Raw genomic sequence first — 115,343 nt, forward strand, 5'->3', positions numbered from 1 at the left:
GGCGCCCAGCGGGGCGTCCGCGCCGGCTATCAGGCGGCCGCAGGGGTCTTCCTCGGCGACGCGGTGCTGATGATCCTCTCCGCGACCGGGGTCGCGTCACTGCTGAGCACCTACCCACCCCTGTTCCTCGTTCTCAAGTACGCGGGCGCCGCGTACCTCGGCTGGGTCGGCCTCAACATCATCCGGAACGCCTGGGGTAACTGGCGCAACCGCGCGGAGATCACCGCCGCCGCCGAGGAGCCACCGGCCGAGCTTCAGCGCCCGTTCCGCCGGGCCGCCGTGATCAGCCTGCTCAACCCGAAGGCGATCCTGTTCTTCGTCTCGTTCTTCATCCAGTTCGTCGAGCCCGGTTACGCCCACCCCGCCCTGTCGTTCCTGATCCTCGGGGCGGTGGTGCAGTTCTTCAGCGCGCTCTACCTGTCCGCGCTGATCTTCGGAGGCCGATACCTCGCTGGACAGTTCCAGCAGCGTCGTCGTCTCGCGACCGGGGCGACGACCGCGGTCGGTGCTCTGTTCGTGGGGTTCGGCATCAAGCTGGCCACCGCCAGCGTGGGTTGAGCCCCGCGCCGGCCGAACCGAGACGCCGGCCACAGAAGGTCGGTCATCGACCGGACCCCGGTGGCCGGCTGGCGATAACGGCGTCTAGCGGATCGTGTAGAACGTGCTGCGGATCATCTGGACTTCGGCGAGGTCGGCGCTCCAGGACTTCTCCGCGGTGGCCCAGCCGAGTGCGTATGCCCGGCCGCCCATGACGAACCACCGGAACACGGCGTGCCGGGCCGATCCGCTCGCGGAACGGTAGCGGTACTCCCAGTCGGCGGCCTTGAGCAACAGCGGCACCTGACCGACCCCGACGAGCGTGTAACCGGGCAGGGCGCCCGAGGTCGCGAGGCGACTCTCCTCGGCACGGGCCTCCGCCAGCGGGTCCGCAGCGGGGTCACGGGCGGCGTCCAGGGTGATCGTCCTGCCGTTGCGCGGGCCCCGGAAGCAGTGGGTGGTGCCGATGCGCTGGTGGGTCCAACCGTTCGGCACTGCGATGTGGAAGCCGGAGCCGTCGGTGAAGTACGACCATCCGGCCTGGAGGTTCCAGCCGTTCACTCCGCGGGCCGAACCGTCCAGCGGGGTGACGGGCAGGCCGTCGGGTGGCGGCGAGTCACAGAGGGACGGTGAGAATGCGGACGCCGCCGAGGAGGTCGTCTGTGGATCCGATGAGGCGGGAGCCGGGCCCAGTGAACCCGCGGACTCTCCACCGTTCGGATCGGGCGGGCCCGCCGGCGTCTCCGGGGATCCGGGGACGCCGGTCGACGGCGAGCCACCTACCGGGCCGAACGGCGGAGAGTTCGGGACGGGATCGGACGCCGAGTTCGTCGAACGCTCCTGGGCGGTTTCGGTGGACAACGGTGACGGGACGAAGACCCGCGGGCGGGCACCGGTCAGCTCGGCCACGTAGCCGGCGAGCAGGCTGCCGCCGAGGAGAAGTAGGACGACCACGCCGGTGAGAGCCAGCCGAGCGGGCGTGACGCGTACCGAGTCGGGGAACATCCGGCGCCGTGGCCGAGGACCGGCCGAGGCGGTGACGAGGCGGACCGGGACCAGAGCCTGGCCGGGCGGCCGAGCCGACCGATCCGAAACCGGGTCCGCCTGCGGGCCCGGGAGTGGATCGACGGTGTCCCGGTCGGCCTGGTGCACACGCTCGGCCGGAGTTCCGCGGTCGAATTCGGGCTGCCGATCAATAGCGGTCACGTCGGATCGGCGCTCGACAGCCGACCCTGGCCCGGCACCGGAACCTCGGCCGGTCACCGACACCGGGTCCGCACCGGAACCCCGACCGGTCACCGGCATCGGATCCGCACCGGAACCCCGCCCTGCAACCCACATCGGACCCGCAGTGGCGGCGGTCGTCGCCATCGGGCCGGGAGTGTGGGAATCCCGGCTCACCGGCGACTCGGGGCCGTCTTCTGCGCCACGGCCGACACTCGGCGTATGGCCCGCTTCGGGACTCCGGCGAGGCGCCGGAACCGAACCCGCACCGGGGTCCTGGGTATCGGCCGATTCGGGACCGGCCTCGAGTCCCTGAACAACGGCCGCCGCCTGGTCGGATTTTCGGGCTTGGCCGACTTGCGGCTCCGGACCACCGGTTGTGACCGTTGCCTGCTCGCCGCAGCCGACATCCGGCTCCGGACCACTGGCTGCGACCGTTGCCTGCTCGCCGCGGCCGACATCCGGCTCCGGACTACTGGCTCCGGCCGCCGGCTCCTCGGCGTGGCCGCCGGCGATGGTCGTAGCAGTCCTCGAGGGCGGCCCATCCGAACTCGGTGGGCGTTCGGCGACGTGGGAGGGTGACGCCGGGCGTGGCATCACCAGATCAGTTTCGGACTTCGAGGTCGGCTCGGCGCGGCGTTGTCGCGGCGGCGCGGTCGACAGGCCACGAACCGGTCCAGGCTTGGGGGCGGGTCGGCGCACGGTCGGTACCGGTCGAGGTGAGGGCGATTCGGGGGAATCCATACCCGCATCCGAGGCTCGCTCCGGCTCCCGGATTCGACCCGAGGTGTCTGGTACGTCACTGCCGGGCTGTGGAGCGGGGACGGGCTGCGATTCCATCAGCGTGAGGCTGTCCACATCGGATTTGGCTTCTGAAGACGAGCGCAGAGGATCCCCCTCAGGTGCGGGCCGCCCTGAGGGGCGCTCGCCACGGGGCTCGGCGGCAGAAGGCACTTCAGGCACGAAAGGCGACACCGGAGGCCGCATCGGCGAGGACGGGACGTCTCCAAGAGGCCGAGTCGGCGAGGACGGCGGTGTCCGCTGCTGGGGAGCAGGCTGCGGCTGCGGAACGGGCTGCGGCGGTGGCGGTGCAACGGGATGCGGCTGCGGAACGGGTCGTGGCTGCGGCGGCGGCGGAACGGGCCGCGACTGCGGCGGTGGCGGTGCAACGGGGTACGGCTGCGGAACGGGTCGTGGCTGCGGCGGCGGAGGAACGGGCCGCGACTGCGGCGGTAGCGGTGGAACGGGCTGCGGCTGCGGAACGGGCTGCGGGGTAGGGCGCCCGATCACGGCCGCCGTCCCCCGATGAGGCCCGACAGGCCGGACCGGCTCGCCCCTCGCGGCACCCCCTGACGCCGAAGCCCCTGCCACCATCCCGGCCGCCTCTGGACCACCGGAGACCGGGACCGGCCCCGAAGGACGGGCGAGACCAGGCGAGGACATGCCACCGGGCCGCACGGCACCGGACCGCGCGGCACCGGGCCGGGAACCGCGCCGGGTGGGCAGGAACGGAATCTCCCGAGGATCGCTGAAAACGATCATGCGGAGCCGGCGTTCGACCTCGGGAACGGTGAGACGGGCGGCGGGCTCGTACCGGAGCAGGCCGTCCAGGACCGCGGCGAGCGGCCCGGCGCGGGCGGGCGGGTCGGGGGGATCGGTGGCGAGGGCGGCGAGGGTCGCCATCGCGGTCTCGCGGGCGTACGGCGAGTGGCCTTCGACGGCCGCGTACAGGGTGGCGCCCAGCGACCACAGATCGGATTCGACGGTGGAGGCGCCGGTGCGCGCACGCTCCGGCGAGACGTACTGCGGGGAGCCGACGATCAGCCCCGGCGCGGTCACCCCGCCGTCATCGACGAACGTGGCGAGACCAAAATCGGTCAGAACCACGCGGCCGTCGGTGCCGATGAGGACGTTGTGCGGCTTCACGTCACGGTGCAGGACGCCGGCCCGGTGTGCGGCGTCGAGCGCATCGAGCAGAGCCAGGCCGATGCGTGCGGCGACCGCCGGCTCATACGGTCCGTCCTCGTCCAGCACCTGGTAGAGCGAACGAGACGGCACGTACTCCATGACGATCCAGGACTGGCCCTCGGTGTGCACCACGTCGTAGATCCGGACCACGTGCGGATGGTTGAGGCGGGCGGCGCTGCGTGCCTCCCGCAGAGTCCGCTCGTGCATCCGATGCTGTTCAACATCGGACATCCAGCCGGGTGGCACGATCTCCTTGACGGCCACGTCGCGGTGCAGCATCTCGTCGCGGGCCAGCCAGACCCGGCCCATTCCCCCCGCGCCGACCGGTTCCACGAGACGGTACCGGCCGGCGACGAGCATCTGCCTGACCGTCATCGGCACCCACCCATCACGTCGGGCATCAGGATAATCCGGCACAGACCGCCCAAGGAATCACGATCACCCGGTCACCGCTCAGAACCTCGAGACCCACAAAACCGTCGAGGGGGTACGGGTGAACCGGCTCCGTGGTCGCGCAAGAGGTGCTCACGGCGTACCGCTGGATGAAGCGAAAGGTGATCGAACCGGCCGAACCGGGAAGTTTCTCGCCGGAGGCGCGCCGGCGCCCCGGTTTCTGTCGTACCCCCGAGGCAGGATGTGAGGCGTGCGAGACGTGCTGGAGAGGTTCGGACCGGCCACCCGGGAGTGGTTCACGGCCGCCTTCGCCGCGCCCACCGCCGCTCAGGCCGGGGCGTGGCGGGCGGTCGGCGCGGGGCGCAACGCCCTGGTGGTCGCGCCGACCGGGTCCGGCAAGACGCTTGCGGCCTTCCTCTGGTCGCTGGACCGGTTGTCCCGTGAGCCGGTTCCCGAGCAGGCCCGGCAGCGGTGCCGGGTGCTCTACATCAGCCCTCTGAAGGCGCTGGCCGTCGACGTGGAGCGCAACCTGCGCGCACCGCTGACCGGGATCCGGCAGGCGGCCGGGCGGCTCGGCCTGCCGCCACCCGAAATCACCGTCGGCATGCGCACCGGGGACACCCCGGCCGAGGAGCGGCGCGGGTTCGCGCGGACGCCGCCGGACATTCTGATCACCACGCCCGAGTCGCTGTTCCTGCTGCTCACGTCGGCCGCCCGCGATTCGCTGCGCGGAGTCCAGACGGTGATCATCGACGAGGTGCACGCGGTCGCGGCGACGAAGCGGGGCGCACATCTGGCGCTCTCCCTGGAGCGGCTGGACGCGCTGCTGGAGCGCCCGGCCCAGCGGATCGGTCTGTCCGCGACCGTGCGGCCGATCGACGAGACCGCGCGGTTCCTCGGTGGCGCGCAGGATGTCGAGATCGTGCAGCCACCCAGCGCCAAGACGATCGAGGTGACGGTCGAGGTCCCGGTGGAGGACATGACCCGTCTCGACGAGGCGCCCGATCCCGATCAGGACGATCCGGGCGCCGGGCGGCACACGCCGTCGATCTGGCCGGCCGTCGAGGAGCGGGTCCTCGATCTGATCGAGGCGCACCGTTCGACCATCGTGTTCACCAATTCGCGGCGCGGCTCCGAGCGGCTCTGCGCCCGCCTCAACGAGCTGGCCGCCGAGCGCGCCGATCCGGAGTCGGTGCAGGTTCCCGTCGGTTCCCGGATGCCGGCGGAGGTCATGGCGCAGGCCGGTGGCACCCGCGGTGCGCCACCGGTCGTGGCCCGCGCCCACCACGGCAGCGTCTCCCGGGAGGAGCGCAAGCAGATCGAGGAGGCGCTGAAATCCGGGCAGCTGCCGGCCGTGGTGGCGACGTCGAGCCTGGAGCTGGGCATCGACATGGGTGCGGTCGATCTGGTGGTGCAGATCGAGGCGCCGCCGTCGGTCGCGGCCGGGTTGCAGCGCATCGGCCGCGCCGGGCACCAGGTGGGCGCGGTCTCGCGGGGCGTGGTGTTCCCGAAGCATCGCGGTGACCTGCTGTCCTGTGCCGTCGTGGCGGAGCGGATGGGTGCGGGCGCCATCGAGGAGCTGCGCTGCCCCCGCAACCCACTCGACGTGCTGGCCCAGCAGATCGTCGCGATGACCGCGCTGGACGAGTGGCAGGTCGACGACCTCGCGACGCTGGTCCGGCGGGCCGCGCCGTTCGCCGAGCTGCCGTCGTCGGCGCTGCACGCCGTGCTGGACATGCTGTCCGGGCGCTATCCGTCCACCGCGTTCGCCGAGTTGCGCCCCCGTCTGGTCTGGGACCGGGCCACCGACGTGCTCACCGGCCGTCCGGGCGCGCAGCGCCTCGCCGTGACCAGCGGCGGCACGATTCCCGACCGTGGCACGTTCGGCGTGTTCCTGGCCGGTTCCGAGCGTGCCTCGCGGGTGGGCGAGCTCGACGAGGAGATGGTCTACGAGTCGCGCGTGGGTGACGTCTTCCTGCTCGGCTCGACGTCCTGGCGGATCGAGGACATCACCCCCGACCGGGTGCTGGTCTCCCCCGCTCCGGGCGCGCCGGCCCGGATGCCGTTCTGGAAGGGTGACTCCCCCGGCCGCCCGATCGAGCTGGGCCGGGCGATCGGGGCGCGGCTGCGCGGGCTGGTCAAGGCCGGTGACGAGGCGGCGACCGCCGCGCTGCGCGAGTCGGGGCTGGACGAGTGGGCGGCCGCCAACCTGGTGGCCTACCTGCGGGAGCAGCGCGAGTCGACCCGGCATCTGCCGGACGACCGGACCGTCGTGGTCGAGCGGTTCCGCGACGAGCTGGGTGACTGGCGGATGACCGTGCACTGTGTACTGGGTGCCAAGGTCAACGCGCCCTGGGCGCTGGCGATCGCCCGCCGGCTCTCCGAACGGTATGGGGTGGACGGCCAGGTGATGCCCTCCGACGACGGCATCGTGGTGCGCCTGCCGGACACCGCCGACGAGCCACCCGGCGCCGACCTGATCGCCTTCGACCCGGAGGAGATCGTGCAACTGGTCGAGGAGTCGGTCGGCACGTCGGCGCTGTTCGCGGCCCGCTTCCGGGAATGCGCCGCCCGCTCGCTGCTGCTGCCCCGCCGTGACCCGCGCCGCCGCCAGCCCCTGTGGCAGCAGCGGCAGCGGTCGGCCCAGTTGCTCGACGTGGCCCGGGAGTTCGCCGACTTCCCGGTCACGCTGGAGGCGGCCCGCGAGTGCCTCCAGGACGTCTTCGACGTGCCCGGCCTGACCGGGCTGATGCGGGAGATCGCCGGCCGCAAGGTTCGGCTGGTCGAGGCGGAGACCGCACGGCCGTCGCCGTTCGCCCGGTCGCTGCTCTTCGGCTACGTGGGCGCCTTCCTCTACGAGGGTGACGCGCCGCTGGCCGAGCGCAGGGCCGCCGCGCTGGCCCTCGACTCGACCCTGCTCGGCGAACTGCTCGGCCGGGTCGATCTGCGAGAACTCCTCGACCCGGAGGTGGTGGCCGAGACCGAGGCGCAGCTGCAGTGGCTCACCACTCAGCGCACCCCTCGCGACGCCGAGGACGCGGCCGAGCTGCTCCGGCTCCTCGGCGACCTGTCGGCGAGCGAGCTGGCCGTACGGGGTGTCCCCGAGGAGTGGGTGGACGGTCTGGCGGCGGCCCGGCGGGCGGTCCGGGTGCGGGTGGCCGGTGAGGACCGGTGGATCGGCATCGACGACGCCGGGCGGTATCGGGACGCGCTCGGGGTGGCGCTGCCCGTCGGCATCCCGGAGGCCTATCTGGAGCCGGTCGCCGATCCGCTCGGTGACCTGGTCGCCCGCTATGCCCGGACGCACGGGCCGTTCGCGGCGGCGACGTGCGCGGCGCGGTTCGGGCTTGGAGTCTTCGTGGTCGAGCAGGCACTGAAGCGGCTCAGCGCGACCGGCCGGGTCACGTCCGGCGAGTTCTCCCCCGGCGGCGCCGGGACCGAGTGGTGCGACGCCGAGGTGCTGCGGATGCTGCGCCGGCGCTCGCTGGCCGCGCTGCGCCGGGAGATCGAGCCGGTTCCGCCGCGGGTGCTCGCCACGTTCCTGCCCCGCTGGCAGCAGGTCGGCGGCAACAACCGCGGCGTGGACGCCCTGGCCGCCGCGATCGAGCAGGTGCAGGGCGTCGCGGTGCCGGCGTCCGCGTGGGAACGGCTGGTGCTGCCCGCCCGGGTGGCCGACTACGCGGCACCGCAGCTCGACGAGTTGTGCGCGTCGGGTGAGGTGCTGTGGTCCGGGTCCGGGTCGATCTCCGGCGGGGACGGCTGGGTGACGCTGGCCTACGCGGAGAGTGCACCACTGTTGCTTCCCCCGCCCGACAACGAGGTCGCGGCCACCCCACTGCACCAGACGGTGCTCGACGCGCTCGACGGCGGGCAGGCGCTGTTCTTCCGGTCGCTCTCCGATCGGGTCGGCTCGACCGACGACACCGAGCTCGCCGCGGCGGTGTGGGATCTGGTGTGGGCCGGGCATCTGACCAATGACACGTTCGCGCCGCTGCGGGCCCTCCTCGGCGGCAGCGGCGCACACCGGGCGAAAGCAGCGCCGGCCCGGTCCCGGTACCGGCGGCCCGGACGACCACATCTGCCCGTGCGAGGTGGGCCGCCGAACATGGCGGGCCGCTGGTCACGGCTTCCCGACCGCGATCTCGACCCGACCCGCCGGGCGGCCGCCGTCGCCGACCTGTTGCTCGAGCGGCACGGCGTGGTGACCCGGGGCGCGGCGGTGGCCGAGGGGGTGACCGGCGGGTTCGCGGCGGTCTATCCGGTGCTCGCGGCGCTGGAGGAGCGCGGGGCGGCCCGGCGCGGCTACTTCGTCGAAGGACTCGGGGCGGCCCAGTTCGCGGTGCCGGGCGCCGTCGACCGGTTGCGGGCGCTCAACGAGCCGGACGAGGAGCGGCGCGGCGGCGGTCCACCGGCCGTGGTGGTGGCGGCGACGGACCCGGCGAACCCCTACGGCGCGGCACTGCCATGGCCGGACCGCATCGTCGACAGCGGCGACGGGGAGCCGGTCGCCAAGGCCGGCCATCGAGCCGGCCGGAAAGCGGGCGCCCTCGTCGTGCTGGCCGGCGGCGACCTGGTGCTCTACATCGAACGGGGCGGCCGCACACTCCTGTCCTTCACCGACGATGCGGAGCTGCTCACCCACGGGGCGCACGGCCTCGCCGGAGCGGTGCGGTCCGGTGCACTCGGCGCGATCTCGGTCGAACGGGCCGACGGCGAATCGGTACACACGTCCCCGTTGCGTGACGCGCTGACGGCGGCCGGATTCCGCACCACCCCACGAGGCCTGCGCCTGCGAGCCTGACCCGCCACGACCGCCGAGGAGACCGGACCCAAGCCGCCGCAACCCGGACAGTTACACGGCCGCGAACCGGATCCAACACCGCCGCGAACCGAAAGCGCCACCAGCGCCGATCGAAGGCTCCACCCACCGCAGGCCGAACACACGCGGCACCGCGAACTGAAACTCACGCGGACCGGACGCGGACCGGACGCGGACCGGACGCGGACCGGACGCGGACCGGACGCGGACCGGACGCGGACCGGACGCGGACCGGACGCGGACCGGACGCGGACCGGACGCGGACCGGACGCGGACCGGACGCGGACCGGACGCGGCCGACCCGAAGGTCGGCCGCCCCGGCTCAGAGGTTCGGCGCGACCTCGGCGGCCACCAGGTCGATGTGGTCGAGGTCGGACAGGTCGAGGACCTGGAGGAACAGGCGAGAGGCGCCGGCCTCGGCGTACCGCTTGATGCTCTCGACGGCTTCGGCCGGAGTACCGACGATGCCGCCGTTGGCGCGCATCTCGTCGGGTTCGCGGCCGATCGCGGCGGCACGGCGCTTGACCTCGGCGTCGTCACGGCCGACACAGAGAACGGCTGCGGCGGAGTAGGCGAGCGGCTCGGTGCGGCCGAGGGCTTCGGCAGCGGAGCGGACACGGGCGTACTGCGCCGGGATGTCCTCGATCTTGGAGAAGGGGACGTTGAACTCGGTGGCGTAGCGGGCCGCGAGGTACGGGGTGCGCTTCTTGCCGTGGCCACCGACGATGACGGGCACGCGCGGCGACTGGACCGGCTTGGGCAGGGCGGGCGAGCCGGCGACCTGATAGTGCTTGCCGTCGAAGTCGTAGGTGGAGCCGACCCGGGTGGCCCACAGACCGGTGATGATCTCCAGCTGTTCTTCGAGGCGATCGAAGCGCTCGGCGACCGGCGGGAACGGGATGCCGTACGCGCTGTGCTCGCTCTCGAACCAGCCCCCGCCCAGGCCGAACTCGACGCGGCCGCCGCTCATCGCGTCGACCTGGGCCACGGCGATCGCCAGCGGGCCGGGCAGCCGGAACGTGGCCGAGCTGACGAGCGTGCCCAGCCGGATCCGGGAGGTCTGCACGGCCAGGGCGGCCAGCGTGATCCAGGCGTCGGTGGGGCCGGGCAGGCCGTGCCCGTCGCCCATCCTGAGGTAGTGGTCGGAGCGGAAGAATCCGTCGTATCCGCCGTCCTCGGCGGCCTTGGCGACCCGCAGGAGATCGTCGTGGCTGGCGCCCTGCTGGGGTTCGGTGAAGATCACGAGACGCATGGCTCAACACTGCCACGACGCTCCGGCGCGCCAGCCACACATCGATCATCGACAGGCAGTAACGTTGGCCACCATGGCCGGTTATGGATGGATCAGCTTCACGACCGATTACGGCACGTTTGACGGCTTTGTCGCCGCCTGCCACGGCTCGGTCGCCCGCATCGCCCCTGACGTCAGGGTGATCGATGTCACTCATCACGTGCCGCCGGCCGATGTCGCGCGTGGTGCGGCCGTCCTGGCCCAGACGGCCCCTCACCTGCCGGCCTCCGTGCATCTCGCGGTCGTCGACCCCGGTGTCGGTACGGCCCGCCGGGGCGTAGTGCTGACCACTCCGAACGGGCTGCTCGTCGGCCCGGACAACGGCCTGCTGATCTGGGCGGCCGAGGCGCTCGGCGGCATCACGGCGGCCCACGAGCTGGCCAACAAGGACTGGACGCTCGGCAGCGTGTCCCGCACCTTCCACGGGCGCGACGTCTTCGCACCGGCCGCGGCCCGGCTGGCGCTCGGCGCGGCACCGCAGGAGGCCGGGCCGTCGGTGGACCCGGCCGACCTGACCCGGCTTCCCGACCCGGGCGTCACGATCGGCGACGGCTGGATCGAGGCGGAGGTGCTCACCGTCGACCGGTTCGGCAACGTGCAGCTCGCGGCGGAAGGCTCGGCGCTCTCCGGCCTCGGCTCCGAGCTGCTGATCAACGGCGGTGTCCGGGCCCGGCGCGGCACCACGTTCGCCGACGTGAACGTGGGAGAGCTACTGGTCTTCGCCGACTCCGCCGACCGGGTCGCGATCGCCGTCAACAACGGCAGGGCCGTCGTTCTCCTCTCGGTCGTCCCCGGCGACACCGTCCGCATCACCGCACGCTGAGCCGGCCGGGCCCCGCAGCGACATCTGACGGCCTGGGACAACACTCAGGCGCAGCGGCGCGCAGCCGCCGCGCCGAGGCCCTTGAAACCAGCCGGTTACCACCACTGACTCACGAACAGCACTCGGGACAAGCCACGCAGGCTGCTGCCCGATCACAGAGCACTCCAGGAAAGCGGCCCGAGCCGGCCACCAAGATCTGTATCCGCCGGCAGTGTGCCCGAGGCCGGGCGTCGGGGCCGTGGGCGGCACGGGAGCCGATCCGGGCTGCCGGTCACATGCGGTGGTGAACCCAGACGTTGGGTTCGACGTAGACGGCGTGGTCCTGGGCCACGTCGCAGTGGATCGGGGACAGAGCGCCCGGGACCTCGACGGGACCGGTCCGGTCGAACGGGAGGCCGGTCCACGAGCGCCACTCGGCGAGCGTTCCGGCGTACGTCATGCTGTAGTGGGCGACGTTGACGATCGTGGCGCCGGCTCGCACGTGCACTCTCAGCCACGGGTCGACGGGCAGGCCGTCGGGACGGGTCGCGGGGGCGTACTCATCGATGGGTTGCTGAATGTCAGCGGGTTTGCCGCTGGGCCGGACCGGCGCGACCAGGTCGGTGAAACCGTGTCGCGCGGCGTTGTCGCGCATCGCGGTGAGCATCAGGCTGGAAAGGCCGGACCCGCGCAGATCGGACCGGATGTTGATCTCCAGGGCGGAGATCATCGTCGGTTTGGTGCCGTTGAGATGGTCGTGGACGGCCGTGCGGATCGCCCAGTCCCAGCCTGCCTCGGGCAACCCGGCCGTGATGTCGCCGTCGAAGGAGAGCGGCACCGCATGCGCCTTGGCCACCGCCCGGCCGGTCTCCCGGTCGACAGCCAGCAGCGAGAACTCCGGCCACAGACGGTCCAGGTGCTGGTAGTAGAGACCGCCGGTGGGGTCCTTGCTCATGAACACCGGCCAGCCGCCGTCGAGTTCCCGGTAGAGCTCCGCGCGGTCCCCGATGGGGGCGATATCCAGTTCCATGCGGGCAGAATCCCAGCCGGTTCGCCCCCGGTCACCCGATTTTCCACCATGCCCGAACGGGTCACGGCCGCCCGGCTGGAATCGGGCATGAAGGCCGACGGAGACCGACACGAAGCCGGCGGAGGCCGGCGGGGAAGGGCGGGACGGACGGGCGGACGGGCGGACGGGCAGGAAGGAGTGAACCGGACGGACCGGGGAAGAATGGTGGCATGCCGGAAGGGGATACCGTCTGGAACACCGCGCGCGTGCTGGAGAAGGCGCTGACCGGGGAGACGTTGACCGGTTCCGACTTCCGGGTGCCCCGCCTGGCCACCACCGACCTGACCGGCTGGACGGTCGCCGAGTCGGCCAGCCGTGGCAAGCATCTGCTGCTGCGCCTGACCCGGGAGGGCCGGCCGCCGCACACCCTCCACTCGCATCTGCGGATGGACGGTGCCTGGCGGTCCTACGCTCCGGGGGAACGCTGGACCGGCCGCCCCGCCCACCTGATCCGGGTGGTGCTGCGCACGGCTCGGTCCGTTGCCGTCGGGTACCACCTGCACGAGATCACGCTGGTCCCGACGGCCGAGGAGGAGACACTCGTCGGTCATCTCGGGCCGGACCTGTTGGGTGCCGACTGGGATCCGGCCGAGGCGGTTCGGCGCATCTCCGCCGCCCCGTCCGCCACGATCGCCGAGGCACTGCTGGACCAGCGCAATCTCGCCGGGGTCGGCAATCTGTACAAGGCGGAGACGTTGTTTCTGCGCGGTCTGTGGCCGTGGACCCCGGTCGCCGGGGTGACCGACCTCACCGGCACGGTCACGATGGCCCAGAAGCTGGTCGCCTCCAACCGCGGCCGCTGGACGCAGACCACCACCGGTTCGCTGCGCAAGGGCGAGACCAGCTATGTGTACGGCCGTCGCGCCCAGCCATGCCGCCGGTGCGGCACGGCGATCCGCAAGGCCGAGCAGGACGAGCGGGTCACCTACTGGTGCCCGCGCTGCCAGCCGGAGCCGTAACGGCGCTCACCCCGCCGCATGTCGGACCGGACAGCCGGCCGGAGCCATGATGCCGGTCACCCCGCCGCATGTCGGACCCAACAGCCAGCCGGAGCCGTAATGGCGCTCACCCACCGCATGTCGGACCGAACAGCCGGCCGGAGCCGTAATGCCGGTCACCCCGCCGCATGTCGGACCGGGAAGCCAGCCGGAGCCGTGACACGGATCGGTCCGCCGCGGCGGACCAGGAGCCGGCCGGTGCCGTCACAGCGGTCAGCCTGTCGCGCTGGACCGGGAACCGGGCGGCGTCCGCAACTTGCTGGTCCGGGCCTCGGACAGCTCTCCGAACTCGGGCTCCGCCTGCTTGGGCGCGACCGGCGAAGACGCAGACGACGAAGAGCCGGACGGTGAAGAGGCAGACGGCGAAGAGGCGGCTGACGAGGCGGACGGGGACGGCGACCACGATGAGGTCGGAGCCGCCGCCGAGGGTGGGCTGGTGGCCGCGAACCCCGGCGGGGTGCGGAACTCGGTGGTCCGTAGCTCGGCCAGCCCTTCGGCGATGCCGCGAAGCCGGTCGGCCGCGTCGACCAGGCTGAAGTAGGCCGGGTGGCGGCTCTCGGCGACCGGGTGCCCGTCCTCCGCGACGTAACTCGCGGCGGCGGCGACCAACTGCTCATACGCCGCGACGCCCTCGGCGAACTGGTCGGCCAGCCCGGCGTGTGACTCGGTCAGCGCCTCCCGCTGGCCGGGCTGTGCGACCGGGATGGCCCGCTCCACGCTCGCCACCCGCTGCCCCAGGTCGCGCAGCCACTGCTCGGCGGTGGCCGCTTCGAGCATCGCGGTCTCGCCGGCGCCGGTGAGCCGGCCGGCGAGCCCGACCATCGCCTGGGAGGCCCGGTCGAGCCGGTCCCACGCGTCGGCGATCGCGGAGCCGCGCAACGCATACCGGCTGCGCTGGCGGCGGACCTCCCGCAGCACCGTCTGACCGGCCGGGAAACGCTGTAGGGCCTTGCTGAGCTTGTCCTCGGGGAGTGCGGGCGGCGGCGCGGGCGTGGCGGCGAGCTCGCGGTGGTCTTTCCACCGCCACACCGCGAGCACGGCCGACGCTCCGGCCGCGGCCGCCCAGCCGGCGTCGCCGGGGCCGATCCCCGCGTACGGCGTGAGGACGGCTGCCGCCGCGGTCAGGCCCCCGCCCAGCACGCTCCACCGCCGCGCTGATCCACGCAGCCGCTTGAGCCGCCGGAAATACCTGGCCCGCTCGTCCACCGTCGCTCCCCTCGTGTCTGCCGGGACCGGTCAGCCGGCCGCGCTGGTGTCGCCGCGCTTCTGGTTCAGGCTGGCGCGGATCTCGTCGAGCCGGGCCACACCCGCCGCGTCGGCGGCCGGGGTGGCGGGCTGCTCGACCGCCGGCTGGGTGGCTGCGCCGCCCAGCTTCTCGCCGGCCATGCTGGAGCGGATCTGCTCGAGGCGGGACGCACCGGCCAGGTCCAGACTGGACTTCTGCACCTCCAGCATGCGGCCCTCGACCGAGTTGGAGGCCAGCTCGGCCCGGCCCATGGCATTCGCATACCGCTGCTCGATCTTGTCGCGCACCTGGTCCAGCGACGGGGTGTTGCCCGGCGCGGCAAGCTGCGACATCGACTCGAGAGACTTGGCCACCGTCTCCTGCATCTTGGCCTGTTCCAGCTGGCTCAGCAGGCGGGACCGCTCGGCGATGCGCTGCTGGAGGAGCATCGCGTTGTTCTCGACCGCTTTACGGGCCTGACCGGCGGCACCGAGAGCCTGGTCGTGGAGGGTCTTGAGGTCCTCCATCGACTGCTCACCGGCGACCAGCTGGGTGGCCAGGGTCTGCGCGGTCTGCTCGTACTTCTGCGCCTCGGACTCGTCACCGGCGGCGCGGGCCCGGTCGGCGAGCACCAGGGCCTGACGCGCCATGCCCTGAAGCTTCTCGACCTCGGACATCTGCCGGGACAGCTTCATCTCGAGCTGCCGCTGGTTGCCGATGACGGCCGCGGCCTGCTGCACGAGCGCCTGGTGCTGACGCTGAGCGTCCTCGATGGCCTGCTGGATCTGGACCTTCGGGTCGGCGTATTCGTCGATCTTCGCGCCGAAGAGCGCCATCACGTAATGCCAGCCCTTGACGAACGGATTCGCCATCTCGTGGTGTCCCCTCAAATGTCGCTCCGTCGGACGCGTCACCGGAGTTTCGACCGGTAACGCGAAACCCATCGTGACAGCCGGACGCCAGCCGCGTCACGTGTCCTCCGGGGGATCTCAGGGTCTCCCCTGGCATCGAGGCTACGCTCCCCTGACCTTTCCCGGCGAGGCACGAAACACCTTCAGCGGCCGGGCCCGATCCCGCGGCGGCGCATGAACCGGCCACGCACGCACCCGCGGCACACGAAGTGGGCACGCTCGCACCCGCGGCGTTTGAACCGACCTCGCACGCACCCGCGGCACACGAAGTGGGCACGCTCGCACCCGCGGCGTTTGAACCGGCCGGACATGAAACAGACCGGACCGCTCCCATGGAGCGGCCCGGCGCAGACGTATTCATGATCAGGCGGCGTAGACGATGTCCCGCTTCGGTTTGCGGGTCGCGTGCAGCGTCGCCTTCAGCGGCGACTCCTGGCGCACCGAGACAGACACATCCCTGTCGCTGGACGCCTTCTCGTCGATCGGGACGAGCACACCCTCCATGTTCTCCGCGAGGGCGAGCGTGTTGCTGACCTCACTGAGCAACTCGGAGAGGCGGGCACCGAGAGCGTCACAGATGGCGGCGAGAAGCTCGCTGGACGCCTCTTTCTGTCCACGCTCGATCTCGGACAGATATCCCAGACTGACGTTTGCGGCGGTCGACACCTCGCGCAGCGTGCGGTGCTGCCCCTGCCGGCGCGCACGAAGTGCGTCGCCGATAACGCGGCGTAGCAGGACCATGGCACCTCCTCCTGCGGGCGGGGCCGCCGGCTGACGCCGGAGGCTTCCCGCAACCGTACCTGGCGTTCGCCGCGCCGACATCCCGCCCCGCCGAATTCCCGGACCGACCGGCTCGCCACCGAATCGGACAACCGGCACATCAATGGAAGTATTCCCAGCTCAGAGACGAGCCGGTTGGGCACGGAGAGAGTCGGTCAGCAATTGCAGGACGGCCGTCACACTTTCGGTACGGACGGCTTCCCGGTTTCCGTCCAGTTTCAGCTCCCGCATGGTGGACCCGGAGCGGCCGGCGACCGCCACATAGACCAGCCCGACCGGCTTGCCGTCCTGCGGTTCCGGGCCGGCGACACCGGTGGTGGCCAGACCCCAGTCGGCGCCGCAGCGCTCCCGGACACCCTCGGCGAGGGCGGTGGCCACGTCACCGTCGACCGGGCCGCGTTCCGCCAATAGCGCCTCGGGCACACCGGCGAGGCGCGCCTTGAGGTCGGTGGCATACACCACCAGGCCACCCCGGTAGACGGCACTGACCCCGGGAATCTCGACGATGGTCGCGGCCACCAGGCCCCCGGTGAGCGACTCCGCGGTCGCCATGGTCTCGCGCCGCTCGACGAGCGCGTGCACCGCCGCAGCGGCCGCCACGGACATCTCCATCGAACTCTCCTCCAGCTGTCGAACCCACCTACTGCCGGGCGCCGCGCCGCAGTCTGAGTGCCTGGAGGACGTAGTCGGCGCCGGTGACCACGGTGACCACCAGGGCGGCGCCCATCAGCACGACACCGACCAGATGGAACGGCTCCGGCACCGGCCACAGATACCAGGCGATCGCCGCGGTCTGGAGCCCGGTCTTGAGCTTGCCACCCCGGGAGGCGGGGATGATGCCGTACCGGATGACCCAGAAGCGGAGGGCGGTCACGCCCCACTCGCGGATCAGGATGATCACCGTCACCCACCACGACAGCGGGCCGTAGAGGGAGAGCAGGACCAGGGCGGTGCCGGTGAGCGCCTTGTCGGCGATCGGGTCGGCGACCTTTCCGAACGAGGTGACCAGATGCCATCGCCGGGCGATCCAGCCGTCCGCGAAGTCGGTCGCCGAGGCGATGCAGAATGCCAGGCAGGCGGCGATCCGCCAGTCCGGGTCGTTCATCTCGGAGACGACGACCAGGACGAGGAACACCGGTATCAGTACGATCCGGACCACGGTCAGCGCGTTGGCCGCGTTGTAGAGCGACACCACGCGGGGCGCGGGCACCGGCTCGTCGGTCACCGGGTCACCGGGGCTGCCGAGATCATCTCCACCGGCACCGCGATCAGGTCCACTCCCTCGGTGCCGGTGACGCGGGCGCGGACCAGGTCTCCGGGACGGAGCATCGACAGGTCGACCCCGTCACCCCCGGCGACCAGGGTGGTGGAGCCGTCGACCTCGGGGGCCTGGTGCTCGGCACGGCCCTCGATCTCGCCGTCGTCGATCGTGTCGACCAGCACCTCGACGGTGTCGCCGATCCGGTCCTCGGCGCGCTGGGCGCAGAGTTCCTCGGCGAGGGCGACGACCTTCTCGTACCGCCGCTTGATCGTCGCTTCGGTCAGCTTGCCGGACAGGCCGGCGGCCTCGGTGCCGTCCTCGTCGCTGTAGTCGAAGACGCCGATGGCGTCGAGGCGTGCCTCGGTGAGGAAGCGGATCAGCTCGTCCACGTCCTGCTTGGTCTCGCCGGGGAAGCCGACGATGAAGTTGCTCCGGGCGCCCGCCGCCGGGGACAGCTTGCGCGCCGAGTCGAGCAGCTCCAGGAAGCGGTCGGTGGAGCCGAACCGCCGCATCCGGCGCAGCACCGGCTCGCTGGAGTGCTGGAAGGACAGGTCGAAGTAGGCGGCCACACCCGGCGTGGTGGCGATCGCCTCGACCAGGCCGGGACGGGTCTCGGCGGGCTGCAGATAGCTGGCCCGGACCCGGACGATGCCGTCGACCGCGGCCAGCTGGGGCAGCAGTTTCTCCAGCAGGCGCGGGTCGCCCAGGTCCTTGCCGTAGGACGTGCTGTTCTCACTGACCAGCACCAGCTCGCGGACGCCGGACCGGGCCAGCCACTCCGCCTCGGCGAGCAGCTCCTGCGGGTCGCGGGAGACGAACGCGCCGCGGAAGGCCGGGATGGCGCAGAACGCGCAGCGCCGGTCGCAGCCGCTGGCCAGCTTGAGCGAGGCGACCGGGCCGGTGTCGAGCCGGCGGCGCAGCACCTTGCGCAGGTGGGCCGGGGTGTGCTCGTCGACGGTGGCGTGGCCGGGCACCACGACCTTGGCCGCGTGCCGCTCGACCGGCGTGATCGGCAGCAGCTCGCGGCGGTCGCGTGGGACGTGCGAGACGTGGCTCTCGCCGCGCAGCACGCTCTCCAGGCGGTCGGTGATGTCGGTGTAGTCGTCGAAGCCGAGCACCGCGTTGGCCTCGGGGAGGTTGTCGGCGAGTTCCTTGCCGTACCGCTCGGCCATGCAGCCGGCGGCGACCACCTTGGCGCCGGTGTCGGCCGCCGCGAGCAGGGTGTCGATCGAATCCTGCTTGGCTTTCTCGACGAAGCCACAGGTGTTGACGACGACCACGTCGGCGCCCTCGGCGTCGGTGCCGACCTCCCAGCCGCCGGCGTCGAGGCGGGCGGCCAGCTCTTCCGAGTCGACCTCGTTACGGGCGCAGCCCAGAGTCAGTAGGGCGACACGGCGGGTGGGAGGAGTTCCAGACACGCGCCAAGGTTACCGGGCGCCCCCGGTACGTCCTTCCTCCGCTCGGCCGGTCCCGGAAACATCCGTTTCGCCCGGTGGTACGAAAGTGTGGCGCGGGGTGGATATCGTCCCTCCCCATGTCCACTCTTCGTGATCCACAGCGGCGCGCGGAGCTTTTTCTGATCGTGTGCCTGCTGGCGGCGGCCTTCGCGGCGCGGTATGTGGGCCGGTCGGAGATGACCCGCGACATGCAGATCTTCTTCAAGTGGCACGACCAGCTGGAGCAGGCCGGCGGCTGGCGGGGGCTGGGCGAGGCGATCGGTAACTACAACGCGCCGTACATGTATCTGCTCTGGTTCGCGTCGGTGCTGCCGGTCCCGCTCCTGATCGGGATCAAGTTGGTCTACGCGGTCTTCGACCTGCTGCTGGCCTTCTTCACGTTCCGGCTGGTGGAGATGCGCCGCGGTCGCCGGGCCGGGATCGCCGCGGCGTTCATCGTGATCCTGCTGCCCACCGTCGTGATCAACGCGTCGGTCTGGGGGCAGATCGATTCGATCTGGGCGTCGTTCGCGGTCGGCGGCGTCTGGATGCTGGCCCGCGGTCGCGGCTGGTGGGGTGTGGTGCTCTGCACGCTGTCGCTGGCCTTCAAACCGCACGGGATCTTCATCTTCGCGCTGGTCGCGCTGCTCGTGCTGGCCGGGCGGCTGCGGGCCCGGACGCTGCTGGCGGTGCCGGGGGTCTGGCTGGTGCTCAGCCTGCCGGCGCTGCTGCTCGGGCGTTCGCCGGGTGAGCTGTTCACCATCTACAGCCTGGACCGGCAGGCCCGGATCATCGACGAGCTGACCGACCGGGCGCCGTCGATCTTCGCCTTCCTGGAGGGCACCCGGCGGCTGGACACGGCCCGGCAGCTGGGTTACCTCCTGACCGCGGCGCTGGTGCTCGGCATCTTCCTGGTGGTGATCGCCCGCCGGGTCCGGCTGGACGAGACCCGGGTGGTGACGCTGGCGGCGCTGTTCGCGATCCTGATCCCGTTCGGCCTGCCCGGGATGCACGAGCGGTACTTCTACCTGGCCGACGTGCTGACCGTGGCCCTGGTGTTCTACGTGCCGCGGCTGTGGTTCGTGCCGTTGCTGGTGCAGGCGGCCTCGCTGGGCGCCTACACCTACTTCCTGTTCGGCCAGACCGGGCAGCAGCTGGACCTGCAGGTGCTGGCGGCGCTGATGATGGCCGCGCTGATCGCGGTCGGCCACACGTTGATCAGGGACGTCCTGCGCGAGCGGGAGATCACACCTCTAGCACCAAAGGTGGTTGGCAATACGATGGCGGAGTGACGACACCCGACCATCTGGACGATCTCGACGCCGTGACCGCCCTCGCCGACAAGGTCCGGCGGGCGGCGTACCGGGCGGTGGCCGATGCCGCGCCGGAGCCGGCCGGCCGGGACGAGGTGGCCGAGGCGCTCGGGGTGGGCCGCACCCTGGCCGCGTTCCATCTCGACAAGCTGGTGGACGCCGGGCTGCTCGAGGTCTCGTACGCCCGCAGGTCGGGCCGGAGCGGGCCGGGCGCCGGTCGTCCCGCCAAGCTGTACCGGCTGTCCGCGGCGGAGCACGCGGTGAGCGTGCCGCCGCGCGCCTACCGCAGTGCCGCCGAGTTGCTGGCCGAGGCGCTGGAGCGCACCGGCGCGGAGGAGACCCTCTACCGGGTGGCGCAGGAGCACGGCCGGCAGGCGGGGCCGGAGCCGGACGTCACAGCACTGTTGACCGGCCACGGGTATGAACCGGCCTCTCGCGAGGACGGGCGGATCGAGCTGCGGAACTGCCCCTATCACCGGGTGGCCGAGCAGTTCCCGCCGCTCATCTGCGGCATGAATCTGGCGATGCTCACCGGCCTGCTGGAGGGTGCCGGGCTGGCCGGGCAATGGTGCGCCCGGATGGACCCGGCGCCGGGCCGCTGCTGCGTGACGGTCTCTAAAAACAAAACCGATTGACTTTAGTTGTACGGGCTGATGAAGTGACCGCATGACGGACTTCCACCTGGCCCAGATGAACGTTGCCAAGCTCCGCGCCCCGGAGGGGGATCCCCTGGTCGCCGAGTTCACCGCCGGCGTCGACCTGATGAACGAACTGGCCGACCGCTCCCCCGGCTTCATCTGGCGGCTCAAGGAGGAGGACGTCGACCTGGAAGCGCTCGGGATCGCCCCCGCACCACCCGAGATGATCGCCACGATGTCGGTCTGGGAGTCCCTGGAGGCGCTGCGGGGATACGTCTACCACTCCACCCACCTCGACTACCTGCGCCGCCGCCGGGAGTGGTTCGTCCCGGGCGAGTCCGCGATGGTCCTGTGGTGGGTGGAGGCCGGCCGCATCCCGACCCTGCGGGACGGTCTCCAGCGTCTGGCGCTGCTCGGTGCGGAGGGCCCCGGACCGCGCGCGTTCACGTTCCGGCAGCCGTTCCCCGCGCCCGTGCTCAGTCGACCCTGAGGGCCGCCAGCGACTCCTCCAGCTCGTCCGGCTTGATCAGCACGTCGCGGGCCTTCGAGCCCTCGGACGGCCCGACGATGCCGCGGGTCTCCATCAGGTCCATCAGGCGGCCCGCCTTCGCGAAACCCACCCGCAGCTTGCGCTGAAGCATCGAGGTCGAGCCGAACTGGCTGGTCACCACCAGCTCGATCGCCTGGATGAGCAGCGCCAGGTCGTCGCCGATCTCCTCGTCGATGTCCTTCTTCTTGCTCTGCGGGACCTCGGTGACGTCCTCGCGGAACTCCGGTTCGCGCTGATCCTTGCAGAACTTGACGACCGCCGCGATCTCCGACTCGTCGACCCAGGCACCCTGGATGCGGGTCGGCTTGGAGGCACCCATCGGCAGGAAGAGGCCGTCGCCCCGGCCGAGCAGCTTCTCCGCGCCCGGCTGATCCAGGATGACCCGGGAGTCGGCCAGCGAGGACGTGGCGAAGGCCAGCCGGGACGGCACGTTCGCCTTGATCAGGCCGGTGACCACGTCGACCGACGGGCGCTGGGTGGCCAGCACCAGGTGGATGCCGGCGGCACGGGCCAACTGGGTGATCCGGACGACCGAGTCCTCCACGTCGCGCGGCGCGACCATCATCAGGTCGGCCAGCTCGTCGATGATCACCAGCAGGTACGGGTACGGCTTCATCTCCCGCTCGACGCCCGGCGGCGCGGTGATCTCGCCACTGCGGACCTTGCGGTTGAAGTCGTCGATGTGCCGGACCCCGTTGGCGGCGAGGTCGTCGTAGCGCATGTCCATCTCGCGGACCACCCACTCCAGGGCGTCCGCGGCCTTCTTCGGGTTCGTGATGATCGGTGTGACCAGGTGCGGGATGCCCTCGTAGGCGGTCATCTCCACCCGCTTGGGGTCGACCAGGAGCAGCCGTACCTCATCCGGGGTCGATCTGGTCAGGATCGACACCAGCAGCGAGTTGAGGCAGGAGCTCTTGCCGGCACCGGTCGCGCCGGCGATCAGGATGTGCGGCATCTTGGCCAGGTTCGCCACCACGAAGCCGCCCTCGATGTCCTTGCCGAGCGCCACCACCATCGGGTGGTGGTCGGAGGCCGCCGCCCGGGAGCGCAGCACGTCGCCGAGCGACACGTTCTCCGGGTCGGTGTTCGGGATCTCCACGCCGACCGCGCTCTTGCCCGGGATCGGGCTGAGGATCCGCACGTCCGGCGACTTCACCGCGTAGGCGATGTTGCGGGAGAGCTGGGTGATCCGCTCCACCTTGGTGCCCGGGCCGATCTCCACCTCGTAGCGGGTGACGGTCGGGCCACGGGTGAAGCCGGTGACGACGGCGTCCACGTTGAACTGCTCGAACACGCCGGTGAGCGCGGCCATGATCTCGTCGTTGGCGCGGCTGCGGGCCTTCGCCGGCGCGCCGACGGCGAGAATGCTCGACGGCGGCAGGCGGTAGTCGCCCTTGACCGCCGAGATCTCCAGCTGCTCGGCCCGGGTGGGCGGCATCGGCGAGTGCTCGGGCGGCGGCTTCTTACGGGTCTTCGGCAGCTTCGGCAGGGCCACCGTGTCGTGCAGGATGATCTCTTCGTCGAAGTCGTCCGGCGCTTCGCCGGCCGGCGGCACGACCTCGGCCTGTGACGCCTGCCGCCGCCGGGCCGGGCGCCGCGGCTTCGCGGGCTCCTCCTCCAGGATCTCGTCCAGGTCCACATCCACGTCGGGCTCCGGAATCGGACGCTCCGTGTGCCGGCCGGAACGGCCGGAGACCAGGTCGAGCAGGAGCGCGACACGCTCCGGGATCCTGGCGATCGGCGTCGCGGTGACCACCAGCAGACCGAAGGCGAAGAGCAGCAGCAGCAGGGGTACGGCCACCCAGTCGGTCACCGCACGTTCGAGCAGGCCGCCGATCCCGAATCCCAGCAGACCGCCCGCCTGGTCGACGGTGGGGTTGTCGGACCGCGGGCCGGAGATGTGCAGCAGCGCCGCGGTGGCCACGATGATCGCCGTCCAGCCGACCAGCGTGCGCCCGCGGTGCTCCGGGTCGACCGGCTGGCGCATCAACCGGATCGAGCCGTAGAAGAGCAGCAGCGGCAGGAGCACCGCCAGGCTGCCGAGGAACAGGCGCACCATGTCGGCGACCCAGAGGCCGACCGGTCCGGCGCTGCCCGCCCAGACCGCCACCGCGCTCAGGATGGCGACGCCGAGCAGCAACAGGCCGGCACCGTCACGCCGGTGCTCGGGTCCGATCGACCGGGCGCTGGCCGCCTGCCGGCCGGCGCCCCGGGCCAGCCAGCCGACGCCGCCGGCCACACCGAGCCAGAGACTGCCGAGGCCGCGAGTGATGCCGGGGCCGACGGCGGGCGGTGATTTGCGGACAGCGGGTCTCCGGGCGGCCGGTTTGCGTGCGGCCGCCTTGCCGGTGGTCTTACCGGTCGCCTTACGTGCTGCCGGTTGCCGGGCGCGGTTGACCGCCGCGCCCCGAGTCGTGGACGCGGCGCGGCTCCGGCCCGCCGGAGGAGTTCGGCCCGCCATGGATGTCACCGTAGCGGTGCTGGGCCGATCCGCCGAGAAGGCGCACCGCGACTGCGTTTCACTTTCCCGGCATTTACCATCGTAAGGTGCAGCCTCTCAGCAACGACTTGATCAAGGCCGCCCTGGACAAGCGCGGCTTCGCATACTTCGTCGATGCCGACGGCGATATCGCCGGCAACTTCCAGGGCAATCTCATCTACTTCTTCCGCCTCGGCCAGCGGCAGGAGATCCTCCAGGTACGAGCCATGATGCAGCACGTGTTCTCGGTCGAGGCCGTGCCGAAGCTCTACGAGTTCTGCAACACGTGGAACCGGGACCAGCTGTGGCCGAAAGCCTACGTGCAGGTCACCGACGACGGACAGGCCATCGTGGTGGGCGAGGTGACGACCGACTGGGAGCACGGCGCCACCCTCGAGCAGATCGACCAGGTGATCCTCTGCGGCGTGGCGACCGGCTGCCGGCTCGGCGAGGCGCTCGGCGAACTGAAATCGGGGCCCTCACGCACCGCGTGAGAACCCCGATCCTGGTCGCCGGGTTCGGGCCTCCGGGCCCGGCGGCGGGACCGGTCCGGGCGGCTTCCCCGCCCGGACCGTCCCCGGTCTGCCGTTACTGGACGTTGAAGCCCAGGCTGTACGCGCCGGTGCCGGAGGTGGCCACGACGACGTAGCGGTAGGTGCCGGACTGACCGCTGAAGGACAGCGTCTTGTCGCCGGTGCCGGTGGCCTGCGCCACGTTACGGAACTGGCCACGGCTGTTCGCCTGCTGGAGAACCAGGTCGAAGTCGGCGCCCTCCGGGGCGTCCAGGCAGGCGGTGTGCGCACCGGCGCGGGCCCGGTAGGCCCCGCCGTTCGGCTGCGCCTGCGCCTGACCGGCCCGGTTGATCGTGCCGTCGCGCTGGACCGGGAGAGCGTCACACGACGACGTCTCCGCACCCTCCTCCGCCGGCGGCGTGGTCGCCTCGGCGCCACCCCCGCCCTCGGTGGTGACCAGCGTCAGGTTCTCGGCCGCCAGGATCTCGTTGAGCGGCTGGAAGAACGTCTCGCCACCGGCCGTGCAGTCGCCGGAACCGCCCGAGGTCACACCCTGGGCCTGGTCACCGGAGAGCCACGGGCCGCCGGAGTCACCGCCCTCGGCGCAGACGTCGGTACGGGTCAGGCCGGTGACCTGGCCCTCCGGGTACTGGACCGTCTGGTTCTTGGCCAGGACCGTGCCGCAGAACGTGCCGGTCGTCGAGCCGGAACGGCAGATCGCCGCGCCGACCGGGGCCTCGGTGTTGCCGGCCACCGGCAGCTCGTTGCCCTCGAAGTCGTTGACCACCGGACGCGGGGTCCAGTCGTCGTTCACCGCGACGAAGCCCATGTCGGCGGTACCCGGGAAGACCGAGAACTCGACGGTGCCCTGCGCCTCGTTGTTGAACCCGGTGGTCGCGGTCCCCTCCGCGCCGCAGTGACCGGCCGTGACGAAACCGGTCGTCACCGAGAAGCCGACCGAGCAGCGGGCCTGGCCGCCACCGACGTTGATGAAGTACGGGTCCGCGCCGCGCACGTCGAACAGCGGCTTCGGTTGCGCGTCGCTGATCTTCACGGTCACCGCATCGGTGGAGAGGCCGGCCCGCCGGGCGACGGCGAGTGCACCGGCCTTCTCTCCGGGCCGGGCGACCACGACCACCTTGTTGGTGGGCACGTCGACATACCAGCCGGTCAGGCCCTCGGCCTTCGCCGCGGCCGTGTCCAGCCTGGTCTTCAAGGCGTCCAGCTCGGCTTCGCTCCGCTTGACCAGCACCGGTACGGCACCGGCGGCCTTCACCGCCGACGCCGCGTCGGAGTCGGTCACCGCGACCTTGAGCGTGGTGCCGTCGGACGCGAGCCAGGCACCACCGAAGTCCTCGCCGGTCTGCGCGGCCAGGGTCGCCGAGACGCCGCCCGCCCATTCCGAGCGGGCCAGCCGGTTGGCCGCCTGTTCACTGTTGAGACCGAGGTCACGCTTCATGGCCGAGAGCAGCTCCGGGGACAGTCCCCCCGGAGTGCTGCTCGCGGCCTTCGACCCGTTGGTCTCTTCGGTTCCGGCCAGCGATGGAAGGGTGAAGGCGACAGCCGCCGCACCCGCCACCGCCACAACCGCCCCTACGGCGATCGCACTGCGCTGCATCTGGAGAACTCCCTCCGCCACGGGTGCCGTGGGGGCGGCACCGTGCCAGGGAGTACGCAGCTCGACCCAAGATGGTTGAAACGGACGCGTGATCCTTATGGATTCATAGGAATCTCAGACTTCGACGACCGTCGGGACGATCATCGGCCGCCGCCGATAGGCGTCGTTCACCCAGCGGCCCACCGTCCGCCGCACCACCTGTTGCAGCTGGTGAGGATCGGTGATGCCGTCCTCGGCCGAGCGGTGCAGGGCCGCGGTCAACAGCGGGACGACCGGGTTGAACGCCTCCGGGTCCTCGGAGAAACCCTTCGCCGAGATGACCGGCTCACCGACCACCTTTCCGGTCACCGAGTCGATGACCACCGTGGCCGCGATGAACCCGCCGTCGCCGAGGATCCGGCGTTCGGTGAGCAGCGACTCGCTGACGTCGCCGACCGCGAGACCGTCCACGTAGACATACCGGCTCTTCACCCGGCCGACCACGCGGGCGTGACCCTCGACCAGGTCGACGACGTCACCGTCCTCACAGAGCACCACCCGGTCCGGGGCCACCCCGGTCTCGATGCCGAGCTGGGCGTGCGCCCGCAGATGCCGCCACTCGCCGTGCACCGGCATCAGGTTGCTCGGCCGGGTCACGTTGAGCAGATAGCGCAGCTCGCCGGCGGGGGCGTGCCCGGAGACGTGCACCTTCGCCGTCTCCTTGTGGATGACCGTGGCACCGGCCCGGGACAGCTGGTTGATCACCCGGTAGACCGAGGTCTCGTTGCCCGGCACCAGCGAACTGGCCAGCACGACGGTGTCACCGGAGGCGATGGTGATGTGCCGGTGGTCGCCGGTCGACATCCGCCCGAGCGCACTCATCGGCTCGCCCTGCGACCCGGTGGACATGAAGACGATCTCGTCCGGCGGCAGGTGGGTGGCCTCGTCCAGGCCGACCAGCAGACCGTCCGGAATACGCAGCAGGCCCAGGTCACGGGCGATGCCCATGTTGCGGACCATGGACCGGCCGATCAGTGCGACCTTCCGGTCGAACTCCCAGGCGGCGTCCATCACCTGCTGCACGCGGTGCACGTGCGAGGCGAAGCTGGCCACGATGATCCGGCCGCGGGCCTTGCCGAAGATCGAGCTGAGCACCGGGCCGATGTCGCGCTCCGGTGTGACGAACCCGGGGACCTCGGCGTTCGTCGAGTCGGACAGCAGCAGGTCGACGCCCTCGGCACCGAGCCGGGCGAACCCGGCCAGGTCGGTGATCCGGCCGTCCAGCGGCACCTGGTCCATCTTGAAGTCACCGGTGTGCAGGACCAGACCCGCGGGGGTACGCACGGCGACCGCCAGCGCGTCCGGGATCGAGTGGTTCACGGCGAAGAACTCGCACTCGAACGGGCCGAGCCGCTCCACACCGCCCTCGCGGACGGTCAAGGTGTACGGGTCGAGCCTGCGCTCCGCCAGTTTCGCCTCGACCAGCGCGAGCGTGAACTCGGAACCGACCAGCGGGATGTCCGGCTTGTGGGCCAGCAGGTACGGCACCGCACCGATGTGATCCTCATGACCGTGGGTCAGCACGATCGCCTGAACGTCCTCCAGCCGGTCCAGGATCGGCGCGAAGTCGGGCAGGATCAGGTCGACGCCGGGCTGCTCGACGTCGGGGAAGAGCACCCCGCAGTCGACGACAAGTAGTTTTCCGTCGTACTCGAAGACCGTCATGTTGCGGCCGATGGCGCCGAGCCCACCGAGCGGGATGACGCGCAGGGCGCCCTCCGGCAGCGGCGGCGGCGGACCCAGCTCCACGTGAGCGTTAGTCATTCGCCTCTTCCTGTCAGAGCACGATGCCGGCCGCGGCGGCGTCCTGGCGCAATTGATGCAATTCCTCACCGGTCGCGTCGACCAGTGGCGAGCGGACCTGCCCGGCAGGCAGCCCGAGCGCCCCCAGGCCGGCCTTGACCAGCATGACCCCCTGTGTCCGGAAGATGCCGGTGAACAGGGGTAGAGCCTTACGGTGCAGGGTCAGCGCGGCCGCCGCGTCGCCCCGCTCCCACGCCTCGATCATCTCTTTGGCGAGTGCACCGGTGAAATGCGTCGAGGTGCCCACCAGGCCGACCCCACCGATCGCGAGCAGCGGCAGGGTGGCCGCGTCGTCCCCGGAGTAGTAGGCCAGATCGGTACGGGCCAGCACGTGCGAGCTGGCGACCAGGTCGCCCTTGGCGTCCTTGACCGCGACGATCCGCTCGTGCTCGGCGATCCGCACCATGGTCTCGGTGGTGATCGCCGTGCCGGCCCGGTGCGGGATGTCATAGACCATGATCGGCAGGCCGGTGGCGTCGGCGACCGTGCGGAAGTGCCGCTCCACGCCCGCCTGCGGCGGCTTGCTGTAGTACGGCGTGACGACCAGCAGCCCGTGCGCCCCCGCCTTCTCCGCGGTGTGCGCCAGCTCGATGGTGTGGGCGGTGTTGTTGGTGCCCACACCCGCCAGAACCTGTGCCCTGTCCCCGACCGCCTCGATCACGGCGCGGAGCAGTTGCTCCTTCTCCGCGTCGGTGGTGGTGGGGGACTCACCGGTGGTGCCGCTGATCACGAGAGCGTCGTTGCGCTGCTCGTCGACGAGGTGGGCGGCGAGCCGGGCCGCACCGTCGGTGTCCAGGGAACCGTCCGGGGTGAACGGAGTCACCATGGCGGTCAGCAGCCGACCGAAGGGCCGCGGGTCGTGCGTCATACCTGACAACCTATCGGACGCCCCGGTCAGACGTAGAAAGCGGTGAACGGCGCCCATGGGAGGTTACGCAGAATACTCCACACGCCCCACACCGACATGAATGTGATCATGACGGCCGGACTGATCGAGAGCTCCGGCAGCTTCCACCGGAACACCTTGCGGCCGGCCCAGGCCACATAGAGATAGATCAGGAACGGCACGACGAAGACGAACAGCAGGTGGTGGCGGGCCGCCGCGGGCAGATCGCCGTGCAGCAGGAACCACGCGGCCCGGGTCCCGCCGCACCCCGGGCAGACGAAGCCGGTCAGATATTTGAGCAGGCACGACGGCGGCTCACCGGCCTCGGCCGTGGCCGGGTCGCTGATCATCGTGTAGCCCACCGCGGCGCCCGCGCAGGCCAGCACCGCGAACGGCGCCAGCCAGATCGGCGAGCGGGACGCGACCCGGTTGACGAGCCGGGTGATCCGGTCGGGCTCGGGCCGCTGGTAATACTGAAACCACTCGGGCGGGACCGCGGGACCCTGGACCGGCTGGTCGGCGAGCCAGGAGGGCAGCTCGGCAACGCTCATGACCGCCACGCTACACCCGGGGCGCCCGCGCTCCTCGGGCCGTGCGCCCGCCGCCGGGGCACTCCTCGGCCCGGTGCGCCCGCCGCCGGGGCACTCATCCCGCAGTGCCCGCCGCCGGGGCACTCATCGGGCGGCGCCAGCCCGCAGCGCGCTCGCCAGCGGGGCGGTGAAGTCACCGCGTTCCGGCAGCGTGACCGTGTGCAGGCCCAGCCAGCCGGCCAGCCGCGACAGCTCGGCCGCGAGCGCGGGGGCGGTCTCCTCCGGGTCGGCGCCCGGCTCCAGCCAGGCCGCCGGGATCTGCAACTCCCCGGTCCGCCGGTCGGCCTTCAGATCGACCCGGGCGGCGAACCGGTCGCCGAGCAGGAACGGGAGCACGTAATAGCCATACAGCCGCTGGGGTTTCGGCACGTAGATCTCGATCCGGTAGGTCATCCCGAACAGCCGCTCGGTGCGGGCCCGCTCCCAGATCAGCGGATCGAACGGGCTGACCAGGGTGGCCGCCGACACCCGGCGGGGCAGGCGCGCCTCGTGATGCAGCCAGGCCGACTTCCACCCCGCGACCGTCACCGGGCGCAGCACCCCGGCCTCGGCCAGCTCGGCGATCGCCGTCCGGCAGGGCTGCACCGGGAGCCGGAAGTAGTCACGCAGCTCCGCCTCGCCGGCCACCCCGAGCGCCCGGGCGGAGAGCTCCACCAGGGCGCGGAACGCCTCCTCCGGCGACGGGTCGGGCGCGGCCAGCACGGCCGGCGGCAGCACCCGCCCGGGCAGGTCGTAGCGCCGGGCGAACGAGGTGGTGCGCTCGGCGGCGGTCACCTGGCCGGTGTAGAAGAGCCACTCCAGCGCCTGCTTGACGACCGACCAGTTCCACCCCCAGTGCTCCTTGGCACGCGGGGCGTCGTGCTCGATCTCGGCGGCGGTGATCGGGCCGCGGGCGCGCACCTCGTCGAGCACCCAGGCCACCAGCTGTGGCTGCTCCTCGGCGATGCGGCGCATGTTGCCCCAGGCGAACTCGTGCGCCCGGGCCATCCGCCAGCGGAACAGCGGCTGGAGGTCGGTGCGGATGAGCGACGCCTCGTGGCCCCAGAACTCGAACAGCTCGCGGGGCCTGCGGTAGGCGGCCCGCTCCAGCAGGCCCGGATCGTAGGGCCCGAGGCGGCTGTAGAGCGGCATGAAGTGCGCCCGCTGCAGGACGTTGACCGAATCCATCTGGATCAGGTGCAGTCGGCGCAGCACCCGCCGCAGGTGGCGCATGTCGGTGGCGCCACCGGGTCGGGGGTCGAGGAAGCCCTGTGCCGCCAGGGTGATCCGGCGGGCCTGGGCGACGGAGAGCGATTCGGACACGGCCACCGGGGAAGACTAGGTGACGGGTATGACAAAGTTGCCGCCATGGCACTCGGCTTCGTCCGTCCCGCCCGTCCCGAGGACGCCGCGGAGATCGCTCGCATCCAGCTCTCCACATGGCGTACCGCGTACCGGCGGATGTTCCCACCGCACGTGCTGGACAACCTGGACGAGGGCTACCTCGCCCGGGGCTGGACCGAGGCGATCACCGCGCCGCCGTCCGCCCGGCACCGGGTCCTGATCGCCGTCGAGCAGAGCGAGACCTCCGCGCACGTGGTCGGCTTCGCCGCCTCCGGGCCGGCCGACGAGCAGGCCCTGGCACCCGAGGAGAAGCCGCTGCCGGACGACGTCGCGGCCGTCACCGACCTGCTCATCGAGCCCCGCTGGGGCCGTCGCGGGCACGGCAGCCGACTGCTCGCGGCCGCGGTCGACAACTGGCGCGACGACGGTTTCCACACCGCGGTGGCCTGGGTCTACGAGGCCGACGAGGCGATGCGGAAATTCCTCGGGTCGACCGGGTGGGAGCCGGACGGGGCGGGCCGGGCCCTGGACGTCGACGACCTCCTGGTGCCGCAGCTCCGCCTGCACGTCGCGATCAACGCCGACGAGCCCGCCGCGGGCGCCTAGCCCTCCAGCAGCGGGTCCAGGCCGATGGTCAGGCCCGGCCGGGTGAGCACGCTGCGGACCGCGAGCAGCACGCCCGGCATGAACGACGACCGGTCCAGCGAGTCGTGCCGGATGGTCAGCGTCTCGCCGGTGGTGCCGAACAGCACCTCCTGGTGGGCCACCAGACCGGCGGCACGGATCGAGTGGACCCGCACCCCGTCGATGTCGGTGCCGCGGGCGCCGAGCTGCTCCTCCTTGGTGGCGTCGGGCATCGGCGGGCAGTTCGCCGCGGCCCGGGCCTCGGCGATCACCTTGGCGGTGTGCATCGAGGTGCCGCTCGGCGCGTCCAGCTTGCGCGGGTGGTGCTGCTCGATGATCTCGACCGAGTCGAAGTAACGCGCGGCACGGGCGGCGAACTGCATCATCAGCACCGCGCCGATCCCGAAGTTGGGCGCGATCAGGACGCCGACGCCCGGTTTGCCGGCCAGCCAGCCGCGCACCGTCGCCAGCCGCTGCTCGGTGAACCCGGACGTGCCGACCACCACGTGGATGCCCTGCTCGATCGCCCAGTGCAGGTTGTCCATGACCACGTCGGGGTTGGTGAAGTCGACGAGCACCTGCGCGCCGGCGTCGGAGGCCTGGAACAGCTCCTCGCCCTGGTCGATCATCGACACGAGGGCGAGGCCCTCGGCGGCGTCGACCGCCCTGCACACCTCGAGGCCCATCCGGCCCCGGGCGCCGAGAACACCGACACGAATGGATTCAGGCAGCTCAGTCACACCGTCAACTTAACGTACGGCCCGGGGCGGACCACCGCACGGAGGCCGGGCGGTGGTCTGCGCTACGCGGGTAGTTCGCCGGCCTCGAAGGGACCCACCACGGCCAGCGACAACGGCTGTGCCAGCAGCTCCGCGGCGACCGCGTGGACCTCAGCGGAGGTGACGGCGTCCACCCGGGTCAGCATCTCGTCGACCCCCATCAGGTCACCGTGCAGCAGCTCCGACTTGGCCAGCCGGCTCATCCGGGACCCGGTGTCCTCCAGGCCCAGCACGTACGACCCCTTGGTCATGCCCTTGCCCCGGGCCAGTTCCTCACCGGTGATGCCGTCGACGGCGACCCGCTCCAGCTCGATCCGGATCAGGTCGAGCACCTCCCGCGCCTTGGCCGGGGCGCACCCGGCGTAGACACCGAACAGGCCGCTGTCGGCGTACTGCCCGGCGTAGGAGTAGACCGAGTAGGCGAGGCCGCGCTTCTCCCGGATCTCCTGGAAGAGACGGCTCGACATGCCCCCGCCGAGCACGTTGTTGAGTACGCCCATGGCGAACCGGCGGTGGTCGTGCCGGCCCAGCCCGGGACCGCCCAGGACGATGTGTGCCTGCTCGGTGTCGCGGTGCAGGACGACGTCGTGGGCCTTGCGGACCCGTACCCTCCGGTCGCCGGGACGCGGTGCCGCCGGTGCCGCCGGCCCGGTGTCCAGCGGGGTGCCGGCCAGCGCCTTGCGCACCAGCCGGACCACCGTCTGGTGGTCGAGGTTCCCGGCCGCCGCGACGACGACCTCCGGAGCCGTGTACCGGCGGCGGTAGAAGCGGTTGATCTGGTCCCGGGTCATCGGGGTGATCGACTCGGGAGTGCCGGAGATCAGCCGGCCGAGCGGGTGGTCGCCGTAGATCGCCTCGGCGAAGACGTCGTGCACCTCGTCGCCGGGCTCGTCCTCGTGCATGGCGATCTCCTCGAGGATCACGCCACGTTCGGTCTCCACGTCCGCCGGGTCGAGGATCGAATCGGCCACCGCGTCGACCAGCACGTCCACCGCGAGCGACAGGTCGGCGTCGAGCACCCGCGCGTAGTAGCAGGTGTACTCCTTCGTGGTGAAGGCGTTGGTCTCGCCGCCGACCGCCTCGATCTCCGAGGAAATGTCCAGGGCGGTGCGCTTGTGGGTGCCCTTGAAGAGCAGGTGCTCCAGGAAGTGCGAGGCGCCGTGCAGCGACGGGGTCTCGTCACGGGAACCGATGCCGACCCAGATGCCGAGAGCCGCACTGCGGGTGGTCGGGATCGCCTCGGTGATGATCCGCAGGCCGCTGGGCAGGACGGTCTTCTTGACACCGTCCTGCAGGGTCCGGGTAGAAACGCGGGCCGGCCTGGTGGCCGGCCCGCGCTCGTCGTTCGCTGTCACTTAGTCGCGGCGCTCGCCGGCCGGGCGAGACCGGCGACGACGGGGCTCGCCACCGCCCTCACGGGGAGCGCGCTCCTCGCGAGGCGGCCGGTTCTCCGAGGGAGCCGCGGCGGCCGCGGGGGCCTCCTCGCCCTCGGGGCGGACCTTGTCCAGGTAGATCTTGCCGCGGGCGTCGATGTCCGCGATGGACACCTCGACCTTGTCGCCGACGTTGAGGAAGTCCTCGACCTTGTCGACCCGCTTGCCGTCGCCCACCTTGGAGATGTGCAGCAGACCGTCACGGCCGGGCAGCAGCGAGATGAAGGCGCCGAACGCGGCGGTCTTCACCACGGTGCCGAGGAACTTGTCACCCATCTTCGGCAGGGTCGGGTTGGCGATCGCGTTGATCCGCTCGACGGCGGCCTCGGCGGCCGGGCCGTTGGTCGCACCGACGTAGATCGTGCCGTCGTCCTCGATGGAGATGTCGGCGCCGGTCTCGTCCTGGATCGCGTTGATGGTCTGGCCCTTCGGGCCGATCACCATGCCGATCTTGTCGACCGGGATCTTGACGGTGGTGACCCGCGGGGCGTGCTCGCTCATCGCGGCCGGGCCCTCGATCGCCTCGGTCATGACCGCGAGGATCGTGGCGCGGGCCTCGTGCGCCTGCTGAAGCGCGCCGGCCAGCACGTCCGACGGGATGCCGTCGAGCTTGGTGTCCAGCTGGAGGGCGGTGACGAACTCCGCCGTACCGGCGACCTTGAAGTCCATGTCACCGAACGCGTCCTCGGCGCCGAGGATGTCGGTCAGCGCGATGTACGACGTCTTGCCGTCGACCTCGTCCGAGATCAGGCCCATCGCGATACCGGCGACCGGAGCCTTCAGCGGCACACCGGCGGAGAGCAGGGCCAGCGTCGAGGCGCAGACCGAGCCCATGCTCGTCGAACCGTTCGAGCTGAGGGCCTCGGAGACCTGCCGGATCGCGTAGGGGAACTCCTCACGCGACGGCAGCACCGGCACCAGCGCCCGCTCGGCGAGCGCGCCGTGACCGATCTCGCGGCGCTTCGGCGAACCGACCCGGCCGGTCTCACCGGTCGAGTACGGCGGGAAGTTGTAGTTGTGCATGTAGCGCTTGGTCTTCTCGGGGGCGAGAGTGTCCAGCGACTGCTCGAGGCGGAGCATGTTGAGGGTGGTCACGCCCAGGATCTGGGTCTCGCCACGCTCGAACAGCGCCGAACCGTGCACCCGCGGCAGCACGCCGACCATCGCGCTCAGGCCACGGATGTCACGCGGACCGCGGCCGTCGATGCGGATCTGCTCGCGCAGGACCCGCTGGCGCACCTCGGACTTGGTGACCGAGCGGAACGCCGCGCTGATCTCCTTCTCCCGGCCCTCGAACCGCTCGTCGAGCAGCTCGTGCGCCTTCGCCTTGACCAGGTCGAGGGCTTCCTCGCGCTCCTGCTTGCCGGCGATCTTCAGCGCCTCGGCGGTCTCCTCGCGGACGGCCTCCGAGACGGCCGAGTAGACGTCGTCCTGGTAGTCCAGGAAGACCGGGAACTCGGCGACCGGCTTGGCGGCGATCTCGGCCAGCTCGCTCTGCGCGCGGCACAGCTCACGGATCGCGGGCTTGGCGGCCTCCAGGCCGCTGGCCACGACCTCCTCGGTCGGAGCGGCGGCACCGGCCGAGATCAGCTTGATCGCGTGTGGGGTGGCCTCGGCCTCGACCATCATGATCGCGACGTCGCCGTCGGCCAGGACACGGCCGGCCACCACCATGTCGAAGGTGGCCCGCTCGAGCTCCTCGAGGGTCGGGAAGGCGACCCACTGGCCCTCGACGTGAGCGACCCGGGTCGAGCCGACCGGGCCACTGAACGGCAGGCCGGAGAGCTTGGTGGACATCGAGGCCGCGTTCATGGCGACGACGTCGTACGGGTGCTGCGGGTCGAGCGCCAGGATCGTCTCGACGACCTGGACCTCGTTGCGCAGGCCCTTGGTGAACGACGGGCGCAGCGGCCGGTCGATCAGGCGGCAGGTGAGGATGGCGTCCTCGGACGGACGGCCCTCACGCCGGAAGAACGAGCCGGGGATGCGACCGGCGGCGTACATCCGCTCCTCGACGTCGACGGTCAGCGGGAAGAAGTCGAAGTGGTCCTTCGGCTGCTTGCCGGCGGTCGTCGCGGAGAGGACGGTGGTGTCGCCCAGCTGGACGATCACGGAGCCGGCGGCCTGCTGTGCGAGGCGGCCGACCCGGAACACGATCTCGCGGGTGCCGAACGAACCGTTGTCGATGACGGCCGTACGGGATTCGTTGCCGAGAGCGTTGTTCTGCTCTGTCATGAAGTGCGGTACTCCTTCGTCGTGGACCCGGCGGTCTACAGCGCGGTGCAGTGAGCCGGTCTTCGATCGAAGTGCCCAGGGATGACACCTGGGAACCACTACCGAGGACCGGTGCTGACGGGTTGCGACCCGCGCGGGTCCGTGGGGTGAAAATCAGGGGAGCGACCGAAGCCGCTCCCCCGGCAAAACTAGCGGCGCAGGCCGAGACGCTCGATGAGCGTCCGGTAGCGCGCGATGTCCTTCTTCTGAACGTAGTTCAGCAGGCGGCGGCGCTGACCGACCAGCAGCAGCAGACCACGACGGCTGTGGTGGTCGTGCTTGTGCAGCTTGAGGTGCTCGGTCAGGTCGGCGATCCGCTTGGTCAGCATCGCGACCTGAACCTCGGGCGAACCGGTGTCGCCGTCCTTGGTCGCGTACTCGCCCATGATCTTGTTCTTGGTCTCTTGATCGAGCGCCATGTTCTCCGAAATTCTGTGTTGCCGATTTCACGGTTACCCCGCGACCCGCGGCGTCGGGCAGGTAGGCGGGACCGGTGTCGGATATTCCAACGACCGTTCAACCCTACCAGGGGGTCAACCGAGCAACACCCGGGTCTCTGCGACGTCGGCCTCGATCTGGGCGATCAGCGGTTCGATGGCGTCGTATTTACGCTGCTCACGCAGGTGGGCGACGAAATCGAGGCTCACCCGCTCGCCATACAGGTCGCCGGCGAAATCCAGCACGTACGCCTCCACACGGCGCTCCCGCCCGGAGAATGTGGGATTGGTGCCGATCGAAACGCTGGCCGGCAATCGTGCGCCGTTCTCCCCGCCACGGGTCAGCCAGGCGGCATAGATACCGTCGGCCGGCACCGCCGCATAGCGGTGCGTCATCAGGTTGGCCGTCGGATAACCCAGCTCGCGGCCGCGCTGATCACCGCGGACCACCACACCAGCGAGGCGGTGCGGACGGCCGAGCGCGGCGGCCGCGGCCCGCACGTCCCCGGCGTCGACACAACTGCGGATGTACGTCGAGGAGAACACCAGCCCGTCCTCGGCCACCAGCGGGGCGTCCTCGACGGTGAAGCCGAACGTGCGCCCGAGCGACTCCAGCATCTCCACGTCACCGGCCGCCCGGTGCCCGAACCGGAAGTTGTCGCCGACCACCACGGCCGCGGTGTGCAGCGACTCGACCAGCACGTCGTGCACGAACTCGCTCGGCGTCAACTGGGAGAAGGCCGGGGTGAACGGCACCACGCACAGCGCGTCCACGCCGAGCGCCTCGATCAGCTCGGCCTTGCGCACCGGCTCGGTCAGCACCGCCGGGTGCGAGCCGGGGCGCACCACCTCGGCCGGGTGCGGGTCGAAGGTCATCACCACCGACTGCAGACCGGAGTCACGGGCACGCTTCACGGCGTGCCCGATGATCGCCTGGTGGCCACGGTGCACCCCGTCGAAGACACCGATCGTCACGACCGACCGGCCCCACCCGGACGGGATCGCCTCGAATCCCCGCCATCGCTGCATCGAACGCTCCTCCGCCGATAATGCCCGGCCCTAGCGTATCGATCGTTCAGGCTGCCGGTATCAGCCCTCCACTTCGCCCGTCTCGCTACCATAAATCGTGAAATGAGCAACGGGTGGAGTCGCCTCGTACTGCTCGCTGCGGAGGTCACCTTCGCGGTGCTCTTCCTCCGTGCGCTACTCGCCCGGCTCCGCCGCCAGGACCCGCTGCGCCGCGACGTCGCGCTGGTGTTCGCCCCGTTCATGCTGGTGTTCTGCGTCGACATGGCCCGCCGGGGGTACGGCACCCTACCGCGCTGGGTGGACGCGGTCAGCGCCGCCGCGATCCTCGCCCAGCCGTACCTCACGCTCCGTCTCGCCGGGCGGCTCCGGGCCGTCCCGCGGGCCCTGACCGCCGGGGCGCTGCTGGGTTATGTCGCGGTCCTGATCGCCGTCGTGCTCGCGCCCCGGCCGCTGCCGGACTGGGTCCGGATCCTGTCGGTGCTCTACTTCCTGGGCGTCGAGGTCCTCGCCGCGACGCTGCTCTACGGCGAGGCCCGGACCCGGACCGGCGCGAACCGGGCCCGGCTCATGATCGCGGCCGGCGCGACGTTCGTCTTCGGCTGCGTCATCCTGCTGCGGGTGCGCGGCGGTGAATCCCCGCTGCGCCCGGTCAGCGTGGTGTTCGCCCTGATCAGTGCGCTCGGCTACCTGATCGCGTTCCAGCCGCCGCGATGGCTGCGCCGGGCGTTCTCGGCCGCCGCCGCGCAGACCGTCACCGAGCAGCTGCTGCGGGCGCCCGCCGACTCCCCCGACCAGGTCTGGCAGACCTACGCCGAGATCATGCGGGTGCAGACCGGGGCGGACGCGGTCGCCGTCCTGCTGCACTCGGCGGGCGGGGCGTACCGGCGGATCGCGTATTCCGGCCCGGGGCTGCCGGCCACCGGCGACCCGATCGACACCGACCTGAGCCGGCTGGCCCGCCACCCCGTCCCGGTCCGGCTGCGCGACGCCGAGGGGGGCGCCGGACTGGTCGGCCACTTCGGTACCGGGCTGGCCGACGACTTCGTCCGCGTGCTGCGGATGCGGGTGCCGCCCGACGTCGAGGGGGCGGTGCTGCTCTTCAACCGGCACCGCAACCTGTTCAGCGAGGACGACCTGCGGTTGCTCGCCGACCTCGGCGGGCAGGCCGGGCTGCTGGCCGAGCGGCAGGCGATCACGGCCGAACTGAGTGCCTCGGTGGCCGCGCTGACCCTGGCCAGTCAGGCGAAGAGCGACTTCCTGGCGAACATGAGCCACGAGTTGCGTACCCCGTTGAACGCCATCATCGGTTTCAGTGACCTGATGCGGCTCGAAGAGCCGGAGGGTGACCGCCGGCGGGTGCCCGCCGAGTGGGTGGACCACGTGCACGGCAGTGGCCGGCACCTGCTCGGGCTGATCAACGACATCCTCGATCTGACCAAGGTCGAGTCCGGGCGGATGGAGCTGCGGCTCGCCCCGGTACGGGTGGACACCACCATCGAGGAACTGCTGACCGGCCTGGCGCCGCTGTTCACCGGCAAGCGGCTCGCGGTCCGCGCCGACCTGGCCCCGGTGACCGCGCTCGCCGACCGGCTGCGGTTCCGCCAGATCGTCGAGAACCTGCTCTCCAACGCGATCAAGTTCACGCCCGACGGCGGCAACGTGACGGTCAGCGCCCGTGCCGCCGGCGACCGGGTCCGGATCGTGGTGGCCGACACCGGCGTCGGCATCGCCACCGAGGACCTGGAACGTGTCTTCGAGGAGTTCCAGCAGGCCGGCGATCCGGAGCGGCGGCACTCCGGCACCGGACTCGGGCTGGCGCTGACCCGGCGACTGGTCGCCGCCCACGACGGGGAGATCAGCCTGGTGTCGGAGCCGGGCCGCGGCAGCGAGTTCACCGTCGACCTGCCGGCCGTGACCATCGCCGCCTCCGCCGCCCACCCGGGCACCGGGCCATACGTGCTGCTCATCGAGGACGACCCGCAGTCCGCCGAGCTGATGAGCACCCAGCTGGGCAACGCCGGCTACCGGGTGGAGGTGGCCGGCACCGGGGAGAGCGGCCTGGCACTGGCCCGCGAGCACCGGCCCGACGCGGTCGTCCTGGACGTCACGCTGCCCGGCATCGACGGCTGGGAGGTGCTGCGCCGCTTCAAGGCCGACCATCTGCTCTCCGGCATCCCGGTCTTCTTCGCCAGCATCCTGGACGAGGCACCGACCGGGATCGCCCTCGGCGCGCACGACTGGTTCGTCAAACCGGTCGAGCAGTCCGCGCTGCTCAGCGCCCTGACCAACGCGGTCGCCGCCCGGCCCGTGCCGCGCGTGCTGCTGGTCGACCACGACGACGACGCCCGGCACGCCATCGCCGAGGGGCTGCGGGCCGGCGGTGCCGACGTGGTGGCCTGCGCCGATGCCCGCGACGGGCTGGCCCGCAGCCGCACCGGCGAGTTCGACCTGATCGTCTGTGACATGCAGTCGCCCGAGGAGGACGGGTTCAGCCTGCTCGCGGCGATCGAGCAGGACCCGTCCGGCCGGCACACCCCGGTGCTCGGTCTGAGCGCGGCGGCCTTCGCCTCCGGCGACACGACCCCGCTGATCGCCACCGCGATGGCCGGTGGGGCGGTCGCCGAGGCGCTGGCCGGTCCCGAGGTCCTGCCCCCACGGCTCGGTCTGCGGCCCGCCGTCCTGCCCGGCCCGCATCCGGCGGCGCGGCGCGGGACGACGCGGGTCCCGGAGATCACCGTCACGCTCCGCAGCGCAGTCCCACCCACCGACGCCCGGAGGACCGAACCGTGAAGGCACCGCACCGCATCCTCCTCGTCGAGGACGAGGAACTGAACCGCATGCTGGTCAAGGCGGTCCTGGCCCGGGCCGCCGTCGCCGCGGTCCGGGACGCCGAACTGGTCGACGCCGCGACCCTGGCCGCCGCCCGGGAACGCCTGGCGGACACCGAGTTCGACCTCATCCTGCTCGACCTCAACCTGCCCGACGGCAACGGCCTCAACCTGGCCCGGGAACTCGCCGCGACCGGGCAGCCACGGCCGCCGGTCGTCGCGGTCACCGCCAGCGTGCTGCCGCAGGACCAGAAGGCGGCGCTGGAGGCGGGCTGCGACGACTTCCTCGACAAGCCGTACGCCGCCGCCGACCTGGTCGCCACGATCGCCCGCCACCTGGGCGAGAGCTGATCAGGCGGGGGCCAGGACGATCTCGGCGCGGGCCCGGCCGTCGCGTTCGCTGACCACCGCCAGCACCTCACCGGCCGGGTCGAAGACCGCGTACGGCCCCTCGATGCCGACCGCCGGGAGCGGGCCGCCGTGCCGGAGCACCCGGGTCTCCTCCTCGGTGGCGATGCGCTGCGGGAAGGCGCGGCGGGCGGCCTCGGTGAGCGGGAGGCCGATCACGTCGGGCGCGCGTTCCTCCAGCTCGGCGAGGGTGGACGCGGCGTCCAGGGTCATCCCGCCGACCGCGGTGCGCCGCAGTGCGGTGAGATGGCCGCCGATGCCGAGGCCGGTGCCGAGGTCACGGGCGATGGCCCGGATGTACGTCCCCGACGAGCACGTCACGTCGATGTCCACGTCGACCACGTCCCGGTCCGCGGGCCGCCGGATGTCGAGCACGTCGAGCCGGTGGACGGTGATCCGGCGGGCCGGGATCTCCACGGTCTCGCCCTCGCGGACCCGTTTGTACGCCCGCTCCCCGTTGATCTTGATGGCGCTGACCGCGCTGGGCACCTGGTCGATCTCGCCGACCTGCGCGGCCAGCCCGGCCCGGATCGCCTCGTCGGTGACGTGCCCGGCCGGGACGGTCGCGGTCATCTCACCCTCGGCGTCGTCGGTGATCGTCGACTCCCCGAGCCGGATCGTCGCGGCGTAGCTCTTCTCCGCGCCGATCACGTAGGTCAGCAGGCGGGTGGCCCGGTTGACCCCGATGATCAGGACACCGGTCGCCATCGGGTCCAGCGTCCCCCCGTGCCCCACCCGCCGGGTCTTCGCCAGCCGCCGGATCCGGGCGACGACGTCGTGCGACGTCATCCCGGCCGGTTTGTCCACCACGATCAGTCCGTCCGTGTTCACCCGCCCAGCCTATGGGTAACGGTCGCCGGGCCCGTCCGGCCGGTCGCCGGTGTGGCCGCGACGGCACATCGTCAGCGGACGGCGCCGGTGACCAGCCAGCGCGGCGAACGCCAGCGCCAGATCAGGCCGGCGAACCGGGCCATGGTGAACAGCCCGAGACCGGCCCACACCCCACCGAGACCCAGATCCAGCGCGTACGCCGTCCAGATCGCCGGCAGGAAGCCGAGCAGCGCCGACAGGATGGTCAGCGTGCGCAGGAACGCCACGTCCCCGGCCCCGATGAACACGCCGTCCAGTGCGTAGACGACGCCCGCGAACGGCAGCAGGGCCACGAACCAGGGCCAGATGACCGCCGCCTGATCGTGCACCGCCGGATCCGGGGTGAACCAGCCCGGCACCACCGAGGCGCCGGCCGCGGCCAGGGCGGCGAAGGCCACCGCGGCGACACCACCGGCCAGGGTGACCCGGCGGGCCACGTCGCGGGCCTCGTCCGGATCGCCGGCGCCGAGGGCCGCGCCGACCAGCGACTGGGCGGCGATGGCCACCGCGTCCAGGGCCAGGGCGGCGAAGAACCAGAGTTGCAGCCCGATCTGGTGCGCGCCGACGGCGGCGATGCCGAACCGGGACGCCACGGCGGTCGCCGAGAGGAAGCAGGCCTGGAACGCGGCGCCGCGGATCAGCAGGTCACGGCCGAGCACCACCTGCTGCACGATGATCGACGGTTTCGGGCGCAGTGCCCGGGTCTCCCGGACCAGCGCGATCAGGAAGAGCGCACCGCCGAGGGTCTGCGCGGTCACGTTCGCGATCGCCGAGCCGGTCAGCCCGAGGCCGGCGGTGTAGACCAGGAGCGGGCAGAGGATCGCGGAGAGCACATTGGCGCCCAGGACGATCCAGAGCGGCCGGCGGGTGTCCTGGACGCCGCGCATCCAGCCGTTGCCGGCCGCGGCGAGCAGCAGGCCGGGCGCGCCCAGAGCGGCGATCCGCAGCCAGCCGGCGGCGGCCTCGGCGGTCGCCGGGTCACCGGCCAGGAGCCGGGCGAGCGGGTCGGCGGCGACCGTGCCGAGCAGGGCGAGGAGCAGTCCGGTACCGAGGGCCAGCCAGGAGGCCTGGACGCCCTCGGCGACCGCGGCGGCCCGGTCCCCGGCACCGAAGCGGCGGGCGGCGCGGCCGGTGGTCCCGTACGCCATCAGCGTCCCGAACCACACGGCGAACGACATCACCGTCCCGCCGATCGCGACGGCGGCCAGCGGGAGGGACCCGAGGTGGCCGACGACCGCGGTGTCGACGAGGACGTAGAGCGGCTCGGCGGCCAGGACCACGAGCGCGGGCAGGGCCAGGCCGGCGATCCGGCGGGCCGTGGCGGTGCGCTGCGGCTGGGTGGGCGCATCGGCAGGCGGGCTCATGGGAACCCATGATGCCCGCCTACCGGTAAGGGCCGCAAGGCGGCCCGTCACTTACAAACCTACTGACGCGTGTCCATCGACGTCTGGAGGGCGCGGCGCGCCTGCTCGGCGGCGTCGTCAGCGGGCTTCGGCTTCGGCTTGGCAGCCATGGAGAGATCCTTCCGGTGGAACGGGCGCACGGGCGCCCGAGAGCAGTCGAGCGGGGCGTCACCAGCCGGCGCGGGATCGCCGCGGCCTGTGCCGGGTGACGCGACCCGGGCCGGTAGGCGCGGGCGGCTCGAGGTTTCGCGGACGGCCTCGGTGCCAGCCGAGCGAAACCAAATCACCGTTCAGGCCAAAACTAACGTTCAGTCCCGCCGCAGCAGGCCCGGATCCCGCGATCCGGGACAGAAAAAGCGGAGGCCACCCTCTCAGGTGACCCCCGCCACGCAGCGGAAACATCTCTAATTCAAGTGTTCGTCGACCAGCCTGCGAACCGTGTCCACCACGTCGGAAGGCTCGCCGTACCCGGTGAAACCGGCCGCCAGACGGTGCCCGCCACCGCCCTGCGACACCGCCACACCGCTCACGTCGACCGCGCCCTTGCTGCGCAGCGACACCGACCACTCGCCCGCCGCCACCTGCTTCACCACCACCGACACGTCCGCCTCGGCGACCGAGCGCACCGGATCGATCAGAGTGTCGAGCACGTACGGCGGCTGCCCGTACCGCTCCAGGTCGGCCAGCGTCGCATACGTCCAGACCATGCCCCGGCCACCGGCCGCGGCCGGCTCCAGGACCGCCCGCCCCAGCACCTCGCCGGTCAGCTTCATCGCCCCGAACGGCTTGCTGTCGAAGATCTGCCGGGAGATCTCCCCCGGCCGGATCCCGGTGGCGATCAGCCGCGCCGCCAGCTCGTGAACCGATACCGTCGTCATGTCGAACTTGAACGACCCGGTGTCGGTCGCCAGAGCGACGTAGAGGCACTCCGCGATCTCGGGGTCCAGCGGCACCCCGAGACGGCTGAGCAGCCCGTCAGCGACCACCGAGGTGGCCGCCGCCTGCGGATCGACCAGCCGCACCCCACCGAAGCCGGTGTTGGACGCGTGATGGTCGAGAACCACACTGGCCGGCGCGGCCGCGAGACGGCCGGCGAGCGCGCCGAGACGCGACTCGCTCGCCACGTCGAAGACCAGGACCAGGCGCGGGTCGGCGAACGCGTCCGGCTCCGGCACCAGCAGGTCGGCACCCGGGAGCCTCTGGTACGGCGTGGGCACCACGAAATCGCCCGGGAACGTCGCGCGCACCCGGGTGAACCCCAGGCGCCGCAGACCCAGCCCGAAGCCCAGCATGCTGCCGAGCGCGTCCCCGTCCGGGTTCACGTGGCAGATCAGCTGGATCTCGTCGTCGAGGCCGGCCGAGCGGACCGCCGCCACGGCGGCGGCCCACTGTTGCGCGGACGGGCCGAGAGTCACCCCTTGTCCTCGCGGGCGCCCACCCGCTCCGGCTCGTCGTCCTCGACCTCGTCGTCCTCGTCACTCTTGTACGGATCCGGATCGCCGGCATAGGTCGCGCTCGCCGCGATCTGCTGGACCTCCTCGTCCCGGTGCCGCGCCTCGGCCAGCAGATCGTCGATCTCCTTGACGTGGTGCAGGACGTTGTCCAGCACGAACGTCAGGCTCGGCGAGTGCCGCAGAGCGAGCGCGTGACCGACCCGGGTGCGCAGCATGCCCTTGGCGCTCTCCAGGGCGGCCGCCGTGGAGGCCTGCTCGGTCGTGTCACCCAGCACGGTGTAGTAGACCGTCGCCTCGCGCAGGTCGCCGGTGATCCGGGCGTCCGTGATCGTCACCATGCCGAGACGGGGATCCTTGATCTCCCGCACCAGCCTGGCCACCAGCTCCTTGATCCGCTCCGCATGCCGGCGCGTCTTGGCTGGGTTGGACATCTCGCCCACCTCCGACTGTGTATCCCGCGGGTCGTACCGCCCCCGCCCAACTGCTGAAGCGTACCCAGGCGCTCAATCGTCCTCGCCGTACAGCCTTCGCTTCACGGACAGCAGCTCGATCTCGGGACGGCCGGCCACCTGGTTCTCGCAGGTGTCGACGACGGCACGCGCCTGGGACGCCTCCGCCGCCACCACGGCCACCCCGATCTGTGCACGGCCGTGCAGGTCGTGCAGACCGACCTCGGCGACGCTGACCTCGAATTTCTTCAGCATCGCGATGATCGGCCGGACATAGGAACGCTTCTGCTTCAGCGAGTGCGAGTCACCGGGCAGGAGCAGGTCGAAGATCGCGGTCTCGGTATACATCAGCGAGCACGTTACTGCGGTTCCTGAGATGGATCAGCTGTATTTCCGGGCCACCAGCACATCCCGCTCGATGCCCTGGTCCACCCGGTGCGCCAGGGGCTGGAACTCGATCAGCTTCAGGCCGTTCGCCACCAGGATGTCCTCGGCCAGCTCGCGCTTGGCGACCTTGGTGTTCCAGGAGATTCCGACCGCGCCACCCGGGCGCAGCAGCTTCAGCCACTCCGGCACGGCCCGCTCCAGCAGGTCCAGCGGGCGCCGGGTGATGCCACCGCCGTCATCGTCGTAGCTGCCGTGGGCGACCCCGTACGGCAGGTCGGTGACGATCAGGTCGGCGACGTTGCCCTTGATCAGCCCGTCCAGGCCGGTGGTGTCCGCGTTCAGCACGATGATCTTCTGCACCGCGCCGGCCTTGTGGTCGTCCTTGCTGGCCGCGAGGGTCACCTCCAGCCGCCTGGCAGCCCGGCGGCCCTGCCGGCGCACCGTGATCAGGTCGGCGGTGTGCTTGAGCCGCTTGCGCTTGAGCCAGGTCTGCAGGAACAGCTTGTACGCCTCGACGTCCTTGCCGTCGATCTCCACGCCGATGCCGTCGTACCCGTACATCAGGGCCTGGTTGAGCGTGGTGCCGCGGCCGCACAGCGGGTCGAAGACGGTGAGGTTGCCGTCGAGCATCCGCGGAGCGAAGGCGGAGCCGAGCAGAGTGAGGTTCAGCACCAGCTTGGTGAACTGCTCGTTGGTCTTCCCCGCGTACTTCGGGATGGTGATCAGGTCGCTGTCATACCGGGCGAGAGGTGTCAGCGCGAGAGGACGCAGCAGGACATCGTCGACACGCTCGAAGAGCGCATAGGCCGAGGACAGATTCGAGAGGTACGCGACATCGCGCTCGGAGAGCTCCGCGGCGAACGTCAGATACTCCACGCCGCCGAGCACGGTCACGCCGACGTCGTCGAGCGCGGTGGACAGCACCGGGCCGAACGCGGCCAGCTCCGCCTGGGACATGCGGGACGCCTGGTCGGCGTAGACGCGGTTGGCGGATGGAGCGAGCAGCATGGCATAGCGGGACATGCCGCCATTCTGCCGAGACGGCCCCCGGTGCCGAAGCACCGGGGGCCGTCATCGAGCTCAGGAGCTTATGCGCGCGGCTTCTCGCGCATCTCCCACGTCTCGATCGTGTCGCCGACCTGCGGCGAGCCGTAGCCGCTCAGGGTCAGACCACACTCGAAGCCCTCGCGGACCTCGGTGGCGTCGTCCTTGAACCGCTTCAGCGAGCTGATCGTGACGTTGTCGGCCACGACCGTGCCGTCCCGGATGATCCGGGCCTTGGCGTTGCGCTTGAGCAGGCCCGAGCGGACGATACAGCCGGCGATGAGGCCGATCTTGGACGAACGGAACACCTCGCGGATCTCCGCGGTGCCCAGCTCGACCTCTTCGTACTCCGGCTTGAGCAGGCCCTTCAGAGCCGCCTCGATCTCCTCGATGGCCTGGTAGATCACGCTGTAGTAGCGGATCTCCACGCCGGCGCGGTCGGCCATCTCCTTGACCTTGTTGGAGGCCCGGACATTGAAGCCGATGATCGTGGCGATCTGGTCCGACGAGGCCGACGCCAGGTTGACGTCGCTCTCGGTGATCGCACCGACGCCGCGGTGGATGACCTTGAGCTCGACCTCGCTCGGAATCTCGATCTTGAACAGCGCCTCTTCGAGGGCCTCGACCGAACCCGAGCCATCACCCTTGATGATCAGGGTGAGAGCAGTCGTCTCGCCCTTCTCGATCTCGCGCATGATGTCTTCCATCGACTTCCGGCGACCCGAGTTGGCGAAGGTCGCCGCACGACGGCGAGCCTGCCGCTGCTCGGCGATCTGCCGCACGGTGCGGTCGTCCTCAGCCGCGAGGAAGGTGTCACCCGCACTCGGGACCGAGGTGAGACCGAGCACCAGGACCGGCCGCGCCGGAAGCGCCTCGGCCACCTGGTTGCCGTGCTCGTCGAGCATGGCCCGGACGCGACCGTGCGCGCCACCCGCCACGATCGAGTCGCCGGCCCGCAGCGTGCCCTTCTGCACCAGGACGGTGGCCACGGCACCGCGACCCTTGTCCAGGTGCGCCTCGACCGCGACACCCTGGGCGGGGCCGTCGATCGGAGCGGTCAGCTCGAGCGCCGCGTCGGCGGTCAGCAGGACGGCCTCGAGGAGGTCGTCGATGCCGATGCCGGGCTTCGCCGCGACGTTGACGAACATCGTGTCGCCGCCGTACTCCTCGGCGAGCAGGCCGTAGTCCGTCAGCTGCTGCCGGACCTTGTCCGGGTTGGCGTCCGGCTTGTCGACCTTGTTCACCGCGACGACGATCGGCACGTCGGCCGCCTTCGCGTGGTTGAGCGCCTCGACCGTCTGCGGCATGACGCCGTCGTCGGCCGCGACCACCAGGATCACGATGTCGGTGACCTTGGCGCCACGGGCACGCATGGCGGTGAACGCCTCGTGACCCGGGGTGTCGATGAAGGTGATCGCCCGGTCCTCCCCCTGGTGGGGGACGACGACCTGGTAGGCGCCGATGTGCTGGGTGATGCCACCCGCCTCGCCGGCGACCACGTTGGTCTTGCGGATCGCGTCGAGCAGCTTCGTCTTACCGTGGTCGACGTGACCCATGACGGTCACCACCGGCGGACGGGTGACCAGACGGTCCTCCGCCACCGCGGCGTCGAGGTCGATGTCGAACTGCGCGAGCAGCTCACGGTCCTCGTCCTCGGGGCTGACGATCACCACGTTGAAGCCCAGGTGCTCACCGAGCAGCAGCAGGGTGTCGTCCGACACCGACTGCGTCGCGGTGACCATCTCACCCAGGTTGAACATCTCCTGGACGAGCGAACCCGGGTTGGCGTTGATCTTGTCGGCGAAGTCGGAGAGCGACGAGCCACGCGAGAGCCGGACGTCCTGGCCGTTACCGCGGGGAGCGCCAGAGCTCATCTGCGGTGCGGACAGGTTGTCGAACTCTTGACGCCGCTGCTTCTTCGACTTGCGGCCACGCGTCGGCCGGCCGCCGGGACGCCCGAAGGCACCCGCCGCGCCGCCGCCACGGCCACGTCCACCGGGACCGCCGCCACCCGGACGACCGGGAGCGCCGGCGCCGACCGGACCACCGGTGCCGCCACCGGGGCCACCCCGGTAACCGCCACCGCCGGCACCGCCGCCGCCACCGGGACGGAAGCCGCCACCGGCACCGCCGCCGCCACCGGGACGGAAGCCGCCACCGGCACCGCCGCCGCCACCGGGACGGAAGCCACCGCCGCCGCCACCGGGGCCGCCACGACCGCCGCCGGGACCACCGGGACGGCCTGCGCCACCACCGGGGCCGCCGCGACCGGCGCCGGGACCGGCGGGACGCTGCGAGGGCATCGAGGCGGGGCTGGGCCGCGGCGGCATCGAGGCAGGGCTCGGCCGCGGCGGCATGCCCGCCTGGTTCGGACGCGGCATCGAGGACGGCGAGGGACGCTGAGCGCCGCCGCCGGAGACACCGAACGGGTTGTTACCCGGGCCACGGGCAGGCGGGCGCGGAGCGCCGCCGGCCGGGCCGGGACGGGGACCACCGGGGGCACCCGGACCACCCGGACCACCGGAACGACCGGCACCGGCGGCGGGCGAACCCGGACGAGGCGGAACGCTGCCGGGGCCCGGACGCGGGCCACCACGCTGGGCGCCACCGTCGGTCGAACCCTGACGGCGCTCGGCATCCCGCGTGCGGGCGGCCTGAGCGGCCTTGACCGCGGCCTCCTGCTCGGCCTTCAGTGCCGAGGCGCGCGCCTCGGCGGCCGCCACCTCGATGTCGTGCGCACTGGCCGGCTTCGCGACCGGGCCGGGCATCGGGCCCGGCCGGCCGGGAACGGCCGGCTTGGGCCGGACGAACGGGCCGGGGGTGGGCGCGGGGGAAGTAGGGCTGTTGGAGGGGGCGCTCTGCGACGGACCCGGACGACGCGGCGGCTGGGGCCGCCCCATCGGCGGACCCGGACGCGGGGAGCCGGACGGAGCGGGGCCACCGGAGGTGGGCGCGCTCGACGCCGGAGCCGACGGAGACGCCGGAATGGCGCCACCCTGCTCCAAGGCGCCACGCAGCCGGCGGGCCACAGGGGCCTCGACGGTGCTGGACGCGGATTTAACGAACTCGCCCATGTCCTTCAACGTGGCGAGAACGGTCTTGCTATCGACCCCGAGCTCTTTGGCGAGCTCGTGTACGCGGGCCTTGCCTGGCACTGCACTCCTCACTTCGAGGTCGTGCGAGCAGCGCCCGCACAGACCTCACTCGTGCACTAGAAGCCTGGTCATTTCAGGGACTTCATCGTGTGCTCATCTGGGTCGTCCTACCTTGCTCGGTCGTGACGGGGCGGCGACGCCTCGTCATCAGTTGATCCGCATGGCACGGAGACCGTGCGGATGTGCTCCGCAAGCAGTTCTGGGTTAGCAAGTCCAGTGAGACGCAACGCACGCCCGAAGGCGCGGCGCCGCTCTGCCTGCGCGAAGCAGGCCGGATCGGGATGCAAATGCGCTCCCCGCCCCGGCAGTCGGCGGGCCGGATCGGGCAGAAGCCGGAGGTCACCCCCCGAATCTGCCGCGACGAACCGCAGCAAACGATTGGCCGGCGCGCGTTTGCGGCAGCCGATGCAGGTTCGCATCGGGCCGACCGAGAGTAAGTCTACCTCTCGTTCGCGCCGCACGCGTATCCGGTCAGTTCCCCGTCCCGGCCGCATCACGGTCCGAGACGCCGGCCGGCTCGCTGTCCGGACGGATGTCGATGCGCCAGCCGGTGAGACGAGCGGCCAGCCGGGCGTTCTGTCCCTCCCGGCCGATCGCCAGGGACAGCTGGAAGTCGGGCACGGTCACCCTGGCCGTACGGCTGGCCGCGTCGACCACCTCGACCCGCAGCGCCTTGGCCGGCGAGAGCGCGTTGCCGACGAAATGAGCCGGGTCGTCCGACCAGTCGATGATGTCGATCTTCTCGCCGTGCAGCTCGCTCATGACCGCCCGGACCCGCTGGCCCATCGGGCCGATACAGGCACCCTTCGCGTTCACGCCCTGCACGGTCGACCGCACCGCGATCTTCGTACGGTGACCTGCCTCACGTGCGATCGCGGCGATCTCCACGGTGCCGTCGGCGATCTCCGGCACCTCGAGGGCGAACAGCTTCTTCACCAGGGCCGGGTGCGAGCGGGACAGGGTGATCTGCGGGCCGCGGAAGCCCTTGGCCACGTGCACCACGATGCAGCGGATCCGGGTGCCGTGCGGGTAGCTCTCGCCGGGCACCTGCTCGGACTGCGGCAGGACCGCCTCCAGCTTGCCCAGGTCGACAGTCACGATGTGCTTCTCGGCACGTGCGGCGTCGGCCTGCACCACACCGGTGACCAGGTCCCCGTCGCGCCCCGCATACTCACCGAAGTGCTGCTCGTCGGTCGCCTCCCGGAGCCGCTGGAGGATCACCTGCTTGGCGGTCATCGCCGCGATGCGGCCGAAGTCGTGCGGTGTGTCGTCCCACTCCCGCACCACCGAACCGTCCGCGTCCAGCTCCTGTGCCAGCACGGAGGCCACACCGCTCTTGCGGTTGATGTCCACCCGGGCGTGGCTCTCCGCGCCCTCGGTGTGCCGGTAGGCGGTCAGCAATGCGGTCTCGATGGCCGCCAGGATCGTCTCGAACGGGATCTCCCGCTCGCGCTCCAGGGCGCGCAGCGCCGCGAGGTCGATGTTCACTCCTCGCCCTCCCCTTCGTCGTCGTCTTCTTCGTCCGACTCGTCGAACTCGGCTTCGTCCATGCGTTTGAACTCGATCTGGACCTTGCCCGCACCCAGCTCGGCGAAGCTCAGCTCCCGGATCGTGGAATCCACGTCGAGAGTCACGCCGGTGTCGCCGACCGCGATGACGCGGCCGGTCAGCCCGTTCACCGCGACCAGCCGGCCGGTGTTGCGCCGCCAGTGCCGCGGCTCGGTGAGCGGCCGGTCCACCCCGGGCGAGCCGACCTCCAGCTGATACTCCCCGGCGAGCACCTCGCCGCCGGCCTCCTCGGCCGCGTCGAGCGCCCCGGAGATCTCCCGGGAGATCACCGCCACGTCGTCCAGGCTGATGCCGCCGTCGGTGTCGATCAGGACCCGGACCACGTGCCGGCGGCCGGCCCGGGACAGGGTGAGGTCCTCCAGGTCGTAACCGGCCTTGACCACGACCGGCTCGATCACCTCGCGGACCCGGGCACGCGCGGCGGCCAGATCGACGCGGGGAGGAGTGGGGGTACGGGTCTCCGGCTCCGGCCGGGTGCGGCGGGCGCCGGGGCGACCGCCGGGCCGGGCCCCGGCGCGACCACGCTGCGTCATCGGGCTCGACCTCTCGCTAGCTTTCTCGCAGGAACGACTATATGCCGCCGGGCAGTTCATGGCCCCGCGGCTGACGCGAAGCGTAACGTGCCGGTGGGCGGGGCGAAGCAGCGCCGCACCGAATGGTGTTGACTGGCACCGTGCTGACGACCTCACGGCGGATCCTCCTCGGCGCCCTGGCGGGTTCGGCCGCGCTCGCGGGCTGCGGTGTCTTCGACGGGGATCCGGAGCCCGCTCCCCCACCGGACTCCTTCCAGCCCCTGCTCGACGAGGCACTCGCGCTCGCCGCGTCGTACGACCGGGTGATCGCCGCGCAGCCCGCTCTGGCCGCCCGGCTCACCCCGCTGGCGGAGGACCACCGGGCGCACGCCGCCGACCTCGCCCGGGTGATCGGGGTGACGGTGGCGTCCGCGGCACCGTCCGTACCGGTCTCGTCGGCCCCCGCGGGCACGACCGCCACGCTGCGTAAGGCCGAGCAGGCCGCGCAGAAGACCGCGGTCGCGGCCTGCAAAGCGGCCCCGGCCGAGCGGGCCATGCTGGCCGGCTCGATCGCCGCCTGCCGCGCCACCCACGCCGAAGCACTCCGCTGACCTGACCCGATACTGTTCGCGCCGTGACGGAACAACTCGCCGCCGCCCTCGCCGCCGAGGAGGCGGCCATCTATGCCTACGGCGTGATCGGCGTGCATCTGACGGGCTCCGACGAGGTGTCCCGCGCCCGTGCCGCCGAGCTGGAGCACCGGGCCCGGCGCGACGCCCTGGTGGACCGCATCGACGAGCTGCGGGCCAGCGCCGCCCCCGCCCCGGCGGCCTATCGGCTGCCGTTCGAGGTCACCGACCGGGAGGGCGCCCTGAAGCTGGCCGTGCACGTGGAGGACGGGGTGGCCCAGGCGTGGCGGGTCCTGCTGCCGGTCACCGAGGGCGAGGAACGCATCGACGCGCTGTCGCATTTGACCGACTCCGCAGTTCGTGCCACACGGTGGCGGCGCATCGCCGGGGTCACCCCGCTGACAATCGCCTTTCCGGGCCGCCCGGGCTGATGATCGCGCCACCCGGCCGGGACCGATACCCGAGAATGAGGGTGTGATCGTCGAGCTGGACACCACCATGCCCCGCGGATCGCTCGCCACCCGCCTGCGCGACGCGGTCCAGGAGCGCTGGCCGGCCGAGGTCCAGTCGATCGGACTGTGCGGGTCGATGGCACACGGCGACGACACCGAGAGCAGCGACGTCAACGTGGTGGTGGTCACCTACCGCCCGCGGACCGGCCCCAAACCGGCCCGGCGCATCGTCGACGGCGTGCCGGTCGACCTGCGGGTGACGACCGCCGAGGAGGGGCTGGGGCAGGCCCGGCTGCTGACTCCGCAGTGGCCGATGCAGGCCGACACCTACATCACCACGTTTCCGCTGCACGACCCGCAGGAGTGGTTCAAGACCCGCCGCGAGGCCCACCTCAGTCTGCTGGCCGAGGCCCGGCCGATGGAGTTCACCGGCCTGGCCCGGCAGAACTGGGCGATCGCCAACGGCGCGCACGCCCGCGCGGTGCGGCTCACCCAGTGGTATGAGACGGACGCCGCCCTGATCCTGATGGCCGAGGCCCGCCTGCACGCCGCGCTGGTCGCCGGGTTCCTGACCCGCACCTACTTCCGCAACACGGCCGACGCGGTCAAGCACACCGGGGTGGCCGCGGCGGACATGCAGGAACTGGGGGCGATCCTGCGATACCAGGCGGAGGAACTGACCGCGCGCGGCCGTCCGGTCGACGGCCGGCTCGGCGCCCTCTTCGACTAGACCGGCGGGTCAGGGCAGGGTCAGGATCTCGTAGCCGTCGTCGGTCACCACGAGCGTGTGCTCGAACTGGGCGGTCCACCTGCGGTCCTTGGTGACCACCGTCCAGCCGTCGCGCCACAGGTCGTACTCGTGGGTGCCCAGCGTGATCATCGGCTCGATGGTGAACGTCATGCCCGGTTCCATCACCGTGGTGAGCTGCGGGTTGTCGTAGTGCGGGATGTACAGCCCGGAGTGGAAGGTCTCACCGATCCCGTGCCCGGTGAAGTCACGGACCACGCCATACCCGAACCGCCGCGCATACGCCTCGATGACCCGGCCGATCGCGTTGATCGGGCGGCCCGGTGCGACCGCGCGGATGCCCCGCATCATCGCCTCGTGGGTGCGCTCGACCAGCAGCCGGGCCTCGTCGCTGACGTCACCGACGAGGAAGGTGGCGTCGGTGTCGCCGTGTACGCCGTTCAGGTACGCCGTGACGTCGACGTTGATGATGTCGCCGTCCTCCAGCACGGTGGAGTCCGGGATGCCGTGGCAGATCACCTCGTTGAGCGACGTGCAGCAGGACTTGGGGAAACCCTTGTAGCCCAGCGTCGACGGGTAGGCGTGGTGATCGAGCAGGAACTCGTGCACCACCCGGTCGATCTCGTCGGTGGTGACGCCCGGTTTGCAGTGCTCACCGGCGAGCTGGGTGGCCTGCGCGGCGATCCGGCCGGCGATCCGCATCTTCTCGATCGTCTCGGCGGTCTGCACGTGCGAGCCGCGCCACTGCTGGGGACGTTTCTTCCCGACGTACTCGGGGCGGACGATCTGCGCCGGGACCGATCGCGCACGCGACTGCTTTCCCGGCACGAGTGGGGCACGTACGGTCATGAGGAACAGCCTATCCGGCGGCCACGGCACCGACCGGCCCCGTCCTTGCCGCTGCGCGGACCGCTGTGGAATCGTATTCGGCGTGGATCAAGAGGAGGCGGACCCGGGCTTCTCCGCGGTCGGCGAGGTGGCCGGGGATCGTGTCACCGTCACGGTGACCGGTGAGGTCGACATGGCGACCGCCGGAGCGCTGTATCAGGCCGCCACCCCCGATCGGGTGACCGCGGCGACCCTGGATCTGCGGGCGGTCACGTTCTTCGACTCGGCCGCCATCCACACCCTGGTCCGCCTGGCCGACCACTACGCGGGTGAGATCGAGGTGTTCCCCTCCGACCGGGTGCGCCGGGTGCTCGACATCTCCGGCCTCGGCGGGCAGCCCTGGCTCCGGACCGGCTAGAGCCTTAGAAACGCAGCGACCGCCGCAGGGTCACCTCGGAGCCCTCCCCGGATCGGTGCACCGACAGTTCGGTCAGCGCGCCGATCAGGGCCAGGCCGCGCCCGCGGAACCCGGCGTCGCCGGCCGGGCGCCAGGTGCCGGTGTCGCGGACCGTCACCAGCACGGCGTCCGCGTGGAGCGACGCGGTCACGGTGATCACCGGCTCCACCGGGTCCAGCGGGTGCTCGATGGCGTTGGCCGCCGCCTCGGAGACCGCCACCACCAGGTCGAACGCGTCGGAGTCGGGCACCTTGTGCGCGGCCAGGAAGTCCTCCAGCCGGCGCCGCAGCACGGAGAGCCGGCCCGGTTCGGCGGGCAGTCGCAGCACGAACTCCCGGGGCTCGGTGACCTCCAGGGCGACCAGGGCGATGTCGTCGCGGCGGATCTGCCGGGCCGCCTTGGCCAGCAGGGCGTCCAGCAGGTCGTCGATGTGCCCGGTGGGTTCGGCGACGTCGGCGGTCAGCTCGGCGAGGCCGCTGTCGATACCCTGCCGGCGGTCCTCGATCAGGCCGTCGGTGTAGAGCAGGAGCCGGGTGCCGGCGGTCAGCTCGGTCTCCCGGGTCGGGTAGGTGACGGCGCCGAGGGCCCCGATCGGCGGGCCGAGCGCCGCATCGTACAGAAACGTGCCGTGCGCTCCGGGCGGGATCAGCACCGGGGACGGGTGCCCGGCCGAGGAGAAGGTCATCAGCCGGGTCCGCGGGTCGAACCCGACGCAGAGCACGGTCGCGAACTGCCGCCGGCCCAGCGTGTCCACCAGCCGGTTCAGCCGGGTCAGCGCGGCGCCGCAGTCGAAACCCTCCAGCAGGTACGCCCGGAGCGCGTTGCGCAGCTGCCCCATCCCGGCGGCGGCCTGCACACCCTTGCCCACGACGTCGCCGATGACCAGGATCAGCTTGCCGTCCGGACCGGCGATGACGTCGTACCAGTCGCCGCCGACGAGCGCCTCGCTGCTGCCCGGCGCGTACCGCCCGGCCACGATCGCGCCCGGCACCCGCGGCAGCGACTGCGGCATCAGGCTGTGCTGCAGGGTGGAGGCGATCCGGTGCTCGGTCTCGTAGAGGCGGGCGTTGGCCAGGCGCAGCCCGACGAGGCGGGCGAGCTGGGTGAGTACCACGGGCTCGACCGGGATGCCGGGACCGGACCACACCCGCAGTTCACCGAGCGGCGGCCCGCTGGTGGCCGGCAGCGGCAGGATCAGGTCGGGCGGGGCGGATCCGGCGGCACCGCCGTCGCGTTCGGCCCGGCCCTCCGGGGTGGTGAGCACCACCCGGCCGGCCGACGTCATGGCCAGCACGTGCCGGGCCGCCACCTCCAGCACCTCGGCGGTGGTGGGGACGGCGTTGAGGGCGGCGGCCGCGTCGACCAGCCCGCGCAGCCGGCTGACGGTCCGCCGGCGCAGCTGGCCCAGCTCCAGGTTGGCACGGACCCGGGCGGTCAGCTCCCGGGTGGAGAACGGTTTGACCAGGTAGTCGTCGGCGCCCGCGGACAGGCCCTCGACCGCGGACTCCTCACCGGCACGGGCGGAGAGCACGATGATCGGCACGTCCCGGGTACGCGGATCGGAGCGCAGCCCCGTGATGAGGCCGAAGCCGTCCAGCCGGGGCATCATCACGTCGGTGAGCACCAGGTCGAACTGCTGCTCCCGGGCCAGTTCCAGGGCGTCCACGCCGTCCACCGCGGTGACCACGTCCCAGTACGGCCCGAGCAGCCGGGACACGTGTTCGCGCAGGTCGGCGTTGTCGTCGGCGAGCAGGATCCGGCCACCGGTCCCGCGGTGCACCGGCTGCGGGGCGGCCGGCCCGTTCCCGGCCCACCAGGTCGCCTCGTCGACCCAGAGCCGCGCCTCGACCGGGTCGCCGGGCGGTACCGGGTCGTCGCTGAGCCGGTCCGGCGGCAGGTGGGCGGCGCCGAACGGGATCCGGACGAGGAACTCGCTGCCCTTGCCGGGCCGGCTGCGCACGCCGACCGAGCCGCCGTGCAGCCCGGTCAGCTCGTGGACCAGCGCCAGCCCGATGCCGGTGCCCTCGTGGCTGCGGGACCAGGCCCCGGTGACCCGGTGGAACCGGTCGAAGAGCAGCGCCTGCTCGGACTCGGGGATGCCGACGCCGGTGTCGCGCACGGCCAGCACGGCATGCGGGCCGTCGGCGGCGATGCGGACCTCGATGCCGCCCTCGCGGGTGTACTTGACGGCGTTGGAGAGCAGGTTGAAGACGATCTTCTCCCACAGCTCGTGGTCGACGTGGACCGGCTCGGCCAGCGGCGGCGTGTCCACGGTCAGCGTCAGCCCGGCCCGCTCGATGGCCGGCCGGAACGTGCCGGCCAGCCGCGCGGTGTGCTGCGCCAGGTCGGTGGGCCGGAAGACGGCCGCCATCCGCCCGGACTCCATCCGCGAGAAGTCGAGCACGGTGTTGACCAGCTTGAGCAGCCGCAGCGCGTTGCGGTGCACCGGCAGGAGGCGGTCCCGCAGCGCCCCGTCCGGCGCCGCGTCCTCGATGAGATCCTCCAACGGCCCGAGGATCAGGGTCAGCGGGGTACGGAACTCGTGGCTCACGTTCGAGAAGAAGTTGGTCTTGGCCTGGTTCAGGGCGGCCAGCTCGGCGGTCCGGCGGCGCTCCTGCTCGTACGCCCGGACGTTGGCCACCGCACGGGAGATCTGTGCCGCCGCCAGGTCGAGGAAGTCGCGGTAGTCGCCGTCCAGGGCCAGGTAGCGGCTCACTCCGACGACCAGCACGCCGACCGTGTCCGCGGCCACGCCGATCGGCAGCACCAGTGCCTCGGCGGCGGCGGACGGCGCCGGGCTGGTCATCTCGGCCAGCGGGACGCGACCGGGCCGGCCGCCCGTGATCACCGCACGGATCGCCGGGTGCCGGTCGAGGTCGTCCAGGACCAGGCAGGCGAACGGGACGTCCTCGGTGCCGGTGAGCACGGCGGCCGCCTCGACGGCGAGGGCGACCTGGTCCGGGGAGTCGGCCAGGCGCCGGCCCAGAGCGCTGAGGGTGCGGACCCGGCGCTCCCCGAGAACCCGGCTGGTCGTCTCGCTGATGATGCACATCACGCCGCCGGGCACGCCGTCCTCGGACCGGATCGGGTCGTAGGAGACGTCGAAGTAGGTCTCCTCCATGAACCCGTTCCGCTCGATCATGAACGGGTGGTCCCCGGCGTAGAACGACCGGTCGTTCGTGATCACCCCGTCGAACAGCCCGTGCAGCACGCCCCAGACTTCGGCCCACAGCTCACGGCCGGGGCGCCCGAGGAAGCCGGGATGTTTGCCGCCCATCGTCGCGGTGTAGGCGTCGTTGTAGAGCACCAGGTACTCCGGGCCCCAGAAGATGATGATCTGGGCGCGGGAGGCGAGCATGGTGACCACCGCGTCGACCAGCTCGGGCGGCCAGGACGACGGCTCACCGACCGGGGTCGCCGACCAGTCCAGCATGGACATCCGGGCGCCCATCTCGCCGCCGCGCTCGAAGGCGTTGTGCAGCCGCCTCGGCAGGGCGCCCATGTGCATGCCTCCCCCCGTCCGGTCCGGTGGCACGTTAACACCGGACCGGTGTTCCCGCTCGTCAGGCGGCGACGGCACGGGCCCGTGCCGAGGCCTCCGCCAGCGCCGCGAAGGACCGCAGGTCGGCGGTGCGCTCGGGGTGCCACTGCACGCCGAGGGCGAAGGAGCGGCCGGGGTGCTCGACGATCTCGATGATCTGGTCGTCGGGGCACCAGCCGACCGGCAGGAACTCACCCGGGTCGGCGATCGCCTGATGGTGGAACGAATTGACCGTGAGGGTACGGCCGAACAGCCGGTGCGCCGCGCTGCCGTCCTCGACCACCACGTCGTGCCGGCCGTAGTCGGAGGCGCCGGCGGCGAGGGGGTCGGTGCCGGCCGCGGCCCGGTGGCGCTCGTGGCCGACCACGTCGGGCAGGTGCTGGTGCAGCGAGCCGCCGGTGGCCACGGCCATCAGCTGCATGCCCCGGCAGACGCCGAGCATCGGCATGTCGGCCTTCAGCGCGGCGTTCATGAGCATCAGCTCGGAGGCGTCGCGGACCGTGTCCACCTCGGTGGCCGGGTGGCGCGGTGCGCCCCAGTGGGCCGGGTCGATGTCGCCGCCGCCACAGAACACGATGCCGTCCAGCGCTTCGAGCACGTCGGTGCCCGGGTCGTCCGGGGTGATCAGGACGGCCCGGCCGCCGACGGCGTGCACCGCCTTCACGTAGTTCATCGGCAACATTGCGGCCATCAGGTCGTTGCGGCCGTGGTGGATCTGCTCGGCGTAGGCGGTGAGTCCGATCAGCGGTCTGCGCATGCTTGCGTGAGCTCCTTCGATGCCGCCGCCACCAGGGCACCGAAGAACCGGTGGTCCCGGCTCACCTCCGGATGCCACTGGACACCCAGCACGAAACGCCGCTCCGGGTCCTCGACCACTTCGGGCAGGCCGTCGGCGGCCCGTCCGGTCACGGTCAGCGAGCCCGGGTCGGCGACGCCCTGGTGATGGAAGCAGTTGATGGTCAGGTCCTCGCCCATCAGGGCGGCGATCCGGCTGCCCGGATCGAGAACGGCGAGCTGGGAGCCGTAGACCCCCGGCCCGGGCCGGTGTTTCTCGTGCCCGAGCACGTCGGGCAGGTGCTGGTGCAGGGACCCGCCGGCAGCGACGGTGAGCAGCTGCATGCCCCGGCACACGCCGAGGACCGGCAGGTCGCGGTCGAGAGCGGCGCGGAGCAGCAGCAACTCGGCGGCGTCCCGGTCCGGATGGGTGACGGTGTGCGGGCCACGATCCTGGCCGTACAGCGACGGCTCCAGGTCGGGGCCGCCGGCCAGCACCAGGCCGTCGATCCGGTCGAGCACGTCCGCATCGAGATCGTCCGGCGGCAGCAGCACCGCGCGGCCCCCGGCGAGCCGGACCGCCTCGGTGTAGTCGTGCGGAACCAGCGCGGTCGGGAGATCGGTCCAGACGCCCCAGCTGGCCGGCAGCACATAGGACGTTATGCCGATGATCGGACGCATCGCACCACCGTAGTCACAGGCGCGCGGCGCCGGTGAACCGGCGCCGCGTCACGGGCCCATCTGTCCCACCTACACGGGGATCTGACCCGTACGGGCGGGGATTCGACCCCTTGCACCTTCTTGAACTGGGCGTTTGGAGTCTGATCCCCACCGTAGCGGGTCGGTAAACCTCACAGCGGAGTTACGTACGCTCCGGTGATACCGCCGTCGACGACGAACTGCGAGGCCGTCATGAACGACGCGTCGTCACTGGCCAGGAAGGCGACCGCCGCGGCGATCTCGTCCGGTTCGGCGAACCGGCCCATCGGCACGTGCACCAGCCGGCGGGCGGCCCGCTCCGGGTCCTTGGCGAACAGGTCCATCAGCAGTGGCGTGGCCACCGGCCCCGGGCACAGCGCGTTGATCCGGATCCCCTCCCGGGCGAACTGCACCCCCAGCTCCCGGGTCATCGCCAGCACCCCGCCCTTGCTCGCCGTGTAGGCGATCTGCGAGGTGGCCGCCCCGAGCAGGGCGACGAACGACGCGGTGTTGATGATCGAACCCTTGCCCTGCCGCTGCATGTGCGGGATGGCGTACTTGCAACAGAAGAAGACGCTCGTGGTGTTGACCTTGAGGACGCGCTCCCACGCGTCCAGGCCGGTGACCAGGATCGAGTCGTCGTCCGGCGGTGAGATGCCGGCGTTGTTGAAGGCGATGTCGACGCGGCCGTGCCGCTCCACCACGCCGTCGAAGAGGGCCCTGACCTGTTCCTCGTCGCTGACGTCGCAGGCGACGAACTCCCCGCCGACCTCCGCCGCGATCGACTTGCCCGCCTCGTCGGAGATGTCGACGCAGACGACGAAGGCGCCCTCCGCGGCGAAGCGCCGCGCGGTGGCCAGACCGATACCGCTGCCGGCGCCGGTGATGACGGCGACCCGGTCCTGCAAACGCTCCACTTAGTCTCCCGTAGCCAAGAACACGTTCTTCACGTCCGTGAAGGACAGCAATGCGTCGGGCCCCAGCTCCCGACCGAGACCGGACTGCTTCATGCCGCCGAACGGTGTCCAGTACCGCACCGACGAGTTGCTGTTGACGCTCAGCGCGCCCGTCTCCAGAGCCCGGGAGACCCGCAGGGCACGGCCGACGTCCCGGGTCCACAGCGAGCCGGAGAGGCCGTACTCGGTGTCGTTGGCCAGCCGGACCGCCTCCTCCTCGTCGCGGAACGGCAGCACGCTCACCACCGGCCCGAAGATCTCCTCACGCCAGTGCCGGTCGGTGGTGGAGTGCGCCAGCAGCACGGTCGGCGGGAACCACCAACCGGTGCCGTCGGGAGCCGAGCCGCGGAACGCCACGTCGGCGCCGTCCAGGAAGCCCGCCACCGACGCGCGCTGGCCGGACGAGATCAGCGGTCCCATCTCCGCCTCCGGAGAGGCCGGGTCGAGCACCCGGAACGCCCGCACCGCGGGCTCCAGCAGGGCCAGGAACCGGTCGTACACCGAAGCCTCGACCAGCAACCGGGACCGGGCGCAGCAGTCCTGTCCGGCGTTGTCGAAGACCGCACCGGGCGCCGCGGCCGCCGCGGCCTCCAGATCGGCGTCCGCGAAGACGACGTTGGCGCTCTTGCCGCCGAGTTCCAGGGTGACCCGTTTCACCTGATCGGCGCAGCCTGCCATGATCGATTTGCCGACCTCGGTGGAGCCGGTGAAGCAGACCTTGCGGACCGCCGGGTGGGTGACGAACCGCTGCCCCACCACACTGCCCTTGCCCGGCAGCACCTGGAACACGTTCTCCGGCAGACCGGCCTCGAGAGCCAGCTCGCCGAGCCGGATCGCGGTGAGCGGGGTCAACTCGGCCGGCTTGAGCACCACGGTGTTGCCGGCCGCCAGCGCCGGGGCGAACCCCCAGCCGGCGATCGGCATCGGGAAGTTCCAGGGCACGATGATCCCGACCACGCCGAGCGGCTCGTGGAAGGTCACGTCGACACCACCGGCCACCGGGATCTGCCGCCCGGACAGCCGCTCCGGCGCCCCCGCGTAGTAGTTCAGCACGTCCCGGACGTTGCCGGCCTCCCATCGCGCGTTGCCGATGGTGTGACCGGCGTTGCGTACCTCCAGCTGTGCCAGCTCTTCGAGGTGGTCCTCGACCACCGTCGCGAAGCGGCGCAGGAGCCGGGCCCGCTCACCGGGCGCCACGCGGCGCCATCCGGCGAAGGCGTGCCGCGCGCGCTCGATCGCCGCGTCGGTCTCTTCCAGACCCAGCGACGGTACGGTCGTGAAGACCTCGCCGTCGGCCGGATTGATGACGTCCGTCCTGGTCATGCCGCCACCCTAGATCAAAGCCTCTCGAATCCGCGGCGCAACTCCCAGTCGGTCACCGCGGCGTCGAAAGCGGCCAGTTCGACCCTGGCCATGTTGCTGTAGTGGGCCACCACATCGGCTCCGAAAGCGGCCTCGGCGATCCCGCTCGACGCCCACAGCATCGACGCGTCGCGCAGGGTGCCGGGCACCCGCTCGGCGGTCTCGTCCCGGTAGGCGTCGCCGACGAACTCGTCCTCCAGGGACAGCTCGTTCTCGATGCCGTGCAGCGCGCCGGCGACCAGGGCGGCGATCGCCAGGTACGGGTTGACGTCCCCGCCCGGCACCCGGTTCTCCACCCGCATGCCCTGCCCGTGCCCGGCGATCCGCAGCGCGCAGGTGCGGTTGTCGACACCCCAGCGCAGCGCGGTCGGCGCGAACGAGCCGGGCTGGTACCTCTTGTACGAGTTGATGTTCGGCGCGAAGAGCAGACTGAACTCGCGCATCGTGGCGAGCAGCCCGGCCAGTACCCGCTGCCCGGTCTCGCTCAGGTGGGCGGGCCCGTCGCCGAGCATCGCCGACCGGCCGTTCTCGTCGCGCAGCGAGAAGTGGATGTGGCAGGAGTTGCCTTCGCGCTCGTTGGGCTTGGCCATGAAGGTGAGCGCCATGCCCTCCTGGGCGGCGATCTCCTTGGCCCCGTTCTTGTAGATCACGTGGTTGTCGGCGCTGGTCAGCGCGTCGGCGTAGCGGAAGGCGATCTCGTGCTGGCCGAGGTTGCACTCGCCCTTGGCGCTCTCCGGGATCAGGCCCGCGCCGTACATCTCGTTGCGGATCCGGCGCAGCAGCGGTTCCACCCGGGCGGTGCCGAGCAGCGAGTAGTCCACGTTGTACTGATTGGCCGGGGTCAGATCCCGGTAGCTCTTGCTGAACGCCTGCTCATAGGTGTCCTTGTAGAGGACGAACTCCAGCTCGGTGCCGGCGAACGCGGTCAGCCCGTGCGCCGCCAGCCGGTCGAGCTGGCGGCGCAGGATCTGCCGGGGTGACGCGGGCACCGGCTGCCCGGCGGTGTCGAGCAGGTCGGCGAGGACCAGCGCGGTGCCGGGCTGCCACGGGACCCGGCGCAGCGTGCTGAAGTCGGGCTTCATCACGAAGTCGCCGTAGCCGGTGGACCAGGAGGACATGTCGTACCCGTCGACGGTGTTCATGTCGACGTCGACGGCGAGCAGGTAGTTGCACCCCTCGCTGCCACCGGACACCACCTCGTCCAGGAAGAACCGCCCGTGCAGCCGTTTGCCCTGGAGCCGGCCCTGCATGTCGGTCAGGGCCAGCAGAACGGTGTCGATGGTGCCGTTGTCGACGGATACGTCGAGCTCCTCGAGATCCATGCGCTAAGTCCTATCAGTCGGTCGGCTCGCCGTGGGCGGCCTTTTCCAGGACGTTCTGCTTCGGTCCGGTGAACCACTTGCGGGCACTGGCGAACCACCAGATCGTGGCCGCGCCGACGACCACCGCCACCGCGACGATCGTGTAGTTGAAGGTCTCCGCGGTGATCGGGCTGGCCGGCGGCAGCACGAACAGCACGCAGATGATCCCTACCCAGACGATCGCGATCCATCCGATCGGGGCGCTCCACTTCCCGAGATGCCACGGGCCGGGCTGGAAGTCCGGGCTGAGCCGGCGCAGCAGGACCGGGCCCACGTAGGCGATGTAGAGGCCGATCACCGCGATCGAGGTGGCCGCGAAGTACGCCACCGTGTTCCAGAGCGACGGCAGCACCAGGATCGTGGAGAGCGTCACGCAGAGCCAGATGGAGTTGGTGGGCGTACCGGTGCGCGGGTTGACCTTCTTCCAGATCCGCGAGCCGGGGATGGCGTCGTCGCGGGCGAAGGCGTACGACATCCGGGAGTTGGCGGTGACCGAGGCCATGCCGCAGAACCACTGCGCCACCATGCAGATGAAGAGCAGGAAGATCCCCAGGTCCGTGCCGACCGCGTCGATGAAGATCTGCGCCGGGGGCAGGCCGAGATCGGTGCCCAGCGCGCCCTCGTAGTCCTGGATGGACCAGGTGATCGCGACGAGCAGGACGAAACCGGCGATCACCGAGACGACCACGGACAGCACGATGCCGCGCGGAGCGGCCCGGGCGGCGTCGTGGGTCTCCTCCGCGACGTGCGCGGAGGCGTCGTAGCCGGTGTACGTGTACTGCGCCATCAGCAGGCCCATCAGGACCGCGTAGACGCCCGCCCCGGCGAAGGTGAACCCGGTGGCGTTGTAGACCTCGGTGAACACCTCGGACATGGGTTTGTGCTGGTCGGGGACGATGGCGAGGATGGCGACGATCACCGCGACGCCGATCAGGTGCCACCAGGCGCTGACGTCGGAGAGGATCCGCACCAGGTTGACGCCGAAGGTGTTCAGCAGGCCGTGCACGACGATGATGACCAGGAAGAGCAGGAACGTGGAGAGGGCCGTGACCTCCAGCCCGAAGGTCAGGCTGAGGAAGGCCGCCGTGGTGATCGCCGCACCGAAGTCGATGGCCGCGGTGACGGCGACCTCGCCGAGGAAGTTGAACCACCCGATGAACCAGGCCCACGCGGGTTTGTTCTTCTTGGCCAGCGCCGCGGCCCACCAGTAGAGCGCGCCCGCGGTCGGGTAGGCCGAGCACACCTCGGCCATGGCCAGGGCCACGAAGGTCACCATGATGCCGACGAAGAGCCAGCCCAGAGTGATCGCGACCGGGCCACCGGCCTTCATGGCGATGCCGTACGAGGTGATCGCCCCGGCCAGGATCGAGATGATCGAGAACGAGACGGCGAAATTGGAGAAGCCGGAGAGCCGGCGGTGCAGTTCCTGTTTGTAGCCGAGTTGGGCGAGTCGTTCCTCGTCGGTGCTCATCTGTATGCCCCCTGCAGGAGAAGGACTGTGACCTGAGCCACTGCTTGGGTCATGATCGCTCCGCCGTGTTACGGCCGTCAATGCGCAGGGTTAATTGCGTTGCCGCGCACCGGCGCCGGTGCGAGCCTTGACGGGAGCGATCCCTCGGCCGGATCGACTGTGGACACCTCTCCGCCGGCGGCGGTGCGGGGCGCGGTCACCTCTCTCTTCCTCAGCGCCCGCCTCGCACCGCCGCCGCACCACAGCCCCCCTTTACGAAAGAGTTTTCGCAGCTCGGCAGACCTTCCATCAAAAAATCTACAGCGGCGACTCTAGAAATTTCGCCGATGGCGGCCTACATTTGGTCTGTCGGTCACGGCCGACAAGCAACTGGCACAGTCGCTGAGTTGGAGAAGGAGGACGAGATACCGCAGCAACGCGTAATCACGACGTCCCCGGCCCGACAAGAGGTGATCGCAGCCGATGCCCATCACTCCGGTCGACTGCTAGCGGCACGCAGCCGGTCGACCACATGCGCCGGCAGAGTCCGGCACCAGAATTGAAAAGCCAGGGCCCCGGTTACCCGCCGGGGCCCTGGTCTGTGGCTGGATAGACACCATGGACCGTGACAGTCCGGTGTTCAGCACGGGCCGCGCCGCCGAGACGCTCGGTGTGACGCAGGCCTTCCTCCGCAGTCTCGACGAGGCCGGGCTGATCGAGCCGGAACGCTCGGCCGGCGGCCACCGCCGCTACTCCCGTCACCAACTCGATCTCGCCGCCCGCGTCCGGGTGCTGCTCGACCAGGGTTTCCTGCTCGCCGCCGCCTGCCGGATCGTCACGCTCGAGGACCGTCTCGAAGCCGCCCACCGCCGCGTCCGCGAGCTCGGCGGCACCATCACACCCGAGCAGGACGCGAGCATCCCCACACAGACCCGGCGCGACTGAACCGTACCCGCCGATCCATGGCATGGTCTGCCCATGCCATCGGTGAACCTCGACGACTGGGTGCGGCCCGGGCCGACCGCGGCGCAGCGGCGCACCGACGTGTGGATCGGGCTGACCGTCAGTGCGGTCGCCCTGGTCAACCTCTTCCTCGCCCGCCACGTCGGGATGCTGGCGTCCGCGGAGAGTGCCTCCCTGCCCGAGCAGATCTGCTGGGTGCTGGCCATCACGCTGCCCCTGACCCTGCGCCGGGCGTACCCCGACGTGGTGGCCGTCGTGATCGGCGCCGCCTTCATCGGGGGCCAGGCCCGCGGCTCGCAGGAGCAGCAGGTCACCATCGGTGTCCTGTTCGCGGCGATCTACGCCCTCGGCGCCTGGGGCCGTGACCGCGACCGGGCCCGGGTCCTGCGGCTCGGCATCATCGGTGCCATCTTCGCCTGGCTCGCCGTCGTCTTCATCTTCTTCGCCGGCGAAATCGGCGGCCCCGCCGAGCGGGCCTCCGTCGCGTTCAACTGGTTCGTGGTCAACGCGGCGTTCTTCGCCTTCGGCTACCTGATGGGCGACGCCGCATGGCAGCACGTCCGGAGCACCCACGCCCTCGAGGAGCAGGCCGCCCAACTGCGGGCCACCCAGGAGGTCGCCGCCGAACAGGCCGTCCTCGGCGAACGTGTCCGGATCGCCCGGGAGCTGCACGATGTCGTCGCCCACCACGTGTCGGTGATGGGCATCCAGGCCTCCGCCTGCCGCCGCGCCCTCGACAAGGACCCGGCCCGGGCCCGGACCGCCCTCACCGCCGTCGAGGAGGGCGCCCGCACCGCCGTCGACGAGCTGCGCCGCATGCTCGGAGCGCTCCGCGCCACCTCGGCCGGAGCCCCGGAGAACGTGGTACCGAACGCCGGCATCGACCGGCTCGGGGAGATCACCGACCGGGCCCGCGAGGCCGGGCTGACCGTCCGGTACGCCGTCTACGGTGATCCCGTACCGCTGCCCGAGTCGCTGTCCCAGGCCGCCTACCGGATCGTCCAGGAGGCGGTGACCAACACCCTCAAACACGCCCACGCACGGGTCCTCGACGTCCGGGTCCGGTATCTCAGCGGCGAACTCGAACTCGACGTCACCGACGACGGCCGCGGCGGGCCACCGTCGGCCGGCGGCATGGGCCTGGTCGGCATGCGGGAGCGGGTGGCGGTGCACGACGGCGCCCTGGAGAACGGGCCGCACCCGGACGGCGGCTACCGGGTGCGGGCGCGGTTCCCGTACCAGGCGGGAGTGGCCCGATGAGCGTCACCGTGCTCCTCGCCGACGACCATCAGCTGGTGCGTACCGGATTCCGGGTCATCCTCGAGATGGAGGACGACATCACCGTCGTCGGCGAGGCCCCCGACGGCGGTCAGGCGGTCGAGATGGCGCTGCGGCTGCGGCCCGACGTGGTGCTGATGGACGTCGAGATGCCCGGTGTGGACGGCCTCGAGGCGACCCGGCGGATCAGCGCCGCCGGCGGCCCGTCGGTGCTGATCCTGACCACCTTCGACCGTGACGACTACCTGTTCGCGGCGTTGCGCGCGGGCGCCAGCGGTTTCCTGCTCAAGAACGGCACACCGGAGGCCCTGACCGAGGCGGTACGGGTGGTGGCCGCCGGTGAGGCGCTGCTCGCCCCGGCCGTCACGCGGCGCGTCATCGCCACCTTCACCACACCGGGCACCACCGGTGTACGCCTGGACCAGCTCACCCCACGCGAACACGAGGTGCTGGTCCTGCTCGCCGGCGGGGCCACCAACGCGGAGATCGCGACCACCCTGCGACTCGGCGAGACGACGGTGAAGACGCACGTCAGCCGGGTGCTCATGAAGATCGGCGCCCGCGACCGCACCCAGGCCGTGGTGCTGGCGTACGAGCTGGGCGTGGTCCGTCCCGGAGGCTGAGGGTCCTTCCGGAGGATGACGTCCCCGCGCCGGACGACACCGCATCGATGATGATCTAGCGTTCTGGTCATGACAACCGTCCTGAACGTGGAGGCCGTGAACCGGTCCTTCGGGGAGCGACAGGTCCTCAAGGACGTGTCGTTCTCGGTGGAGCCCGGCCGGCTCACCGGCTTCGTCGGCGCCAACGGTGCCGGCAAGACCACCACCATGCGCATCATCCTGGGGGTGCTCGCCGCCGACACCGGCACGGTGACCTGGCGCGGCGCCCCGATCAGCCGGAACGACCGGCAGCTGTTCGGCTACATGCCGGAGGAGCGCGGGCTCTACCCGAAGATGACCGTCGGCGAGCAGGTCGTCTACCTGGGCCGGCTGCACGGGCTCTCCGCCGCCGACGCCAAACGGCGTACCACCGCCCTGCTGGAGCGACTGGAGCTGGCCGAGCGCGCCGGTGACCCGGTGGAGAAGCTGTCCCTGGGCAATCAGCAGCGGGCCCAGATCGCCGCCGCCCTGGTGCACGACCCGGAGCTGCTGGTGCTCGACGAGCCGTTCTCCGGCCTCGACCCGATCGCGGTGGAGACCGTGCTGGCGGTGCTCCGGGAGCGGGCCCGCGCCGGCGCCGCCGTCCTCTTCTCCAGCCACCAGCTGGAGCTGGTCGAGCGCCTCTGCGACGACCTGGTGATCATCGCGGACGGGACGGTTCGCGCCGCCGGGTCCCGGATCGCGCTGCGCGAGCAGCACGCGCTGCCCCGCTACCGGATCGAGGTGGACGGTGACGCCGGCTGGATTCGCGACGAGCCCGGTGTGACGCTGCTCGAACTCGACGGTGCACAGGCCGTCTTCGACATGACCGCCGGGGCCGACGAGCAGGCGGTGCTGCGATCCGCGCTGGGCCGTGGCCCGGTCCGCGCCTTCGGCCCGGTCCGCCCGTCGCTCGCCGAGATCTTCCGAGAGGTTATCCAGTGACCACGTTCCAGGCCGCCCGGCTCGTCTTCGGCCGCGAGATCCGCGCCAAGCTCCGGGACAAGGCGTTCATCTTCAGCACCGTGTCGTTCCTGGTCGTCCTGATCGGATCGATCGCGATCCCGGCCATGCTCAGCAGCGGCCCGACGAAGGTGGCGGTGGTCGACGCCGCCCTCGCCCCGACCCTGCGGGCGGCCGCCCTGGACGTCCGCGAGGTCACCGACCCGGCCGCCGCGGAACAGCTGCTGCGCGACGGCGAGGTGGAGGCCGTGGTGCTGCCCGGCCCCAAGGTGGTGGCCATGGAGGACGCGCCGAGCGAGCTGCTCGACATCCTGAGCACCGTCCCGCCGGTCGAGCTGCTCGACCCGCCCGCGTTCGACGAGGCCATCGCGATCTTCGTACCGTTGGCCCTGGCCATGCTCTGCTACATCACGTCACTGCTCTTCGGACTGCAGATCGCGCAGAGCGTGGTGGAGGAGAAGCAGACCCGGATCGTCGAGATCCTGGTCGCCACGATCCCGGCGAAAGCGCTGCTGGCCGGCAAGATCGCGGCGATGACGGCGCTCGCGTTCGCCCAGATCGCCCTGTTGTCGGTCATCGCGCTGATCGGGACCACGGTGGCCGACCTCGACTCCGGGGTGATCAGTGCCCTCCGGCCGGCTCTCGGCTGGTTCCTGCCGTTCTTCATCCTCGGGTTCGTCATGCTGGCCACGCTGTGGGCGGCGGTCGGCGCGCTGGCCGCCCGGCAGGAGGACCTGGGGAGCACCTCCGGAACGGTGCAGATGGCGGTGCTCATCCCGTTCTTCGCGGTGATCTTCCTGCGTGACAACGCCGCCGCGCTGACCGCTCTCTCCTACTTCCCGCTCTCCTCGCCGATGGCCATGCCGATCCGGATCTTCGAGAACGGGGCGGCCGCCTGGGAGCCGTTCGTGGCGCTGGGTGTGCTGGCCGCGAGCGCGGCGGGCATGCTCGTGATCGGTGCCCGGATCTACCACGGCTCGCTGCTGCGGACCAACGGCAAGACCTCGTTCGCGACCGCCTGGCGGACCCGTACGACGGCCGCCGGCTGATCCGGTGCGGATCGGCGTGGGCCGGCCCTCCGCCGAGGACCGTGGGATATCCCGCACCTCCGGCGAAGTGTTGGACATCACGCCGATCCGCCCGGCAGGATCGGGGGCATGTCGATGCGATGGGGCATGACCGTGCCGTTCGGTGGCGTTCCGCTCTCCGAGCACGCCGTTGTCTACTCGGCGCTGGCCGATGCGGGGTTCACCGACGCCTGGTCGGCCGAGGTCGCCGGCGCCGACGGGTTCACCCCGCTGACGCTGGCCGCCGCCTGGGAGCCGCGGCTGCGCCTGGGCACCGCGATCGCCCCGGCCTTCACCCGCGGGCCAGCGCTGCTGGCGATGACCGCCGCCGCCCTCGCCGAGGCGGCACCCGGCCGGTTCCAGCTCGGCATCGGCGCGTCCTCCCCGGTCGTCGTCGGCGACTGGAACGCGGTGGAGTTCGACCGGCCGTTCGCGCGCAGCCGTGACGTCCTCCGGTTCGTGCGGTCGGCCCTGGCCGGCGAGCTGGTCGACGGCGACTTCGACACGTTCTCGGTGCGCCGGTTCCGGCTGGAGCGCCCGCCCGCCACCCCGCCGCAGATCCTGCTCGCCGCGCTCCGCCCGGGCATGCTGCGCCTGGCCGCCGCCGAGGCGGACGGTGTGATCCTCAACTGGCTGTCCGCCTCCGATGTGGCCACCGCCCTGGCCGAGACCAAGGAGGCGACGGCGGGCTTCGCGGTGGCCACCCGGATCTTCATGGTCCCCACCGAGGACGCCGGGTTCGCCCGTACCGTCGGCCGCCGCCTGATCACCGCCTATCTGACGGTTCCGGCCTATGCGGCCTTCCACCGGTGGCTCGGCCGGGAGGAACTGCTCACCCCGATGTGGCAGGCGTGGCAGTCCGGCGACCGCAAGGCCGCCCTCGCCGCGATCCCGGACTCACTCGTCGACGAGCTGATCGTGCACGGCTCCCCCGCCGAGTGCCGGGCCCGGGTCCAGGCGTACGCGGACGCCGGCGTGACCGTCCCGATCATGGCGCTGACCCCGACTCCCGAGCTGGAGCGCGGCGGCCTGCCGGCCCTGCTCGACCTGATCGCCGCCCTCGGCCGCAAGCCCTCCTGACGATCATCCGTCCTGACCGCCATCCGGCCCGGGCCGTGCGCCGGCCTGGCCACCGAGGTTGCCCGGTCGCCGGCGGCCGAGGTTCCGGCTGGTCGTGAGCGCTGCCTCAGGCCCGTCGAGACAGCGGTCACGACCAGCCGCGAAGATCTGAGTCAGGCGCGATCGAGGGCCTCGCGCAGCCGTTCGAGCAGTTCGGCCTGGGTGAAGGGCTTGGTGATCAGGATGGTGTTGGGTTCGAGGGTTCCCTCGCCGGTGATGAACGGCTGGGCGTAACCGGACATGTAGACGACGGGAAGACCCGGCCGGGCCCCGCGGACGTGTTCGGCCAGTTCCCGGCCATGCATGTGCGGCATCACCACATCGGTGAGCAGCAGATCGAGGTGCCGGGTCGTGTCCTGGACGATCTCGAGGGCCGCCGGGCCGCCACCCGCACTGAGGACGTGGTAGCCGTGGCGGGTCAGGATGCGCTCGGTGACGGCGCGCAGGGCCTCCTCGTCCTCGACGACCAGGATCGTCTCACCACCGCGCTGCGGTTGAGCGGGGCCGGCCGACGCGGGGATCGTGGCCGGTAGCTCCTGGGTCACCGGGAACAGCGCGGTGACGACGGTGCCGGCACCGACCGCGGACTGCACACCGGCATAGCCGCCGGCCTGGGTGATGATGCCGTAGACGGTGGCCAGGCCGAGTCCGGTGCCCTCGCCGGGCGCCTTCGTGGTGAAGAACGGTTCGAAGACGCGTTCCAGCACGTCGGGCGGGATACCGGTGCCGGTGTCGGCGACCCGTAGGCGCACGTACCGGCCGGGCGGGACGGGTGGCCGCATCCGGGCGGCCTCCTCGGCGGCGAGGTCCCGGTTGCCGGTGTGGACGGTGAGGGTGCCGCCGCCCGGCATCGCGTCGCGGGCGTTGACGGCCAGGTTGACCAGCACCTGCTCGATCTGGCCGGGGTCGGCGAGGACCGGCCACAGCCGCGGTTCCAGGTCGGCGTGCAGCTGGATGTGCTCACCGAGGGTACGCAGCAGCAGTTGCTCCACCTCGCGGATCACCACGTTGAGGTCGAGGACACGGGGCCGGACCACCTCGCGGCGCCCGAACGCGAGCAGCTGGTGGGTGAGCTCGGTCGCCCGGCGCCCGGCACGCAGCACCTGCTGCAGATCGCAGGAGGCCTGTGGCCAGGCACTCTCGGGATCGGCGTCGGCGGCCTCCTGGATCTGCTCGGCGACGAAGCTGGCGTAGTTGAGCATCACGGCGAGCAGGTTGTTGAAGTCGTGGGCGACGCCGCCGGCCAGCTGTCCCAGGCTCTCCAGTCGCTGGGCCTGCTGGAGCTGGGCTTCGAGTCGTTCCCGTTCGGCGGCCGCGGCGAGTCGTTCCCGTTCGGCTTCCAGGCGCTGACGTTCGGCCTGGGCCTCGATGCGCTCGCTGACGTCGCGGATGGCGGCGGAGACGATCAGCCCGTCCTCGGTCTCCAGGGCGGAGAGGCTGATCTCGGCTGGGAACTCGGTGCCGTCACGGCGACGGGCGCGCAGGGCGGTGCCGGAACCCATCGGACGGGGCCGGGGATCGGCGAAGTAGCGGTGCCGCAGATTCGGGTGGCGGGCCCGCGCCGACTCGGGGACGAGGGTTTCGATGGGCTGGCCGAACAGCTCGCTGCGCTGATATCCGAACAGTCGCTCGGCCTGCGCGTTGACCAGGGTGATCCGGCCGTCGGCCGCGACCCCGACGATGGCGTCCGGCGCGGCCTCCAGCAGGCCCTGGAACTTCGCCTCGCGGCGGACCCGGTCGCTGACGTCACGCACCGCGGCGACGATCATGCCGCCGCCCGCGAGGGCGGAGAGGGAGATCTCGGCGGGGAACTCGCTGCCGTCCCGGCGCCGGGCGGCCAGCGGGACACCGGCGCCCATCGGGCGGGGACGAAGATCACGGAGGTACGCCATGCGATGCCCCGGATGACGGTTGCGGAACCGTTCCGGGACCAGGAGGTCGATGGACTTCCCGAGGATTTCGGCGCGCTCATACCCGAACATCCGGACGGTCTGCGCATTGACGACGGCGATGCGCCCATCCCGGTCGACGGCGATGATCGCGTCGGGTGCGGCCTCCAGCAGCCCGATCACCACGGCGTCGGAGGGCTCGCTCACCCCGGCACCTCGTCCCTTCGCCGCCTGCTCTGCCAGCACCACCGAGAGTAGGTGGCAATGGGTCCCCCGGTGCGGGGTTTGCACAGGTCAGCGCCGGGCAAGCTGCGGTGCGCAAGGCCTGTGCCCAACGGGGATGCGCCTGTCCTGCGGGCGCGTCCCCGTTGGGCGGTCGTGGGCTCCGCTCCAGCCGGCCGGCCGGATCACTCGCTTTCGGCGAGGATGGCGTAGAGCTTGCGCTTCGTGTCGTTGAGCACCTCCAGCGCCTTCTGGCGCTGCTCCGGGGTGCCGCTGAATCCGACCTGCTTGAGGGCGCCCATGATGCCGACCGCCGCGTCGCGGAAGTCCTGCACCTGGGACATGGTGTCGGCGCCGATCTGGGACCACGGCGGGTTCTGTGCGGCGGTCTCGGCCTCGGGCCGGCCGTCCTCGGTGAGCCGGTAGCTCTTGCGGCCGCCCTCGGCGGTGACCTCGATGAGGCCCTCGTCCTCGAGCAGCTGCAGGGTCGGGTAGACCGACCCGGGGCTGGGCCGCCAGACGCCGCCGGTGCGGGCGTCGAGCTCCTGGATCATCTCGTAGCCGTGCATCGGCCGCTCCACCAGTAGCGCGAGGATCGCCGGCCGAACATTCTGCCGGCCGCCGCGACCACCTCGCCGGCCGCCGGGGCGGCCGAACTCCGGCGGCGGGAAACCGGGTCCGCCCGGGCCGCCGGGGCCGAAGGGAAATCCGGGCGGGAACCCGAACCCGCGCCGGCGGAACTCGCCGACCCACCCGTGTCCGCCGTGTCCGTGCTCTCCGTGCATGTGCCTCATGATCTTCTCCGTACTGTCGTCGATAGTTAGACGATATGTCGGCAAAGTGTCGGCGACAAGGGTTTCTGGGTTCGCGGGGTTGCGACACGTGTCGACGGGCCCCTATCTGGCAATGTGGTACCTGTGTTGACGGTGCCCATTCGCCAGCTCGGTGAGCCCGAGCGTGCGGCCGTCGAGCGGATTCTCGACGCCGATCCCTACGCGGGTGCCCAGATCGCGGAGCGTGTGGCCACTCACGGGCTCAACTGGTGGCGCTCCGACGGGCGGATCTACGGCTACGAGCCGCGTCGCCAGATCGAGTCGATCATCTGGTCCGGCGCACACCTGGTGCCGGTCGGCGCGACCCCGCCCGCGACCGCCGCGTTCGCCGATCTGCTCGGCGCCGAGCCGCGGATCTGCTCGTCGATCATCGGCCGCTCCGAGGCGGTGCTGGACCTGTGGGCGCGGCTCGGTGGCAACTGGGGGCCGGCCCGCGACGTGCGACCGCACCAGCCGCTGCTGGTGACCGACCGGGACCCGGCCGTCCGCCCGGACCCGGCGGTCCGGCTGGTCCGCTCCGGCGAGGTCGATCTGCTGTTCCCGGCCGCGGTGGCGATGTACACCGAGGAGGTCGGCGTCTCGCCGATGCAGGACGACGGTGGGCGCGGCTACCGGCGGCGGATCGCCGAGCTGGTGAAGGCGAAACGTGCGTACGCCCGGTTCGACGGCGACCTGGTGGTCTTCAAGGCCGAACTGGCGATCGTCACCCGGCGGACCACACAGGTCCAGGGCGTCTGGGTGCACCCCGACTACCGGGGCCGGGGTCTGGGCACCGCCGCGATGGCTGCCGTCGTGGCCGACGCCCTACGCCGGGTGGCTCCCAGCGTCAGCCTCTACGTCAACGACTACAACACCTCGGCCCGACGCGTGTACGCCAACTGCGGCTTCACCTCGGCCGGCAGCTTCGCCACCGTGCTCTTCTGAGCCGGACGACACCGGAGTCGGATCTCGTCGGGGGCGGACCTCCGCGGGAACGGGATTCTCCGGAACGGACGTCTGTGGAAACGGGCGAAGGGCCCCTCGCGGGGCCCTTCGTCGCTTCAGTGCACGGTTACGGTCGGGCCGGGGAGCAGCTCGCGCAGTTCGTCGGGGAGTTCGGCGCCCATCTCGTCGGCGAGGCGGAGTGCCTCCTCCACCAGCGTCTCCACGATGATCGACTCGGGCACCGTCTTGATGACCTTGCCCTTGACGAAGATCTGGCCCTTGCCGTTACCGGAGGCCACCCCGAGGTCGGCCTCACGGGCCTCGCCGGGCCCGTTGACGACGCAGCCCATGACGGCCACCCGCAGCGGCACCGGGAAACCCTCGAGGGCCGCGGTGACCTGCTCGGCGAGGGTGTAGACGTCGACCTGGGCGCGACCACAGGACGGGCAGGAGACGATCTCCAGGCCGCGCTCGCGCAGGCCCAGCGACTCCAGGATCTGGTTGCCGACCTTGATCTCCTCGACCGGCGGGGCGGACAGCGACACCCGGATGGTGTCCCCGATGCCCTCGGCGAGCAGCGCACCGAACGCCACCGCGCTCTTGATCGTGCCCTGGAACGCCGGCCCGGCCTCGGTCACCCCGAGGTGCAGCGGGTAGTCGCACTGCTGGGCGAGCTGCCGGTACGCCCGGATCATCACGACCGGGTCGTTGTGCTTGACCGAGATCTTGATGTCGCGGAAGCCGTGCTCCTCGAAGAGCGAGCACTCCCAGAGCGCCGACTCGACGAGCGCCTCGGCGGTGGCCTTGCCGTACTTCTCCAGCAGCCGCTTGTCGAGCGAGCCGGCGTTGACGCCGATCCGGATCGGGATGCCGGCGTCGGAGGCCGCCCTGGCGATCTCCTTCACCTTGTCGTCGAACTGGCGGATGTTGCCCGGGTTGACCCGGACCGCGGCACAGCCGGCGTCGATCGCGGCGAACACGTACTTCGGCTGGAAGTGGATGTCGGCGATCACCGGGAGCTGCGACTTCTTGGCGATCGCGGGCAGCGCCTCGACGTCGTCCTGGGACGGGACGGCGACCCGGACGATCTGGCAGCCGGACGCGGTCAGCTCGGCGATCTGCTGAAGGGTCGAGTTGACGTCCGAGGTGAGGGTGGTCGTCATCGACTGGACGCTGACCGGGGCGCCGCCACCGACCAGCACACCCCCGACGTTGATCTGGCGGCTCTGCCGGCGCGGAGCCAGGGGCGGTGGGGGTACCGCAGGCATTCCGAGACTGATCGCGGTCATTGGGGGTTGCTCCCGGCCTTCCGTGTCGCGTGGATGAGGTGAGCTCGCACGGAACTCACGGGAAGATGGTAATGGGGTTGATGATGTCAGCGGTCGCCGTCAACAGGGTGAACGCACCACCGATCAGGATGACCGCGTACGTCAACGGCATGAGCTTGTAGTAGTCCACCCGGCCCGGATCGGGCCGCCGGAGCAGGCGGTACAGCCGGGAGCGCAACGCCTCGAACCAGGCGATGGCGATGTGACCGCCGTCGACCGGGAGCAGTGGCAGCAGGTTGAACAGGCCGATGAACACGTTCAGCGAGATGAAGACGCCCCAGAAGACCTCGGGCACGCCCCGCTCCAGGGCCTCGCCGCCGATCCGGCTGGCGCCGATGACACTGATCGGGGTGTCCGGGTCACGCTCGTCGCCGGTGATCGAGTTCCACAGGGCGGGGATCTTCTCCGGGATGCGCGCCATGGCCCGCATCGAGTTCTCGACGAGGAACCAGTTGTACTCACCGGAGGCCGGGATCGCGCTGAGGCCGTTGTAGTGGATGACGGCCGGCTGGTCGGTGGTCCGGCTGATCCCGGCCACGGCGACCGTGGTGATCGGACCGGACGGGTCATCGATCGGGCGCCGTTCGGCGGAGATCAGGCTGATGGTCGCCTGGGCCGTCTGACCGTCACGCGTGTATTCGAAGACGGTCGGCCCGGTCGGCGCCGCCCGAATGGCGTCGGTGAGCTGCCCGTAGTTGGCGACCGGGGTGGCGCCGACCTTGGTGATCACGTCACCGGTCTTGAGGCCCGCGGCGGCGGCGGGGCCGGAGGCGGCGCTGCCCACACCGGGCTTGCACTCGGTGGCGGTGTCGGTCAGGGAGGTCAGGAGACAGTCGGCCACCCGGACCATGGCGGGTGCGGCCCGCTCCTCCGCGGCGGTCCGCGGAAGATCCATGTTCGGCAGGCCGATCGCCCACGCCATCACCCAGGCGCCGACCAGCGCGAGCATGAAGTGCGTGATCGAGCCGGCGGCCATCACGACGGTCCGCTTCCAGACCGGGAACCGCCACATGGCGCGGTGCTGGTCCTCCGGGGCGACGTCGTCGTCCTGCGGCGTCATACCGACGATCTTGCAGAAGCCGCCGAGCGGGATGAGCTTCAACCCATACTCGGTCTCACCCCGGTGGAACGAGAAGATGGTCGGACCGAAACCGACGAAGTACTTCGTGACCTTCATCCCGAAGCGCTTGCCGGTGACCATGTGTCCCAGCTCGTGCAGGCTCACCGAGATCAAAATGGTCAGCGCGAAGGCTGCGCACCCCAACCAGAACAGCATCAGGCTCCTTCAGCCACAGTCTCGATGGTCCGCTGCGCCTGGGCACGCGCCCATGCTTCCGCGGCAAGCACGTCTTCGACGGTACCCGGCTCCGCGAAATCCGGGGCCGCCGCCAGCACCTGTTCCAGCGTGTCGACGATGCCCAGGAACGGTAGCCGACCGGAGACGAAAGCGGCCACACACTCCTCGTTGGCGGCGTTGTAGACGGCCGGCAGGCAACGCCCCGCCCGGCCCGCCTGTTTCGCCAGCTCGACCGCGGGAAACGCCTCGTGGTCCAGGGGCCGCAGCTCCCAGTTGTGCGCGCTCGTCCAGTCCACCGCGGCGGCCGCCGACGGCACCCGCTCCGGCCAGGCGAGCGCGAGCGCGATCGGCAGCCGCATGTCCGGCGGGCTGGCCTGGGCGAGGGTCGACCCGTCGGTGAACTCGACCAGCGAGTGCAGCACCGACTGCGGGTGCACCATCACCTCGATGTCGTCGTACGGCACGCCGAACAGCTCATGGGCCTCGATCACCTCGAGCGCCTTGTTCACCATGGTGGCCGAATTGATCGTGACGACCGGCCCCATGTCCCAGGTCGGGTGCTTGAGCGCCTCCTCGGGTGTGACGTTCGTCAGCTCCTCGCGCCGCCGGCCGCGGAACGCCCCGCCGCTCGCCGTGAGCACCAGCCGCCGCACCTCGGCCGCGGTGCCGCCGCGCAGGCACTGGGCCAGCGCCGAGTGCTCGGAGTCGACCGGGACGATCTGCCCCTCCTTGGCGATCCGCCGGACCAGCGAGCCACCGGCGACCAGGGACTCCTTGTTGGCCAGCGCGAGGATCCGGCCAGACTCCAGAGCGGCCAGGGTGGGGGCCAGGCCGAGACTGCCGACCACACCGTTGAGGACCACGTCACAGGGCCACCGGGCCAGCTCGGTCATCGCATCCGGCCCGGCCACGATCTTGGGGAGTTTGAAGTCGCCGGTCGCCCAGCCGCGTTTCTGGGCCTCGGCGTAGAAGGCGAGCTGGAGGTCCTGGGTGACCGAGGCGCGGGCCACCCCGACCACCTCGACGCCCAGTTCGAGGGCCTGGGCGGCGAGCAGCGCGACGTTACCGCCGCCCGCGCCGAGGGCCACCACCCGGAACCGGTCCGGGTTGCGCCGGACGATGTCGATGGCCTGGGTGCCGATGGACCCGGTGGAGCCGAGCAGTACGAGGTCTCGCATACCGCCCATTCTCGCGGACGGCCCCGGAGGCCCCTACGTGCGCCCGTGGGAAAGCCGACGGTCCGCCGGCCGCCGGAGAGCGGGCCCGCGTCAGGACCGGACGTGCGCCCGCATGAACGCGATGACTTCGGCGGCCGTCTCCGGCGGCAGCGCGACGGTCGGGACGGCGTAGAAGCCGCTCTGCCCGGTCCGGGCGATGAGCAGCCCCGGCGCCTCGTCGAGCCGGTCCACGGCCGCCCAGCGGATGAAGTACTCGGTCAGGTCGGTGGTCATCCGGACGCCCTGGTCGTCGATCCGGTACTCGGTGGGACGACTGAGCAGTCCCTGCATCCTGCCGACCACGGTCCGGACCGTCAGCTCCGGCACCAGCAGGATGCAGGCCAGCCCGAAAAGTACGGTGACGATCCGGAAGACGAGTTCGTCGTCCAGCGAGAACACCAGCCCGAACACGATCAGGAGCGCACCGGCCAGCCGGAAGAACCGGGCCTGTCCCCGCATGAACCGCCGGATCGAGACGACGAGTTGCGCGCGGGTCGGGTGCGCGGAGAACGAGAAGGCGATGTCGGTGTCCACGAATGCGAGATCATAGTGATCCCCGGCATCGATCGGGGTACCTGTCAGGCGTGCACAAGGTGATCACGGCCCTCATGCGGCCGCTGCGTGGCAAGGACGTCGCGCTGCACGCCGCGGCGATCACCTTCTACAGCGGCATCGCGGTGGTGCCGGTGGCGCTGCTGGCGATCTGGCTGACCGGGCTGCTGGTGGGCGCCGAGCGCGTACGCGAGCTGACCGGAAGGACGCTGGCCTCGCTGCCGGACGAGATCGGCGCGCCCGGCGCGCTCGCCGCCCTGATCGACGCCGGGCTGGCGCTGACGCCGATGTTCGCGCTGGCCAGTCTGCTGCCGGCGACCCTGTACGGCGAGGGCCTGCGCCGGGCGTTCGCCTCGATCGCGCGCCCCGGCGAGAAGCTGGTCGGCTGGCGCGGCCGGCTGCTCTGGCTGCCGCTGCTGGCCGCCGCCCCGGCCCTGCTGCTGTCGCTGCTGCTGGCGCTGCCGACCACGAGCAGCCTGTGGGTACGCGGCGGCTGGTGGTCGGTGCTGGCCGTGGTGCTGTCGTTCCTGGCGATCTGGTTGCTGCTCACCCCGGTGGTGATCTGGGTGTTCCGCTATGTCGCCCCGGGGCGCCCACCGTGGCTCACCACCGTGCTGATCGGCTCGTTCACCGCCGCGAACCTGTCCGGTTTCCTGCACGGGTTCGTGCTGTTCACGTCGTTGCCACTGGACCTGGGGGTGCCGTTCGGCGGGCTCACCGAGGTGGGGGCGGTGGTGGCGATCGGGCTGTGGCTCTACCTCTTCCACGTGGTCCTGCTCACCGGTTTCGCGGCTACCCGGGCCGTCGGGCCGCGATTCTCGGATGATTCGACGAGGTCACCGAGCGCGATCACAAGATAGCCTCGCGAACCATGACCCCCATTCCGGACCGTGCCGACGTGGTGATCATCGGGGCCGGTCACAACGCTCTGGTCTCCGCGATCCTGCTCGCCCGCGCCGGGCTCGACGTCGTCGTGCTCGAGGCCGCGGGTGTGATCGGCGGCGCCACCCGCACCGAACACCCCTTCCCCAAGGTGCCCGGCCTCGGCCAGTCCACCGGCTCCTACCTGCTCGGGCTGATGCCGCCGGAGCTGCTGCGGACCCTCGACGTGGACATCCCCGTGCTGCGGCGCGACCCGCACTACTTCCTGCCCGGGGTCGGCGCCGGTTCGCCGTACCTCCTGTTCGGCAGTGACGGCAAGGCCAACCGGGCGCAGCTCAGCGACCGGGACGCGGCCGCCGACGAGGCGCTGGCCGTGGAGATCGGCGCGATCCGCGCCGATCTCGCGCCGGCCTGGCTGGAGGAGCCGACGCCGGTCGAGGAGATCGCCGACCGGCACATCCGGCCGCAGCTGCAGAGCACCTTCCTCGATCTGGTACGCGGTTCGGTCGCCGGCTACCTGGGCCGGTTCGGCTTCGCCAGTGAGCTGCTCGTCGCGATGTACGCGGTCACCGACGGCCTGTCCGGGCTCAACGCGGGACCCGACGATCCGGGGACCGGGCACAACTTCCTGGTGCACAACATGTGCCGGCTGCCCGGTTCGGACGGGACCTGGCTGATCGCCGAGGGCGGCATGGGCACCGTGTCGCGGACCTTCGCCGACGCGGCCCGCGCCGCCGGGGCACGGATCTTCACGGATGCCCGGGTGACCTCGGTGACCGTCGACGGCGGGGCGGCCAGTGGGGTCGTGCTGGCGGACGGGCGGGCGGTCGACGCCCGGGTCATCCTCGGCGGCTGTGACCCGTACCAATTGATGGATCTCGTCCCGGATGGTGCTCTGCCCGCCGCGCTGACCGAGCGGATGGCCGCCGTCAAGCGCCCCGGCAGCACCCTCAAAGTCAACCTCGCGCTGCGGGACCTGCCGGTCTTCGACTGCCTGCCGCCCGGCGCGCCGTCGCCGTTCGGCTCGACCATCCACCTGCTGCCCGGCAGCGGCTCGCCGATGGCCAATCTGCGCGGCATGTGGGCGGACGTGCAGGCCGGGATCCTTCCGGCCGAGCCGACCATCGAGTGGTATCTGCACACCACCGTCGACCCGTCGCTGCGCGACGAGGCCGGACACCATTCCTCGGCGTTGTTCGTGCAGTCGGTGCCGTTCGAGCTGGCCGGCACGTCGTGGGACGAAGAGCTTCCGGGGTACGTCGACCGGCTGCTCGCCATCTGCGACAGGTATGCGCCCGGCACCTCGGACCTGGTCGCCGACGTGTTCCCGCTCACTCCGCCGGGGATCGAGCGGCATTTCGGGATCACCGGCGGGCACATCCACCACGTCGACAACACGGTCGCGTTCGACAAGCGGATGCCCTACGCCACCGGGCTGGACGGTCTCTACCACGGCTCGGCCGGGGCGCACCCGGCCGGCAGCGTGATCGGCGCGGCGGGCCACAACGCGGCCCGCCGCATCCTCAAGGATCTCGCCGTCTAACCCTCTTTACTGGCCCTGATCTTGTGGCCGACGCCGGTCAGGCATCGGCCACTGGGCAGGTCGAACTTCCAGCCGTGCAGCTGGCAGGTGAGCACGTTGCCGTCGAGGACACCGAATCGGGACAGGTCGGCCTTCAGGTGCGGACAGCGCCTCTGGACCGTCCAGTCGCCGAACTGGATGTCCTCGGCGTCGACGGACTTCTCGTGCTCGTCGTACCAGCCCTCGGCGTACTGCAGGCGCTCCTCGGACAGACACTTGAAGAACGCGTACACGAACTCGTTGTACTGCCCGATCCGGGCCGCGGAGAAGCGGCAGGACAGGAACAGCGAGTTCACCCAGTCGCCCTCGTCGATGAAGATGAGGTGCTCGATCAGCTCCCGCTGGGTGCGGAACCGGTAGCGGACCTTCTCGTCGGCATACGCCCGGACCTGCTTGCCCGGGAAGTCCACGACGATCGACTCGACCTCGTCGCCGTCGTACGACACCAGGTCGAAGCGGACCGGGCCGCCGACGCCCTTGGCCATGTAGAGCGACTCCTCGAGCAGCGGCTCGATCCGCTTCTTCAGCTCCTTGAGGACATCGATCTCCGGGTGCCGCCAGGACGCCTTCTCCGCCTCGATGATCGGGCGCTTGCGCTCCCGCATCTCCTCCAGGTGCGCCTTCTTGTTGGCGAAGAACTCGTCGACCGGCGTCGGGTGCGTGGTGGTCTGCCTCGTGCCGCCGTCAGTCAGCTCGGTCACGCTGCCGGGCAGTTGGACGACCGCGTTGGTGCCGCCGACCTTCGCATACTCCGTCAGGAACACCGACTGGTCGGGGAAGATGTTGCCCTCGTCACCGTGGATGTCGTTGAACTGCCACAGCTCGTCGTCGAGGAAGCACGGCGGACCGGCGATCGGGAAGACGAAGTCCGCCTTCAGGTCGTCGATGTAGCGCCACGTACGGTCGAACTGGCGCTCCCGCTTCTGCTTGCCGAACGCGGTCTTCGCGTTGTCCGGCAGCTCGTAGACCATCGGATACCAGATGGCGCCGGAGAACTGCAGCATGTGGGCGTGCACATGGCCCAGCTCGTTGAACCGGGTCAGGTCCGCGGGACGGGCGTCGTTCTGGTTCAGGACGCGGATCCCGTCATACTCCACCCAGAGCGACGAGTCGCCGATCGGGCCGTCGGTCGGGCTGATCAGCGCCTGGATCATCACCTTCAGGCCGCCGTCGAGCTCGTGCACCTCGTCCGACTTCGTCCGCAGGAAACTGGTGAAACCCAGCGCCCGCAGCTCGTCCTCCAGCTGGCTCGTCGGATACTCCGGCAGCAGGACGGTCGCCTTCTTGTTGATGAACCTCTTCAGGTGCTCCGCGTCGAAGTGGTCCCGGTGCAGGTGGGAGACGTACAGGTAGTCGACGTCGCCGAGCGTCTCCCAGTCGAGGAGGGAGTTGTCCGGGAACGGGAACCACGAGGCGAAATACGCCGGATTCACCCACGGATCGCACAGAATGCTGCCGGCAGCGGTGTCGATCCGCATGCTCGCATGGCCGGTGCCCGTGATCCGCACTTTGATCGCTCCTCTGCTTACGGCTTGCACAACCGCCTCTGCGGTTCTTGACCGCCTCGAAAGTACAGCCGGGTTGCTGCGGTTCGCCCGTCGACCCCGTGACAGACTGTTTCAGATCCACCATCGACTAGGAGGTCGCCACCGTGGCTGCGGAAGAACACCACGAGGAGGTCTACGCGCCCGACCAGCTGAAGCCCGGCAACCGCAAGCGGGCTCAGAAGGGCGCGATCATCTCGGCCGCGATCATGCTGCTCTACTTCTGGGGCAACCAGCAGGGCAACACCGAGAAGGTGTGGCTCGTCGTGATCGCGATCGGCCTTGTCGCCGTCCTCATCGGCGACGCGGTCCTGCGCCGCAGCGGTCTGCGCCCCAACGACCAGTAAGGCCCCGGCAGCAAAAGAGGGGGCCGAGGCCCCCTCTTTTTCGCATGCCTGATCTCACCGCCGGCTTCGCATGCCTGATCTCACCGGCGGCGCAGCAGGATGTCCTTCACCTCGCGCAGCGCGGCGTCGACCTCGGCCTCGAAGTAGCCGTTCGGCACCAGGCCGAACTGGAGCATGTCGAGATCGTTCTCGTTCACCGGCATCGGACCGCGGCCCGTCATCGCCTGCAGGATGCCCTCGAACAACCGGTCCACCTGCATCGGGTCGTAACCGCTGCCGAACCGGCGCGGCTGGAACGTCCGCCGCAACTGGTCCACCCGGTACAACTCGCCACCCGGCTCACCCAGCGGCGGGCCGAGCTGCGGCTGCTGCGGCTGCTGAGGCTGGCCGTAACCGCCGCCGCCCCCGCCGTACGGCGGGCCGCTCATCGGCGCGCCCGGCATCGGCGAACCCGGCATGGCCATCGGCGAACCCGGCATCGGGGCGCCCGGCATCTGCTGCCCGTAGCCACCGCGCGGATCCCGGTCCGGCATCCGGATCTCGGCGGTCATGTCCGCCTTGCCGTGCCGGCCCGCCTCGAAGCCGTCGTAGCCACCCTGGTCGTACCCACTCGGGTCGTAACCGGGCGGCGGGCCGGGACGCTGCGGCAGCTGCGACGGCGGGGGCTGCTGCTGCGGCTGCTGCTGGCCGTAGCCGGTCGGCTCGTCGTAACGCCCGTACGGGTCCGGGCCCGGCGGCAACTGCTGCTGACGCTGCGGCATCTGCGGCGGCATCATCCGGTCGTCGCGCATCGGCGCGGGCAGCCGCTCGGTCGGCGGCGACGCCATCTGGGCCGCCGGGTTCATCCCCGGGGCGCCGGGGCCACCCGGGCCACCGAATCCACCGGGACCACCGCGGCCCGGCATGCCCTGCGGCTGCATGCCCTGGCCCTGCGGGAAACCCTGGCCCTGCGGGAAACCCTGCACCTGCGGGCCGGGGCCGGCGGGCCCACGGTCGAAGCCACCGCGGTCGAAGCCCTGGCTCTGGCTCATCGCCGGCGGGCCGGAGACAGAGCCGGCCGTCAGGCCGCTGCGCATCGAGTCGCGCATCGGGTCCGACGCGGGACGGCCGCCCCGCTCCTCGAACTCGGCGAGCTGGCGCTCGACCCGGTCGAGATGCAGGTCGACCTGCCACTCGTCGTAGCCGCCGAACCGCACCCGGAAGACGACGTCGTGCACCTCCTGCGCACCGACCGGCGGACCGACCTGCTCACCGGCCAGGGTCGCCTCGACCCGGTCCAGGAACGCGTCGACCTCGTCGACCTTGTAGCCACGCCGCAGCGCACGCCTTCGGAAACGCTGCCCCTGACTCGTCACAACGTCTCCCACTCCGCTCGCTGGGACCTGCGCCCAGTCACTGTGCCACCTCCGCGTCGGCTGCGGCGCCCCCTGCGCTCGCGTCCGTCAGCTCACCCGCGGCCAGCTGGCCGCACGCGCCGTCGATCTCCCGCCCCCGGGTATCGCGAACCGTCGTCGAGACGCCGGCCTCCTGCAACCGGCGGACGAACTCGCGCTCGACCGGTTTCGGGCTCGCATCCCACTTGCTGCCCGGCGTCGGGTTCAGTGGGATGAGATTCACATGGGCCAGCTTGCCTTTCAGAAGACGGCCGAGCAGGTCGGCACGCCAGGGCTGATCGTTTACGTCCCTGATCAGGGCGTATTCGATGGAAACCCGACGGCCGGTCTGTGCCGCGTAGTCGAACGCGGCGTCGAGCACCTCGGCCACCTTCCAACGCTGGTTGACAGGCACAAGCTCATCGCGCAGATCATCATCGGGGGCATGAAGTGACAGCGCAAGAGTCACCGAGAGCCCTTCGGCGATCAACCGGCGCATAGCGGGCACCAAACCCACCGTCGACACCGTGATGTGCCGCTGGGAGAGCCCGAGACCCTCCGGAGCCGGCGACGTCAGCCGCCGCACGGCCTCGATCACCCGCGGATAGTTGGCCAGCGGCTCGCCCATCCCCATGAAGACCACCCGGGACAACCGCGGCGGCGAACCGGTCACCGCGCCCGAGGCGGCCACCCCGGCCAGATAGACGACCTGGTCCACGATCTCGGCCACCGACAGGTTGCGGGTCAGGCCCTGCTGGCCGGTCGCGCAGAACGGGCAGGCCATGCCACACCCGGCCTGGCTGGAGACACACGCCGTCACCCGGTCGGGGTAGCCCATCAGGACGCTCTCCACCAGCGCGCCGTCGTGCAGCCGCCACAGTGTCTTGCGGGTCGCCCCGTCGTCACACGCCTGCTCCCGGATGGGGGTGAGCAGCGTGGGCAGCAGATCCGCGGTCAACCTGTCCCGCGAGCCGGCCGGCAGGTCGGTCATCTCGGCGGCATCCCGCACCAGGCGGCCGAAGTAGTGGGTGGAGATCTGCTTGGCCCGGAACTCCGGCTCGCCCAGGCTCGCGACGGCGCTCCTACGGGCGGCGAGATCCATGTCGGCGAGATGGCGTGGAGGCATGCTGGGGCGACGGCGTGTTTTCATCAGCCCGGACGGCAGGATGTCGGGCTGATCGGGACTGATCGGGATGACCGGAAGAATCGTCATGGCGTATCCAGTCTCCCACGTCCGCCGAGTAGGTCGCCCACAGCTAGCTCGGCAGGATGATCGCGAAGAGCAGGTATGCGGTCGGGACGGCGAACAGGATCGAATCCAGCCGGTCCATCAGGCCGCCGTGCCCGGGCAGCAGATTACTCATGTCCTTGACCTTCAGGTCCCGCTTGAGCATCGACTCGGCCAGGTCGCCGAGGACCGCCATCACCGAGATGACCGCGCCGAACAGCAGGCCCCAGTGGACCGGCACGTCCAGCAGGAAGAACAGCAGGGCGCTGCTGCCGATCGCGGCGGCCGTCACCGAGCCGGCGAAACCCTCCCACGACTTCTTGGGACTGATCTTCGGCGCCATCGGATGCTTACCCAGGAACACACCCGCCGCATATCCCCCGGTGTCCGAGAGCACCACGGCGACCAGGGTGCAGATCACCATGAGCGGGCCGTCGTTCTCGTCCATCCGGACCAGCATCGCCGCGAAGCTCAGCAGGAACGGGCCGTACACGGCGATCAGCACGCTCGGTGTGAAGTCACGGCGCACCGCCGCGACACCGTCGGCGAGGCGCCACAGGACGGCCGCGCCGATCGTCACGATCAGCCCGAGGACCAGGGCGTCGGCTCCCTCGAACCACGCCAGGCCGGTCATCAGCACACTGCCCGCGACCAGCGGGATCAGCGGCGGGTTCGCGCCCGTCGTGGAGAGCGCCCGGGCCATCTCCCACGCGCCGATGCCGGACGCCACCACCAGCACGGCCAGCAGCGCCACCGGCTGGATCAACAGCGAGGCGAGGACGATCAGGCCGAGACTCAGGCCGACCGCGATGGCCGCCGGGAGATTACGGCCGGCCCGTCCGCCGCCCTGCGGCTTGCGTCCCCGGCCGGCCCGGCGACGGCCCGGACCACCCTCCTCGCGCGCGGGTTCGCTCATCGGCTCCGTCCCGGCGTACGCGGAAACGGCCTCGGGGCGCCGGACTGCGGCATTCGGGTCCTCTGACTCATGGAAGTACGGCGCCGGCACGCTCGTGTCGTCGCCGGGGATCTGCCGGGCACGGGGATCGACGTAGGACATCAGACCTCGGGCGGGGTGGTGGGCGGGAGCGCCGCCGAACGCACTGACAAAACCAGGACCCCTACCTGCCGAAAATCTACGCCTCACAGGAACCGTGCAGAGCGTACTGCAAAGGTGACGCCTGAACAGCTGTCGAGATGGCGGGCAATTTAACCACCGGTGAACCCGCGTCGGCCGAACAGAGGAGAAGCCCGGCCCCCTCTGCGGAGGTACGCCGGGCTTCCACTGATGTTCAGACCTCGAGGAGCTCGGCTTCCTTGTGCTTGAGCAGCTCGTCGATGATCCCGACGTAGCGGTGCGTCACGTCGTCGAGCTCCTTCTCCGCCCGGCGGCCATCGTCCTCACCGGTCTCGCCGTCCTTGACGAGCTTGTCGATCTGGTCCTTGGCCTTGCGGCGCACGTTACGGATCGCGACGCGCCCGTCCTCGGCCTTACCGCGGGCCACCTTGATCATTTCGCGGCGGCGCTCCTCCGTCATCTGCGGGAGGTGGATGCGCAGCTGCGTACCCTCGTTGTTGGGGTTGACCCCCAGGTCGGAGTCCCGGATCGCCCGCTCGATCGGCCCCAGCTGGGACGCGTCGTACGGCTTGACGATGACCATGCGCGGCTCCGGGACACCGACGGACGCCATCTGCGTCACCGGTGTGGGGGCGCCGTAGTAGTCGACCAGGATCTTGGAGAACATCGCGGGGGTGGCCCGGCCGGTCCGAATGGCGGCGAACTCCTCCTTGGCGTGCTCGACCGCGCTCTCCATCTTCTCCTCGGCCTCGAAGAGGGTTTCCTCGATCACCGGCTCTTCTCGCCTCCTTGCTGTCTTCGGTGGTGCCGGATGTGGGGACTTGGACGCGACCTCAGTCGGCGGTGATCAGGGTGCCGATCCGCTCACCGGCGCACGCACGCACGATGGTGTCGTCGCCCTCCGCGCCGAAGATCAGCATCGGCAGTTTGTTCTCCTGGCAGAGGCTGAAGGCGGCCTGATCGGCCACTCGCAGACCACGCAGGAGAACCTCCTGGAAGGTGATGGATTCCAGTTTCTTGGCGGTGGGGTCGATCCGGGGATCGGCGGTGTAGACGCCGTCGACGCCGTTCTTGCTCATCAGCACCATGTCGGCACGGATCTCCAGCGCGCGCTGGGCGGTGACCGTGTCGGTGGAGAAATACGGCATGCCGGCGCCGGCGCCGAAGATCACGACGCGGCCCTTCTCCAGGTGCCGGATGGCACGCAGCGGAAGATACGGCTCGGCGACCTGGGCCATCGTGATGGCGGTCTGCACGCGCGTCTCGATGCCCTCCTTCTCCAGGAAATCCTGGAGGGCCAGGCAGTTCATCACCGTGCCCAGCATGCCCATGTAGTCGGCCCGGTTACGGTCCATACCGCGCTTCTGCAGCTCGGCGCCGCGGAAGAAGTTACCGCCGCCGACCACCACGGCGACCTGGATGCCGCGCCGGATGACGGTGGCGATCTGCCTGGCCAGCGACTGCACCACATCGGGCTCGACGCCGACGTCGCCGCCGCCGAACACCTCACCGGAAAGTTTGAGGACGACCCGCCGTGGGCGCATGGTCGGCAGGCTCTGATCGTCGGCCGCGGCGGACTGCTCGGTCAGCATCGTCATGAGACCCGCCTTCCCTTCTCCATCTGTCAAGAGACCTTATGCGACCGGGAGGCCGGGCGCTCAATCGCGTACCCGACCTCCCGACGCATTGCTTTCGGTGCTGCCTTACTCCTGGCCGACCTCGAACCGGACGAACCGAGTGATCTCGATGCCCGCCTCGGTGGCGATCTGCTTGACCGTCTTCTTGTTGTCGACGACCGAAGGCTGCTCCAGCAGGACGAAGTCCTTGAAGAAGGAGTTCACCCGGCCTTCGATGATCTTGGGCAGAGCCTGCTCCGGCTTGCCCTCCTCACGAGCGGTCTGCTCGGCGACGCGGCGCTCGGTCTCGACGACCTCGGCCGGCACCTCCTCGCGGCTCAGGTACCTCGGCCGCATCGCGGTGATCTGCATGCCGATGCCACGGGCGTCCGAGTCGGCCGCCTCGTCGTCCTTGCCGGTGTACTGCACCAGGACGCCGACCTGCGGAGGCAGGTCCTGCGCCTTGCGGTGCAGGTAGACCGCGACGGTGCCGTCGATGATCGTGAAGCGGTTGACCACGATCTTCTCGCCGATCTTGGCGGCGTACTCCTCGACGGTCGCGGCGACGGTCTTGCCGTCCTCCAGCGTCGCGGCGAGCAGTGCGGCGGCGTCAGCGATCTTGTGCTGCTCACCGAACTCGACGAAGCGCTGGCCCAGGGCGACGAAGTCCGGGGTCTTCGCGACGAAGTCGGTCTCGCAGTTCAGCTCGAGCAGCGCGTTGCCCGAGTGGCTGACGATGCCGTTGGCGGCGGTCCGGCTGGCCCGCTTGCCGACGTCCTTCGCACCCTTGATGCGCAGGAACTCGACGGCCTTCTCGAAGTCGCCCTCGGACTCCTCCAGCGCCTTCTTGCAGTCCATCATGCCGGCACCGGTGAGGTCGCGGAGCTTCTTCACGTCCGCGGCGGTGTAGTTAGCCATGACTCTTCTCTCGATGTCAGTCGGTTGACTTACTCAGCCGCGACAGCGGCGGGCGCGGCGGCCGGGGCGGCAGCGGCGGGCGCGGCCTCAGCCTCGGCGGCCGGAGCCTCAGCAGCCGGAGCCTCAGCAGCGGGAGCCTCGGCAGCCGGGGCGTCGACGGCGGCGGCCGGCTCCTCGGCCTTCTTCTCGGCGCCCTCGTACAGGTCCCGCTCCCACTCCGGCAGCGGCTCACCCGCGGCGACGGTGCCGGCCTCGGGCTTCTCGTCGGCGCCGGCGCCACGGCCACGGCCGGAACGGGCGATCAGACCGTCGGCGACGGCGGCCGCGATGACCTTGGTCAGCAGCTCGGCGGACCGGATCGCGTCGTCGTTGCCCGGGATCGGGAAGTCGACCTCGTCCGGGTCACAGTTGGTGTCCAGCACGGCGATGACCGGGATGTTCAGCTTCCGGGCCTCGTCGACCGCGATGTGCTCCTTCTTGGTGTCCACGACCCAGATCGCCGACGGCGTCTTGGTCATGTCACGCAGACCACCGAGGGTCTTGGTGAGCTTCGTCTTCTCGCGGAAGAGCTGGAGGGTCTCCTTCTTGGTGTAACCCGCGGCGGTGCCGGTCAGGTCACCCAGAGCCTCGAGCTCCTTCATGCGCTGGAGACGCTTGTACACCGTCTGGAAGTTGGTCAGCATGCCGCCGAGCCAACGGTGGTTCACGTACGGCTGGCCGACCCGCGTCGCCTGCTCGGCGATGGCCTCCTGCGCCTGCTTCTTGGTGCCGACGAAGAGGATGTGACCACCCTCGGCGACGGTGTCCCGCACGAAGCTGTACGCCTTCTCGATGTAGTCGAGGGTCTGGCGCAGGTCGATGATGTAGATGCCGTTGCGCTCAGTCATGATGAAGCGCTTCATCTTCGGGTTCCAGCGCCGGGTCTGGTGCCCGAAGTGGACACCGCTTTCCAGCAGTTGGCGCATGGTCACGACGGCCATGATGGGTACTCCCTGATCTTCCCTGGTTATCACGCTCACCGACGATGAGCGCCCTGGCGCCTGGTCAGTGGCCGCAGTCGGACCCGACGGAATCGGGACCAGGGAGGGCCACCGCCTCCGGCCGTCGCTGAAAAATCAGCACTTGGATCCGGAGGAGGGCACGCGAGGTCGACCGCACAGGCGGTCGCCATGGACCAGCATACGCCAAGCCACCCGCGAGCCCGGGCCGCCCTCGGTCTAGCACGAAGCGGGCACCGGCGCGCAGCCGTCCACATCACGGCACCCTCCACAGGGCGCCGGACGGCGGCCCCACATTCCTGTGACGGTGCCGGGTCATGACGACTCAGCGACGGGCGGTCGGCGCCTACGGCGAGCGGCTGGCCGCCCGGCACCTCCAGGAGATCGGGCTCACACTGCTCCAGCGCAACTGGCGCTGCGCCGACGGCGAGATAGATCTCATCCTGCGTGACGGCGCCGACCTGGTCTTCTGCGAGGTCAAGACCCGGCGCACGGCCGCCTTCGGCCCGCCGGCGGCAGCAGTCGATCACCGCAAGGTGCGCCGGTTACGGCATCTGGCGGCCCGCTACCTCACCGACGAGGGGGTACGCGGGGAGCGCATCCGCTTCGACGTCGTGGAGGTTCTGCCGCAACGCCGGGGCGCCACCCGGCTGGTCCACATCCGGGACGCGTTCTGATGGGCTACGCACGGGTCCTCTGCGCCGGGCTGGTCGGCGTCGCCGGGCACCTCGTCGAGGTCGAGGCCGACCTCTCCAACGGGCTGCCCACCCTGCTGCTCACCGGCCTGCCCGACACCGCCCTCAACGAGGCACGCGACCGGGTGCGCGCGGCGATCGTCAACTCCGGGGGTGACTGGCCCAACCGGCGGATCACCGTCAACCTGCTGCCCGCGGCCCTGCCGAAACACGGCTCCGGTTTCGATCTCGCCGTGGCCGTCGCGGTCCTCGCCGGAGCCGGTGACCTGCCACCGGCCCGGCTCGACGGGGTCGCGCTCATCGGTGAGCTGGGCCTCGACGGAACCGTCCGGCCGGTCCGCGGCGTGCTGCCGATGGTCGCCGCGGCGGCACGGGCCGGGATCAGCCGGGTGATCGTGCCGGCGGCCAACGCGTGCGAGGCGACCGTGGTGCCCGGCGTCACGGTCCGCGCGGTGGACACCCTGCACCGGCTCGTCGACTTCGCCCACGGGACCGGAACGCTGCTGGACCCGCCGGACCTCCCGCCGGCACCCCCGCCCGCCGGACCCGACCTGGCCGACCTCGCCGGCCAGGAGACCGGCCGGTACGCCCTGGAGATCGCCGCCGCCGGCGGACACCACCTCGCCCTCTTCGGGCCGCCCGGCGCCGGCAAGACCATGCTCGCCGAGCGGCTCCCGTCCATCCTCCCGGAACTCGACGACGAGGCCGCCCTGGAGGTCACCGCCCTCCAGTCGATCGCCGGGGTGCTGCCAGCCGACGGGCGGCTGGTCCGCCGGCCGCCGTTCCAGGCCCCACACCACAGCTCCACCCTCGCCTCCCTCGTCGGCGGCGGCTCCGGGCTGATCCGGCCCGGAGCGCTCTCCCTCGCCCACCGCGGCGTCCTCTTCCTCGACGAGGTGCCGGAGATGAGCCGGGCCACACTGCAGGCGCTGCGGCAGCCGCTGGAGAGCGGGCGGGTCGTGCTGTCCCGGGCCCGCGGCACCACCGAATACCCGGCCCGCGCCCAGCTCGTCGTCGCCGCCAACCCGTGCCCCTGCGCGTCACCGGCCGGCGACCAGGCCTGCCACTGCCCGCCCGCCGTGCGGCGGCGCTACCTCGGGCGGCTGTCCGGGCCGCTGCTCGACCGCATCGACATGCGGGTCAACCTGCTCCCGGTGCGGGCCGCGCAGCTGCTCGCCGACTCGGCACCCGCCGAACCGTCCACGGTCGTCGCGGCCCGGGTGGCGCGTGCCCGGGAGTCGGCGGCCGCCCGCTGGGCCGCGGACGGCTGGCGGGTCAACGCCGAGGTGCCGGGGCCGGTCCTGCGGCGTTCACCGTGGCGGCTGCCACCCCGCGCCACCGCCGTCCTGCACGGCGCCCTGGACCGGGGCGCCCTGTCGGCCCGCGGCTACGACCGGTGTCTCCGCCTCGCCTGGACCGTGGCCGACCTCGACGGCCGGGACCGGCCCTCGGAGGGCGACGTGTGCGAGGCGTACCAGCTCCGGATGGGAGAGGCCGCCCATCGTGTCCCGAAGTGACTGCCTCCTGGCGTACCCGTTCCGCCCTTCCGAGTCCCCCGCCCCACCACCCTGCCGGGACGTGTCTCGCCCGCCGCCGCGCCCGGATGCGCTGGTTCCGGCGCTTCGCCGGGACGCGCTTCGCCGGGACTGGCGTTCTCCACCGCTTCGCTGCGGCGACTCTCGCCGCGTTCCGTCTTCTCCACCGCTTCGCCGGGGCGACCTTCCCGCCGGAGTCACCTCCCCAGGCCTCCCCTCTTCCGCCGCGTCGGCGACGTGCGCCTCGCCGGGACTGGCGTTCTCCACCGCTTCTTCCGGGGCGCATCGGGTTCGCCGGCGTGCTTTTCGTCTCTTGTCTGTTCCCTTCTCGATCGGAGAGTGAAGTGAGCGTTTCGGCATCCGCTCCCGGCAGGACCGGGACGCCCGCGCCCGGCGGCCCGGAGGATCGCGCGGCGCGCGTCGCACTGACGTGGCTGGCCGAGCCGGGGAACCGTGCCGTCTGGGCACTGGTGGAACAGGCCGGGGCGCCGGCCACCCTGGACCGGCTGCTCAGCGGCGACATCCCGGACGCCCGGCTGCGGTCGGCGGTCTCCGCCCGCGCGGCCGCCGGTGACGCCCGCCGGATGGCGGAGATCGCGATGCGCCGGGCCGACCGGCTCGGCGCGCGCCTGGTGGTGCCGGCCGACGAGGAATGGCCACGACGGGTCGCCGACCTCGCGACCCTGGAACTGGACACCGGAGGCCGGATCAACAACGACACCCGGCCGCCGCTCTGCTTCTGGGTACGCGGGGCGTGGCCGCTCGGCGAGACGCTGGAACGGTCGGTCGCGATCATCGGAGCACGGGCCGCCACCGACTACGGCATCCACGTCACCGGTGAGCTGGCATCGGCGATCAGCCAGGACGGGTGGACGGTGCTGTCCGGCGGGGCGTTCGGAATCGACGCCGCCGCCCATCGCGGGGCGCTCACCGCCGGAGGGCGCACCGTGGCCGTCCTCGCCTGCGGGATCGACCGGCCCTACCCGGTCGGGCACACGGCGCTGTTCGACCGGATCGCCGACTCCGGCCTGCTGATCAGCGAATGGCCGGTCGGGGCCGAACCGCTACGGCACCGCTTCCTGATCCGGAACCGGGTCATCGCGGCCGCCACCGCGGGCACGGTCGTCGTCGAAGCGGCCGCACGCAGCGGCGCCGCCCAGACGATGAGCCGCGTATTAGCGCTCAACCGGCCGGCGATGGTCGTTCCCGGACCGGTGACATCGGCGATGTCGGTCGGGTGCCACGAGATCCTGCGGAACAATCCATACGCACGGGTGGTCACCAATGCCGCCGAGGTGCTCGAGGAGATCGGCCGGATCGGCGAGTACTTCGCCGAGATACCGCGCGGACCGCAACGCCGACATGATCACCTGGACGAGGAGGCGGCACTCGTCCTCGAAGCTCTGCCACGGAGCGGCACGTCCACCCCGGAGCAGCTCGCGGCCGAGGCACGGCTGGATCTGCGCACGGTGCTGCGACGCCTGTCTCTTCTCGAGATCGCAGGGCTGGTGGTGCGTACCGCTGACGGTGTCTCCCTCGCCCCCGCGCGGGGCCCGAGCCGGGCCGCAACCGGCTGACGGGAGCGAATCAACCCTGCCGGAGGCATGACGGTGACCGGCCCGTCGCCGTCAGGCCGCCGCGTCAGCGACGACCGGCTCCGAGCCGGTCCACGGTCACCGCTGTGACCGGACGAGATCAGTCCTCGGACTCGTCCAGGTCCCGGCGATGAACCTTCATCCACGCTTCGACGTCCTCCACCAGCCATACCTTGCCCTGCGCAAGGTCGGCTACCGGCTTCGGAAAGTCGGCACGGCTGGTGATCTGGTACGCCCGCTGTCGGCTGACTCCGCCCAGACGGATGCGGATCTCGTGCGCGCCCATGAGGCGGATCGGCTTCACTCCCACATGATCGACCGTAGGCGCGGGACTATTAGTCTCTGACCAAGTTGTTAGGAGACAGCTAGTCCATAGTCAACTAAGGTGGTCCCATGCCTAGCCGTCACCAGCCTAGTGGCCCGGTTCCCCATCATCCCCGCCACCGTCGGGACTGGCGCACCCTCTGGCGCCGCTGCATATGCGGGCTTCCCGCGCCCTGCATCGACCGCTTCCCGCCGGCGCCGCCACCGCCGTACCCGCGATGGGCGTCACCGTCTCCTGACCAGCGGACACAGGGTGCCGGCGGCATCTACCGGTCCCGGTCGGCCCCACCCGGGGCGGGTGCCCCGGCCACCACTCCGGACAGCCCTCACCGCCCGACCCATCCGGAGCTGAACGTCGGCCGTGCGGGGCGCCTGACCCCCGCCCAGGAGCACCGCGTGAATCAGGGCGCCCGGCGGCGGAATCGTCGCCAGCCCCGCAGCCATTGACGTCCCGCGCCCGAGTGGCCGATCACTTTCGGGGGAAGCCTTGCCGACCGCACCGCAAACCGAGCATCTCCACGACCGCCCACATTGGCGGTGCCGCGTGTGCAGCCGCCCCTGGCCGTGCCCGGAGGCGCAGACCCGTCTTCTCGACGAGTACGACGCATACCCGTCGCTGCTGAAGATCTATCTGTCCGCCCAGATGTACGAGGCGCTCGACGACCTCACCGTCGACGGCCAGTCGGCGCCCGTGGACCTGTATGAGCGCTTCCTTGCCTGGACCAGGACCCGACCAGCCTCCTGATCTCCACAGCCACGCGAAACCGCCCCGGCGTCTCCCGGCTTCACCTCACACCCACCGGGCCAAGCGCTCGATCGCCACGGGCAGTTCCCACATCTTCAGCGGCCGCGGGCCGCTCTCCGCCTTCCCCGCCGCACGCCTATCCCTGACTTGCAGGCCGCTCTCGCCTTGCCAACCGCAGGCCTATCCCTGGCCTCGCCGACCGCGCACCTATCCCTCAGGATGCTGGCCACAGGCCTACCCCGGCCTTGCCTGCCGCAGCCCATCCCGGTCTCATCGCACGGCCGGCGTCGCGTCCCTCGAAAGGCGACGGCATTCGACCGGTAAATGGCAGAAGGGCCAAGGCCCGCGGACGAACGATCAGGTGACGACGAGCGCGGTCGGCCAGCACGAGTCGATGCGACGGCGTGGAACATTGTGACGGCCTGATTCATCGAGACCGGCGCCAGTCAGCGCAGCAAGGCCCGCAAGCCGACACGGCTTGCGAGAGCCAGCGCGTGAAAGCGCCGGGCCGCACGCAACGCGGCCAGCCCGCACGCAACGGGGCCGGGTCGCACGCGATGGTTGTGGTCAGGTGCGAGTGCGGCGGTGGTGGCCCCGGCCTGCGTGCCAGGACTCGATCACCAGGTGGTCGGCGGGGGTGCCGACGTAGGTCAGGGCGACCTCCTCGATGTCGAGGCGGAAGAACGCGGCGTCGGCGTGTGGGGTGCCCGGTGGGGGCGGGACCTCGACGGCGCGGCCGGAGACCTTGGCATCGCCGGGGCCGGCGGCCGGGTCGTCTGCCGGGGGCTCCAGGGTGGGGCTGTGCATCGCGATCCGGGGGTCGCGGCGCAGGTCTCGCAGTTTCACCGAATCCGGCATCGAACCGAACGTCAGGTCACCGTCGGTGAATTGGGCCTCGGAAGCGCTGATCCGGGGTGAGCCGTCGCGGCGCAACGTGGCGATCGTCTTGTTGGTGCCCGCTTCGAAGAGAGCCCGCACACGGGCCGCGAACTCCGGGGCGTCCTTCTCGATTTCCTCCCAGCGTGCCATGGCAGCGACGTTAGACCCGGGGTATGACAAAGATGCTTGACTGACGGCTCTGCTCGACGGACGGTCTGAGGCGATGCGGATACGGGAACTGCACGAACGGCTGCCGACGGCCCTGCGTGCGGCGGTGGACGACTTCGGCCGGCACCTCGCCGTGGTGGAAGGGCGTTCGGAACACACCGTCCGGGCGTATGTCGGGGATGTCGTGTCGCTGCTCGATCATGCGGCTGCCGAGGGCCGGGTCACCGTCGCCGACCTGGACATCACGGTTCTCCGCGGGTGGCTCGCGGCCCGGATGGGGACGGGTGCGGCACGTTCCTCGCAGGCCCGGCGGGCGGCGGCGGCGCGGGCCTTCAGCGGCTGGGCACACCGCACCGGTATCTCGCCGGATGATCCGGGCGCTCAACTGGCCAGCCCGCGTGCTCACCGGAGTCTGCCCACCGTTCTGCGCGCGGATCAGGCGGCGAGCCTGATGACCCCGGCGGGGATGAGAGATGACAGCACCCGCGGCTCGGAGGGAGATGATGGGGCCCCCACCACGCAAAAGAACGACCACGCCAGCGCTACGGCCGGAACCGGCGCGGCCGGCGCCACGGCTGAAAAAGACGGGAGCGGCGCCACGGCTGAAAACGACCGCGGCGAAGGCACGGGGGGTGACGACCGTGGCGGCGTCACGGGAGGTGACGACCGCGGCGGCGCCACGGCGGGGAACCACGGGGGCGCCACGGCGGGGAACCACGGAGGCGTCACGGCGGGGAACGACGGAGGCGGCGCTGAGACGGGGAACGGTGAAAGCGGCGCGGGAGACGGTCTGGAGATCCGGGATCGGGCGGTTCTCGAGTTGCTCTACGCCACCGGGATCCGGGTCGGGGAGCTGTGTTCGCTGAACCGGGCCGACGTCGATCACGCCCGGCAGGTGGTGCGGGTGTTCGGGAAGGGTGCCAAGGAGCGAGCCGTTCCGTTCGGGCATCCGGCGCGGCGGGCCCTGGACGCCTGGCTGCGCCTGGGCCGGCCGGCACTGGTCAACCGGGCCAGCCGGGACGCTCTGTTCCTCGGGGCCAAGGGCGGCCGCCTCCAGCCGACCGTGGTGCGGCGGATCGTCGCGGACGCCGCACGGGCGGCCGGCCTTCCGCACACCAGCCCGCACGATCTGCGGCATTCGGCGGCGACGCATCTGCTGGACGGTGGCGCCGATCTGCGGGCGGTGCAGGAACTGCTCGGGCACAGTTCGCTGGCGAGTACACAGATCTACACACATGTGTCGACCGAGCGGCTGCGTGCGGCGTTCAATCAGGCGCATCCACGGGCCTGACATCGTACGATCCCAGCATGAGCGCCCCGGCAGGAGGACCACCGCAACCGATTCCCGGCGGTCGGCTCCTGTTCTCGCTGGATCCGTCGGTGTCCTATCTGAATCACGGCTCGTTCGGTGCGCTGCCGATCAGCGTGCAGCGTGCCCAGCAGCGGCTGCGCGACGAGATGGAGTCCAATCCGCTGCGGTTCTTCGCCGTCGGCCTGGAGGACCGGATCGTCCACAGCCGACGTCATCTGGCGACGTTCCTGGGTGCGGATCCGGACGGTAGCGCCCTGATCCAGAACACGACGGCCGCGGTGTCGATGATCCTGCGGTCGGTGCGGCTCGGACCGGCCGACGAGGTGCTGCTGACCGATCACTCCTACGGCGCGGTCACGATGGCGGTCCGCAGCCGGTGCCGGCAGGCCGGGGCCAGTGCGCGGACGGTGGCGGTGCCGCTGGGCCTGCCGGCCCGGGAGGTGGTCACCCGGATCCGGGCGGCACTGCGGCCCGGCCGCACCAGGCTGCTGGTCATCGATCAGCTGGCGTCGGCGACGGCGGCCCTCTTTCCGGTACGGGAGATCGTCGCCGCCGCCCGCGAGCACGACATCCCGGTGCTGGTGGACGCCGCCCACGTGCCGGGCATGCTGCCGGTGGACGTGTCCGCGATCGGCGCCGACTTCTGGGTGGGGAACCTGCACAAGTGGGGCTGGGCGCCCCGTGGCACGGCGCTGATGAACGTGGCACCGGCCTGGCGCCGCCGGATCGAGCCGCTGGTCGTGTCCTGGGCCCATGACGAGGGCTATCCGGGCGCGGTCGAGTTCCAGGGGACCGTCGACTACACGCCGTGGCTGGCCGCGCCGGCCGGGGTCTTCACACTGCGGACGCTGGGTCTGGAGGCCGTCCGGGAGCACAACGAGGCGCTTGTCACGTACGGCCAGAGGGTTGTCGGTGAGGCTCTCGGCCTCGCGCCCGCGGACCTGCCGCATCCCGGCGGACCGGGGGTGGCCATGCGGGTGGTGCCGCTGCCGGCCGGCCTCGCGACGACCGTTCCGGAGGCGCAGGCGCTGCGGCAGCACATCGCCGACAAGCTGGCCACCGAGGTCGCGGTGAACGCCTGGGGCGGCCGGGGGCTGCTGCGGTTGAGCGGCCAGGTCTACAACCGCCCGGAGGAGTACGAGCGGTTCGCCGAGCGCCTGCCCGCGTTCCTGGCCGAATACCAGCGCTGAGGACCCGGGGAGGCCGAGCCGGCACGCGGAGACGGGTAGGCGGAGACGGGTAGGCGGAGACGGGTAAGCGGAGACGGGTAAGCGGAGACGGGTCATCCGTTCAGGGGCAGCAGGCGGACCCGGCCCAGGCCGAGCAGGGCCAGCGGGTCGAGATAGACGTCGCCGCGGCGGAGGCCCCAGTGCAGGCAGGTGACCTGGGGGCAGCCGGGATGGCCGGGCTCGACGGACCCGATCGGATCGCCGGCCGCGACCACGTCGCCGGCCCGGACGGTCGCGGTGACCGGCTCATAGGTGGTGCGCAGCCCACCGGCGTGCTGGATGCTGATGACGCCGCGCCCGGCGAGCGTCCCCGTGTAGACGACGACACCGCCACCCGCGGACCGCACCGGCGCACCCGCGGTCGCGCCGAGATCGACGCCCCGGTGACCGGCGAGCCACGGCTCAGGGGGCGGATCGAAGCGCCGCAGCACCCGGGGTGGCAGCACCGGCCACTGATAGGACGGCACGGCCCCGAGAGTGGGCAGCAGGAGCAGGACCAGAGCGAGAGCGGGCATGCCGCCGAGACTGCCGGGCCGGAACCCGTCTCGCGACCGTCCCTGTGGACAACCGCCGGGTGTGGACGACCGTCAGCCGCCGAAGCCCGGCTCGTCGGGCAACGAGATGTCCGGCTTTTCCAGCTCCTCGACGTTGACGTCCTTGAACGTCATCACCCGCACGTTCTTCACGAAACGGGCCGGACGATACATGTCCCACACCCAGGCGTCGTGCATCTCGACCTCGAAATACACCTCGCCGTCGGAGTTACGCACGTGCAGGTCGACCTGGTTGGCCAGGTAGAACCGGCGCTCGGTCTCCACCACGTAGGAGAACTGGCGGACGATGTCGCGGTACTCCCGGTAGAGCTGCAGCTCCATCTCGGTCTCGTACTTCTCGAGATCCTCTGCGCTCATCGTGTCTCGCCCTCCATGGCACTATCTTCCCCCACCGACGGCGACGGCTGAGGCTGCTCGCTCGACGCCACGCCGACGGTACCCTCAGGCGCCTGGAGAATCAGCAGCGGCTCGGTAACGGATACGTCGAACAGAGCAGGCGGCGGGTCGGCCGGGCGGCGCGCCCGTGGGGGCCGGTTGCCGCGGCCGGATGCCGCGGCGACGTTCACATATGAGAAGCGGTGCTCGGAGCACGGCCCGTGGGTGGTCAGCGCGGTGCTGTGCTCCTCGGTGATGTAGCCCTTGTGCACCGCGAATCCGTAGTCGGGGAACTTCGCGTCCAGCTCGACCATGAGCCGGTCACGTGTGACCTTCGCCAGGACGCTGGCGGCCGCGACGCACGCGGCGACCCGGTCACCTTTCCACACGGCGAGGCCGGGCACGCCGAGGCCGTCGACCGGGAAGCCGTCGGTCAACACGTACTCCGGGCGGACGTCGAGGGAGGCCAGTGCCCGGCGCATCGCCGCGAGATTGCAGACGTGCAGGCCGCGGGCGTCGACCTCGGTCGGCGGGATGATCATCACGGACCAGGCGAGGGCCTTGGCGACCACCTGGTCGTAGACCCGCTCCCGGGCGGCCGGGGTCAGCAGTTTCGAATCGGCGAGGCCGGGGATCTCACCGCGTCTGCCCTCGGGCAGGATCGCGGCGGCCGCCACGAGCGGGCCCGCGCAGGCGCCGCGGCCGGCCTCGTCGGCGCCGGCCACGTGCCGGAAGCCACGACGCTGCAACGCCTGCTCCAGGGCGTACAGCCCGGCCTCGCGGCGGACGACGGTACGCGGTGGGGCCAGCATCAGAAACCCCCGGAAGCGACGACGACGGTACGCGAGGAGGCCGGCATCCGAGACCCCTGGGAAGCGACGACGACAATACGCGAGGAGGCCGGCATCAGGACTCCTCGGCGACGGCGTCGACGGTGAGCCGCCGCAGCAGGGCGGCCAGGTCGGCGGGGAAGATCTCCTCCTGGCTCGCCTCGATCTCGGCGGCCGACCACCACCGGTGCTCGGTGATGGTGAGGCGCTCCTCCTCGTCCATCCCGGCGGTGTCGACCTGCCAGTCGGGCACCCGGAGCAGGAAGAAGTCCTGCTCCTGCCGATACTGCCGGCGATCGTACGAGAACTCGGTCACCTCGTGCCGGACCGGCTCGCCCAGCCGGTCCGCCGTCACCCGCAGCCCGGTCTCCTCGAACAGCTCGCGGCAGGCGGCGTCGACGGTCGTCTCACCCGTGTCCAGGCCGCCGCCGGGAGTGAACCACCAGCGCAGCCCGGGCCGCGCCGGGTCACCGCCGTGCAGCAGCAGCACCCGACCGGCCAGATCGACCAGGAGAACCCGGCCGGCGCGGCGATCTATCACCTCGGTCACGCGACCAAGCCTATTGCGCGAGTGTTACTTGCCCGCGTCGGGGATGGCGTCGAATTCGTCCGGGACCGACAACCAGGTGGCCCGGCCGACCGGCCAGAAGATCGTGAAGGCCCGGCCGACGACCGAGTCGACCGGCACCGTCGCCTCATTGATCTTGCCGGGGTCGTCGGTGGCGCTGCTGTCGATGTAGTGCTGGAGCGAGTCGCCGGAGGCCTCCCGGTGGTCACCCATCACCCAGAGACGGCCGGACGGGACGGTGACGCTGAAGCTCCGGCTGGCGACCCGGTTGCGGGTGCCGTCGGACTCGACATACACGTACGGCTCGTCGAGGGAGGTGCCGTTGATCATCAGGCGTTGCTGCGCGTCACAGCACTCGACCTTGTCACCGGGCTGGCCGATGACCCGCTTGATGAAGTCCTCGCCCTCGTTGCCGGACTGCCAGACACCGGGCGCCTTGAACACGATGATCTCGCCGCGCCGCGGCTCACGGAAGTCGTAGACGAGCTTGTTGACCAGCACCCTGTCCCACAGTTCGAGGGTGTGCTGCATCGAGGGCGACGGGATGTAGAACGTCTGCAGCACGAAGGCGCGCACCAGGACGGCGACGAGGATCGCCACCCCCAACAGGATGGGAAGCTCACGCCAGAACGATCCTTGGCGCTTCTCGGTCTGCTCGTCAATCACGCTCGGAGCCTACGTCGTCTCGTCCATAACGACATGCCGGAACGCGCGGATAAAACCACACCCAACAGAAGAGGGAACACGTTTGTGGCGACGACCGGCTCCTCCTCCCGCGCCGGGAGCGGATGCGCCGCGGCCGCCGACGGGTACTGCTGGGCGAACTGTTTCCAGACATCCGGGACGTCCAGGCTGGTGAACCGCTCACTGGGCCAGACCACCACGAACGCCCGGCCGATGATGTTCTCGATCGGCACCGTTCCCTGGCAGCGGGCGTCCTGCGAGACCGAACGATGGTCGCCCATGACGAACATCTCGCCGGCCGGGACGGTCACCTCGGTGAACCGGCGGCTGGTGCACTGGCCCGCGATCGGCGGCTGACTCAGATCGGAGTTGAAGCCCTCGGCGATGTACGCCTCATCGATGCCGACCCCGTTGACGGTGATCCGCCCGCCGGAATCACAGCAGGCGACCTTGTCACCCGGAAGACCGATCACCCGTTTGATGAAGTCACGCTCACCGGGACGGCTGACCCCGACGAGATCGCCGACGGTCCGGCCGAGCTTGGCGAGGAAGGTGTTGCTGACCTCCTCGGTGACCTCGGGCGCCCAGTCGTCGGTCCCGCGGAACACCACGATCTCGCCGCGCAGCGGGTCACGCATGTCGTAGACGACCTTGTTGACCAGCACCCGGTCCTTGATCTCCAGGGTGCTCTGCATCGACCCGGAGGGGATGTAGAACGCCTGGACGAGGAACGTCCGAATGAGCACCGCCAGACAGAACGCCACGACCAGTAGCAACGGAAGTTCCTGCCAGAGAGGCATCTCCTTCCGCACCACGCCGCGCCGGCGTCGTGCCGGCCGATAGCCTTCCATCGGATCCACGCTTCGCATCTCCCGCCGCCTACCGGCCGAACCGCCCCCGGATACAGCACTACCGCCCGAGTTTCCCGGCTAGGGAGAGTTACGGGCGGTAGGACTGGAATGGTTCACCTACAGCGCGTCCGGCACGGGCGCAAGCTTAGTTCGCTCGGGCCCGTCCCGGAAACACCGCGGAGATCAGACGGACTGCTTCTCCCGAAGCTCCTTGATCTTCGCCTTCTTGCCACGCAGCTCACGCAGGTAGTAGAGCTTGGCGCGGCGGACGTCACCACGGGTGAGAACCTCGATCCGGTCGATCGCCGGGCTGTTGAGCGGGTAGGTCCGCTCGACGCCGACGCCGAAGCTGATCTTGCGGATCTTGAAGGTCTCCCGCAGGGCGGCACCCTGGCGGGCGATCACGACGCCCTGGAAGACCTGGACACGGGACCGGTTACCTTCGACGACCCGGGCGTGCACCTTGAGCGTGTCACCGGCCCGGAAATCCGGGAGGTCGGTGCGCTGCGACTGGGCGTCGATAGCGTCCAGCGTGTTCATCGCTGCATCCTCGTACTCAGAGCGCACCGTGAGTTCGGTGCGCGAATGGGCAATGCTGATCCCCCGCCACTCCTGAGGATCCTCGTACTCACCTCACGGTGTGGATGAGCACGGCAACCTCATTACTTTGCCACACCCGGAGGCGGGAGCTGTAATCCGGCCTCATCAAGGGCTTTCCGGTCCTTCTTGTCGAGGAGATCCGGAGGGTAGGCGGCATACATGTCGGGGCGGCGGTCGGCGGTGCGCAGCAGGCTCTGCTCACGCCGCCAGCGGGCGATCCGGCCGTGGTCGCCGGACCGCAGCACGTCCGGCACCTCACGGCCGCGCCAGGACTGCGGCTTGGTGTAGACCGGGGCCTCCAGCAGGCCGGCCGCGTGCGACTCCTCGGTCAGCGAGTCGGCGTTGCCGAGCACCCCGGGCAGCAGCCGGGTGATCGCCTCCATGATCACGATGACCGCGACCTCGCCGCCGAAGAGCACGTAGTCACCGAGCGACACCTCGTGCACCGGCATCCGGTCGGCGGCGTCGTCGATCACCCGCTGGTCGATGCCCTCGTAGCGACCACAGGCGAAGACCAGGTGCTCCAGGCCGGCGAGCCGGTGGGCGTCGGCCTGGGTGAAGGGTTTCCCGACCGGCGACGGTACGACCAGAGCCGCCCCCGGCGACGCGACGGCGTCCAGCGCCTCACCCCAGGGTTCGGGTCGCATCACCATGCCGGGACCACCGCCGTACGGACTGTCGTCCACCGTGCGGTGCACGTCATAGGTCCATTTACGCAGATCGTGCACGGTGAGATCGAGGGTCCCGGTGGTCCGCGCCTTGCCGATCAGTGACAGATCGAGAGGCGCGAAGTAGTCCGGGAAGATCGAGATGATGTCGACCTTCACAGGCGGGCCCTCACAGGTCGAGCAGGCCTTCCGGGAGGTCGACGACGATCCGGCCACCACGCAGGTCCACGGTCGGGACCATCGCGGTGACGAACGGGATCAGAGCCGTCCCGCCGTCCTTCTTGGCGAGCACGATCAGGTCCGAGGAGGGCGCGTGCTCGATGCGCTGCACCGTGCCGTGTTCCTCGCCGGACACCGACTCCACGCGCAGCCCGACGAGCTGGTGGTCGTGGAACTCCTCCGGGTCCTCCGGCGGCGCCAGACCGGCGCTGTCCACCTGGAGGTACACGCCCTTCAACGCCTCGGCGACGTTGCGGTCGTGGATGCCCTCGAAGACGGCGATCCCGCGGCCCTGATGCCAGCGGATCGACTCGAGGACGAGTTCTTTCGGGACTTCGAAGCGAGCACCGGGAGCGGGCGCGGCCGCCGGGCCGGCGCTCACCCGGCGGTCCCGGGGGACCTCCGTGATGAACACCGATCCGGCGGTGAAGCGTTCCTCGGGCTCGTCGGTCCGCACGACCACCGTGACCTCGCCCCGGATGCCGTGCGGTTTACCGATCTGGCCGACGACGAGCAGCATCGATCAGTACGCGTCGACGATGTCGACCCGGATGCCACGACCGCCGATCGAGCCGATCACCTGACGCAGGGCCTTGGCCGTACGCCCGCCGCGCCCGATGACCGTTCCCAGGTCCTCCGGGTGCACACGGACCTCGAGCCGCTTGCCACGGCGCGAGTCGACCAGACGAACCCGGACGTCGGCCGGGTTGTCGACGATGCCCTTGACGAGGTGCTCCAGCGCGGGCCGGAGCGCCCCGTCAGCTTGCGTCGGCGCCGGCACCGGCCGGGTCCTGTGCAGTCTCGGCGACAGCCTCGCGGTTCGGCTCGGCCGGGTCGGCCGGCTTGGTGTCGGCCGGGCGAGCCTCGGCGACCTCCGGAGCGGCGGCCTTCTTCGCCGACTTGCTCTGGGTGGCCGGCTTGGTCTCGGTCAGACCGGCGGCAGCCTTGGCCTCGGCCTCGTAGACCTCGGACTTGCTCTGCTTGCTCGGCGCGACCAGCAGCGGCGGCGGAGCGGGCAGACCCTTGAACTTCTGCCAGTCGCCGGTCTTCTCCAGGATGCGCTGCACCGGCTCGGACGGCTGGGCGCCGACGGACAGCCAGTACTGAACGCGCTCGGACTTCACCTCGATGACCGAGGGGTGTTCCTTCGGCTGGTAGATGCCGATGTACTCGATGGCGCGGCCGTCGCGCTTGGTGCGCGAGTCGGCGACGACGATGCGGTACTGCGGGTTGCGGATCTTGCCCATCCGCAGGAGCCGGATCTTAACGGCCACGGTTTATTCGCTCCTGATGACTGCGTGGTTGAGCCGAACGGAACCCACGTGGGGATTGCGGGACCGATGTCTCATGGACTGGCATCGCGATCAGGGGTTAGAGGGCGCCTGTCGCATGCCGGATACCAGCTAATCATTCTGCCAGACGAACGCGCGGGTCTCCCAACCGGGCCACCACCGGCCGGTCCCAGCCGGACGGCAGCTCGGTGGGTGCGCCCCAGGACGGATCCGGACGGAAATCCGTCCAGGTGCCGTCGAAGGGGAACACCCCCGCCTCGATCCGGGTGATCACCCGCCGGCCCTCGGCCCACACCGCCGCCTCGTCGGGCACCCAGTACAGCTCCGGGAAGGCCAGGCGCTCGGCGAAATCGTCCTCGTCCTTCCACCGCCACACCCGATCACGGCCGGCCACGATGTCGAGGTCCTGGTCGATCACGTCGATCCCGGCGACGTCACCGTCGTCCCAGCGGACCGCGCTCTCCTCCAGGTTGACGTAGTACCCGGTGAACTCGCCCTCGTCGTCCCGGAAGAACCAGACCGAGTGGTTCTCGCCCGGCGGGAAGAACCGCAGCACCCCCGGGCCACGCCACTGCGCGGTCCGCGGGGCGCGGGGCGCGGCCATCCAGTCGGGGAACGCCAGATCCCGCGGGAACCGGCCGTCCAGAGTCGTCTCCACGGCGATGACCGAGCCGCGGGCCACCCAGATGAGCAGCCCACGGTCGTCGTCCGAGATCACCCGGCCGGGATGCACGAAGGCGATCCGGCCGTGATGGGTGTCGCGATGGAGGATCAGCCGACCCGGTTCGAAGCGCACGCTCAGTACGAACGACCCAGGTAGGCGATCAGGTCCGGCTCCTCGTCCGACTCCGGCATCGAACCGTCCTCGCGGGTGAGGCAGCGCACCGTGACCGCCTTGCCGTTCGCCTCCTTCTCACCGGCCTCGCCGACCGCCGACCACGGCACCCGGGCGAACCCGGTCTGCGACGCCTCGATCGCCTCGCCGAGCGTCTTCACCTCGACGGTGCGCTCCACCCGGAACGCCAGGGCGTCGTCGTAGAGGCGCTGCTGGTCGGCCTTGAGGGCGGCCACCACGGCGTTCGCCACCTCGGCCAGCGGGATCGGCGACTTGGTGCCGTCGATCCGGCGGGCCACCACGGCGTTGCCGTTCGCCAGGTCGCGCGGGCCGACCTCGATCCGGATCGGGATGCCCTGCAGTTCCGCGTCCACCGCGCGACGGCCGAACGGGATGTCCGCGCGGTCGTCGAGCTTCACCCGTACACCCGCGGTCTTGAGGTCCTTGACCAGCTGGGCCGCCGCCTCGGCGACGCCCTCGCCCGCCTTGACCACCATGACCTGGACCTGGACCGGCGCGAGCCGCGGCGGAAGCCGCAGGCCGTTGTCGTCGCCGTGCACCATGATCAGGCCGCCGAGCATCCGGGTCGAGGTGCCCCACGAGGTCGTCCACGCGTGCTCGACGGTCCGCTCGGCGGACGAGTAGGTGATGTCGAACGCCTTCGCGAAGTTCTGCCCCAGCTCGTGCGAGGTGCCCATCTGCAGCGCCTTGCCGTCGCCCATCATGGCCTCGACGGTCATCGTGTTGGTGGCGCCGGCGAACCGCTCACCCCGGGTCTTGCGCCCCGGGATGACCGGGATGGCCAGGATCTCGGTCATGAACGCCTCGTAGACGTTCTTGTGGATGTCGCGGGCGTGCTCCCGGGCGTCGGCCTCGGTGGCGTGCGCGGTGTGGCCCTCCTGCCAGAGGAACTCGGTGGTGCGCAGGAAGGTGCGCGGGCGCAGCTCCCACCGGACCACGTTGGCCCACTGGTTGAGCAGCAGGGGAAGATCACGATACGAGTCGACCCACTTGGCCATGAACTCGCCGATCACGGTCTCACTGGTGGGGCGCACGACCAGCGGCTCGGCGAGCTCCTTGCCGCCGGCGTGGGTGACCACGGCCAGCTCCGGCGAGAAGCCCTCGACGTGGTCGGCCTCACGGCGCAGATAGTTCTCCGGGATGAAGAGCGGGAAGTAGGCGTTCTGGACGCCCTGCTCCTTGATGCGGGCGTCCATGTCGGCCTGCATGCGCTCCCAGATCGCGTAGCCGACCGGGCGGATCACCATCGTGCCGCGCACCGGGCCGTTGTCGGCGAGCTGCGCCTTGGCGATGAGGTCCTGATACCAGCGGGGGAAATCCTCCGCACGGGGAGTGAGCACGCGAGCCATGAGGAAGCATCGTAGTCCTGACCGGCCTGCAACCAGCCGGGTGGGCATCCCGTGTCCCTCATCGGAGAAAGACGGGGTGACGGATGGACTTCGATGACTTCTACCGGGATACCGCCCGGCGGCTGGCCCGGTACGCCTACGGGCTCACCGGCGACCCGGTGGAGGCGCAGGACCTGGTCCAGGAGGCGTATGCGCGCGCCTGGCAACGGTGGCGGCGCCTGTCCGGGTACGACGACCCGGAAGCCTGGCTGCGGCTGGTGGTGAACCGGCTGTCCGCGGACCGGTGGCGCCGGCTCGGCATCCGCCGGGCACGGGCCGCCGCCGAACCACCGCTGCCGTCGGTCAGCCCACCGTCCGAAGACGTGGTGCTGCTGGTACAAGCGATGCGCGACCTGCCGGAGAAGGTACGCCGGGCGATGGCCCTGCACTACCTGCTGGACCGGTCGATCGCCGACATCGCCACCGAGACCGGCGCGGCACCCAACACCGTCAAGTCGTGGCTGTTCCGGGGCCGCACGCTGCTCGCGGCCGCCCTGGACGACCCCTCGGCCAAGCAGAAGGAGGAGGTGGCCCGCCGTGCCCGCTGACCTGGACGACCTGTTCACCACGCTGAGCCGGCAGGCCGACGCGATCCCGCTCGCCGGTGTCGAACACGCCCGGCAACGCGGCCGGCAGCGCCGCGCCCGTGGCGTGGCCGCCCTGGCCGCCGCCGCGGTCGTTGTGGTCGTCGCCGGAACCGGCCTGGCCCTCAACCGGCCGCACACGACACCGGAGCCGCTGCTGCCGGCGACCGATCCGGCCCGGCTCCGTGGCCTGGCACCGGTCGGTGAGCCGCTGCGGATCGCCGACGGCCGGATGTGGAACAACACCCGGATCGCCGGGGAGCGGGTGATCGGCTTCTCCTCCGACGGGAACGGCGGCCACGAGACCGTCGCCCTCGACGCCCGGACCGGTGCGACCCTCTGGCGGATCACCGGCCGGGAGAGCTACTACCGGGGAGTCGCCACCACGTCCACGGTGGTGATGCTGCTGCGGGAGCTGGCGTCGCAGTCCGAGGCGGTACTCGAACCGGCCGCCCGGATCCTGGAGTTCCACGACGCGGTCACCGGCGAGAAGACGTGGGAACTGCCGCACACCGACCACGACCGGTTCGTCCTGCACGAGGACGTGCTGGTCCGGCTGGTCGGCGAGACGACCGCGATCGAGGGATACGACCTGGACACCGGACGGAAACTGTGGACCGCGCCGCCCGGTCACACCCCGGGCGACACGTCATCGCTCGTCCCGGCGCCGCCGCGGCTGATCAGCGGCATGCGGGTCGAGGCGGACGGCAACGACGACGCCGACGGGACCACCTGGGCCCTCGGCGGGCCGGACACGGCGGACGCCATCCCGTACACCGACGACCGGCTGGTCGACATGAGCAGGTCGGGGAAGGTCACGATCCGGGACATCCGGACCGGCGAGGTGCGGTCGACGGCATCGGGCCGCCCGAACGCCGAACAGCTCATCGCCTACGAGGGGACGGCCTACGCCCAGGTCCGGGTCGGCGACCTCATCGGGGTCGCCTCCCTGGACCGGATCCTCTACCAGTACCGGGCGGGGGACTCGTGGAGCTACGCGGCCCACTTCGCCTGCGGGCGCGACCGCCTCTGCGTCATCGAGGACCGCCCGATCACCGAGGAGCGGTCGGAGGCCCGGATCGTCCTGATCGACGCGAAGTCCGGGAAGGTGCTCCGGACGACCGGTGCGGTGCCACGCCACGGCGAGAACTCGATGCGGGTCGGCCGCATCCTGACCAGCGGCACCGGTGAGAAGGCGACCACCCTCTACGACGAGAACGGTGAGGCCCGCTACTCCGACTACGGGGTCGGCGGGTTCGTCGACGACGGCAACGCGCTGTCCATGAGCCAGGACGCCGGGGACCGGAGGTTCACGGTCCGCGGTGTCTCCACGGTCGACTACCAGAAGGTCGAACTGGGCGTCATCCCGGAGATCTCCGGTCGCTGCGACTGGAACGAGGAGATCCTCACCTGCCCCACCGGCCAGGAGTTGTGGATCTGGCGCTTCAACCGCTGAACCAGCGGGCCGCCTTTCGGCCGCTCATTCAGCGGGCACCTGGCCCGGCGCTGAATCAGCGGCCGCCCTTGCGGCGCCGCTGATCATGTGATGACGGCGCCCCGCAGCACGATCCGGCGGGGCGCCCGGACCACCCGCAGGTCGGCGCGCGGGTCGGTCTCGTAGACCACCAGGTCGGCGAGGCCGCCTTCGACCAGGCCGGGGAAGCCCAGCCACTCCCGCGCCCGCCACGAGGCGGCGGCCAGCACGTCGACCGCGGGGATGCCGGCCTCGTGCAGGTAGAGCATCTCCTCGGCGGCCAGGCCGTGCCGGATGCCGCCGCCGGCGTCGGTGCCGACGTAGATCGGCACGCCGGCCTCGTGGGCGGCGAGGACGACGGACGGGAACCGGTCGCGCAGGGCGAGCATGTGATCGGCGTACCCGTCGAACTTGCCGCGTGCGGAGTCGGCGATCTTCCCGAACGTCCGGATGTTGATCATCGTGGGCACCAGGGCGGTCCCGCGGCGGGCCATCTCGTCGATCAGGTCCAGGGTGAGTCCGGTGCCGTGCTCCACCGAGTCGACCCCGGCCCGCACCATGATCTCCACGCCCTCCTCGGAGAACGTGTGCACCGCCGCCCGCGCCCCGGCCGCGTGGGCGGCCTCGACGGCGGCGGTCATGGTCGCGGCGTCCCAGCTGGGGGCCAGGTCGCCGACGCCGCGGTCGATCCAGTCGCCGACCAGCTTCACCCAGCCGGTGCCGGCCTTCGCCTGCGCGGTGACGGCCGCGGCGACCTGGTCACCGGCCACCTCGACGCCGATGTCCCGCAGATAGCGGCGAGGGGCGGCGACGTGGCGCCCGGCGCGGGCCAGGCGGGGCACGCCCGGTTCGTCGTCCAATTCGGGGTACGGAAAAGGGGAACCCGCGTCCCGCAGGGCCAGAACACCCGCGTCGCGGTCGATGACGGCCAGCTCACGGGCCTGGTCGACACTCTCGATCGGTTTCGCCCCGAAGGCGATGCCGAGGTGGCAGTGCGCGTCGACGAGCCCCGGCACGACGAACCCGCCGTCACTGATCGTCTCGGCCCCGGCCACCGGCTCGTAGGTGACCCGATCTCCCACCAGCCACAGATCCCGGACCTCACCGTCCGGCAGAACCGTCCCACGCACATGAAACGCCATGGGTAAGTCCTACCGGATCAGGCGTCGTCCCGTGCGGCGAGGTATTTGTCGCGCAGCGCGGTCAGCGCGGGCACATCGATGGTGATCGGATACGGCACGTCCGTGTCGAGGGCCTTGTTGGTACTCAGGGTCATCTCATACTCACCGGACCGACCCGGCCGGAAGATCGTCAGCTCCACACCCTCCCCGAACGTCGGGTCGACGACCCAGTAGTCGTCGACCCTCGCAGCCGCGTAGACCCTGGTCTTCGCATACATGTCCTGGAAGCGCGAGGTCGGGGAGATGATCTCCACAACGAGCATCGCGCCATCGATCGGCACGGGTGAGCGCGTCATGTAGCGCTCATGCACCACCACAACATCGGGACGCAGCTCACTCCGGCAATCGATGTCAAGCGACAGATCCGGAACCGGCACGTAGGTGGCCGGACAATTCGGACGCAGCATCGTCGCCAGTTGATAGCCGAGCACCCGCTGGAAAGGGGTCGGAGACGGCAAGACCAGCCTTCCGTCGATCAGCTCATAGCGGAGCACCTCAGGAAGACTGGCGAGATCTTCAACGGTCCAGTCGCGCTTATCAGGCAACCGAAGGGCGGCGGTCATCAGCTTCTCCTCACTGGGATCGCCGCCCACGCTACTAGCCTCTTGACAGTTAGCGCAATACAACTTGAACCGTGACTAGCCCATCATCAACGGTTGTCGTCCTTGGGCTTGTTCAGCTTGTTGAAGTCGAGCTTCGGCAGCTTGAAGCCGGGCGGCACACCCGGACCCCCACCGAGCGCACCCGGGTCCAGCCCCGGCGGCAGCTGCGGCATGCCCCCCGGGAACCCGCCGGGCATCCCACCCGGACGCCCGCCGACCCGCGGCCGGTTGCCACCCTTGCCGCCCTTGCGCTTGTTCTTCGAGCTCTTCGTCGCGCTGCGGCGGCCGCCGGGCAGGCCCATCATCCCGGTCATCTGCTTCATCATCTTCTGCGCGTCGGTGAAGCGGTTGAGCAGCTGATTGACGTCCATGACGGTGACGCCGGAGCCGTTGGCGATACGCAGTCGCCGGGAGCCGTTGATGATCTTCGGGTTGGTGCGCTCGCCCGGGGTCATCGAGCGGATGATCGCGGTGACCCGGTCGAAGTGGCTGTCGTCGAGCTCGTCGAGCTGGCCCTTGAGCTGGCCCATGCCGGGCATCATGCCGATGATGTTGGCGATCGGGCCCATCCGGCGGACCGCGATCAGCTGGTCCAGGAAGTCCTCCAGCGTGAACTGCTCGCCACCGAGCAGCTTGCTGGCCATCTTCTCCTTCTGGTCCTCGTCGAAGGCCTGCTCGGCCTGCTCGATGAGGGTCAGGAGGTCGCCCATGTCGAGGATCCGGCCGGCCATCCGGTCCGGGTGGAAGACGTCGAAGTCCTCCAGTTTCTCGCCGGTCGACGCGAAGAGGATGGGCTGGCCGGTGACGTGCCGGACGGAGAGCGCCGCGCCACCGCGGGCGTCACCGTCGAGCTTGGAGAGGACCACGCCGGTGATGCCGACGCCGTCGCGGAACGCCTCGGCGGTGCGCACCGCGTCCTGGCCGACCATCGCGTCGATGACGAAGATGACCTCGTCCGGGTCGACGGCGGACCGGATGTCGGCGGCCTGCTGCATCATCTCGGCGTCGATGCCGAGGCGGCCGGCGGTGTCGACGATGACGATGTCCTTCGCCGCCCGCTTCGCGTGCTCGATCGAGTCGCGCGCGACCTGGACCGGGTCACCGACACCGTTGCCCGGCTGCGGGGCGTAGACGTCCACCCCGGCGCGCTGGGCGAGCACCTGGAGCTGGTTGACGGCGTTGGGGCGCTGGAGGTCACAGGCGACCAGCAGGGGCTGGTGACCCTGGCCCTTCAGCCAGCGGGCCAGCTTGCCGGCGAGCGTCGTCTTACCCGAACCCTGGAGACCGGCCAGCATGATCACCGTCGGCGGCTGCTTGGCGAACTGCAGCCGCCGCCCCTCGCCGCCGAGGATCTCGATGAGCTCCTCGTTGACGATCTTGATGATCTGCTGGGCCGGGTTGAGGGCCTGGGAGACCTCGGCGCCGCGAGCCCGCTCACGCAGGTTGGCGATGAACGCCTTGACCACGGGCAGCGCGACATCCGCCTCCAGCAGCGCGAGACGGATCTCGCGTGCGGTGGCGTCGATGTCGGCATCAGTGAGCTTGCCCTTGCCGCGGAGCTTGCCGAAGATCCCGGAGAGGCGGTCACTCAAAGTGTCAAACACGGTGCGACTTCCCGTTGGTCTGAATGGTCACGTCGACCGCAAGCCTAGCCGTACCGTCGCTGCCTCACCGGTTCCGCATGCGGTAGGTGCGTGCGGCCGCCTCGATGCGCCGCTGAGTGCGGGTGCCCGGAGCCAGCGAGCGCCGGACCGCCGCGTAGAGGACGGCGCCGCCGCCCAGCACCAGCGCGCCCACGAACAGATACCAGAGCAGTGGTCCGAGCAGCCAGCTGGCCACCCAGCCCACCGCGACCAGTCCCACCAGGAATGCGATCGCCCTACCCATCGCCGGCCTCCCGCCGTCGTCGGAAATCACCCTTCCACCATGCCCTTCCGGCGCAACGGCCCGCATCGGCCGAGACCCCCATGCGTTCCCCCTAGGGGTGAGGTCGGCACGTTGCGGCACGCCGGGCGCACCGAAGTCGTATAACGCACTTAAGGGGATATAGACCGCAACTTCGCTCTGATCCTGGACGTTGAACCCTCGGCGGATGAGCGGCGAAAGGACGACGGCGTGGCGCTGCGACAGGTCCTGCGGCTGGCCCCCTGGCCGGTCCGACGGCGGGTCTTCGAGACGGTCGAGGCGCGTGTCCTGCCGCGCGTCGCCCCGGAACGGCGGCTGGGGGTCGCCCGTACCTTCATGCCCCTGGTCTCCACACGGGTCCGCGGCGCCGGCGGAGCCACCCTGCGCGTACGCACCGCCGCCGGGGTCCTGACCGCCCGCGCCGACCCGGCGGCCGCCCCCGCCGAGGTCCGCCGCCTCAACCTGGACCGGGTCGTCAAGGCGCTCGACGAGGCCGGCGTCGACTGGTTCCGGGTGCCGATCCGGGCCGCCGGTCGCACCGCCGTGGCGGTCCGCGCCGCCGACCGGCCGGACGCCCTCGCCGCGCTCCGCCGGCACGTCGCCGACGACCGGGGATCACTGCGGGTCGTCCGCCCCGGCCGCCGCCGGAAGAACCCCCAGGTGGTGGCGGTGTGCTGGCCGGTCACCGATCCCGGCGGCAGCCTGGTGCTCGGGCCCGACCTGGCCTGTGAGGTCGAGTTCTGGACCGAACGGGACGGCCGGCTGGTGTCGCCGCGCCGCAACCCGGTCGCCGACTCGATCCCGGTCACCGAACCGGTCACGGTCGCGCCGGAGACGGCGTTCGGGTCGTTCAGCGCGCGCGGTGACACCACCGGCTACCGCACCCGGCGGATCTTCACCTGCGTCGACCCGGACCGCGTCGACTTCCCGATCGACGTGGTCTACACGTGGGTGGACGGCAGCGACCCGGCCTGGCAGCGCCGCAAGGCACAGGCGCTGGCCGACAACCCGTGGGTCGGCGAGGTCAGCGAGCAGGCCGCCAACGACTCCCGGTTCGCCAGCCGCGACGAACTGCGCTACTCGCTGCGCGCCCTGCACTGCTTCGCGCCCTGGGTGCGCCGGGTCTTCCTGGTCACCGACGACCAGACGCCGGCCTGGCTGGACCGGGCCCACCCGCGGCTCACCGTGGTCTCGCACCGGGAGATCTTCGGCGACACCGGGCGGCTGCCGACCTTCAACTCGCAGGCCATCGAGTCCCGGCTGCACCGGATCCCGGGCCTGGCCGAGCACTTCCTCTACCTCAACGACGACGTGATCCTGGGCCGGCCGGTCACCCCCGAGATGTTCTTCACCCCGGGCGGCCTGACCAAGTTCTTCGCCTCGGCCGCCCGGGTCGACACCGCGCCCCGCGGCCCCGCCGACCGGCCCGCCGACTCGGCCGCCAAGAACAACCGGCGGCTCATCCAGGAGACGTTCGGCCGGATGCTGACCCGCAAGATGATGCACACCCCGCACCCGTCGCGGCGCAGCGTCATCGCCGAGATCGAGGAACGGTTCGCCGAGCAGGTCACCGCGACCGCCGGGCACCAGTTCCGGCATCCCGACGACATCTCGCTGCTCTCGTCGCTGCAGCAGTACTACGCGTACCTCACCGGGAAGGCCGCGCCCGGCCGGATCCGCTACCTGTACACCGACCTGTCCGAACCGGTGACGCCGCTGCGACTGGCCCGGCTGTTGCGCAGCCGGGACGTCGACGCGTTCTGCCTCAACGACGTCGACGTGCACAGCGCCGCCGTCGCCGATCAGGAAGCCCTGGTCGCGGAGTTCCTCCCGGCGTATCTGCCGTTCACGTCCCCGTTCGAGTTGCAGCACCGCAACGTCCGCCCGATCGCGGCGCCCCGGCAGCCGAGTCCCGGCCGGGACGACCGCCCGGTGCCGCCCGGGATGGCACTGCCGCCCGTCGCCTGACCTTTGCCCTTTCGCACGAAGGAGACTCC

104 protein-coding genes and 2 pseudogenes (1 of these 106 cut by a window edge) are annotated in these 115,343 nt (G+C 70.9%); 34 read left to right on the forward strand and 72 right to left on the reverse strand.

From position 1 onward, the window contains the following. A protein-coding gene (leuE, locus tag BC793_RS07470; protein WP_109590636.1) for a leucine efflux protein LeuE crosses the window boundary here: on the forward strand, positions 1-558 show its 3' portion. It extends 93 nt beyond the left edge of the window; the window shows 558 of its 651 coding nt (coding positions 94-651); its start codon lies beyond the left edge, outside the window; its stop codon occupies positions 556-558. An 84-nt stretch (positions 559-642) separates the two neighbouring features. Here leuE and BC793_RS50175 read toward each other — a convergent pair whose 3' ends face one another. Continuing rightward, positions 643-1,542: a hypothetical protein gene (locus tag BC793_RS50175; protein ID WP_170167209.1), complete on the reverse strand. Its 900-nt coding sequence runs from the start codon at positions 1,540-1,542 to the stop codon at positions 643-645. Between the two features lie 1,779 nt (positions 1,543-3,321). Beyond that, positions 3,322-4,104 (reverse strand): annotated as a pseudogene (locus BC793_RS07475) (serine/threonine-protein kinase); the annotation flags it as partial. A gap of 277 nt (positions 4,105-4,381) precedes the next feature. On the opposite strand from BC793_RS07475, the gene BC793_RS07480 reads away from it, so the two are divergent. Continuing rightward, on the forward strand, positions 4,382-8,923 hold the full coding sequence (locus tag BC793_RS07480; RefSeq protein WP_109590638.1) for an ATP-dependent helicase: 4,542 nt from the start codon (positions 4,382-4,384) through the stop codon (positions 8,921-8,923). 340 nt (positions 8,924-9,263) lie between these two features. Here BC793_RS07480 and BC793_RS07485 read toward each other — a convergent pair whose 3' ends face one another. Continuing rightward, entirely contained in the window at positions 9,264-10,193 is a 930-nt protein-coding gene (locus tag BC793_RS07485; RefSeq protein WP_109590640.1) for an LLM class F420-dependent oxidoreductase, read from the reverse strand. A 73-nt stretch (positions 10,194-10,266) separates the two neighbouring features. On the opposite strand from BC793_RS07485, the gene BC793_RS07490 reads away from it, so the two are divergent. Continuing rightward, positions 10,267-11,055, forward strand: a complete 789-nt coding sequence (locus BC793_RS07490) for an SAM hydrolase/SAM-dependent halogenase family protein (RefSeq protein WP_109590642.1) — start codon at positions 10,267-10,269, stop codon at positions 11,053-11,055. 271 nt (positions 11,056-11,326) lie between these two features. On the opposite strand, the gene BC793_RS07495 is transcribed toward BC793_RS07490, so the two are convergent. After that, complete coding sequence (locus BC793_RS07495; protein ID WP_109590644.1) at positions 11,327-12,064, reverse strand: N-acetyltransferase; 738 nt, start codon at positions 12,062-12,064, stop codon at positions 11,327-11,329. 209 nt (positions 12,065-12,273) lie between these two features. Between BC793_RS07495 and BC793_RS07500 the strand changes: the two genes are divergently transcribed. Beyond that, positions 12,274-13,062: a DNA-formamidopyrimidine glycosylase family protein gene (locus BC793_RS07500; protein WP_109590646.1), complete on the forward strand. Its 789-nt coding sequence runs from the start codon at positions 12,274-12,276 to the stop codon at positions 13,060-13,062. 504 nt (positions 13,063-13,566) lie between these two features. On the opposite strand, the pseudogene pspM reads toward BC793_RS07500, so the two are convergent. The 6 genes and pseudogenes from pspM to rimO all read right to left on the reverse strand — a co-directional run. Further along, positions 13,567-14,307, reverse strand: a pseudogene (pspM, locus tag BC793_RS07505) (phage shock envelope stress response protein PspM); the annotation flags it as partial. A 30-nt stretch (positions 14,308-14,337) separates the two neighbouring features. Next, entirely contained in the window at positions 14,338-15,198 is an 861-nt protein-coding gene (locus tag BC793_RS07510) for a PspA/IM30 family protein (protein WP_109590648.1), read from the reverse strand. A 402-nt stretch (positions 15,199-15,600) separates the two neighbouring features. After that, a complete protein-coding gene (locus BC793_RS07515; protein WP_109590650.1) occupies positions 15,601-15,978 on the reverse strand; it encodes a helix-turn-helix domain-containing protein in 378 nt (125 codons plus the stop codon). Positions 15,979-16,137: 159 nt separating this feature from the next. Then, complete coding sequence (locus tag BC793_RS07520) at positions 16,138-16,629, reverse strand: CinA family protein (RefSeq protein ID WP_109590652.1); 492 nt, start codon at positions 16,627-16,629, stop codon at positions 16,138-16,140. A gap of 28 nt (positions 16,630-16,657) precedes the next feature. Continuing rightward, positions 16,658-17,242 (reverse strand): CDP-diacylglycerol--glycerol-3-phosphate 3-phosphatidyltransferase, encoded by a 585-nt coding sequence (gene pgsA / locus BC793_RS07525; RefSeq protein WP_109590654.1) that lies wholly within the window; start codon positions 17,240-17,242, stop codon positions 16,658-16,660. Continuing rightward, positions 17,239-18,696, reverse strand: a complete 1,458-nt coding sequence (rimO, locus tag BC793_RS07530; RefSeq protein WP_109590656.1) for a 30S ribosomal protein S12 methylthiotransferase RimO — start codon at positions 18,694-18,696, stop codon at positions 17,239-17,241. The genes pgsA and rimO overlap by 4 nt, the downstream gene beginning before the upstream one ends. Positions 18,697-18,812: 116 nt before the next feature. Here rimO and BC793_RS07535 point away from each other — a divergent pair, with 116 nt between their 5' ends. Genes BC793_RS07535 through BC793_RS07545 form a run of 3 tightly spaced genes read left to right on the forward strand, consistent with a single transcriptional unit; the run spans position 18,813 to position 21,155 of the window. Next, complete coding sequence (locus BC793_RS07535; protein WP_109590659.1) at positions 18,813-20,006, forward strand: glycosyltransferase 87 family protein; 1,194 nt, start codon at positions 18,813-18,815, stop codon at positions 20,004-20,006. After that, positions 20,003-20,662, forward strand: a complete 660-nt coding sequence (locus BC793_RS07540) for a helix-turn-helix transcriptional regulator (RefSeq protein WP_109590661.1) — start codon at positions 20,003-20,005, stop codon at positions 20,660-20,662. Before BC793_RS07535 ends, BC793_RS07540 begins: the two co-directional genes overlap by 4 nt. 31 nt (positions 20,663-20,693) lie before the next feature. Continuing rightward, a complete protein-coding gene (locus BC793_RS07545; RefSeq protein ID WP_109590663.1) occupies positions 20,694-21,155 on the forward strand; it encodes a DUF3291 domain-containing protein in 462 nt (153 codons plus the stop codon). On the opposite strand, the gene BC793_RS07550 is transcribed toward BC793_RS07545, so the two are convergent. Beyond that, the gene (locus BC793_RS07550; protein WP_109590665.1) at positions 21,142-23,676 is read right to left on the reverse strand and encodes a DNA translocase FtsK; all 2,535 of its coding nucleotides are present in this window, start codon (positions 23,674-23,676) and stop codon (positions 21,142-21,144) included. The genes BC793_RS07545 and BC793_RS07550 overlap by 14 nt on opposite strands. Before the next feature lie 86 nt (positions 23,677-23,762). On the opposite strand from BC793_RS07550, the gene BC793_RS07555 reads away from it, so the two are divergent. Next, a complete protein-coding gene (locus tag BC793_RS07555) occupies positions 23,763-24,188 on the forward strand; it encodes a YbjN domain-containing protein (RefSeq protein WP_109590667.1) in 426 nt (141 codons plus the stop codon). Positions 24,189-24,282: 94 nt separating this feature from the next. Here the strand turns inward: BC793_RS07555 and BC793_RS07560 are convergent, their stop codons facing one another. The 5 genes from BC793_RS07560 to BC793_RS07580 all read right to left on the reverse strand — a co-directional run bounded on the left by BC793_RS07560 (position 24,283) and on the right by BC793_RS07580 (position 30,450). Further along, a complete protein-coding gene (locus BC793_RS07560) occupies positions 24,283-25,824 on the reverse strand; it encodes a S1 family peptidase (protein ID WP_109590669.1) in 1,542 nt (513 codons plus the stop codon). A gap of 114 nt (positions 25,825-25,938) precedes the next feature. Continuing rightward, positions 25,939-27,627: a ribonuclease J gene (locus tag BC793_RS07565; RefSeq protein WP_109590671.1), complete on the reverse strand. Its 1,689-nt coding sequence runs from the start codon at positions 27,625-27,627 to the stop codon at positions 25,939-25,941. Positions 27,628-27,640: 13 nt separating this feature from the next. Continuing rightward, on the reverse strand, positions 27,641-28,534 hold the full coding sequence (dapA, locus tag BC793_RS07570) for a 4-hydroxy-tetrahydrodipicolinate synthase (protein ID WP_109590673.1): 894 nt from the start codon (positions 28,532-28,534) through the stop codon (positions 27,641-27,643). A 26-nt stretch (positions 28,535-28,560) separates the two neighbouring features. Beyond that, entirely contained in the window at positions 28,561-29,103 is a 543-nt protein-coding gene (locus BC793_RS07575) for a DUF2752 domain-containing protein (RefSeq protein ID WP_109591447.1), read from the reverse strand. Between the two features lie 123 nt (positions 29,104-29,226). After that, positions 29,227-30,450: a winged helix-turn-helix domain-containing protein gene (locus tag BC793_RS07580; RefSeq protein ID WP_109590675.1), complete on the reverse strand. Its 1,224-nt coding sequence runs from the start codon at positions 30,448-30,450 to the stop codon at positions 29,227-29,229. Between the two features lie 39 nt (positions 30,451-30,489). On the opposite strand from BC793_RS07580, the gene BC793_RS07585 reads away from it, so the two are divergent. Beyond that, positions 30,490-31,071, forward strand: coding sequence for a GNAT family N-acetyltransferase (locus BC793_RS07585; RefSeq protein ID WP_109590677.1), 582 nt, complete (start codon positions 30,490-30,492; stop codon positions 31,069-31,071). Here BC793_RS07585 and dapB read toward each other — a convergent pair. From dapB to BC793_RS07610, 5 genes are all read right to left on the reverse strand, one after another. Continuing rightward, positions 31,068-31,829 carry a 4-hydroxy-tetrahydrodipicolinate reductase gene (gene dapB, locus BC793_RS07590; RefSeq protein ID WP_109590679.1) on the reverse strand — a complete coding sequence of 254 codons (762 nt, stop codon included), beginning with the start codon at positions 31,827-31,829 and terminating at the stop codon, positions 31,068-31,070. The genes BC793_RS07585 and dapB overlap by 4 nt on opposite strands. 62 nt (positions 31,830-31,891) lie before the next feature. Beyond that, positions 31,892-33,223: a M16 family metallopeptidase gene (locus BC793_RS07595; RefSeq protein WP_109590681.1), complete on the reverse strand. Its 1,332-nt coding sequence runs from the start codon at positions 33,221-33,223 to the stop codon at positions 31,892-31,894. Next, entirely contained in the window at positions 33,224-35,536 is a 2,313-nt protein-coding gene (locus BC793_RS07600) for a polyribonucleotide nucleotidyltransferase (protein ID WP_109590683.1), read from the reverse strand. 188 nt (positions 35,537-35,724) lie between these two features. Next, positions 35,725-35,994: a 30S ribosomal protein S15 gene (rpsO, locus tag BC793_RS07605; RefSeq protein ID WP_092553700.1), complete on the reverse strand. Its 270-nt coding sequence runs from the start codon at positions 35,992-35,994 to the stop codon at positions 35,725-35,727. 114 nt (positions 35,995-36,108) lie between these two features. Beyond that, on the reverse strand, positions 36,109-37,041 hold the full coding sequence (locus BC793_RS07610; RefSeq protein ID WP_109590684.1) for a bifunctional riboflavin kinase/FAD synthetase: 933 nt from the start codon (positions 37,039-37,041) through the stop codon (positions 36,109-36,111). Positions 37,042-37,143: 102 nt separating this feature from the next. Between BC793_RS07610 and BC793_RS07615 the strand changes: the two genes are divergently transcribed. Both BC793_RS07615 and BC793_RS07620 read left to right on the forward strand, forming a co-directional pair. Continuing rightward, positions 37,144-39,831 carry an ATP-binding response regulator gene (locus BC793_RS07615; protein ID WP_109590686.1) on the forward strand — a complete coding sequence of 896 codons (2,688 nt, stop codon included), beginning with the start codon at positions 37,144-37,146 and terminating at the stop codon, positions 39,829-39,831. Next, positions 39,828-40,220: a response regulator gene (locus BC793_RS07620; protein ID WP_239169696.1), complete on the forward strand. Its 393-nt coding sequence runs from the start codon at positions 39,828-39,830 to the stop codon at positions 40,218-40,220. Before BC793_RS07615 ends, BC793_RS07620 begins: the two co-directional genes overlap by 4 nt. Here the strand turns inward: BC793_RS07620 and truB are convergent, their stop codons facing one another. The 10 genes from truB to rimP all read right to left on the reverse strand — a co-directional run bounded on the left by truB (position 40,221) and on the right by rimP (position 51,141). Next, complete coding sequence (gene truB, locus BC793_RS07625; protein WP_109590688.1) at positions 40,221-41,108, reverse strand: tRNA pseudouridine(55) synthase TruB; 888 nt, start codon at positions 41,106-41,108, stop codon at positions 40,221-40,223. A gap of 71 nt (positions 41,109-41,179) precedes the next feature. Beyond that, positions 41,180-42,511, reverse strand: a complete 1,332-nt coding sequence (locus BC793_RS07630; RefSeq protein ID WP_109590690.1) for an MATE family efflux transporter — start codon at positions 42,509-42,511, stop codon at positions 41,180-41,182. Positions 42,512-42,954: 443 nt separating this feature from the next. Next, a complete protein-coding gene (locus BC793_RS07635; protein ID WP_109590692.1) occupies positions 42,955-43,965 on the reverse strand; it encodes a DHH family phosphoesterase in 1,011 nt (336 codons plus the stop codon). Further along, positions 43,962-44,435, reverse strand: a complete 474-nt coding sequence (rbfA, locus tag BC793_RS07640) for a 30S ribosome-binding factor RbfA (protein ID WP_109591451.1) — start codon at positions 44,433-44,435, stop codon at positions 43,962-43,964. The genes BC793_RS07635 and rbfA overlap by 4 nt, the downstream gene beginning before the upstream one ends. 72 nt (positions 44,436-44,507) lie before the next feature. Continuing rightward, positions 44,508-44,801 carry a DUF503 domain-containing protein gene (locus BC793_RS07645; protein ID WP_109590694.1) on the reverse strand — a complete coding sequence of 98 codons (294 nt, stop codon included), beginning with the start codon at positions 44,799-44,801 and terminating at the stop codon, positions 44,508-44,510. 33 nt (positions 44,802-44,834) lie between these two features. Beyond that, positions 44,835-45,863: a TRM11 family SAM-dependent methyltransferase gene (locus BC793_RS07650; protein WP_109590696.1), complete on the reverse strand. Its 1,029-nt coding sequence runs from the start codon at positions 45,861-45,863 to the stop codon at positions 44,835-44,837. Between the two features lie 65 nt (positions 45,864-45,928). After that, positions 45,929-49,039 carry a translation initiation factor IF-2 gene (gene infB, locus BC793_RS07655; RefSeq protein WP_109590698.1) on the reverse strand — a complete coding sequence of 1,037 codons (3,111 nt, stop codon included), beginning with the start codon at positions 49,037-49,039 and terminating at the stop codon, positions 45,929-45,931. 107 nt (positions 49,040-49,146) lie between these two features. Continuing rightward, positions 49,147-49,533, reverse strand: coding sequence for a YlxR family protein (locus tag BC793_RS07660; RefSeq protein WP_203896036.1), 387 nt, complete (start codon positions 49,531-49,533; stop codon positions 49,147-49,149). Beyond that, positions 49,511-50,527 (reverse strand): transcription termination factor NusA, encoded by a 1,017-nt coding sequence (gene nusA / locus BC793_RS07665; protein WP_109590702.1) that lies wholly within the window; start codon positions 50,525-50,527, stop codon positions 49,511-49,513. The genes BC793_RS07660 and nusA overlap by 23 nt, the downstream gene beginning before the upstream one ends. Then, a complete protein-coding gene (gene rimP / locus BC793_RS07670; RefSeq protein WP_109590704.1) occupies positions 50,524-51,141 on the reverse strand; it encodes a ribosome maturation factor RimP in 618 nt (205 codons plus the stop codon). The genes nusA and rimP overlap by 4 nt, the downstream gene beginning before the upstream one ends. Positions 51,142-51,281: 140 nt before the next feature. Between rimP and BC793_RS07675 the strand changes: the two genes are divergently transcribed. From BC793_RS07675 to BC793_RS07685, 3 genes are read left to right on the forward strand one after another with little or no spacing between them, the layout of a single operon-like run. Beyond that, a complete protein-coding gene (locus BC793_RS07675; RefSeq protein WP_307784559.1) occupies positions 51,282-51,731 on the forward strand; it encodes a hypothetical protein in 450 nt (149 codons plus the stop codon). Positions 51,732-51,754: 23 nt separating this feature from the next. Beyond that, on the forward strand, positions 51,755-52,180 hold the full coding sequence (locus BC793_RS07680) for a ferritin-like domain-containing protein (protein WP_109590708.1): 426 nt from the start codon (positions 51,755-51,757) through the stop codon (positions 52,178-52,180). Between the two features lie 43 nt (positions 52,181-52,223). Further along, complete coding sequence (locus BC793_RS07685; RefSeq protein ID WP_239169700.1) at positions 52,224-52,931, forward strand: nucleotidyltransferase domain-containing protein; 708 nt, start codon at positions 52,224-52,226, stop codon at positions 52,929-52,931. Between the two features lie 9 nt (positions 52,932-52,940). Here BC793_RS07685 and map read toward each other — a convergent pair whose 3' ends face one another. Then, entirely contained in the window at positions 52,941-53,798 is an 858-nt protein-coding gene (map, locus tag BC793_RS07690; protein WP_109590710.1) for a type I methionyl aminopeptidase, read from the reverse strand. A gap of 82 nt (positions 53,799-53,880) precedes the next feature. On the opposite strand from map, the gene BC793_RS07695 reads away from it, so the two are divergent. Then, the gene (locus BC793_RS07695) at positions 53,881-54,195 is read left to right on the forward strand and encodes an STAS domain-containing protein (protein WP_239169701.1); all 315 of its coding nucleotides are present in this window, start codon (positions 53,881-53,883) and stop codon (positions 54,193-54,195) included. 4 nt (positions 54,196-54,199) lie between these two features. Here the strand turns inward: BC793_RS07695 and BC793_RS07700 are convergent, their stop codons facing one another. From BC793_RS07700 to BC793_RS07730, 7 genes are all read right to left on the reverse strand, one after another. Then, complete coding sequence (locus BC793_RS07700; protein WP_109590714.1) at positions 54,200-57,736, reverse strand: SpoIIE family protein phosphatase; 3,537 nt, start codon at positions 57,734-57,736, stop codon at positions 54,200-54,202. A gap of 61 nt (positions 57,737-57,797) precedes the next feature. After that, positions 57,798-58,532, reverse strand: coding sequence for a gamma-glutamyl-gamma-aminobutyrate hydrolase family protein (locus BC793_RS07705; RefSeq protein ID WP_109590716.1), 735 nt, complete (start codon positions 58,530-58,532; stop codon positions 57,798-57,800). After that, positions 58,517-59,230 carry a gamma-glutamyl-gamma-aminobutyrate hydrolase family protein gene (locus BC793_RS07710; RefSeq protein WP_109590718.1) on the reverse strand — a complete coding sequence of 238 codons (714 nt, stop codon included), beginning with the start codon at positions 59,228-59,230 and terminating at the stop codon, positions 58,517-58,519. Before BC793_RS07710 ends, BC793_RS07705 begins: the two co-directional genes overlap by 16 nt. Before the next feature lie 170 nt (positions 59,231-59,400). Next, positions 59,401-60,165: a 3-oxoacyl-ACP reductase gene (locus BC793_RS07715; RefSeq protein WP_109590720.1), complete on the reverse strand. Its 765-nt coding sequence runs from the start codon at positions 60,163-60,165 to the stop codon at positions 59,401-59,403. Further along, on the reverse strand, positions 60,166-61,527 hold the full coding sequence (locus BC793_RS07720) for an aldehyde dehydrogenase family protein (protein WP_109590722.1): 1,362 nt from the start codon (positions 61,525-61,527) through the stop codon (positions 60,166-60,168). Between the two features lie 14 nt (positions 61,528-61,541). After that, entirely contained in the window at positions 61,542-62,888 is a 1,347-nt protein-coding gene (locus BC793_RS07725) for a glutamine synthetase family protein (RefSeq protein WP_109590724.1), read from the reverse strand. 13 nt (positions 62,889-62,901) lie between these two features. Beyond that, positions 62,902-64,398: an amino acid permease gene (locus BC793_RS07730; RefSeq protein WP_109590726.1), complete on the reverse strand. Its 1,497-nt coding sequence runs from the start codon at positions 64,396-64,398 to the stop codon at positions 62,902-62,904. A gap of 597 nt (positions 64,399-64,995) precedes the next feature. Between BC793_RS07730 and BC793_RS07735 the strand changes: the two genes are divergently transcribed. The 6 genes from BC793_RS07735 (at position 64,996) to BC793_RS07760 (ending at position 70,369) form a co-directional block, all read left to right on the forward strand. Next, the gene (locus tag BC793_RS07735; protein WP_109590729.1) at positions 64,996-65,322 is read left to right on the forward strand and encodes a MerR family transcriptional regulator; all 327 of its coding nucleotides are present in this window, start codon (positions 64,996-64,998) and stop codon (positions 65,320-65,322) included. 33 nt (positions 65,323-65,355) lie between these two features. Then, positions 65,356-66,600, forward strand: coding sequence for a sensor histidine kinase (locus tag BC793_RS07740; protein ID WP_109590731.1), 1,245 nt, complete (start codon positions 65,356-65,358; stop codon positions 66,598-66,600). Then, positions 66,597-67,241: a response regulator gene (locus BC793_RS07745; protein ID WP_109590733.1), complete on the forward strand. Its 645-nt coding sequence runs from the start codon at positions 66,597-66,599 to the stop codon at positions 67,239-67,241. Before BC793_RS07740 ends, BC793_RS07745 begins: the two co-directional genes overlap by 4 nt. A gap of 69 nt (positions 67,242-67,310) precedes the next feature. Continuing rightward, entirely contained in the window at positions 67,311-68,204 is an 894-nt protein-coding gene (locus BC793_RS07750; RefSeq protein ID WP_109590735.1) for an ABC transporter ATP-binding protein, read from the forward strand. Then, complete coding sequence (locus tag BC793_RS07755) at positions 68,201-69,271, forward strand: ABC transporter permease (protein ID WP_109590737.1); 1,071 nt, start codon at positions 68,201-68,203, stop codon at positions 69,269-69,271. The genes BC793_RS07750 and BC793_RS07755 overlap by 4 nt, the downstream gene beginning before the upstream one ends. 108 nt (positions 69,272-69,379) lie before the next feature. Beyond that, the gene (locus BC793_RS07760; RefSeq protein ID WP_239169702.1) at positions 69,380-70,369 is read left to right on the forward strand and encodes an LLM class F420-dependent oxidoreductase; all 990 of its coding nucleotides are present in this window, start codon (positions 69,380-69,382) and stop codon (positions 70,367-70,369) included. A 152-nt stretch (positions 70,370-70,521) separates the two neighbouring features. On the opposite strand, the gene BC793_RS07765 is transcribed toward BC793_RS07760, so the two are convergent. After that, a complete protein-coding gene (locus BC793_RS07765) occupies positions 70,522-72,504 on the reverse strand; it encodes a PAS domain S-box protein (protein WP_109590741.1) in 1,983 nt (660 codons plus the stop codon). A 200-nt stretch (positions 72,505-72,704) separates the two neighbouring features. Continuing rightward, on the reverse strand, positions 72,705-73,313 hold the full coding sequence (locus BC793_RS07770) for a PadR family transcriptional regulator (protein WP_109590743.1): 609 nt from the start codon (positions 73,311-73,313) through the stop codon (positions 72,705-72,707). A gap of 123 nt (positions 73,314-73,436) precedes the next feature. Between BC793_RS07770 and BC793_RS07775 the strand changes: the two genes are divergently transcribed. After that, positions 73,437-74,276, forward strand: coding sequence for a GNAT family N-acetyltransferase (locus tag BC793_RS07775; RefSeq protein ID WP_109590745.1), 840 nt, complete (start codon positions 73,437-73,439; stop codon positions 74,274-74,276). Between the two features lie 116 nt (positions 74,277-74,392). On the opposite strand, the gene ispG is transcribed toward BC793_RS07775, so the two are convergent. The 4 genes from ispG to BC793_RS07795 form a co-directional block, all read right to left on the reverse strand. After that, on the reverse strand, positions 74,393-75,565 hold the full coding sequence (ispG, locus tag BC793_RS07780) for a flavodoxin-dependent (E)-4-hydroxy-3-methylbut-2-enyl-diphosphate synthase (RefSeq protein ID WP_109590747.1): 1,173 nt from the start codon (positions 75,563-75,565) through the stop codon (positions 74,393-74,395). 55 nt (positions 75,566-75,620) lie between these two features. After that, the gene (locus tag BC793_RS07785) at positions 75,621-76,880 is read right to left on the reverse strand and encodes a M50 family metallopeptidase (RefSeq protein WP_109590749.1); all 1,260 of its coding nucleotides are present in this window, start codon (positions 76,878-76,880) and stop codon (positions 75,621-75,623) included. Next, complete coding sequence (dxr, locus tag BC793_RS07790; RefSeq protein WP_109590751.1) at positions 76,880-78,088, reverse strand: 1-deoxy-D-xylulose-5-phosphate reductoisomerase; 1,209 nt, start codon at positions 78,086-78,088, stop codon at positions 76,880-76,882. The genes BC793_RS07785 and dxr overlap by 1 nt, the downstream gene beginning before the upstream one ends. Before the next feature lie 81 nt (positions 78,089-78,169). Continuing rightward, positions 78,170-78,652: a YcxB family protein gene (locus BC793_RS07795; RefSeq protein WP_109590753.1), complete on the reverse strand. Its 483-nt coding sequence runs from the start codon at positions 78,650-78,652 to the stop codon at positions 78,170-78,172. Positions 78,653-78,726: 74 nt separating this feature from the next. On the opposite strand from BC793_RS07795, the gene BC793_RS07800 reads away from it, so the two are divergent. Both BC793_RS07800 and BC793_RS07805 read left to right on the forward strand, forming a co-directional pair. Continuing rightward, the gene (locus tag BC793_RS07800) at positions 78,727-79,530 is read left to right on the forward strand and encodes a YhjD/YihY/BrkB family envelope integrity protein (protein ID WP_109591455.1); all 804 of its coding nucleotides are present in this window, start codon (positions 78,727-78,729) and stop codon (positions 79,528-79,530) included. 11 nt (positions 79,531-79,541) lie between these two features. Further along, entirely contained in the window at positions 79,542-81,095 is a 1,554-nt protein-coding gene (locus BC793_RS07805) for a phytoene desaturase family protein (protein WP_109590755.1), read from the forward strand. On the opposite strand, the gene BC793_RS07810 is transcribed toward BC793_RS07805, so the two are convergent. Then, positions 81,092-82,642: a Rieske 2Fe-2S domain-containing protein gene (locus BC793_RS07810; protein ID WP_109590757.1), complete on the reverse strand. Its 1,551-nt coding sequence runs from the start codon at positions 82,640-82,642 to the stop codon at positions 81,092-81,094. The genes BC793_RS07805 and BC793_RS07810 overlap by 4 nt on opposite strands. 143 nt (positions 82,643-82,785) lie before the next feature. On the opposite strand from BC793_RS07810, the gene BC793_RS07815 reads away from it, so the two are divergent. After that, entirely contained in the window at positions 82,786-83,025 is a 240-nt protein-coding gene (locus BC793_RS07815; protein WP_109590759.1) for a DUF2631 domain-containing protein, read from the forward strand. A gap of 80 nt (positions 83,026-83,105) precedes the next feature. Here BC793_RS07815 and BC793_RS07820 read toward each other — a convergent pair whose 3' ends face one another. From BC793_RS07820 to rpsB, 7 genes are all read right to left on the reverse strand, one after another. After that, a complete protein-coding gene (locus tag BC793_RS07820; protein WP_109590761.1) occupies positions 83,106-84,380 on the reverse strand; it encodes a DivIVA domain-containing protein in 1,275 nt (424 codons plus the stop codon). 37 nt (positions 84,381-84,417) lie between these two features. Then, positions 84,418-85,611 carry a dual-specificity RNA methyltransferase RlmN gene (rlmN, locus tag BC793_RS07825; RefSeq protein ID WP_109590763.1) on the reverse strand — a complete coding sequence of 398 codons (1,194 nt, stop codon included), beginning with the start codon at positions 85,609-85,611 and terminating at the stop codon, positions 84,418-84,420. 43 nt (positions 85,612-85,654) lie between these two features. After that, complete coding sequence (locus BC793_RS07830; RefSeq protein WP_109590765.1) at positions 85,655-86,683, reverse strand: phosphatidate cytidylyltransferase; 1,029 nt, start codon at positions 86,681-86,683, stop codon at positions 85,655-85,657. Between the two features lie 232 nt (positions 86,684-86,915). After that, on the reverse strand, positions 86,916-87,473 hold the full coding sequence (gene frr / locus BC793_RS07835) for a ribosome recycling factor (protein ID WP_109590767.1): 558 nt from the start codon (positions 87,471-87,473) through the stop codon (positions 86,916-86,918). Between the two features lie 61 nt (positions 87,474-87,534). Continuing rightward, complete coding sequence (gene pyrH / locus BC793_RS07840; RefSeq protein ID WP_239169707.1) at positions 87,535-88,245, reverse strand: UMP kinase; 711 nt, start codon at positions 88,243-88,245, stop codon at positions 87,535-87,537. Positions 88,246-88,404: 159 nt separating this feature from the next. Further along, entirely contained in the window at positions 88,405-89,235 is an 831-nt protein-coding gene (tsf, locus tag BC793_RS07845; RefSeq protein ID WP_109590771.1) for a translation elongation factor Ts, read from the reverse strand. Positions 89,236-89,264: 29 nt separating this feature from the next. Next, entirely contained in the window at positions 89,265-90,215 is a 951-nt protein-coding gene (gene rpsB, locus BC793_RS07850) for a 30S ribosomal protein S2 (protein WP_109590774.1), read from the reverse strand. Positions 90,216-90,550: 335 nt separating this feature from the next. Between rpsB and BC793_RS07855 the strand changes: the two genes are divergently transcribed. The 3 genes from BC793_RS07855 (at position 90,551) to BC793_RS07865 (ending at position 94,040) form a co-directional block, all read left to right on the forward strand. Next, complete coding sequence (locus tag BC793_RS07855; protein WP_109590776.1) at positions 90,551-90,910, forward strand: YraN family protein; 360 nt, start codon at positions 90,551-90,553, stop codon at positions 90,908-90,910. Next, the gene (locus tag BC793_RS07860; RefSeq protein ID WP_109590778.1) at positions 90,910-92,445 is read left to right on the forward strand and encodes a YifB family Mg chelatase-like AAA ATPase; all 1,536 of its coding nucleotides are present in this window, start codon (positions 90,910-90,912) and stop codon (positions 92,443-92,445) included. Before BC793_RS07855 ends, BC793_RS07860 begins: the two co-directional genes overlap by 1 nt. 362 nt (positions 92,446-92,807) lie before the next feature. Next, on the forward strand, positions 92,808-94,040 hold the full coding sequence (locus tag BC793_RS07865) for a DNA-processing protein DprA (protein ID WP_239169703.1): 1,233 nt from the start codon (positions 92,808-92,810) through the stop codon (positions 94,038-94,040). Positions 94,041-94,158: 118 nt separating this feature from the next. Here BC793_RS07865 and BC793_RS07870 read toward each other — a convergent pair whose 3' ends face one another. Further along, complete coding sequence (locus BC793_RS07870; protein ID WP_109591457.1) at positions 94,159-94,344, reverse strand: DNA-binding protein; 186 nt, start codon at positions 94,342-94,344, stop codon at positions 94,159-94,161. A gap of 582 nt (positions 94,345-94,926) precedes the next feature. Here BC793_RS07870 and BC793_RS07875 point away from each other — a divergent pair. Beyond that, positions 94,927-95,127: a hypothetical protein gene (locus tag BC793_RS07875; RefSeq protein WP_239169704.1), complete on the forward strand. Its 201-nt coding sequence runs from the start codon at positions 94,927-94,929 to the stop codon at positions 95,125-95,127. A gap of 567 nt (positions 95,128-95,694) precedes the next feature. On the opposite strand, the gene BC793_RS07880 is transcribed toward BC793_RS07875, so the two are convergent. Then, positions 95,695-96,156, reverse strand: coding sequence for a pyridoxamine 5'-phosphate oxidase family protein (locus tag BC793_RS07880; RefSeq protein ID WP_109590784.1), 462 nt, complete (start codon positions 96,154-96,156; stop codon positions 95,695-95,697). Positions 96,157-96,229: 73 nt separating this feature from the next. Between BC793_RS07880 and BC793_RS07885 the strand changes: the two genes are divergently transcribed. After that, complete coding sequence (locus tag BC793_RS07885; RefSeq protein WP_109590786.1) at positions 96,230-97,465, forward strand: tyrosine recombinase XerC; 1,236 nt, start codon at positions 96,230-96,232, stop codon at positions 97,463-97,465. Positions 97,466-97,482: 17 nt separating this feature from the next. Beyond that, entirely contained in the window at positions 97,483-98,676 is a 1,194-nt protein-coding gene (locus tag BC793_RS07890) for an aminotransferase class V-fold PLP-dependent enzyme (protein ID WP_109590788.1), read from the forward strand. A gap of 92 nt (positions 98,677-98,768) precedes the next feature. Here the strand turns inward: BC793_RS07890 and BC793_RS07895 are convergent, their stop codons facing one another. The 13 genes from BC793_RS07895 to proS form a co-directional block, all read right to left on the reverse strand. Further along, the gene (locus BC793_RS07895; RefSeq protein WP_170167210.1) at positions 98,769-99,230 is read right to left on the reverse strand and encodes a murein hydrolase activator EnvC family protein; all 462 of its coding nucleotides are present in this window, start codon (positions 99,228-99,230) and stop codon (positions 98,769-98,771) included. 72 nt (positions 99,231-99,302) lie between these two features. Beyond that, positions 99,303-99,626 carry a DUF2469 domain-containing protein gene (locus BC793_RS07900; RefSeq protein ID WP_067505225.1) on the reverse strand — a complete coding sequence of 108 codons (324 nt, stop codon included), beginning with the start codon at positions 99,624-99,626 and terminating at the stop codon, positions 99,303-99,305. Beyond that, on the reverse strand, positions 99,623-100,456 hold the full coding sequence (locus tag BC793_RS07905; protein ID WP_109590790.1) for a ribonuclease HII: 834 nt from the start codon (positions 100,454-100,456) through the stop codon (positions 99,623-99,625). The genes BC793_RS07900 and BC793_RS07905 overlap by 4 nt, the downstream gene beginning before the upstream one ends. Before the next feature lie 94 nt (positions 100,457-100,550). Further along, on the reverse strand, positions 100,551-101,024 hold the full coding sequence (locus tag BC793_RS07910) for an NUDIX hydrolase (RefSeq protein ID WP_109590792.1): 474 nt from the start codon (positions 101,022-101,024) through the stop codon (positions 100,551-100,553). Between the two features lie 24 nt (positions 101,025-101,048). Beyond that, a complete protein-coding gene (gene lepB, locus BC793_RS07915; protein ID WP_109590794.1) occupies positions 101,049-101,708 on the reverse strand; it encodes a signal peptidase I in 660 nt (219 codons plus the stop codon). Next, entirely contained in the window at positions 101,705-102,595 is an 891-nt protein-coding gene (gene lepB, locus BC793_RS07920) for a signal peptidase I (protein WP_109590796.1), read from the reverse strand. The genes lepB (BC793_RS07915) and lepB (BC793_RS07920) overlap by 4 nt, the downstream gene beginning before the upstream one ends. 165 nt (positions 102,596-102,760) lie before the next feature. Further along, positions 102,761-103,117 (reverse strand): 50S ribosomal protein L19, encoded by a 357-nt coding sequence (gene rplS / locus BC793_RS07925; protein ID WP_109590798.1) that lies wholly within the window; start codon positions 103,115-103,117, stop codon positions 102,761-102,763. A gap of 122 nt (positions 103,118-103,239) precedes the next feature. Next, the gene (gene trmD / locus BC793_RS07930; RefSeq protein WP_109590800.1) at positions 103,240-104,004 is read right to left on the reverse strand and encodes a tRNA (guanosine(37)-N1)-methyltransferase TrmD; all 765 of its coding nucleotides are present in this window, start codon (positions 104,002-104,004) and stop codon (positions 103,240-103,242) included. A gap of 10 nt (positions 104,005-104,014) precedes the next feature. Beyond that, positions 104,015-104,581 carry a ribosome maturation factor RimM gene (rimM, locus tag BC793_RS07935; RefSeq protein WP_203896039.1) on the reverse strand — a complete coding sequence of 189 codons (567 nt, stop codon included), beginning with the start codon at positions 104,579-104,581 and terminating at the stop codon, positions 104,015-104,017. 6 nt (positions 104,582-104,587) lie between these two features. Further along, the gene (locus tag BC793_RS07940) at positions 104,588-104,845 is read right to left on the reverse strand and encodes an RNA-binding protein (RefSeq protein ID WP_109590804.1); all 258 of its coding nucleotides are present in this window, start codon (positions 104,843-104,845) and stop codon (positions 104,588-104,590) included. Then, the gene (gene rpsP, locus BC793_RS07945) at positions 104,823-105,338 is read right to left on the reverse strand and encodes a 30S ribosomal protein S16 (protein ID WP_109590806.1); all 516 of its coding nucleotides are present in this window, start codon (positions 105,336-105,338) and stop codon (positions 104,823-104,825) included. The genes BC793_RS07940 and rpsP overlap by 23 nt, the downstream gene beginning before the upstream one ends. 133 nt (positions 105,339-105,471) lie before the next feature. Continuing rightward, the gene (locus BC793_RS07950; protein WP_109590808.1) at positions 105,472-106,152 is read right to left on the reverse strand and encodes a ribonuclease FAU-1 family protein; all 681 of its coding nucleotides are present in this window, start codon (positions 106,150-106,152) and stop codon (positions 105,472-105,474) included. 2 nt (positions 106,153-106,154) lie between these two features. Then, positions 106,155-107,561: a proline--tRNA ligase gene (gene proS / locus BC793_RS07955; protein WP_109590810.1), complete on the reverse strand. Its 1,407-nt coding sequence runs from the start codon at positions 107,559-107,561 to the stop codon at positions 106,155-106,157. A gap of 83 nt (positions 107,562-107,644) precedes the next feature. Between proS and BC793_RS07960 the strand changes: the two genes are divergently transcribed. Continuing rightward, positions 107,645-108,148, forward strand: coding sequence for a sigma-70 family RNA polymerase sigma factor (locus tag BC793_RS07960; RefSeq protein ID WP_109590812.1), 504 nt, complete (start codon positions 107,645-107,647; stop codon positions 108,146-108,148). Continuing rightward, positions 108,138-109,640 carry an outer membrane protein assembly factor BamB family protein gene (locus BC793_RS07965; protein ID WP_109590814.1) on the forward strand — a complete coding sequence of 501 codons (1,503 nt, stop codon included), beginning with the start codon at positions 108,138-108,140 and terminating at the stop codon, positions 109,638-109,640. The genes BC793_RS07960 and BC793_RS07965 overlap by 11 nt, the downstream gene beginning before the upstream one ends. Before the next feature lie 83 nt (positions 109,641-109,723). On the opposite strand, the gene BC793_RS07970 is transcribed toward BC793_RS07965, so the two are convergent. The 4 genes from BC793_RS07970 to BC793_RS07985 form a co-directional block, all read right to left on the reverse strand. Then, positions 109,724-110,800 (reverse strand): amidohydrolase family protein, encoded by a 1,077-nt coding sequence (locus BC793_RS07970; RefSeq protein ID WP_109590816.1) that lies wholly within the window; start codon positions 110,798-110,800, stop codon positions 109,724-109,726. A gap of 17 nt (positions 110,801-110,817) precedes the next feature. Beyond that, on the reverse strand, positions 110,818-111,432 hold the full coding sequence (locus BC793_RS07975; RefSeq protein WP_239169705.1) for a Uma2 family endonuclease: 615 nt from the start codon (positions 111,430-111,432) through the stop codon (positions 110,818-110,820). Between the two features lie 56 nt (positions 111,433-111,488). Next, entirely contained in the window at positions 111,489-113,045 is a 1,557-nt protein-coding gene (ffh, locus tag BC793_RS07980; protein WP_109590818.1) for a signal recognition particle protein, read from the reverse strand. A 64-nt stretch (positions 113,046-113,109) separates the two neighbouring features. Continuing rightward, positions 113,110-113,328 (reverse strand): hypothetical protein, encoded by a 219-nt coding sequence (locus BC793_RS07985; RefSeq protein ID WP_109590820.1) that lies wholly within the window; start codon positions 113,326-113,328, stop codon positions 113,110-113,112. Positions 113,329-113,556: 228 nt separating this feature from the next. On the opposite strand from BC793_RS07985, the gene BC793_RS07990 reads away from it, so the two are divergent. Beyond that, entirely contained in the window at positions 113,557-115,314 is a 1,758-nt protein-coding gene (locus tag BC793_RS07990) for a stealth family protein (RefSeq protein WP_109590822.1), read from the forward strand. Positions 115,315-115,343: the final 29 nt, after the last annotated feature.

Origin of the sequence: Actinoplanes xinjiangensis, assembly GCF_003148685.1 — a bacterium.
In the GTDB taxonomy this organism is placed as follows: Bacteria; Actinomycetota; Actinomycetes; order Mycobacteriales; family Micromonosporaceae; genus Actinoplanes; species Actinoplanes xinjiangensis.

Bases quoted from the DNA above. Each gene is read 5' to 3' on its own strand.
- BC793_RS50175 (WP_170167209.1), bottom strand. From the start codon at position 1,542: ATGTTCCCCGACTCGGTACGCGTCACGCCCGCTCGGCTGGCTCTCACC.
- BC793_RS07485 (WP_109590640.1), bottom strand. From the start codon at position 10,193: ATGCGTCTCGTGATCTTCACCGAACCCCAGCAGGGCGCCAGCCACGAC.
- BC793_RS07490 (WP_109590642.1), top strand. From the start codon at position 10,267: ATGGCCGGTTATGGATGGATCAGCTTCACGACCGATTACGGCACGTTT.
- BC793_RS07495 (WP_109590644.1), bottom strand. From the start codon at position 12,064: ATGGAACTGGATATCGCCCCCATCGGGGACCGCGCGGAGCTCTACCGG.
- BC793_RS07500 (WP_109590646.1), top strand. From the start codon at position 12,274: ATGCCGGAAGGGGATACCGTCTGGAACACCGCGCGCGTGCTGGAGAAG.
- BC793_RS07510 (WP_109590648.1), bottom strand. From the start codon at position 15,198: ATGGCGAATCCGTTCGTCAAGGGCTGGCATTACGTGATGGCGCTCTTC.
- BC793_RS07515 (WP_109590650.1), bottom strand. From the start codon at position 15,978: ATGGTCCTGCTACGCCGCGTTATCGGCGACGCACTTCGTGCGCGCCGG.
- BC793_RS07520 (WP_109590652.1), bottom strand. From the start codon at position 16,629: ATGGAGATGTCCGTGGCGGCCGCTGCGGCGGTGCACGCGCTCGTCGAG.
- BC793_RS07535 (WP_109590659.1), top strand. From the start codon at position 18,813: ATGTCCACTCTTCGTGATCCACAGCGGCGCGCGGAGCTTTTTCTGATC.
- BC793_RS07545 (WP_109590663.1), top strand. From the start codon at position 20,694: ATGACGGACTTCCACCTGGCCCAGATGAACGTTGCCAAGCTCCGCGCC.
- BC793_RS07550 (WP_109590665.1), bottom strand. From the start codon at position 23,676: ATGGCGGGCCGAACTCCTCCGGCGGGCCGGAGCCGCGCCGCGTCCACG.
- BC793_RS07560 (WP_109590669.1), bottom strand. From the start codon at position 25,824: ATGCAGCGCAGTGCGATCGCCGTAGGGGCGGTTGTGGCGGTGGCGGGT.
- BC793_RS07565 (WP_109590671.1), bottom strand. From the start codon at position 27,627: ATGACTAACGCTCACGTGGAGCTGGGTCCGCCGCCGCCGCTGCCGGAG.
- dapA (WP_109590673.1), bottom strand. From the start codon at position 28,534: ATGACGCACGACCCGCGGCCCTTCGGTCGGCTGCTGACCGCCATGGTG.
- BC793_RS07575 (WP_109591447.1), bottom strand. From the start codon at position 29,103: ATGAGCGTTGCCGAGCTGCCCTCCTGGCTCGCCGACCAGCCGGTCCAG.
- BC793_RS07585 (WP_109590677.1), top strand. From the start codon at position 30,490: ATGGCACTCGGCTTCGTCCGTCCCGCCCGTCCCGAGGACGCCGCGGAG.
- BC793_RS07600 (WP_109590683.1), bottom strand. From the start codon at position 35,536: ATGACAGAGCAGAACAACGCTCTCGGCAACGAATCCCGTACGGCCGTC.
- rpsO (WP_092553700.1), bottom strand. From the start codon at position 35,994: ATGGCGCTCGATCAAGAGACCAAGAACAAGATCATGGGCGAGTACGCG.
- BC793_RS07610 (WP_109590684.1), bottom strand. From the start codon at position 37,041: ATGCAGCGATGGCGGGGATTCGAGGCGATCCCGTCCGGGTGGGGCCGG.
- BC793_RS07615 (WP_109590686.1), top strand. From the start codon at position 37,144: ATGAGCAACGGGTGGAGTCGCCTCGTACTGCTCGCTGCGGAGGTCACC.
- BC793_RS07630 (WP_109590690.1), bottom strand. From the start codon at position 42,511: ATGAGCCCGCCTGCCGATGCGCCCACCCAGCCGCAGCGCACCGCCACG.
- rbfA (WP_109591451.1), bottom strand. From the start codon at position 44,435: ATGTCCAACCCAGCCAAGACGCGCCGGCATGCGGAGCGGATCAAGGAG.
- BC793_RS07645 (WP_109590694.1), bottom strand. From the start codon at position 44,801: ATGTATACCGAGACCGCGATCTTCGACCTGCTCCTGCCCGGTGACTCG.
- BC793_RS07650 (WP_109590696.1), bottom strand. From the start codon at position 45,863: ATGTCCCGCTATGCCATGCTGCTCGCTCCATCCGCCAACCGCGTCTAC.
- BC793_RS07660 (WP_203896036.1), bottom strand. From the start codon at position 49,533: ATGCGGCCGGGACGGGGAACTGACCGGATACGCGTGCGGCGCGAACGA.
- rimP (WP_109590704.1), bottom strand. From the start codon at position 51,141: ATGACGCAGCGTGGTCGCGCCGGGGCCCGGCCCGGCGGTCGCCCCGGC.
- map (WP_109590710.1), bottom strand. From the start codon at position 53,798: ATGACCGTACGTGCCCCACTCGTGCCGGGAAAGCAGTCGCGTGCGCGA.
- BC793_RS07700 (WP_109590714.1), bottom strand. From the start codon at position 57,736: ATGGGCGCCCTGCCGAGGCGGCTGCACAACGCCTTCGAGCGCGGCGGC.
- BC793_RS07705 (WP_109590716.1), bottom strand. From the start codon at position 58,532: ATGCGCAGACCGCTGATCGGACTCACCGCCTACGCCGAGCAGATCCAC.
- BC793_RS07710 (WP_109590718.1), bottom strand. From the start codon at position 59,230: ATGCGTCCGATCATCGGCATAACGTCCTATGTGCTGCCGGCCAGCTGG.
- BC793_RS07720 (WP_109590722.1), bottom strand. From the start codon at position 61,527: ATGACCAGGACGGACGTCATCAATCCGGCCGACGGCGAGGTCTTCACG.
- BC793_RS07725 (WP_109590724.1), bottom strand. From the start codon at position 62,888: ATGGATCTCGAGGAGCTCGACGTATCCGTCGACAACGGCACCATCGAC.
- BC793_RS07730 (WP_109590726.1), bottom strand. From the start codon at position 64,398: ATGAGCACCGACGAGGAACGACTCGCCCAACTCGGCTACAAACAGGAA.
- BC793_RS07735 (WP_109590729.1), top strand. From the start codon at position 64,996: ATGGACCGTGACAGTCCGGTGTTCAGCACGGGCCGCGCCGCCGAGACG.
- BC793_RS07740 (WP_109590731.1), top strand. From the start codon at position 65,356: ATGCCATCGGTGAACCTCGACGACTGGGTGCGGCCCGGGCCGACCGCG.
- BC793_RS07745 (WP_109590733.1), top strand. From the start codon at position 66,597: ATGAGCGTCACCGTGCTCCTCGCCGACGACCATCAGCTGGTGCGTACC.
- BC793_RS07750 (WP_109590735.1), top strand. From the start codon at position 67,311: ATGACAACCGTCCTGAACGTGGAGGCCGTGAACCGGTCCTTCGGGGAG.
- BC793_RS07760 (WP_239169702.1), top strand. From the start codon at position 69,380: ATGTCGATGCGATGGGGCATGACCGTGCCGTTCGGTGGCGTTCCGCTC.
- BC793_RS07770 (WP_109590743.1), bottom strand. From the start codon at position 73,313: ATGAGGCACATGCACGGAGAGCACGGACACGGCGGACACGGGTGGGTC.
- ispG (WP_109590747.1), bottom strand. From the start codon at position 75,565: ATGACCGCGATCAGTCTCGGAATGCCTGCGGTACCCCCACCGCCCCTG.
- BC793_RS07785 (WP_109590749.1), bottom strand. From the start codon at position 76,880: ATGCTGTTCTGGTTGGGGTGCGCAGCCTTCGCGCTGACCATTTTGATC.
- dxr (WP_109590751.1), bottom strand. From the start codon at position 78,088: ATGGGCGGTATGCGAGACCTCGTACTGCTCGGCTCCACCGGGTCCATC.
- BC793_RS07800 (WP_109591455.1), top strand. From the start codon at position 78,727: ATGCGGCCGCTGCGTGGCAAGGACGTCGCGCTGCACGCCGCGGCGATC.
- BC793_RS07805 (WP_109590755.1), top strand. From the start codon at position 79,542: ATGACCCCCATTCCGGACCGTGCCGACGTGGTGATCATCGGGGCCGGT.
- rlmN (WP_109590763.1), bottom strand. From the start codon at position 85,611: ATGACGATTCTTCCGGTCATCCCGATCAGTCCCGATCAGCCCGACATC.
- BC793_RS07830 (WP_109590765.1), bottom strand. From the start codon at position 86,683: ATGTCCTACGTCGATCCCCGTGCCCGGCAGATCCCCGGCGACGACACG.
- pyrH (WP_239169707.1), bottom strand. From the start codon at position 88,245: ATGCGCCCACGGCGGGTCGTCCTCAAACTTTCCGGTGAGGTGTTCGGC.
- tsf (WP_109590771.1), bottom strand. From the start codon at position 89,235: ATGGCTAACTACACCGCCGCGGACGTGAAGAAGCTCCGCGACCTCACC.
- rpsB (WP_109590774.1), bottom strand. From the start codon at position 90,215: ATGGCCGTCGTGACCATGCGCCAACTGCTGGAAAGCGGTGTCCACTTC.
- BC793_RS07855 (WP_109590776.1), top strand. From the start codon at position 90,551: ATGACGACTCAGCGACGGGCGGTCGGCGCCTACGGCGAGCGGCTGGCC.
- BC793_RS07860 (WP_109590778.1), top strand. From the start codon at position 90,910: ATGGGCTACGCACGGGTCCTCTGCGCCGGGCTGGTCGGCGTCGCCGGG.
- BC793_RS07870 (WP_109591457.1), bottom strand. From the start codon at position 94,344: ATGGGCGCGCACGAGATCCGCATCCGTCTGGGCGGAGTCAGCCGACAG.
- BC793_RS07880 (WP_109590784.1), bottom strand. From the start codon at position 96,156: ATGGCACGCTGGGAGGAAATCGAGAAGGACGCCCCGGAGTTCGCGGCC.
- BC793_RS07885 (WP_109590786.1), top strand. From the start codon at position 96,230: ATGCGGATACGGGAACTGCACGAACGGCTGCCGACGGCCCTGCGTGCG.
- BC793_RS07890 (WP_109590788.1), top strand. From the start codon at position 97,483: ATGAGCGCCCCGGCAGGAGGACCACCGCAACCGATTCCCGGCGGTCGG.
- BC793_RS07895 (WP_170167210.1), bottom strand. From the start codon at position 99,230: ATGCCCGCTCTCGCTCTGGTCCTGCTCCTGCTGCCCACTCTCGGGGCC.
- BC793_RS07900 (WP_067505225.1), bottom strand. From the start codon at position 99,626: ATGAGCGCAGAGGATCTCGAGAAGTACGAGACCGAGATGGAGCTGCAG.
- BC793_RS07905 (WP_109590790.1), bottom strand. From the start codon at position 100,456: ATGCTGGCCCCACCGCGTACCGTCGTCCGCCGCGAGGCCGGGCTGTAC.
- lepB (WP_109590796.1), bottom strand. From the start codon at position 102,595: ATGCGAAGCGTGGATCCGATGGAAGGCTATCGGCCGGCACGACGCCGG.
- rplS (WP_109590798.1), bottom strand. From the start codon at position 103,117: ATGAACACGCTGGACGCTATCGACGCCCAGTCGCAGCGCACCGACCTC.
- proS (WP_109590810.1), bottom strand. From the start codon at position 107,561: ATGGCTCGCGTGCTCACTCCCCGTGCGGAGGATTTCCCCCGCTGGTAT.
- BC793_RS07960 (WP_109590812.1), top strand. From the start codon at position 107,645: ATGGACTTCGATGACTTCTACCGGGATACCGCCCGGCGGCTGGCCCGG.
- BC793_RS07970 (WP_109590816.1), bottom strand. From the start codon at position 110,800: ATGGCGTTTCATGTGCGTGGGACGGTTCTGCCGGACGGTGAGGTCCGG.
- BC793_RS07985 (WP_109590820.1), bottom strand. From the start codon at position 113,328: ATGGGTAGGGCGATCGCATTCCTGGTGGGACTGGTCGCGGTGGGCTGG.